Origin of the sequence: Streptomyces sp. NPDC092045 (assembly GCF_044756005.1) — a bacterium.
In the GTDB taxonomy this organism is placed as follows: domain Bacteria; phylum Actinomycetota; class Actinomycetes; order Streptomycetales; family Streptomycetaceae; genus Streptomyces.
Map to the genome: position 1 here is coordinate 1 of NZ_JBIVSC010000011.1, position 109,813 is coordinate 109,813.

Below are 109,813 nucleotides of genomic sequence, written 5' to 3' on the forward strand. Positions count from 1 at the left end.
TCACCCTCTCGGGCTTTCCTCCGGGCTTTTCCCTTCGGTCTTGCGTTTCCGACTCTATCAGATCTTTCCGATCCGATTTCCCCGGTGCTTTCCGGCCCCATTCGCTTTCGCTCCGGGCCCTTCCGGCGTGGTCACCACTTTAGCGGATTTCCCCGGCGACTCATAATCGAGTCATTCGAAACGAATTTCGGCATGCCGAAATAAGCCCCCGCCGGGGAGTCTTCTTGAGTAGTGGATGGCCGCCAAGGGGGTGCTTGAACAAGCAGGCCCTGATCCAGCGGCTCGGGCCACATTACGCACTTCGCCGACCCGAGTCAAGGCGCCTCTTGCGCGGGGTGTGCGGGCGGTACGGGCTCACCGTCGGGTCCCCGTCGATCCAGAAGCGCCAGGGGTGCGGCGCCCCCTCGCCGCCGACGCCCGTGCGGGGGCCGCTGCGGACGAGGTCCGGGGCCGGCGGGGTGCCGGTGAGGACGGCGAGCGGGGCGTCCGGGTCGGCGCAGGCGTCCTCGCCGTTCAGGGAGAGCGCCACGTCGAGGGCGGTGGCCAGGCGTGCCGGGCCCTTGGCCAGCTCGTCGTCCTTGCGGGCCGAGCGGCGGCGGGGGCGGGCCTGCTCGGCGCCGCTCACGATCTCGCCCGCGCGCAGCAGGACCCCGCTCGCGCTGCCCACGGGGCCGCACACCAGGTTCAGGCAGTGCCACATGCCGTAGGTGAAGTACACGTACGCGTGTCCGGGCGGGCCGAACATGACGGCGTTGCGTGCCGTCTGCCCACGGAAGGCGTGCGAGCCCGGGTCGATCGCGCCGGCGTACGCCTCCACCTCCGTGAGGCGCAGCTCGATGCGTCCTTCCTCCGTGGTGCGGACCAGGGTGCGTCCGAGGAGGTCCGGGGCCACCTCCAGGACGGGACGGTCGAAGAAGGACCTCGGGAGCGGCGTACGGTCGGGGGTCTCGTTCATGGCGTCCGAGCGTAGTGGGGGACCGGCGCGGAACCGGTTACCGTCGTCGCGCGTATGTAGGGGTCAGGACTAGAAGGAGTGAAGGCCATGGGATTCAAGAAGCTGCTCGCGAGCCTGGGTGCCGGTGGGGCCACCGTGGAGACGGTGCTCACCGAGGAGAACGTGGTCCCGGGCGGGGTCGTCCAGGGCGAGGTGCGGATCCAGGGCGGAAGCGTCGACCAGCAGATCGAGGGGCTGTCCGTCGGACTCCAGGCGCGCGTCGAGGTCGAGGGCGGCGACCAGGAGCACAAGCAGGACATCGAGTTCGTGAAGGTGCGCCTCGGCGGGGCCTTCCAGGTGCAGGCCGGCGCGGTGCACGTGGTGCCGTTCGGCCTGGAGATCCCGTGGGAGACGCCGATCACCGCCGTGTCCGGGCAGCAGCTGCGCGGCATGCACATCGGTGTGACCACGGAGCTGGAGATCGCGCGCGCCGTGGACTCCGGTGACCTGGACCCGGTCAACGTGCACCCGCTGCCTGCGCAGCAGGCGATCCTGGACGCCTTCCTCCAGCTCGGCTTCCGCTTCAAGAGCGCGGACATGGAGCGGGGGCACATCCGCGGGACGCGGCAGAAGCTGCCCTTCTACCAGGAGATCGAGTTCTTCGCGCCGCAGCAGTACCGCGGTCTGAACCAGGTCGAGGTCAGCTTCGTCGCCGACGAGCGCGAGATGGACGTCGTCCTGGAGATGGACAAGAAGCCGGGCCTGTTCACCGAGGGCAGCGACTCCTTCCGCGCCTTCAAGGTGGGGCTGCACGACTTCCACGCCACCGATTGGGCGGCTTACCTGAACCAGTGGCTCGCCGAGGTCGGCGGCCGTCGCAACTGGCTCTAGGCTCGGGACCGCAAGGCCGCCGCGGCAGGCCGCCGGGGCGGCGACGGGCGATACGGAGGGTTTCTACGTGTCCGAGGGCAAGAGGGCGCCGCTCCCCCACGACTTCCATCCGCCGGTGCCGGCGTTCACCGTGGTGAGCGACGACGTCGCGCCGGGCGGGGTCCTTAAGGACGCTCAGGTCCAGGCGGAGGGGAACACCTCGCCGCAGTTGCGCTGGGAGGGGTTCCCGGCGGAGACCAAGAGCTTCGCCGTCACCTGCTTCGACCCGGACGCCCCGACGGGCAGCGGGTTCTGGCACTGGGTGGTGTTCGACATCCCGGCGTCGGTGACGGAGCTGCCGGCCGGTGCCGGGTCGGGTGCGTTCGAGGGGCTGCCGGCCGGTGCCGTGCAGGTCCGGAACGACTACGGCGCGAAGGAGTTCGGCGGGGCCGCTCCCCCGGCCGGGGATCCCGCGCACCGCTACGTCTTCACGGTGTACGCGGTGGACAGCGAGAAGCTCGGTCCGGATTCCGACGCCTCGCCGGCGGCGGTCGGGTTCAACCTGCGGTTCCACACGCTGGGCCGTGCGCAGCTGGTCGGTGAGTACGCGGCTCCCGCGGCAGGCTGATCGTTCGTTTGTTGTTTGCCCGCTTCTGGTCTTGGAGAGATCAGAAGCGGGCACCTTTTGTTTCGCGAGAAATTGCGTTGTCCGACCCGGCCGGCCCGGCCATCGTTGATCCAAGCCCGAAGTCCCGTACGGGGGGCCGGGCAGGCATACGGGAGGTGGGCGACATGCGGGACACGCTGGTACTCAACGCGAGCTTCGAGCCGCTTTCGACGGTCACTCTGAACCGTGCGGTGGTGCTCGTGCTGCAGGCCAAGGCCGTCGTCGAGCAGGCCCACCCCGAGCTGCGGGTGCGCGGTGCCGCCGTCGATCTGCCGGTGCCCCGGGTGATCAGACTCTGCCGGTACGTCCGGGTGCCCTTCCGAAGACAGGCCCCGTGGTCGAGACGGGGGGTGCTGGTCCGGGACCAGCACCGGTGCGCGTACTGCGGGAAACGGGCGACGACGGTCGACCACGTCGTGCCGCGGGCCCAGGGGGGCAAGGACACCTGGCTGAACACGGTGGCGTCCTGTGCCGAGGACAACCACCGCAAGGCCGACCGGACGCCGGAGCAGGCGGGGATGCCGCTGCTGCACCAGCCGTTCGAGCCGACCCCGGCCGACGCGATGCTGCTCGCGCTGCGGGCGAGCGAGCGGTCCGCGCTGCCGGAGTGGCTGGCGAACTCGGCCGCGTAGTCCGCGTACCCGCGGATGCGATCGGTATGCGAGGGCCCGTCTCCCGGTGGGGGGCGGGCCCTCTCGTGTCACTTGAGGGTGAGCTGGAGGATGGCGACGACGCCGACGGCGATGATCACCCCGCGCAGGACGGCGGGTGAGAGCCGGCGTCCGACCTTGGCGCCGAGCTGGCCGCCGATCGTGGAGCCGACGGCGATGAGCAGGACGGCCGTCCAGTCGAACTCCGCGACGAAGAGGAAGAAGACGGCGGCGACGCCGTTGACGAGGGCTCCGAGGATGTTCTTGACGGCGTTGACGCGCTGGAGGTCGTCGTGGAGCAGCAGGCCCATGAGGGAGAGGTAGAGGACGCCCTGGGCGGCGCCGAAGTACCCGCCGTACACGCTGGCGAGGAGGAGGCCGACGAGCAGGGCGGGGCCGCCGTCGGGGTGCGCCTCGGATCCGGTCTGTTCGCGCCGGCGCTTCACGGCCGCCGCGATGCGGGGCTGGAGGAGGACCAGGACGAGGGCGAGTCCGATGAGGACGGGGACGATCGCGTCGAAGGCGTCGGACGGCAGGGCGAGGAGCAGGATCGCGCCGACGAGGCCGCCGACGAGGGCGGCGGCGCCGAGGCGGAGGACGCGCTTCTTCTGGCCCTTGAGTTCGCGGCGGTAGCCGATGGCGCCGCTGACGGAGCCGGGGACGAGGCCGAGGGCATTGGAGACGTTGGCGGTGATCGGTGGCAGTCCGGTCGCGAGGAGGACCGGGAACGTGATCAGCGTTCCCGATCCCACGATCGTGTTGATGGTGCCGGCGCCGATGCCGGCGGCGAAGACCGCCAGGGCTTCCCAGATGGACAACGCCCTCTCCTTACGAGGTCGGTGAGTCGCCTCCCCGCTCCGAGGTCGTCGGGGTCGAGGGGCTCGCACCGATCATGCACGAGAAGTACGTGTACGCGTCAGTCAACCGACGGTTCGTCTCGCCTTTCGGGCGCGCCCGTCTTGGTGTTGAAGCCCGGGGCGCCGGAGCCGACGTTGCCGAAGGCGCCGGAGAGGCCCTTCAGGGCGTCGCCGATCTCGCTGGGCACGATCCAGAGCTTGTTGGCGTCGCCCTCGGCGATCTTCGGGAGCATCTGGAGGTACTGGTAGGAGAGGAGCTTCTGGTCGGGGTCGCCGGCGTGGATGGCCTCGAAGACCGTGCGGACGGCCTGGGCCTCGCCCTCGGCCCGCAGCGCGGCGGCCTTGGCCTCGCCCTCGGCGCGGAGGATCTGTGACTGCTTCTCGCCCTCGGCGGTGAGGATCGCGGACTGGCGGGTGCCCTCGGCGGTGAGGATGGCGGCGCGCTTGTCGCGCTCGGCGCGCATCTGCTTCTCCATCGAGTCCTGGATGGAGGTCGGGGGCTCGATCGCCTTGAGCTCGACGCGGTTGACGCGGATGCCCCACTTGCCGGTGGCCTCGTCGAGGACGCCGCGCAGGGCCGCGTTGATCTCCTCGCGGGAGGTGAGGGTCCGCTCCAGGTCCATGCCGCCGATGATGTTGCGGAGGGTGGTGACGGTGAGCTGCTCGATGGCCTGGATGTAGCTGGCGACCTCGTAGGTGGCGGCCCGGGCGTCGGTGACCTGGTAGTAGATGACCGTGTCGATGTTCACGACCAGGTTGTCCTGGGTGATCACGGGCTGCGGCGGGAAGGGGACGACCTGTTCGCGCAGGTCGATCCGGTTGCGGATCGAGTCGATGAACGGGACGACGATGTTCAGTCCGGCGTTGAGCGTGCGGGTGTAGCGGCCGAAGCGCTCCACGATCGCCGCACTCGCCTGCGGGATGACCTGGATCGTCTTGATCAGGGCGATGAAGACGAGCACCACCAGAATGATCAGGACGATGATGACTGCTGACATCGTGTTCCCCGTGCCCTTCGCTGCCGGTTGACTGCCGGTTTGCTTTCGATGATCGAGTCTCGCAGACGCCGGAACGTCATGGGCGGGGTTCGGTCACATGACCACGGCGGTGGCGCCGTCGATCTCGACGACGTCGACCTGTTCGCCCGGTTCGAAGGTCAGTCCGGCGTCGAGCGCGCGGGCGGACCAGATCTCTCCGGCGAGTTTGATGCGGCCCCCGCCGGCGCCGTCGATCCGTTCCAGGACGACGGCCTGACGACCCTTCAGGGCGTCGACGCCGCTGGAGAGACCGGGCCCGTCGCCGCGATGACGGGCGGCGAGGGGGCGCACCACCGCGATGAGCGCCACGGAGACGGCGACGAAGACGAGTACTTGGGGAACGATGCCGAAGCCGAGCGCGGCGGTCACCGCTCCCGCGACCGCTCCCACGGAGAACATGCCGAACTCCGGCATCGCGGTGAGGACCAGGGGAATGCCGAGCCCCACCGCGACGATCAGCCACCACACCCACGCGTCGATGTCCACACGCCCATGGTAGGGCGGCGGGGTGTTCGGGGACAGGGCGCGGTGCCGTGCGGTCACGGCGCCCGGCCGGTCACTTCAGCGGCAGGCCGCGGGCGGTCCAGCGGTCCTCCAGGCGCTCGACGACGAGCGGGAGGCCGAAGCAGAGGGAGAGGTTGCGGGAGGTGAGCTCGGTCTCGACGGGGCCGGCGGCGAGCACCTTGCCCTGACGGATCATCAGGACGTGGGTGAAGCCGGGGGCGATCTCCTCGACGTGGTGGGTGACCATGATCATGGAGGGGGCGTACGGGTCGCGGGCGAGGCGGCCGAGGCGGCGGACCAGGTCCTCGCGGCCGCCGAGGTCGAGGCCGGCGGCGGGCTCGTCGAGGAGGAGGAGCTCGGGGTCGGTCATCATCGCGCGGGCGATCAGGGTGCGCTTGCGCTCGCCCTCGGAGAGCGTCCCGAACCTGCGGTCCAGGTAGTCGTTCATGCCGAGCCGGTCGAGGAAGGCCTTGGCGCGGTCCTCGTCGACCGGGTCGTAGTCCTCGTTCCAGGTGGCGGTCATGCCGTACGCGGCGGTGAGGACGGTCTGCAGGACGGTCTGGCGCTTGGGGAGCTTCTCCGCCATCGCGATGCCGGCCATGCCGATGCGGGGGCGGAGTTCGAAGACGTCGGTGCCGACGCCGCCGAGCTGCTCGCCCAGGATGCGGGCGCTGCCCCTGGTGGGGAAGAGGTAGCTGGAGGCGACGTTCAGGAGGGTGGTCTTGCCGGCGCCGTTGGGGCCGAGGATGACCCAGCGTTCGCCCTCCTTGACCGACCAGGAGACGTCGTCCACCAGAGCCCGTCCGTCGCGGACCACGGATACGTCCACCAGCTCCAGTACATCGCTCATGAGCGCGTTGTCTCCCCTTGCGGTCGAGTGTCGTCGCCTTGCGCCGGCGGGCGCGGCGTCCAGGGGAAAACCTACGTTATCGCCGGAGCGGGCCGGACAGGCCCTGCTGTTTCCCCCGAGTCCTTAGTCTGGGGGGATGCTTTCGGAACCACGCTCAGGACGTCTGGCCGCCTGGGGCAATGCCCTGCTGGCCGGGACGGTGTCGCCGGACGAGGCGGCCCTTGCCATTGTCGGGGAGGACGCGGTGCACCGCGTGGAGGGGCTGCCGGGTGAGGCGGGTCCGGTGGGGCTGACGCTGGCCCTGGGGCGGCTGCGGCGGCTCGGGGTGACCGGGTGGCGGGTGGCGCTGCCGGCGCCGGGGCATCCGCTGGGGCTGAGCGGGCCGCCGGACTTCAACGCGCGCGCGTTGGAGGCGGAGGAGGCGGTGGTGGGCTTCGGGGCGCCGTACGGCCTCGTGCCGGAGGTCTCGGAGGCGGGCCCCGCGGGGGACGTGCACGTGGCGGTGGTGTGGCGCTGCCTCGCGGTGCGGGAGGCGCCGCCGGCGGACGTGCCGTCGCTCGGCGAGGCGGAGCGGGAGCTGGCGGAGGCGCTGCGGGACGCGACGGCGGTGCTGACCCGGCTCGACGTGGCGGCCTCGGGCCCGGCGGCGGACGCGGCGCGGGAGGCGTACCGGGCGCGGTCGGAGGCGGGGCGCGAGGTCCTGGCCCCGGGCTATCCGCCGCGCGCGGTGCGGGTCCTGGAGCTGGCGCAGCGGATCGGCCTCCTTGTGGACCTGGCGTACGACCACGGTCACGGGGGCGCGGTGAGCGCGTCGGAGATGGCGGCGCGGGGGGAGGCCCTGCGGCCGGTGGAACGGGTGGCGCGGCGGGCGCAGGTCGCCGCGTACAACGCGTACGTGGAGGAGCGGGAGCGGGACCGGGGGTTCTGAGGTCGCCGGCGTCTCCGTCGTGCCCGTCGGGTCCGTGCGCTCCTCTGCGGCGGTGTCGTCCTCCGCACCCGTGCCGTCCTCCCTGTCCGTGCCGTCCTTCGTCGTCGTGGGGAGCCGTGGGGAACGGCGAAGGCCCCGGCCGCCGGGGGGGGATCGTCCGGGGCCGGGGCTTTCGGGGGGGGTCAGGCGTTGACGGCGCCGTTGCCGAAGGCCGGGTTCAGCAGGCCGATCACGTTGACCGTGTTGCCGGAGACGTTCAGGGGAACGTGGACCGGGACCTGCACCAGGTTGCCGGAGGCGACGCCCGGGGAGTGGACGGCCGCGCCCTCGGCCCCCGCGTCGGCGGAGGCGACGCCCGTGCCGGCGGCGACGATGCCACCGGCGACCATGGTGAGGGCAGCGGCCTTCTTGAGCTTGTTCACTTGGTGATTCCTCCTGGTCGTCGCTGCGAGCGGTCCGCCGCAGCACGCCATGGAGAACGCCCCGCCTCCCGGGAGGTTGCGCCGAACGGGGGACGTACACACGACGGTATGAAGAGGTGAACGGTCGTGCGCCCGGCGCGCGGCGGGGGCGCGTCAGCGGCTGAGGCCGTGGCGGACCGCCCAGAGGGCCGCCTGGGTGCGGTCCGCGAGGTCCAGCTTCATCAGGATGTTCGAGACGTGCGTCTTGACCGTCTTCTCGGAGAGGACCAGGGCGCGGGCGATCTCGCGGTTGGAGCGCCCGTCCGCGATCAGGCCGAGGACCTCGCGCTCCCGGTCCGTGAGGGACGGTCCCCGGCCCGTGCCGCCGTGGGAGTCCTCCTGGGAGAGGAGCGCGCCGGCGACCTCGGGCTGGAGCAGGACGTGCCCGGCGTGGACGGAGCGGATCGCGCCGGCCAGGGCGTCGGGATCGATGTCCTTGTAGACGTACCCGGAGGCGCCGGCGCGGAGCGCAGGGACGACCGTGCGCCGCTCGGTGAAGCTGGTGACGATCAGGACCCTGGCGGGGTTGGCGAGCTCGCGGAGCCGCTTCAGGGCCTCGATCCCGTCCGTACCGGGCATCTTCACGTCCATGAGGACCACGTCGGGGCGGAGCTCCTCGGCGCGGGCGGCGCCCTCGGCGCCGTCGGAGGCCTCCCCCACGACCTCTATGTCGTCCTGCACCTCGAGGAAGGTGCGCAGGCCTCGGCGGACGACCTGGTGGTCGTCGACCAGTAGGACGCGGATCGGCTTGTCAGCCACCGGGAACCTCCATCTCGATCGTGGTGCCCTCGCCCGGGGCCGAGGTCACGGTGAGCCGTCCGCCGACGCCGCCCGCCCGGTCCCGCATGGAGACCAGGCCGAGGTGGCGTCCGGCGCTGCGGACCGTACGCGGGTCGAAGCCCTTGCCGTCGTCGGCGACGGTGAGCCGGGCGCCCCGGCCGCTGCGGGTGAGCGAGACCCGGACCAGCTTCGCGTCCGCGTGCCGCAGGGCGTTGTGCAGGGCCTCCTGGGCGACCCGGAGGACGGCCTCCTCCTGGGAGGCCGGCAGGGCGCGGGTGCCCGGGCTCTCGAAGGTGACCCGGGCGGAGTGGGCGCGGTCCAGGACCTGGATCTGGGTGCGGAGGGTGTGGACGAGGCCGTCCTCGTCGAGGGCGGCGGGGCGCAGCTCGACGACGGCGGCGCGCAGCTCGTCGGCGGCCTCGGCGGCGAGCGCGGCGACCTGCTGGAGCTCGCCCTTGGCGCGGACCGGGTCGCGGTCGACGAGGGCGGCGGCGGCCTGGGCGGTCAGCCGGAGCGAGAACAGCTTCTGGCTGACGGCGTCGTGCAGCTCGTGGGCGAGGCGGGAGCGCTCCTCGGCGATGGTGAGCTCGCGGCTGCGCTCGTACAGGCGCGCGTTGGTGAGGGCGATGGCGGCGTGCTGGGCGAGGATCGAGAGCAGGGCCTCGTCGTCGGCGGTGAAGCCGCAGCGGCCGTCCTCCTTGGGGCAGCGCTTGTTCGCGAGGAAGAGGGCGCCGAGGATCTCGTCGCCGTCCCTGACGGGCAGGCCGATGAAGTCGGACATCTCGGGGTGGGCCTCGGGCCAGCCCCCGAAGCGGGGGTCCTTGCGGACGTCGGCGAGCCGCTCGGGCTCGGCCTTGTGGAGCATCGAGGCGAGGATGCCGTGCTGGCGGGGCAGCGGGCCGATCGCCCGCCACTGCTCGTCGCTGACGCCGTCGACCACGAACTGGGCGAAGCCGCCGTGGTCGTCGGGCACGCCCAGGGCCGCGTACTCGGCGTCGAGGAGCTCGCGGGCCGAGGCCACGATCGTCTTGAGGACGTCGCGGACCTCCAGGTGGCGGCTCATCGCCAGGAGCGCGGTGCTCACGGCGGCGAGGCCGGAGCTGGGTCGATGGCTCATGCGTTCACCGTACCGGCGGGGTGTGACCGTCCGTATCCGTCCGGGGACGAGGCCGGGGCCGGTCCCGGGACCTAGGTCGGAGTGCCCCCGCCCCTTCCCCGACACGCCCCCGGCAGGCCCCGCCCCTGCCCCCGGCGCGCCCCCGGCCCGTCTCCGCCGTGGTGGTGAGGGGCCGCTCTGCCCGTGGGACGAGTGCGGGGGCGTCTTCCTCCTCCTTCCGGAGGAGACGGCTCACCATGTGCATTGCTGCCGCAACGCGCGGTGACTTCGGCGTGTCCCCCGTGTGAGGCGCCGCATAGGACCCACGTCACTTACGAAGCTCCTTAGTGGGACCGTTAAGGACGGATAAGGACGGAGAAAAACGGGCACAGGGGACGTCTCGCAGGGCACCTCCGACCCCCGGGTCCACTATCCGGCTTCGTACGTCACACCTTTGCCAGCGGATTTTGCGGCCGCTAAGAATTGCATCCGTCGCCGCCGAGTGAGGCGTGTGCCGCCCCCGGCCGGAGCGACCCCCAGCGATTCGAAGAGGTAGTCCTGCATGTCTGCGAACACCCCTGGCCACAGTCGTCGTGGTCTGAAGAAGACCCACAAGGCCACGATCGCCGGCGTCGCCGCTCTGGGCGCCGCGGCTCTCACGCTCTCCCTGGTTCCCGGTAACGGTTCCACCGAGACCGAGCCCCAGGCTCTCTCCACCGGTACTCAGAAGGTCGCGTGGTCCTACGACGCGAACAGCACCCAGGCCAAGGCCCTGGCCGCCAGCCTGAACGAGCAGCAGACCACCCTCGGCCTGAAGGCCCAGCAGGAGGCCAAGGCGAAGGCGAACCTCGCCGCGCAGGCGAAGGCCGCCGCCGAGGCCAAGGCCGCGAAGGCCAAGTCCGTCGCCCGGGCCCAGGCCGCCGCGAAGGCCAAGGCCGCCGCCAAGGCGAAGGCCGCCGCGGCGAAGCGCGCCGCCGAGAAGGCCGCCGCCAACCGCTCGGTCACCCGCACCCCGGTCTTCGCGAACAACCTCGACGGCTGGATCCGCGAGGCGCTGTTCATCATGGACAAGCACGACATCCCGGGCACCTACTCGGGCATCCACCGCAACATCATCCGGGAGTCCAGCGGCAACCCCCGCGCCATCAACAACTGGGACATCAACGCCATCAACGGCATCCCCTCGAAGGGTCTGCTCCAGGTCATCCAGCCGACCTTCGAGCGCTACCACGTCAAGGGCACCAAGTTCGACCTGTACGACCCGGTCGCCAACATCGTCGCGGCCTGCAACTACGCCGCCGACCGCTACGGCTCGATGGACAACGTCAACAGCGCGTACTGACCGAGCGCCGGTACGCCGAAGGGCGGCACCCCCGTGGAGTGCCGCCCTCGTGGCGTGTGGTCAGCCGGTCACTTCCGCATGACCTCGGGCTCGTGGCGGCGCAGCAGCCGCGCCACGACGACGCAGAAGACGGTCGCCATCAGGAGCTGGACGCCGAGGTCCATGCCCCACTGACCGGCCGTGTGCTCCCACAGCGGGTCGGTGTCCGTGGGGTTCTTCGGGTCCCACGGCGGCATGAGCCGGGCCAGGTCGAGCGTGGTGCCGGCGCCGGCGATGCCCCAGCGCGACGGCATCAGCCAGGCGAACTGCTCCAGGCCGGGCGAGCCGTACACCTGGAACAGGATGCCGGTGAAGACGACCTGGACGATCGCGAACATCACCAGGAGCGGCATGGTCTTCTCGGCGGTCTTCACGAGCGCGGAGATGACCAGGCCGAACATCATCGAGGTGAGGCCCAGGGCGATGACCTGGACGCACAGCTCGACGGCCGGCGGCATGAAGAGGCCCTCCTCGGGGAGCGCCCGGGTGGAGAAGCCGATGCCGCAGATGATGACGCCCTGGAAGGCCGTGATCAGGCCGAGGACGATGACCTTGGACATCAGGTACGCGGAGCGGGAGAGGCCGGTGGCGCGCTCCCGCTCGTAGATGACCCGTTCCTTGATCAGTTCGCGGACCGAGTTGGCGGCGCCGCTGAAGCACATGCCGACCGCGAGGATCAGCATGATCGTGCCGGCGTCGCCGTTGAAGCGGGACGGCGGGGTCGGCGAGCCGAGGCCGAAGTCGGCCGGGATGACGACCGAGACCGCGCCGAGGACGGCCGGCAGGATGACCATCAGGCCCAGGAAGCCCTTGTCGGACGCGATCACCGAGACGTAGCGGCGGATCAGCGTCCACAGCTGGGAGCCCCAGCCCTGCGGCTTCGGCGGACGGGACATCGCCCGCTGCGGCACCTGGACGGGCTGGGCGGCGACGGCGTCGATGTCCGCGGCGTACATCTGGTAGTGCTGCGAGCCCTTCCAGCGGCCCGCCCAGTCGTAGTCGCGGTAGTTCTCGAAGGCGGAGAAGACGTCGGCCCAGGTGGAGTAGCCGAAGAAGTTCAGCGCCTCCTCCGGCGGGCCGAAGTACGCCACCGAGCCGCCGGGCGCCATCACGAGGAGCTTGTCGCACAGGCCCAGCTCGGCCACCGAGTGGGTGACGACGAGGACCGTGCGGCCGTCGTCCGCGAGGCCGCGGAGCAGCTGCATGACGTCGCGGTCCATGCCCGGGTCGAGGCCGGAGGTCGGCTCGTCCAGGAAGATCAGCGAGGGCTTGGTGAGGAGCTCCAGGGCGACGGAGACGCGCTTGCGCTGGCCACCGGAGAGGGAGGTGACCTTCTTCTCCTTGTGGATGTCGAGCTTGAGCTCGCGCAGCACCTCGTCGATGCGGGCCTCGCGCTCGGCGGTCGCGGTGTCGCCGGGGAAGCGGAGCTTGGCCGCGTAGCGCAGCGCCTTCTGGACGGTCAGCTCCTTGTGCAGGATGTCGTCCTGCGGGACCAGGCCGATGCGCTGGCGCAGCTCGGCGAACTGCTTGTAGAGGCTCCGGTTGTCGTAGAGGACGTCGCCCTCGTTGGCCGGGCGGTAGCCGGTGAGCGCCTTGAGGAGCGTGGACTTGCCGGAGCCGGACGGGCCGATGACGCCGATCAGCGACTTCTCCGGGACGCCGAAGGTGACGTCCTTGAGGATCTGCTTGCCGCCGTCGACCGTGACCGTGAGGTGGCGGGCCGAGAAGGAGACCGAGCCGGTGTCGACGAACTCTTCCAGCTGGCCGCCGACGATGCGGAAGGTCGAGTGGCCGACGCCGACGATGTCCTGCGGGCCGAGGAGGGCGGTGCCGCCCTTGGCGATCGGCTGGCCGTTGACGTACGTGCCGTTGTGCGAGCCGAGGTCGCGGATCTCGAAGCGCCCGTCGGGCGTCGCGTGGAACTCGGCGTGGTTCCGCGAGACCTGGAGGTCGGAGACGACGAGCTCGTTCTCCAGGGCGCGGCCGATGCGCATGACGCGGCCGAGCGACAGCTCGTGGAACGTGGTGGGGCTGCGGTCGGAGTAGGCCGACGACGCCCCCGCGGCGACGCCGGGACCACCGGGTCCGGGCCCCTGCTGGTGCGGGACCTGCGGCTGCGCGGGCTGCTGCTGCCAGCCGGCCTGCTGCGGGGCCTGGTGGGGCTGCTGCTGCGGGGCCTGGTGCTGCGGCGGCGCCTGGTGCGTGATCCACTCGGCCTGCTCCGCGGCCTGGTGGGCCGGGACGGCCTGGGCCACCGGCGGCCGGTGCTGCGCCGGCTGCTGCTGGGGCTGCTGTCCGGCCTGGGCCCCGGCGGCGAGATCCAGCCGCGGGCCGTCGGTCGCGTTGCCCAGGTGGACGGCCGAGCCGGGGCCGATCTCCATCTGGTGGATCCGCTGCCCCCGGACGAACGTGCCGTTCGTGGAGCCGTGGTCCTCGATGACCCAGCTCCGGCCGTTCCAGCTGATCGTGGCGTGGCGCCACGAGACCCTGGCGTCGTCGATGACCAGGTCACCCTGCGGGTCCCGGCCCACGGTGTACGACCTGGACGGATCGAGGGTCCAGGTCCTTCCATTCAATTCCAGTACGAGTTCTGGCACTCCACGCCCCACTACTTGTCCCCCGATGTACCCCCGTCGCTGGGAGTCCAGGGATGGCGAACATCCGGGGGGAACTATTTCAGGCCCGGTCCCCTCTCCGAAAGTCGGGGCGCGGCCGGGACTCCGGAGGGCCGCCCGGGCGCAGGGGTGTCCGCCACGCGGGACGGGGGGCCGGAGGGCGCGCGGTCCCCGATACGGTGGGAACCACCATGAGCGCATCGCAGATCTCAGACGTTCCCCCCTCGGACGTTCCCACCCTTCTCGTCAAGATCTTCGGGAAGGACCGTCCCGGGATCACCGCGGGACTCTTCGACACCCTCGCCGCCTACTCCGTCGACGTCGTGGACATCGAGCAGGTCGTCTCGCGCGGCCGCCTCGTCCTGTGCGCGCTCGTCACCGAGCCGACCGTCGCCTCGCAGGGCGAGCTCCGGGCGACCGTGCACAGCTGGGCCGAGTCGCTGAGGCTCCAGGCCGAGATCATCTCCGGCACGGGCGACAACCGCCCCCGGGGCGAGGGGCGCTCGCACGTCACCGTGCTCGGCAACCCGCTCACGGCGGAGCAGACGGCGGCCATAGCGGCCAGGATCGCGGAGACCGGCGGCAACATCGACCGCGTCTTCCGCCTCGCGAAGTACCCGGTGACGGCGGTCGAGTTCGCGGTCTCGGGCTGCGGGACCGAGGCGCTGCGGACCGCCCTCGCCGTCGAGGCGCACGGCATCGGCGTCGACGTGGCCGTGGTCTCCGCCGGGCTGCACCGGCGCGCCCAGCGGCTCGTCGTCATGGACGTCGACTCGACCCTGATCCAGGACGAGGTGATCGAGCTCTTCGCGGCGCACGCGGGCTGCGAGGACAAGGTCGCCGAGGTGACGGAGGCCGCGATGCGCGGCGAGCTGGACTTCGAGCAGTCCCTGCACGCGCGGGTGGCGCTGCTCGCCGGGCTCGACGCGTCGGTGGTGGACAAGGTGCGCGCCGAGGTGCGGCTGACGCCCGGGGCGCGGACCCTGATCCGCACGCTCAAGCGGCTCGGCTACCAGGTGGGCGTGGTCTCCGGCGGGTTCACGCAGGTCACCGACGACCTGAAGGAGCGCCTGGGGCTGGACTTCGCCTCGGCCAACACCCTGGAGATCGTGGACGGGAAGCTCACCGGGCGGGTCACCGGGGAGATCGTGGACCGGGCGGGCAAGGCGCGGCTGCTGCGCCGGTTCGCCGCGGAGGCGGGGGTGCCGCTGGCGCAGACCGTGGCGATCGGCGACGGGGCCAACGACCTGGACATGCTGAACGCGGCCGGGCTCGGGGTGGCGTTCAACGCCAAGCCGGTGGTGCGCAGGGCTGCCGACACGGCGGTGAACGTGCCGTTCCTGGACACCGTGCTCTATCTGCTCGGGATCACGCGCGAGGAGGTCGAGGTCGCGGACGGCGGCGAGGAGCTGCTGCACTGAGCCGCCGCCGGAGGGCCACGACGAGGAGGGCCCGGTCGTCCTGGGGACGGCCGGGCCCTCGCGCGTACGGGGAGCCTTGTCTGCGGAGCCGCGTACGCGGACGGGGTGCGGGATCTCGCGCGTACGCGGACGGGGTGCGGGAACCGGCGCGTACGCGGGCGGGGCAGGAACCGGCCGTACGCGGACGGATGCGGGAACCGGCGCGTACGCGGGCGGTCTCCCGTCAGTCGTGCGGGGTCCAGAAGTCGACCAGGGTGCCGACGCCGTGCTCGACCGTCTTCCAGGAGCCGTCGAAGGTGAGGACGGCGAAGGCGGAGGTCGGGAAGCCGCTGCGGTTCATACGGGCCGCGGTGTCGCCCTCGGCCCGGCCCGCGAGGGCGTCGGCGAGGGCGTGCATGCCGGGGTTGTGCCCGATGACCAGGAGGTCGGAGACCTCGTCCGGGACGTCGTTGAGCAGGGCGATGAGCTCGCCGAGCGAGGCCTCGTAGAGCCGGTCCTCGTACACGGTCCTGGGGCGCTCCGGCAGTTCCTGCACGGCGAGCTTCCAGGTCTCCCGGGTTCTGACGGCGGTCGAGCAGAGGGCCAGGTCGAAGCCGATGCCGGTCTCGGCGAGCCTGCGGCCCGCGACGGGGGCGTCCGAGCGGCCTCGTTCGGCGAGGGGCCGCTCGTGGTCGGACACCTGGGGCCAGTCTGCCTTCGCGTGCCGGAGCAGCACGATCCTGCGGGGTGTATCGACGCTCATGGTCCACAGCTTCGCACGAAACGGGCCTCTCCGACTCAGAGAGGCAGCGTTTGCCGGACCTGCTCCAGGAACCGTCCGACCGCCGGGTCTCCCCCGGTCGCGCGGGCCTCTCCCGGCCCGGTCATGAGCAGCAGGAGGGCGGTGAAGGCGGCCACCGGGAGGGCGAGGACCCACCAGGGCAGCCGGGTGTCGACACCGGCCGCCGTGGCTCCGGTGCCGCTGCGCGTACGGACCGACATGGCCGCCTCCGTGGGTGGGTCTCCGCTTTCGCCGTCGTCCTCCACCGTACGGAGCGCGGGGGCGGCGGCCCATCCGGTGATCCACCCACTCGACCCTGAGACCCGCCCCCTAGGGGATGCGGGGGCTGTCCCCCGGTCCGGAGGGCCGGAGGAGGACCCGGAGGATCAGGGGGCGGCGATCGAGGCGATGACTCCGATGACGACGGTGATGGCGATCATCGCGCCGAAGACGGCGAGCAGCTTCTTCTGGCCGTTCGGGGGATTGGGTTCGAGGACTGGCATAGGGACAGTCTCGCACCTCAGCACTCGTCCTCGACCGTCCGGTCCCTGCCCGCCAGGATCCCGACGATCATCTGGGGCACCATCAGGCCTCCCATGAGCGCGATGGGCAGTCCCCAGCCGCCGCTGTGCTGGTAGAGCACGCCGACGAGGAGGGGGCCGGGGATCGAGATGAGGTAGCCGACGCTCTGGGCGAAGGCGGAGAGCCGGACGACGCCGGCGCCGGTGCGCGAGCGCAGGCCGATCATGGTGAGGGCGAGCGGGAAGGCGCAGTTGGAGACGCCGAGCAGCACCGCCCAGAGCCAGGCGCCGGCGGCCGGGGCGAGGAAGAGGCCGGTGTAGCCGCCGAGGCCGCACAGGGCGAGGGCGACGACGATCGGGCCCTGGTGCTTCATGCGGGTGGCGAGCCGGGGGATGACGAAGGCGAGCGGGACGCCCATGACCATGGTGACGGCGAGGAGCACGCCCGCGGTGGAGGCGGGGACGCCGGCGTCGCGGAAGATCTGCGGCATCCAGCCCATGGTGATGTAGGCGCCGGTGGCCTGGAGGCCGAAGAAGACGCCGAGGGCCCAGGCGGTGCGGCTGCGGGCGACGCGCGGCGCGGCGGCCGGGGCCTTCGCCTCCGTGCGGGAGGCGCGGGAGGCGGTGCGGGATGAACCGGTCTCCGTACGGGAAGAGCCGGTATCCGTGCCGGAAGGACCGGCGTCCGTACGGGAAGAGCCGGTATCCATGCGGGAGACGCCGTCGCGGTCGCGCAGGAGCGGGAGCCAGGGCAGGACGGCGAGGGCGGCGAGGATCGCCCAGACGCCGAGGCCGAGGCGCCAGTCCCCGCCGAGGGCGTCGGTCATCGGGACGGTCGCGGCGGCGGCGACGGAGGTGCCGAGGGCGAGCGCCATGGAGTAGAGGCCGGTCATGGTGCCGACGCGGTCGGGGAAGTACCGCTTGACGATGACGGGCATCAGGACGTTGCTGACGGCGATGCCCATGAGGGCGAGGGCGCTGGCGGCGAGGAAGGCGGCGGTGCCGCCGGCGAGGGGCCGCAGGACGAGCCCCGCGAGGATCGCGGCCATGCCCGCGCAGACGACGGCGGCGGGGCCGAAGCGGCGGGCGAGGCGCGGGGCGGTGATGCCGAAGACCGCGAAGCAGAGCGGTGGCACGGAGGTGAGGACGCCCGCGACGCTGCCGCTCATGTGGAGGCCCTCGCTGACCTCTTCGAGGAGGGCGCCGAGGCTGGTGATGGCGGGACGCAGGTTGAGCGCGGCCAGGACGAGTCCGAGGGTGACCGGGACGAGGAACCGGCGGTGGACCGGGGCGGCCTGGGCGGCCGGACCGGCCGGGGGCGCCGTACCGGCGGGGCGGTCGCGGTCGGGTGCGGGAGAATCCCCGGCGGTGGCGGCCGGTCGTGCGGCGGGGTCGAGGGTCTTCGGCTCGTCAGGCATGGAGCCATCATAGAATCATGGGATGATTGGTTGTCCAATCTCGAACGAACGGGAAGGTGTCCCCATGGCCCTCGGCCATCCCCGGCGCGCAGGTCTCTCCGACCAGGTGATCGCCGAGCTGCGGAACCAGATCACCTCCGGCGAGTGGCCGGTGGGCTCGCGCATCCCGACCGAGCCCGAGCTGGTCGAGCAGCTGGGCGTGGCCCGCAACACGGTGCGCGAGGCGGTCCGCGCGCTCGCGCACAACGGACTGCTCGACATCCGGCAGGGCTCCGGGACGTACGTGGCCGCCACCAGCGAGCTGGCGGGCGTCATGCACCGGCGCTTCGCGGGCTCCGACCCCCGGCACGTCGCCGAGCTGCGCTCGACCCTGGAGTCCGCCGCCGCGCGGTTCGCGGCGGAGCGGCGCACGGAGCGGGACCTGAAGCAGCTCGACGCCCTGCTCGTGCGGCGCGAGGAGGCGTGGGGGACGGGGGACGCGGAGCGGTTCGTGACGGCCGACGCGGCCTTCCACCACGCGGTCGTCGCCGCCTCGGGCAACGAGGTCCTCACGGAGCTCTACGCGGACCTGGGCGATCTGCTGCGGCAGTGGCTGCGGGACGACGTGGGGCGGGAGCTGCGGCCGGAGAACCACATGGACCACGCGCGCCTGGTGGACGCGATCCGGGACGGCGACGCGGAGCGGGCGGGCGCGGAGGCGGCCGGCTACCCCTTCACGTGCCTGCGGAACCCGGTGCCGGGTCCGGCGGCGGACGCTCCGGGTCCCGCACCGGGCCCAGGGGCCCGATCAGGGGCCTGAGGAGCCCGGCGCAGCGGGTTCCGGGTCCGCCGGCCGGTGGGTGATCCAGGCGGACCGGACCTCCTTCCAGCAGCGGCCGGTGAGCCGGGCGTAGTCGGCGGGGCCGACGTCCACGGGGGCGCTGTCGGTGTCGACGTCCCACCACTCCTCGCACTCGACGTGGAGGCGGACCCGGTCGGTGCGCGGGTACGGGTTCTGGCAGTGGGCGGTGACGCGGGAGCCCTCGACGTCGGTGCGGCAGGAGGCGCCGAAGTCCTCCGGCTCCCCGGTCGCGGGCGCCGCGGCGGGCCTCCCGGCCGGGGCGGGCGCCGCGCGCACCTCGGCGGCGAGGGCGACCCCGGTCAGCAGGACGGCGACCGAGACGAGTGCCCCGGTTCCACGGCGTGTCGCACGCATGCCCGTACCTCCTCCCCGTCAGCGGCGGATCTTCGCGCTCCGCACCAGTCTGGGGTCGTTCGGGCTACTTTTCGAGTCGACTGTTCGATTTCCGCGTTCGGGAGCCGGACGGCCGGGAGACGGAGAAGGGCCGTGCGCACCGCCCCTGGGGGACGGGCGCACGGCCCTTCTGCCCGTACGGAAGAGTACGGAAGACCGCGCGGAAGGCGTCAGGCGCCGATCGCGTGCAGGCCGCCGTCGACGTGGATGATCTCGCCCGTCGTCTTCGGGAACCAGTCGGAGAGCAGCGCGACGATGCCGCGGCCGGCCGGCTCCGGGTCGGTGAGCTCCCACTCCAGCGGGGAGCGGCTGTCCCAGACGGAGGCCAGCTCGCCGAAGCCCGGGATGGACTTGGCGGCCATCGAGCCGAGCGGGCCCGCCGAGATCAGGTTGCAGCGGATGTTCTGCTTGCCCAGGTCACGGGCCATGTAGCGGCTGGTGGCCTCCAGGGCGGCCTTGGCCGGGCCCATCCAGTCGTACTGCGGCCAGGCGAACTTCGCGTCGAAGGTGAGGCCGACGACGGACCCGCCCTCGGTCATCAGCGGCAGCAGCGCCGTCGTCAGGGACTTCAGGGAGAAGGCCGAGACGTGCATGGCGGTGGCGACGGACTCGAACGGCGTGTTGAGGAAGTTGCCGCCGAGCGCGTCCTGCGGGGCGAAGCCGATCGAGTGCACGACGCCGTCGAGGCGGTCGCCGAGGTGCTCGCGGACCTGGCCCTCCAGGCGCGCGAGGTGCTCGTCGTTGGAGACGTCGAGCTCCAGGACCTTGACGTTCTCGGGCCGGGGGAGCTTCTTGGCGATGCGCTCGGTCAGCGTCGGCCGGGGCCAGGCGGTGAGGATGATCTCCGCGCCCTGCTCCTGGGCCAGCTTCGCGGCGTGGAAGGCGATGGAGGACTCCATCAGCACACCGGTGATGAGGATGCGCTTGCCCTCGAGGATTCCACTCATGGTGATCAGTGACCCATGCCCAATCCGCCGTCAACCGGGATGACGGCTCCAGTGATGTACGCGGCGTCGTCGGAGGCGAGGAACCGCACCGCGGCGGCGATCTCCCCGGGCTGGGCGTAGCGGCCCAGCGGCACCTGGGACACGATGCCCGCGCGCTGCTCGTCGGTGAGCACCGCGGTCATGTCGGTGTCGACGAAGCCGGGCGCGACGACGTTGAAGGTGATGTTGCGGGAACCCAGCTCGCGGGCGAGGGAGCGGGCGAAGCCGACCAGACCGGCCTTGGAGGCGGCGTAGTTGGCCTGGCCCGCGGAGCCGAGCAGGCCGACGACCGACGAGATCAGGACGACGCGGCCCTTCTTGGCCCGCAGCATCCCGCGGTTGGCCCGCTTGACGACCCGGAAGGTGCCGGTGAGGTTGGTGTCGACGACGGAGGTGAAGTCCTCCTCGGACATGCGCATGAGGAGCTGGTCCTTCGTCACGCCGGCGTTGGCCACGAGGACCTCCACCGGGCCGTGCTTCTCCTCGATCTCCTTGTACGCCCGCTCCACCTGCTCGCCGTCGGTGATGTCGCACTTCACGGCCAGGCAGCCCAGCTCGGCCAGCTCGGCCGGCGGCTCGCCGGAGCGGTACGTGAACGCGACCTTGTCGCCGGCCTCGGCGAACGTGCGGGCGATGGCGAGGCCGATGCCCCGGTTTCCTCCGGTGACGAGAACCGAGCGGCTCAACGGATCACCCTTTCGATAGCGGTCTGGTAGCCGAAAACCTATCTGCATCGCTCCCGACATGAGGAATCGACCTCCGACAGTGGCGTACGGGCCGCACTGTCGGGTCCCTACAGCCCGGCGGTGCCGGGAGGTGGCCGCCCGGCGGCCCGCGGCCGGGCCCGGCAGGGGTGGTCCGGGGCCGGGAAGCGTGCCCCGGCGGGCGTCCGGAGCGACCGCCGGAGACCGGCGCGCCTTGTGCCGTTGCCCCAATGCCCGGCGGGCGGTGGCCGGTTGGGTGCGGTTCCGCCGAGGGCGCACGGCAATGCGCAGCCCCGGCCGCCCCTCCCGTGATTGACTTCCGGGGCAGTTCCACGACCGTCTTCCGAGACCGTCTCCCACCCTTCCGATCACCGAGAGCGAGGCCGCTCGTGGTCCATCAGATCGACCCTTCGTTCGTCGCGCTGCCCCTCCGGGCGCTCGCCGACGCGGCGCTCGCCCGAGCGCGCGCGCTGGGCGCCGAGCACGCCGACTTCCGCCTGGAGCGGGTGCGCAGCGCCGCGTGGCGGCTGCGCGACGCCAAACCGTCCGGATCCTCCGACACCACGGACCTCGGCTACGCGGTGCGGGTGGTGCACGGCGGGGCCTGGGGGTTCGCCTCCGGAGTGGACCTGACCATGGACGGGGCGGCCAGGGTCGCCTCGCAGGCGGTCGCCATGGCCAAGCTGTCGGCGCGGGTCATCGCGGCGGCCGGCTCCGAGGAGCGCGTGGAGCTGGCGGCGGAGCCGGTGCACGAGGACAGGGTGTGGATCTCCTCGTACGAGATCGACCCCTTCTCCGTGCCCTCCGAGGAGAAGAGCGCCCTGCTCGCCGACTGGAGCGCGCGGCTGCTGCGGGCGGACGGCGTGGCGCACGTGGACGCCTCGCTGCTCACCGTCCACGAGAACAAGTTCTACGCGGACACGGCCGGCACCGTGACCACCCAGCAGCGGGTGCGGCTGCACCCGCAGCTCACGGCGGTGGCCGTGGACGGGACGACCGGCGAGTTCGACTCGATGCGGACGATCGCGCCGCCGGCCGGGCGCGGCTGGGAGTACCTGACCGGCACGGGCTGGGACTGGGACAAGGAGCTGGACGAGATCCCGGCGCTGCTCGCCGAGAAGATGCGGGCGCCGAGCGTCGAGGCGGGGCGGTACGACCTGGTCGTGGACCCGTCGAACCTGTGGCTGACCATCCACGAGTCGATCGGGCACGCCACCGAGCTGGACCGGGCCCTGGGCTACGAGGCGGCCTACGCGGGCACCTCCTTCGCCACCTTCGACCAGCTGAACAAGCTGGCGTACGGCTCCTCGGTCATGAACGTGACGGGCGACCGGACCGCCGAGCACGGGCTCGCGACCGTCGGCTACGACGACGAGGGCGTCGAGGCGCAGTCCTGGGACCTGGTGAAGGACGGCACGCTGGTCGGCTACCAGCTGGACCGGCGGATCGCGAAGCTCACCGGCCTCGGCCGGTCGAACGGCTGCGCCTTCGCGGACTCCCCCGCGCACGTGCCGGTGCAGCGGATGGCGAACGTCTCGCTCCGGCCGGACCCGGGCGGCCTGTCGACGGAGGACCTGATCGGGGGCGTGGAGCGGGGCATCTACGTGGTCGGCGACCGGTCCTGGTCGATCGACATGCAGCGGTACAACTTCCAGTTCACCGGGCAGCGCTTCTTCCGCATCGAGAACGGGCGGCTCGCCGGGCAGCTGCGGGACGTCGCGTACCAGGCGACGACCACGGACTTCTGGGGCTCGATGGAGCAGGTCGGCGGCCCGCAGACGTACGTCCTCGGCGGCGCCTTCAACTGCGGCAAGGCCCAGCCGGGCCAGGTCGCCGCCGTCTCGCACGGCTGCCCCTCCGCCCTCTTCCGGGGCGTCAACATTCTGAACACGACGCAGGAGGCCGGTCGATGAGCCGCGTCAGCAAGCCGTACGAGATCGTCGAGCGGGCCCTGGAGCTGTCCCGGGCCGACGGGTGCGTGGTCATCGCGGACGAGGAGTCCTCGGCCAACCTGCGCTGGGCCGGGAACACGCTCACGACGAACGGCGTGACCCGGGGCCGCACGCTCACGGTGATCGCGACCGTCGACGGCGCGCGGGGCACCGCCTCCGGCGTCGTCTCCCGGTCCGCCGTGACCGTGGACGACCTGGAGCCGCTGGTGCGGGCCGCCGAGGCCGCCGCCCGGTCCGCCGGGCCCGCCGAGGACGCGCAGCCGCTGGTGGAGGGCGTGCCCGCCTCCCCCGACTTCACGGACGCCCCGGCCGAGACCTCCTCCGCCGTCTTCGGGGACTTCGCGCCCGCCCTCGGCGAGGCCTTCGCCCGGGCCAGGGCCGGCGGCCGCGAGCTGTACGGTTTCGCCAACCACGAGCTGACCTCCACCTACCTGGGCACGTCGACGGGGCTGCGGCTCCGGCACGACCAGCCCAACGGGACCCTGGAGCTGAACGCCAAGTCCCCCGACCGCTCGCGCTCCGCCTGGGCCGGGCGCGCGACGCGGGACTTCAAGGACGTCGACCCGGCGGCGCTCGACGCCGATCTGGCGGTCCGGCTGGGCTGGGCGGAGCGGCGGATCGAGCTGCCCGCCGGGCGGTACGAGACGCTGCTGCCGCCGACCGCCGTGGCCGACCTGCTGATCTACCAGCAGTGGAACGCGGCGGCCCGGGACGCGGTGGAGGGCCGTACGGTCTTCTCCAAGCCCGGCGGCGGCACCCGGCTCGGCGAGACGCTCTCGCGGCTGCCGCTGACGCTGCGCAGCGACCCGAACGAGCCGGGTCTGGAGTCCGCGCCGTTCGTGATCGCGCACTCCTCCGGCGACGACTCGTCCGTCTTCGACAACGGTCTGCCGGTGGGGCCGATCGACTGGGTGCGGGAGGGACGGCTGGAGCGGCTGGTCACCACCCGGCACTCGGCGGCGCTTACTCGGTTGCCCGTGGCCCCCGGAGCGGGGAACCTGATCCTGGACGGCGGCGGGGAGCGTTCCCTGGAGGAGATGGTGTCCTCCACCGAGCGCGGTCTGCTGCTGACCTGCCTCTGGTACATCCGCGAGGTCGACCCGGCGACGCTGCTGCTCACCGGGCTCACCCGGGACGGCGTCTACCTCGTCGAGAACGGCGAGGTGGTCGGCGAGGTGAACAACTTCCGGTTCAACGAGTCGCCGGTGGACCTGCTGTCGCGGGCCTCGGAGGCGGGCCGTACCGAGAAGACGCTGCCGCGCGAGTGGAGCGACTGGTTCACCCGGGCCGCGATGCCCGCCCTGCGGGTGCCGGACTTCAACATGAGCTCGGTCAGCAAGGGGGTCTGACCCACCTAGACTGGGCCACGACATCCACCCCATTCGACCGAGGAGACGGACGACCGTGACGGACATCGTCGACGAGCTGAAGTGGCGCGGGCTCTTCGCCCAGTCCACCGATGAGGACGCACTGCGCAAGGCTCTCGCGGACGGTCCCGTCACGTTCTATTGCGGTTTCGACCCGACCGCGGCCAGTCTCCACGTCGGCCACCTGGTCCAGGTCCTCACCATGCGCCGGCTCCAGCGGGCCGGGCACCGGCCGCTGGCGCTGGTGGGCGGGGCCACCGGGCAGATCGGCGACCCGCGGCCGACGGCCGAGCGCACCCTGAACGACCCCGAGACGGTCGCGAACTGGGTGAACCGGCTGCGTTCGCAGATCGAGCCGTTCCTCTCCTTCGAGGGGGAGAACGCGGCGGTCATGGTGAACAACCTGGACTGGACCGCCGGCCTCTCGGCGATCGAGTTCCTGCGGGACATCGGCAAGCACTTCCGGGTCAACAAGATGCTGACCAAGGACTCCGTGGCCCGGCGCCTGGAGTCCGAGCAGGGCATCAGCTACACCGAGTTCAGCTACCAGCTCCTCCAGGGCATGGACTTCCTGGAGCTGTACCGCCGCCACGGCTGCACGCTCCAGCAGGGCGGCTCGGACCAGTGGGGCAACCTGGTGGCCGGGCTCGACCTGATCCACCGCCTGGAGCCGGGGGCCGAGGCCCACGCGCTCGCGACCCCGCTGATGGTCAAGGCGGACGGCACCAAGTTCGGCAAGACCGAGAGCGGGGCCGTCTGGCTGGACCCGGAGACGACCACGCCGTACGCGTTCTACCAGTTCTGGCTGAACGTGGACGACCGGGACATCTCCGCCTACATGCGGATCCTCTCCTTCAGGTCCCGCGAGGAGCTGGAGGAGCTGGAGGCGCAGACCGCCGAGCGGCCGCAGGCCCGGGCGGCCCAGCGGGCGCTGGCGGAGGAGCTGACCACGCTGGTGCACGGCGCCGAGCAGTGCGCGGCCGTCATCGGCGCCTCCAGGGCGCTGTTCGGCCAGGGCGACCTGGCCGAGCTGGACGGGGCGACGCTGGCCGCGGCCCTGTCGGAGCTGCCGCACGCGCGCGTGTCGGAGCTGGGCCAGGTCGTGGACCTGTTCGCCGAGGTCGGTCTGGTGGCGAGCAAGTCGGCGGCGCGGCGCACGGTGAAGGAGGGCGGGGCCTACGTGAACAACGCGAAGGTCACCGCCGAGGACGCCGAGGTGTCGGCGGACGACCTGCTGCACGGGCGCTGGCTGGTGCTGCGGCGCGGCAAGAAGAACCTGGCGGCGATCGAGTTCGCCGGCGCCTGACGGGTCCGCCCGCACGACACGACCGGAGGCCCGGTACGGCACCTGAGTGAGGTGCCGTACCGGGCCTCCCGGCGTGCGTCCCGCCGTCAGGTCCGCTGTCTGTTGCCCTTGATCGAGGCCCAGACCATGTCGCCCACGCCGACGACGGCGACCGCGCCGATCAGCTGGAGCAGATGGCGGATCCAGTCGATGCCCTTGGTGTCGTTGACGCCGATCCAGGTCGCGACCGCGTTGCCGAGGACACTGCCGAGCATGCCGAACACCACGGTCAGCCAGAGTGGGATCTGCTGCTTGCCCGGCAGGATCGCCTTCGCGATCAGACCGAGGACGAGTCCCACGATAATCGCCCACAACCAACTCATCGTCGCCTCCTTGTACGCATGTGGGCCCAGTCTCGGCTTTCACGACATACCACGCATGTCGGACAGGGCCATACGTGCCCCGGTCTCGTACGCGCCGGAGGACGGGCGTACGGTGGAACGAGGTCCGGACCGGGGTGGGTCCGGCGCGACCGGCGGGTGGTGAGCGGTGATGCCGAAGCGTGGCGGAACCGAGGTCTTCCGGATCACGGGGGCCCGGCAGGGGCTCGCCGACGACGTCCGGGGGCGGCAGCGGAGGTACGTCATCTCGATGACGGTCCGGACGCTCTCCGTGATCGCCGCCGCGGTGCTGTGGAACGTCGAGCGGCACGTGGCGGTCGTGGCGCTCGCCCTGGGCATCCTGCTGCCGTACGTCGCCGTGGTGATCGCCAACGCGGGACGCGAGTCGGCCCCGTCCCTTCCCTCCACGTTCGTACCGGCTCCGGTGCGGCCCGCGCTCGGCGCGGAAGGATCGGGAGGGGTCGCGGACGAGGCCGGGGCGGGCCCGGAGGCGGACCGCCCGCACGGCCGGAACTGATCACCGAGCGTGGCCGGAAACCTCAAGAAAAGCTCAGATCAATCATGAAGTTCCAGTGCACCACACCCCATGCGCCGTGACATACTGCCTACGCGCTCCGCATCCCCCGTCGGAGCGACGGACCGGTGCCGGGCAGCTCCCCCCGTGGCTGCTCGGCATCGCCCTTGCCGGACAATGGCCGGATGATCATTGGTCCGGTGAGCGAAGAGAAGCCGATCTGTTCCGCGAAGGGGTGCCGCGCCGACGCCGTCTGGGTCCTCGCGTGGAACAACCCCAAGCTGCACGCGCCGGAGCGGCGCAAGACCTGGCTCGCGTGCGAGGAGCACCGCGAGCACCTCTCCCGGTTCCTGGGCGTACGGGGTTTCCTCAAGGACGTCGTGCCGCTGGCCGACCGGGAGTCCGAGGCGCCCGGGGACACGCCCTAGCGCGTGTCCGGCGGACCGGGCCCCGGGGCTCGCGGCGGGGGTTCAGCCGCCGATCGCCGACATCGGGCGGTCGGGCTGGAGGAAGCTCGGGTCGTCGAGGCCGGAGCCGGCCTTCTTGCCCCACATCGCCTTCTTCCAGAGCTCCGCGACCTCGGCGTCCCCCGCGTCCGAGCGGAGCGCGGCCCGCAGGTCGGTCTCCTCGGTGGCGAAGAGGCAGGTGCGTACCTGTCCGTCGGCGGTGAGCCGGGTGCGGTCGCAGGCCCGGCAGAACGGGCGGGTGACGGAGGCGATGACGCCGACCGTGTGCGGTCCGCCGTCGACGACCCAGCGCTCGGCCGGGGCGGAGCCGCGCTCGTCGGCGCCCTCCGGGGTCAGCGCGAAGCGGGTGCGCAGGGACTCCAGGATGTCCCCCGCGGTGATCATGCCGTCGCGCTTCCAGCCGTGCTGGGCGTCGAGCGGCATCTGCTCGATGAAGCGGAGCTCGTACCCCTCCTCGATCGCCCAGGCGAGCAGGTCGGGGGCCTCGTCGTCGTTGAGCCCCGGCATCAGGACGGCGTTGACCTTGACCGGGACGAGGCCGGCGTCGCGGGCGGCGGCCATGCCGTCGAGGACGTCCCGGTGCCGGTCGCGGCGGGTGAGGGTCTTGAAGACGTCGGGGCGCAGGGTGTCGAGGGAGACGTTGACCCGGTCGAGGCCCGCGGCCTTCAGGGCGGTCGCGGTGCGCTTGAGCCCGATGCCGTTGGTGGTGAGGGACATCCGGGGGCGGGGCTCCAGGGCCGCGCAGCGCTCGACGATCCCGACGAGGCCGGGACGGAGCAGGGGCTCGCCGCCGGTGAAGCGGACCTCGGTGACGCCGAGGTCGGTGACGGCGATGCGGATGAGCCGGACGATCTCGTCGTCCGTGAGGAGGTCCGGCTTGGCGAGCCACTGGAGGCCCTCTTCCGGCATGCAGTAGGTGCAGCGCAGGTTGCACCGGTCCGTGAGCGAGACGCGCAGGTCGGTGGCGACCCGGCCGAAGGTGTCGATGAGCACGGTGGGCCCCCTCCCCGTCTGTGGATCGGTTCGTTTCGATCGCCTTGTTCCGAGCCTACGCGAGCGGTGCGACATCGAGCAGGGCAGATTGTCACGAGGAGCGGCGCGGCCGCGTCGTAGAACCCTACGACGCGGCCGTCCGTGCGTGGCGGAACGTATGCGGATCAGTGCGCTCCGACACCGGTGAGGGACTTGACCTCCAGTTCCGCGTACTTGCCCTTGTCCGGCTCCTCCTTGGAGAGGATCGAGCCGAGCCAGCCGAGCAGGAAGCCGAGCGGGATGGAGACGAGTCCGGGGTTCTCCAGCGGGAACCAGTAGAAGTCGACGTTCTTGAACATCGAGGTGGGCTTGCCGGAGACGACCGGCGAGAACAGCACCAGGACGACGGCGGAGACCAGGCCGCCGTAGATCGACCACAGGGCGCCCCGCGTGGTGAACCGCTTCCAGAAGAGCGAGTACAGGATCGTCGGCAGGTTGGCGGAGGCGGCGACCGCGAAGGCGAGCGCGACCAGGCCGGCGACGTTGAGGTCGCGGGCGAGGGCGCCGAGCGCGATGGAGACCACGCCGATGAGGACGGTCGCCCAGCGGGCGGCCCGCATCTCCTCCTTCTCGGTGGCCTGTCCGCGCCGGATGACGTTGGCGTAGATGTCGTGCGCGAAGGACGACGAGGAGGCCAGGGTCAGGCCGGCGACGACGGCGAGGATGGTCGCGAAGGCGACGGCGGAGATGACGGCGAGGAGGATCGCGCCGCCGGTGGAGCCGGCTCCGCCGCCGATCTCCAGGGCCGCGAGCGGGGCGGCGGTGTTGCCGGCCTTGTTGGAGGCGACGATGTCGCTGTTCTTGAGCAGGGCGGCGGCGCCGAAGCCGAGGACGATCGTCATCAGGTAGAAGGCGCCGATGATGCCGATGGCCCAGTTGACCGACTTCCGGGCGGCCTTGGCGGTCGGGACCGTGTAGAAGCGGATCAGGATGTGGGGCAGGCCGGCCGTGCCGAGGACGAGCGCGATGCCGAGCGAGAGGAAGTCCAGCTTCGAGGTGGCGGTGGCGCCGTACTTGAGGCCGGGCTCCAGGAAGGCCTGGCCCTTGCCGCTGTTGGTGGCGGCCGCGCCGAGCAGCTCGGACAGGTTGAAGTGGAACTTCCACAGGATGAGGAAGGTGATCAGGAGCGTGCCCGCGATGAGCAGGACGGCCTTGACCATCTGCACCCAGGTGGTGCCCTTCATGCCGCCGATGGTCACGTACACGATCATCAGGACGCCGACGAGGGCGACGATCGCGATCTTGCCGCCGTCGCTGGTGATGCCGAGGAGCAGCGAGACGAGGACGCCCGCGCCGGCCATCTGCGCGAGCAGGTAGAAGATCGAGACGACGATGGTGGAGGTGCCGGCGGCGGTGCGGACCGGGCGCTGGCGCATCCGGTAGGCGAGGACGTCGCCCATGGTGAAGCGGCCGGAGTTGCGCAGGGGTTCGGCGACCAGGAGCAGGGCGACGAGCCAGGCGACGAGGAAGCCGATCGAGTAGAGGAAGCCGTCGTAGCCGAAGAGGGCGATGGCGCCGGCGATGCCGAGGAAGGACGCGGCGGACATGTAGTCGCCGGAGATCGCCAGGCCGTTCTGGAAGCCGGTGAACTGGCGTCCGCCGGCGTAGAAGTCGGCGGCGCTGCGGGTCTGCCGGCCGGCCCACACGGTGATGAAGAGGGTGGCGATCACGAAGGCGCCGAACAGCGCGATGATCAGGGGCCGGTGCTCGCTGGTGGCGTTGCCCGCCGCGAGCAGGACGGGGGTGCTCATGCGTCGCCCTCCATACGGGACTTGATGGCCTCGGCCTTCGGGTCGAGCCGGTTCGCCGCGTGCCGCGAGTAGAGCCAGGCGATGAGGAAGGTGGTGAGGAACTGGCCGAGGCCCAGGACCAGCGCCACGTTGATGTTGCCGAAGACCTTGGTCCCCATGAAGCCGCCCGCGTAGTTGGAGAGCAGCACGTACAGCAGGTACCAGGCGATGAAGGCGAGGGTGAGCGGGAAGGCGAACGAGCGGTAGGTGCGGCGCAGTTCGCCGAACTCCTCGCCCTGCTGCACCTCGACGAACTGCTCCGTGGTGGGTGACGCGGGACCCCGATCGGTCTCCGTGCCGTTTCGGGCTGGCGGCGGTGCTTCGGTAGCCACGGACTCTCCTCGTGACGCGGGGGCGGACGGCTGGGTCAAAGGGGGCCTCACCGGGGGTGCGGGAGCCGGGGCTCCGGGTGGAGCCCTCCCCTGCACAACGGCACGGAGGAGGAAGCGACGCGGTTCACCCCGAGGAATTTCTCGGGCAGATCTTCATGAAGTCTTCTCAACTCATTGATGGGACAGGAAGATCAGCGATAGCTTCACTCGTCATGCACCTGTCCGCGCGTAAACCCGCGCGCGAGCAGTACATACGGATGATGTGGAGAACCCATGGCTCATCTGGGATCGAGGCGCGGCCGAGCTCTCGCCCTGCCGGTCGGCCTCGCGCTCACGGCCTCGCTCGGCTTCCTTCCCTCCGGCGCCTCCGCCGCGGAGCTGAGTGACGCCCCGGTCGCCGCCGTGGCGTCGGACGGGCCGCAGCTGTCGTACGTCGTGAACGTCGACGGGGGCCGTTCGGCCGCCAAGTCGGTCAAGAAGGCGATATCCGCCGCCGGCGGCACGGTCGTCGTCGCGTACGACCAGATAGGCGTGATAGTCGTCCACTCGCAGAACCCGGACTTCGCGCAGAAGATCCGCAAGGCGCGCGGCGTGGTGTCGGCCGGCGCGACCCGGACCGCCCCGCTCTCCGTGCAGGGCGACAAGTCCGTCGGCGGCGGCACGCAGGCGCTGTCCGCGGCCGAGGCCAAGGCCGCCGCGGCCCGCGCCACGGACGACCAGGACGCCCTGGAGCCCCTGCAGTGGGACCTCCCGGCCATCAAGGCCGACAAGGCCCACAAGCGGACGCTCGGCAGCAAGCGCGTGACCGTCGGCGTCATCGACACCGGCGTGGACGACACCCACCCGGACCTGGCGCCGAACTTCAACGCCAAGGCCTCCGCCAACTGCGTCTCCGGCAAGCCGGACACCACCGCGGGATCGTGGCGTCCGAACCCGGGCGAGAGCGACCACGGCACGCACGTCGCCGGCACGATCGCCGCCGCCAAGAACGGCATCGGCATCACCGGTGTCGCCCCGGGCGTGAAGGTCGCCGGCATCAAGGTGTCCACCCCGGACGGCTTCTTCTACACGGAGGCCGTGGTCTGCGGCTTCGTGTGGGCGGCCGAGCACGGCGTCGACATCACGAACAACAGCTACTACACCGACCCGTGGATGTTCGCGTGCAAGGACGACGCGGACCAGAAGGCCCTGATCGAGGCCGTCACCCGCGCCACCCGCTACGCGGAGCGCAAGGGCACGGTCAACGTGGCGGCGGCCGGCAACTCCGCGTTCGACCTGGCGGCCGACTCGATCGTCGACGACAGCAGCCCGAACGACTCCACGCCGGGCGGCCGGACCATCGACCCGAAGAAGTGCCTGGACTACCCGGCGATGCTCCCGGGCGTCGTCACGGTCTCCGCGACCGGCGCCAAGGGCCTGAAGGCCTCGTACTCCAACTACGGCCTCGGCGTGATCGACATCGCGGCGCCCGGTGGTGACCGCACCGCGTACCAGACGCCGGACGCCCCGGCGGTGAACGGCCTGATCCTGTCGACCACGGTCAACGGCGGCTACAACTACAAGGGCGGCACGTCGATGGCGTCGCCGCACGCGGCGGGCGTCCTGGCGCTCATCAAGTCGAAGCACCCGACCGCGAGCCCGGCGGCGCTCAAGGCCCTGCTGTACGCGCAGGCCGACAGGCACGCCTGCACCAACCCGTACGACATCGACGCCGACGGCAAGGTCGACGCCGTCTGCGAGGGCGGGAAGAACAAGAACGGCTTCTACGGGGCCGGGATCGTCGACGCGCTCGACGCGGTCCGCTGGTAACCACCACCGGACGTCGGGGCCCCGGTGCGGTACGCCGCACCGGGGCCCCTTCGCGTGGGCCGGTGCCACGGGGCCCGTCCGGCGGACCGGGGCCGGGTGGGCCATAGTGCGGTCCATGGACGACGACACGGTGCGCGGCGGTACGGAGTCCCTGTGGGCGGCCCTCGGCGGTGATCCCGCCCTGGTCGGCCGGGCGGTGTTCACGGGGCCCTCGGGACTGCTGCCGGCCCGGCTGCCGGTGATGGACCTGGCGCGGGCGACGGTCGCGGTGGCGGGGCTCGCGGCGGTCGAGCGGGCGGGGCTCCCGGGGCCGGTGCGGGTGGACGACGGGGCCGTGGCCACCGCCTTCACCAGCGAGCGGCACCTGCGGGTCGACGGGCGGGCGCCGGTGAACTTCGCGCCGCTCTCCCGGTTCTGGCGGGCGGCGGACGGGCGGGTCCGCACCCACGCCAACTATCCGCACCACCGGGCGGCGCTGCTGGCCGCCCTCGGCGTGCCCTCCGGGTCGTCGGAGGACGCGACGGCGGAGGCCGTGGCGGCGGCGATCGGGGAGCGGACGGCCGCCGGGGTCGAGGCGGCGGTGTACGGGGCCGGGGGCCTGGCCGTCGCCCTGCGGACGCCCGGGGAGTGGGCGGCGCACCCGCAGGGCCGGGAGGTGGCGGCCCGTCCGCCGCTGACCCGGGAGCGGCTCGACGACGCCCCGCCCCGGCGGCGTTCGGGGCCGCCTCGGGTCCTGGACCTGACCCGGGTGCTCGCGGGGCCCGTGGCGACCCGGACCCTCGCGCTGCTGGGCGCGGACGTGCTGCGGATCGACCCGCCGGGCAACCCGGAGCTGCCCGACCAGCACGCGGACACGAACGTCGGGAAGCGGACGGCCGCCCTCGACCTGGACCGGCCCTCGGACCGGCGCGCCTTCGACGAACTCCTCGACGCGGCCGACGTGCTGGTGACCGGCTACCGGCCGGGCGCGCTCGACCGCTTCGGCCTGCACCGGCCGGGGCTCGTCACGGCCCGGATCTCGGCCTGGGGCGACTACGGGCCGTGGGGCGGGCGGCGCGGCTTCGACTCGCTGGTGCAGGCGGCGACCGGGATCGCCGTCCTGGAGGGCTCGGCGGAGGAGCCGGGCGCGCTGCCCGCGCAGGCCCTGGACCACGGCACCGGCTATCTGCTCGCGGCGGCGGTCCTGCGGTCGCTGACCGAGCAGGACCGGGACGGCGGCACCCGGCTGGTCCGCGTCGCCCTCGCGCAGACGGGCCACTGGCTGACGCACGCCCTGCCCGCGTACGGACCCGAGCGGTACCTCACGGAGTCGGACGGCCCGCTCGGACGGCTGCGGCACGCCCGGTCGCCGGTCGCGTACGAGGGCGGCCCGACGGGCTGGTCACGGCCGCCGGGGCTGCCGGGGGCGGACGGGGCGGTGTGGCTCTAGGGGGTGTCTCGTCCCTCGCCCGGGGAGCGGAGCGCTCCGGTCGTCAGGAGGTACTGCGCCGCGAGGTAGGTCAGCATGACCCAGAAGTCGGGAGCCGGCGGCCGGGGCCACGCGGCGACGCCGGTGGCGATGAGGGTGTCGGAGAGCAGGAAGAGCGCGCCGCCGAGGCCGGCGAGGAGCCCGAGGGAGCTCGCCCGGTGGGCCATGGCGGTGAGCAGCAGCGAGTATCCGGCGACCGGGATCCGCAGCTCGGCGGGCAGGTCGGACCAGAGGAGCGCGACGGTTCCGGCGAGGGCCGCCGCGTACAGGGCGCCGAGCGCCGGGGAGGCGCGGCGTCGGCCGAAGAGCGCCAGGTAGCAGACGTGTCCGACGGCGAAGGAGCCCATGCCCGCGAGGAAGGCCCCGTCGGCGTCGGAGAGCAGGAGGACGTCGCCGGCCCAGCCGGACAGGAGCGCGGCGACCAGGAGCTTCGGGGCCTTCCGGGTGGCGGCGTACGCGGCGAGCAGGGGCATCAGGAGCGGCTTGGCGATCTGGTGGCCGGGCTCGGCCCCGGCGAGCAGGGAGACCAGGTCGACGGCGGCCGCGAGCCCGAAGGCGGCGAGCAGCGCGCGGGAGACGGGGGTCGCGCGCACGGCGGGCGGCGCGGCGGGCGGGGCCGTGGACGCGCTCACGCGGCGGACTCCGCGGCGGGGGCGGCCGCGACGGGGCCGGGGACGGCGGGACCGACTGCCGCGGGGACGGCGGTGCCGGGGACGGCCGTGGCGGGACCGGCCGCGGTGGGGACGGGCGTGGTGGGGACGGGCGTGGCGAGGACGGGCGCGGTGGGGACGGGCTTTCGCTCCGGGGGTGGTGCGGGCTGCCAGCCGGGGCCGCGGAAGAGCCGGCCGGCCCGCTCGCGCCAGCCACGCGCGGCCCGCAGGTCGCGGGCGATGGCGGCGTACTCGTGGGTGGCGACCCGGAGCGGGTTGTACGTCTCGATGTTCTTGGTGAGGCCGTAGACGGGCCGCTCGGTCTCGCCGGCCCAGGAGCCGAACGCCCGGTCCCAGACGATGAGGACCCCGCCGAAGTTCCGGTCCAGGTAGCCGCCCTGGGAGGCGTGGTGGACGCGGTGGTGCGAGGGGGTGTTGAAGAGGTGCTCGAAGGGGCGCGGCAGCCTGCCGACGCGCTCGGTGTGGATCCAGAACTGGTAGACGAGGTTGACCGAGGAGCAGAGGGCGAGGGCCGCCGGGTGCACGCCGAGGGCGATCATCGGCAGGTAGAACGGCCAGGAGGTCGCGCCGGTCCACGGCTGGCGCAGGGCGGTGGTGAGGTTGAACCTGCGGCTGCTGTGGTGGACGACGTGGCAGGCCCAGAGGAGGCGGATCACGTGGTGCCCGCGGTGCTGCCAGTAGTAGAGGAAGTCCTGGACGAGCAGCATCAGCGGGACCGTCCACCAGAGGACGGGCACGCGGAGCGGGGTCAGCTCGTACACGGCGGTGTAGAGCGCCACCACGGGGATCTTCCACAGCGCGTCGAAGGCCAGGCTCCCCAGGCCCATGCCGACGCTGGTGGCGGCGTCCTTGGCCTCGTACCCGGCGGCGTCCTCGTCGGGGTGGAGCCGGTGGCCGACCATCTCCAGGACGGTGAGCAGGACGAACGCCGGTATGGACCAGAGCACGACGTCGGGCGGGTTCGGCATGCCGTCGACGGTAGGGGCGGGGGGCGGGGCGCGGCTAGACGTCGTTACCGACAAGTATGCGAGACGGGGCGTCAGCGGGCTTCGGCGCCTTCCGACAAGACGGCCGCCGCCGGACGGGGGCGCCGCCGCGGTCTCCGAGCCCGGACGGACCAGGCGCGTCTCCCGACCCCGTCCCGTCCCCCTCACACCCCCGCCGCCCCCAGCAACGACCCCGCCCCGTACGTCACCGCCATCGCCAGGGCGCCGCCCGCCACGTTGCGGAGGACCGCGCGGGTCGGTGGGGCGGCGCCGAGGCGGGCGCTGGACCAGCCGGTGAGGGCGAGGGCCGCGAGGACCGAGAGGACGGTGACCCAGAGGCGGGCCGGGGGCGGCGGCAGGACGATCGCGAGGAGCGGGAGCAGGGCCCCGGCCGTGAAGGCGAGGAAGCTGGCGCCGGCCGCGTGCCAGGGGTTGGTGAGGGCGTCCGGGTCGATGCCCAGCTCCACGCGCGCGTGGGCGCGCAGGGCGTCGCGGGCGGTGAGCTGTTCGGCGGCCTCCCGGGCGACGTCCGGGGAGAGGCCGCGGGCGGCCAGGAGGGCGGCGAGCTCGTCCAGTTCGGCCGCCGGCCGCTCGCGCAGTTCGCGCCGCTCCTGGGCGAGCGCGGCCTTCTCCGAGTCGCGCTGGGTGGAGACCGAGACGTACTCCCCCGCCGCCATCGACATCGAGCCGGCGAGGAGCCCGGAGAGGCCGGCCGTGAGCAGCGCGGACCCGGACCCGGTGGCCCCGGCGACGCCGACGACGAGGCCCGCCGTGGAGACCACGCCGTCGTTGGCGCCGAGGACCGCGGCCCGGAGCCAGTTGAGGCGGGAGCCGAGGCCGCCGTGGGCCTCGTCGTGCGCGGCGGGCGCGGCGGACGCGGGAGGGGCGGGGGGTTCGGTCACGTGAGGAGGGTCGCACCCGGCGGGGCGCCGCCCCCGGAACGACCCGCCCGGCCGGGCGGGGACCGGTCCGCCGGGAGCACCGGGGAGGGGATTGTCGGCCGCGGCCCGTATCCTCAATGACCATGCTCGACGACCGCACGACCGCAGCAGCGTGGCCGACCGCCTACCCGCAGGGGTACGCGGTCGTCGACGTGGAGACCACCGGCCTCGCCCGCGACGACCGGATCGTGTCCGCCGCCGTCTACCGGCTGGACGCCCAGGGGAACGTCGAGGACCACTGGTACACCCTCGTCAACCCCGAGCGCGACCCCGGGCCGGTGTGGATCCACGGGCTGACCAGCGACGCCCTGGAGGGCGCGCCGCTCTTCCCGGAGATCGCGGCGGAGTTCGCGGCCCGGCTCGACGGACGGGTGCTCGTCGCGCACAACGCGATCTTCGACTGGCAGATGATCGCCCGGGAGTACGCGCGCGCGGAGTCCGCCGCGCCCGTGCGGCAGCGCCTGTGCACGATCGCGCTCTCCAAGCAGCTGTCGCTGCCGCTGCCCAACCACAAGCTGGAGTCGCTCGCCGCGCACTTCGGCGTCGAGCAGCGGCAGGCGCACAACGCGCTGGACGACGCGCGGGTGCTCGCCGAGGCGTTCCGGCCGAGCCTGCACGCGGCGGCCGAGCGGGGCGTGCGGCTGCCGCTCCTGGAGTGCCGGCCGCTGACCGAGTGGACCGCGTCCCCGGCCGCGCCCGCGGCCTCCTCGCCGTACCCGGCCCACCGGGCGAACAGCTGGCGGCCCTCGCGGAAGCGGCCGGCCTGCCCGTATCCCAATCCCGGCCGGTACGAGACCGACAAGCCGCTCAGGCAGGGGATGCGGGTGGCGTTCTCCGGGGACACCTCCGTCGACCGGGAGCTCCTGGAGGACCGCACCGTCGAGGCCGGTCTCCACGTCGCCGGCAGCGTCTCCCGGCTGACGAGCCTGCTCGTCACCAACGACCCGGACTCCGCCACCTCCAAGACCCTCAGGGCCCGGACCTTCGGCACGCCCGTCGTCGACGAGGCCGCCTACACCCAGCTCCTGCGGGACGTGGCCCCGGCAGACGGGTGACGTCCCCGGGGCCTCCGGGCGCGCCGGTCGGCGCGCGCCCGCGGGGAGCCCCACCCTGTGGCGCATGGCACGTTGTGAGGTCTGCGGAAACGACTACGGCATGTCCTTCGAGGTGCACGCGCAGGGCGCGGTGCACGTCTTCGACTGCTTCGCCTGCGCCATCCACCGCATGGCGCCCATCTGCGAGCACTGCCGGGTCCAGATCATCGGCCAGGGCGTCGAGGTGGAGGGCAGCTGGTACTGCGGCGGCCACTGCGCCCGCGCGGAGGGGAAGGTGGGCATCGTCGACAAGGTGTGAGCATCCGGACCGAAGAAACGATTCCGGACGGCGGTTCCCGAACCCGCCGAACCCCCCTGCGCGCACCCCGTGACCCCCGCTGTACGGTCATGGGGTGTACCGCTTCCTGTTGTCCCGGCAGTGGGTGATCCTCACCCTGATCGCCCTCGTCCTCGTCCCGACGATGATCGAGCTGGGCTTCTGGCAGTTCCACCGGCACGAGCGCCGGGTCGCCCAGAACGCCCTGATCGAGGACAGCATCAGCGCGCGGCCGGTGCCCGTCGAGGAGCTCACCTCCCCCGGCCACACCGTCCCGCGGACCGACTACTGGCGGCCGGTCACCGCCACCGGCACCTTCGACACCGCCCACGAGGTGGTCGTCCGCCGCCGCACCTCCTCCGACGACCGGATCGGCGTGCACGTCCTGACCCCGCTGGTCCTGCGGGACGGGAAGGTCCTGATCGTCAACCGGGGCTGGGTGCCGGCCGCCGCCGACCAGCACTCCTACCCCCAGGTGCCGCCCGTCCCGAAGGGCGAGGTCACGATCTCCGGGCGCCTCAAGGCGGACGAGACGACCGACGCCAGCGGCATCAAGGACCTCAAGGGCCTGCCCGACCGCCAGGTCATGCTGATCGACAGCCGGCAGCAGGCCGAGCTCATCGGCCGCGAGGTCCTCGGCGGCTACGTCGAGCAGACCGCCCCCGCCGTCGACTCCCCCGAGCGGATCCCCGAGCCCGACCACGACTCGATCGGCGCCCACATGGCGTACGCCGTGCAGTGGTGGCTCTTCGCGGCCGGCGTGCCCGTCGGCTGGGTGATCCTGGTGCGCCGGGAGAAGCGCGACCGGGAGGCCGCCGCCTCCGGGGCCGCCGGGGCGCCGGAACCGGACACCGCGGAGACCCCGGCCACACCGTCGCGCTGATTGACCGCCGCCGCTTCCGGGAAAAGCCCGAGCGTGACGCAACACATCGACGACTACGCCCTCATCGGCGATCTCCAGACCGCCGCGCTCGTCGGCCGCGACGGATCGGTCGACTGGCTGTGTCTGCCCCGGTTCGACTCGGCCGCCTGCTTCGCCGCCGTCCTCGGCGACGAGGAGAACGGACACTGGCGGATCGCCCCCAAGGGCGCCACGACCTGCACCTCCCGCCGCTACGCCGAGGACTCCCTCGTCCTGGAGACCTACTGGGAGACCCGCACCGGCACCGTCAAGGTCGTCGACTTCATGCCGCAGCGGGACGCCTACCCCGACGTGATGCGGATCGTCGAGGGGGTCAGCGGCAGCGTCGAGATGAGCGCCGTCCTGCGGCTGCGCTTCGACTACGGCTCGATCGTGCCCTGGATGCGCAGGTCGGACGGGCACCGGGTGGCGGTCGCCGGTCCGGACGCGGTCTGGCTGCGCAGCGAGCCGCACGTGAAGACCTGGGGCCAGCAGTTCTCGACCTGCTCCTCGTTCACCGTCGCCGCCGGCGAGAAGGTGGCCTTCGTGCTGACCTGGCACCCCTCGCACGAGCCGCGCCCGGACCTGATCGACCCCTTCGAGGCCCTGGAGCAGTCGCTCGCGGACTGGCGGGAGTGGGCGGCCCGCTGCACCTACCGGGGGCCCCACCGGGAGGCGGTGCTGCGCTCCCTGATCACCCTGAAGGCGCTCACGTACGCCCCCACCGGCGGGATCGTCGCCGCCCCGACCACCTCCCTGCCGGAGGAGGTCGGCGGCGTGCGGAACTGGGACTACCGCTCGTGCTGGCTGCGCGACTCCTCCCTGACCCTCGGGGCGCTGCTCGCCGCCGGGTACGTGGAGGAGGCCGCCGCCTGGCGGGACTGGCTGCTGCGCTCGGTCGCGGGCGACCCGGCCGACCTCCAGATCATGTACGGCCCGGCCGGGGAGCGGCGGCTGCCGGAGACGACCCTGCCGTGGCTGCGGGGGTACGCCGACTCGGCGCCGGTGCGGACCGGGAACGCGGCCGTGGACCAGTTCCAGCTCGACGTGTACGGCGAGGTCATGGACTCGCTCAACCGGGCGCGGGAGGCCGGGATCCCGGCGGAGCGGCACGCCTGGAACCTCCAGCTGAGCCTGCTGGGCTTCCTGGAGGCGGTCTGGCGGGAGCCGGACGAGGGGCTGTGGGAGGTGCGCGGGCCGCGCCGCCACTTCACCCACTCGAAGGTGATGGCCTGGGTGGCGGCCGACCGGGCCGTGCGCACCCTGGAGGCCGATCCGTCGCTGCCGGGGGACGCGGCCCGGTGGCGGGCCATGCGGGACGACATCCACGCGCAGGTCTGCGACAAGGCGTACGACCCCGTGCGGAACACCTTCACCCAGTCCTACGGCTCGCGGGAGCTGGACGCCGCCACCCTGCTCATCCCGCAGGTGGGCTTCCTGCCGCCGGAGGACCCCCGGGTGGTGGGCACGGTGGACGCGGTCATGGCGGAGCTGATGCACGACGGCTACGTGCGCCGCTACAGCGCCGACTCGACGGCGGTGGACGGCCTGCCGGGGCAGGAGGGGACCTTCCTGGTCTGCTCGTTCTGGCTGGCGGACGCCCTGCGGACGACCGGGCGGCCCCAGGAGGCCCGGGTGCTCTTCGAGCGGCTCGTCGCGCTCGGCAACGACGTGGGGCTGCTGGCGGAGGAGTACGACCCGGCGACCGGCCGCCAGCTCGGCAACTTCCCGCAGGCCTTCAGCCACATCGGTCTGGTGGGCACGGCGTTCGCGCTGGCAGCGGACGATCCCGACCCGGCAGGATAGGGCCATGGATCTTGGACTGAAGGACCGTGTGTACGTGGTGACCGGCGCGACGCGGGGGCTGGGCCGGGCCTCGGCCGAGGCGCTGCTCGCGGAGGGCGCCAAGGTGCTGGTGACCGGGCGCGAGGAGAGGACGGTCGCCGAGGCCGTGGAGGCGCTGGGGCCGGGCGCGGCCGGGATCGCGGCCGACAACACCGACCCGGGGACCCCGGCCCGGCTGATCGCGGAGGCGCGGTCCCGGTTCGGCGGCTTCGACGGCATCCTGATCAGCGTCGGCGGCCCGGCGCCCGGCTTCGCGGCGGACAACACCGACGAGGAGTGGGCCGCCGCCTTCGACACCGTCTTCCTGGGGGCGGTGCGGCTGGCCCGCGCGGCGGCCGAGACGCTGGGCGAGGGCGGGGTGATCGGCTTCGTCCTGTCCGGTTCGGTCCACGAGCCGATCGCCGGCCTGACCCTCTCCAACGGGCTGCGCCCGGGGCTGGCGGGCTTCGCCAAGTCCCTGGCCAACGACCTGGGGCCGCGCGGGGTGCGGGTGATCGGGCTCCTGCCGAGCCGGATCGACACGGACCGGGTGCGCTCCCTGGACGCGCTCTCCGGGGACGCGGACGCGGCCCGCGCGGCGAACGAGGCGACGATCCCGCTGCGCCGGTACGGCACGCCGGAGGAGTTCGGGCGGACGGCGGCCTTCCTGCTGTCGCCGGCCGCCTCGTACCTGACCGGTCTGATGCTGCCGGTGGACGGCGGGGCCCGCGGCGGTTTCTGAGCCGCCCTCCCGGGGGAGCGCCGTCCCCGTCAGGTGACCCGGCGGGCGCGGTGCTTCGCCGCGCGCAGCCGCGCCTCGGCGGGCAGCGCGGGCAGGCCGGTCGAGGCGCGGGCGTTGGCGAGGGCCTGGGAGCCGAGGGTGGCGAGGGCGTCGGCCGGGGCCGCGTACGGCTCCAGCCGGAGCTTCACGCGGGCGCGGGGGGCGGTGCGGCGGCCGGTGAGGGAGACCCGGGCCCGTTCCACGCCGTCCTGGGAGGCGGCGTCGGCCTCCAGGACGCCCTCCAGGGCCCGGCCGCGCAGGACCGCCTCGTCGCCGTCGCCGCTGTCGACGGCGACCTCGGCGAGCCGGGCCCGCCGGAACTGGGCGATCAGCCACCACAGGGCGAGCAGGACGATCACGCCGAGGACGGCGATGACCACCGGCCACCACCAGCCCTCGTCCCGCCAGCGCTGCCGGTCGGCGGTGGTGAGCAGGACGTCGGAGGGGCCCGACCAGGGCCACCAGGACGGTACGGAGAGGCCGGCCGCGGCGGCGAGGACGGAGCCGCCGAGGACGACGAGGACGAGCCCGGCCAGGCCGAGCAGGACGCGGTTGACGCGGCGGAGGACGACGGTCACCTGCGGGCTCCTTCCCGGGGCGCCGGGGTCTTCGTACGGGATGTCTTCGCGTGCGGCGCCCCGGTGCGGGGTGCCGCCGTGCGGGGTGCCTTCTCGCGGAGGGCCCGCGGGCGGGAGGCCTCCCCGCCGGGTTTCGGGGTCTTCGCGCGGGACGTCATCGGCCCGGTCACCCCTTCCGGGGCGGCCGGGCCACCCGTACCTTCGGCGCGGGCGGGCGGGCGAGGGCGAGTTCGTCGACGCCGGTGGCGACGGCCCGCTCCAGGTCGGCGCGGACCTCGTCGAGGTCCCGGAAGTGCGAGACCGCCCGCACGGCCGCCCTGGAGCGGCGGACGCGCACCTTCGCGGACTGCACCCCGGAGACCTCCATGGCGCGGTCCCGCAGGATGAGGGCCGCGGCCTTGCGGTCGAGTCCGGCCCGTACGTCGGGGTGGTCCCGGCGCATGGGGAGGACGGAGCGCAGCCCGGGGGTGAGGGCCAGGAACAGGAGCCAGAGGCCGAGGAGCGCCGCGAGGGACGCGCCGGCCATGACCCAGGTGGAGTCGAGGGGCCGGGTCGCGAGGCCGTCGGCCGCCTCCTTCCGCCAGGCCATGGCGGAGTGGTCGGCCCGTACGGCCGCCACGTCGTAGAGGAGCAGCCCGGCGCCGCCGAGGACGACGGCGGCGAGCAGGGCCGCGGGAACGCGGCGCGCCGCCCAGAAGCGGCGGGCGGGGGCCGCGGGGGTGGTGTCGGGCTTCTCCTTCTCCTCCTCCGGTGCGGGGGAGGCGGCCGGTGCCGGGGTGGTGGTCATGAGAGGCGGCCCCTCGGCGTGTCGTCTCGGGTGAGGGCGGAGTGGAGCCGTTCCACGTCGACGGTCACCTCGTGGACTTCCAGGCCCACGAGGTGTTCCACCCGGCTGCGGACCCGGCTCCGGACGGCGCGGCACTGGCGGCCGACGTCGGAGGGGTAGTCGAGTTCGAGGCTCACCGCGACCCGGGCGGCGTCCCGGTGGACGACGACCGAGGCGTGGGGTTTCGAGCCTCCCTCCGGGACGCGTCCGAGCGCCTCCCGGGCCGCCTGGGCGGCGATCTTCGCGACGACCCGGTCGGCGATGTCGGTCGCTCCCCGGTCACGCACCGGGTCGTGTGCCGCGTCCGCCGCCGGGGCCGCTGCAAGGTCCGTCGCCACCCCCCGTCACCGCCGCCGGTCGCCGCGCTCGCGTCCCCGGAACAGGTCGCCGGGTTCGAGGTCGCCGTCGGCGAAGCGGCCGACCACGAAGCCGACCGCCCCGAGGGCCGCGACCAGTACGAACGCTCCGAAGCCGCCGAAGTATCCGGCGAATCCGAGAGCCATGCCGGCCAACAGGCCGACCACCGCCATGTTCATTCCGAGTCCCTTTCCTGGCCCTGTCCGCCGGTCGTCCGGTCTGTGCGGGGATCGACGGGCGCTTACTGGAGGCGGCGCTGGTCGTCGTCGCCGTCGTCGTCGTCCTCGTCGTCGGGCAGCTTCACGTCGCTGACCGCGATGTTGACCTCGACGACCTCGAGACCGGTCATCCGCTCCACGGCGTTGACGACGTTCTCCCGGACGTTGCCCGCGACGTCGGAGATCGGATAGCCGTACTCGACGACGATCTCCAGGTCGAGGGCGGTCTGCACCTCGCCGACCTCGGCTTTCACCCCGCGGGTGACGTTCGACTTGCCGCTGCCCCCGGGGACCCGGTCGCGCACGGCGCCGAAGGTGCGGGAGAGGCCGCTGCCCATGTCGTGGACGCCGTCGACGTCACGTGCGGCGAGTCCGGCGATCTTCTCGACCACGCCGTCGGCGATGGTCGTCTTGCCGCGGGTGGCCGCGGCGCCGCCGCCCCGCTTGGTCACGGAGGCGCGGCGCGCCTCGTCCGTGCCGGAGTCTCCGGTGTGGGTGGTGTCCGTCATCAGGTTTCGCCCCTTCTGGGATATTTCGGGGTTCCTCGCTCACATTAAGGCCGGTTGCCCCGTTCCGCTCCGCCGATGCGGCAGTCTGGGGGAATGACGACGGCTGAGGGTTGGACGGCGGCGGTCCGGAACCGCCTGGCCCCGGGCAGACTGCTGCCCCTGGGCACGGCGGAGGACGGCGCCTGGATCGCGGAACGGGCGGCGCGGCAGGTCCTCGACGGGGCCGCCGCGGGAGTGCGGGGAGTGGTGCCGGGCCTGATCCGGGTCGGGCCCGATCCGGACGGGGAGCCGGGCCCGGAGCCGTTTCCGGCGCCGCCGGGCGCTCTGCCGCCGGGCCCGCTGCGGATCGCGGCGGAGTTCGGGGCGGTGGCGGGCCGGCCGCTGCCGGAGGTGTCCGAGGAGTTGCGGGCGGCCCTGCTCCGGGCGGCGGCGGACGACGTCGGGCTTTCGGTGACGGCCGCGGACCTGCGGGTGACGGAGCTGCTCGACGCGGCGCCGGAGGAGGGGCCGGACGCTCCCCCGCCGGGGCGGTCCTCCCCGGCGACGGACGATCCGGTGGCCCTGGCGGTGCTGCGGGTCGAGGGGGTGGCCGGGGTGACGGACGCGCTGGGGCCGCCCGTGCGCCGGAGCGGCGACGCGCTGCGGGTCGAGCTGGCCGTGACGGCCGGCCGGCGTCCGCTGGACGTGGCCCGTGCCGCCCGGAGCGCCGCGACCGCGGCCGCCGGTGGGGCGACCGCGGTCACGGTGCTGGTGTCGGAGCTGCGCTGAGGGGACCCTGCGGCGCCGGAGGGCCGTCCGGGGTCAGTCGCCGAGGCCCGCGAGGTCGCGCAGGCGGCGGCCCTGGGCGGCGCGCTCGGCGACGCGCTGCTCCTCGTAGGAGCGGCCGGAGACGCCCTGGAGGAGCGCCTTGGTCTCGTTGACGGCGTCGCGGGGCGCCGCGAGCAGGGCGGCGGCGAGGTCCCGTACGGCCGCGTCGAGCTGGTCGGCGGGCACGGCGAGGTTGGCGAGGCCGGTGCGCTCGGCCTCCTCGGCGTGCACGAAGCGTCCGGTGACGCAGATCTCCAGGGCGCGGGCGTAGCCCACGAGGGAGACGAGGGGGTGCGTTCCGGTGAGGTCGGGGACGAGACCCAGGCTGGTCTCGCGCATGGCGAACTGCACGTCCTCGGCGACGACCCGCAGGTCGCAGGCGAGGGCGAGCTGGAAGCCCGCGCCGATGGCGTGCCCCTGGACGGCCGCGATCGACACGAGGTCGCCACGGCGCCACCAGGTGAACGCCTCCTGGTACTCGGCGATGACGGCGTCGAGGTCCTCGTCGGACCCCCGCGCCATGTCGAGGAAGGAGGGCTCGCCGTCGAAGCCCTCGGGCGTGAACGCCTGCCGGTCGAGTCCGGCGGAGAAGGACTTGCCCTCGCCGCGCAGGACCACGACCCGCACGCTGCCCGGCAACGACCGCCCGGCTTCCGTCAACGCCCGCCACAGAGCGGGAGACTGGGCGTTGCGCTTCGCCGGATTGGTCAAGGTCACCGTGGCAACGGCGTCCTCGACGGTGAGCCGTACACCGTCCTTGTCGAATACGAGCTCAGAGTCGTCGAACGTGGTCATGGGGCGCCTCCGGTTCCGGTGCAGCACTGCATCAAATGCTAAGTGACTGCACAGTAACCACCCGGTCGGCCGTGGGGCCGACCGGGTGGCCACCGGGAGACCCGGTGGCCCGGTCGGGCCGCCCCCGTGTCAGGCCGAGGCCGCCTTCTTGCCCCGGGTCGCCCCGCCGCGTCCGCGCAGCGTGACTCCGGACTCGCTGAGCATCCGGTGGACGAATCCGTAGGAGCGGCCGGTTTCCTCGGCCAGCGCCCGGATGCTCGCACCGGAGTCGTACTTCTTCTTCAGGTCTGCCGCGAGCTTGTCGCGCGCGGCGCCGGTCACCCGGCTGCCCTTCTTCAGAGTCTCGGCCACCCGTGCCTCCTCATGGGAAGTGCGCTCTGGACTTCTCATGATCACCCCTCCCGTCCGTCCTGGCCACCCATTCGACAAGGTCCGTGCCGCTTCGTTGGTGGACGAGTACCGCTTCGCCACGACCGGAACGTCTGATTCCGGTCTTGGGGGAAGGCGTCCCCGTACCGGACGGAACGGGAAGCACCAGGTCAGCGGGGGGTCGCGGACAGACGTGCGGCGCGGGTCCGCCGGAAGGATTCAGCAGGGCACCGCGCCGACGGGTACGAGACGCCCTCACTCAGATGAAGGATCACCCATGAGCCGAATGATCCAGCCCCGAGTGATCGTTTCGGGGCCGGGAGGGGTTCCCGGGGGCTTCCGCCGGGGTCCGCGGGCCCCGGCGGGTCAGGCCAGGGCCACCAGGTCCGCGTAGTCCGCGCCCCACAGGTCCTCGACGCCGTCCGGGAGCAGGATGATCCGCTCCGGGTCGAGCGCCTGCACGGCCCCCTCGTCGTGGGTGACGAGGACGACGGCGCCCTTGTACGTGCGCAGCGCGCCGAGGATCTCCTCGCGGCTGGCCGGGTCCAGGTTGTTGGTGGGCTCGTCGAGGAGCAGCACGTTCGCCGAGGAGACGACCAGGGTCGCCAGGGCGAGCCGGGTCTTCTCACCGCCGGAGAGCACCCCGGCCGGCTTGTCGACGTCGTCGCCGGAGAAGAGGAACGAGCCCAGCGTCTTGCGCACGTCGACGAGGTCGAGGTCGGGCGCGGCCGAGCGCATGTTCTCCAGGACGGTCCGGTCCGGGTCGAGCGTCTCGTGCTCCTGGGCGTAGTAGCCGAGCTTCAGGCCGTGGCCCGGGGTGACCTCGCCGGTGTCGGGCTGCTCGACCCCGCCGAGCAGGCGCAGCAGGGTCGTCTTGCCGGCGCCGTTGAGGCCCAGGATGACGACGCGCGAGCCCTTGTCGATGGCGAGGCTCACGTCGGTGAAGATCTCCAGGGAGCCGTACGACTTGGAGAGGCCCTCGGCCGTCAGCGGGGTCCTGCCGCAGGGCGCGGGCTCGGGGAAGCGCAGCTTGGCGACCTTGTCGGAGGCGCGCACCGCCTCCAGGCCGGAGAGCAGCCGCTCGGCGCGCTTGGCCATGTTCTGCGCGGCGACGGTCTTGGTGGCCTTGGCGCGCATCTTGTCGGCCTGCGAGTTGAGCGCGGCGGCCTTCTTCTCGGCGTTCTGGCGCTCGCGCTTGCGGCGCTTCTCGTCGGCCTCGCGCTGCTGCTGGTAGAGCTTCCAGCCCATGTTGTAGACGTCGATCACGGAGCGGTTGGCGTCCAGGTAGAAGACCTTGTTGACCACGGTCTCGACCAGGTCGACGTCGTGGGAGATCACGATGAAGCCGCCGCGGTAGGTCTTCAGGTAGTCGCGCAGCCAGATGATCGAGTCGGCGTCGAGGTGGTTGGTGGGCTCGTCGAGGAGGAGCGTGTCGGCGTCCGAGAAGAGGATCCGGGCGAGCTCGACGCGGCGGCGCTGACCGCCGGAGAGGGTGTGCAGCGGCTGGCCCATGACCCGGTCGGGCAGGCCGAGGGCGGCGGCGATGGTGGAGGCCTCGGCCTCGGCCGCGTAACCGCCCTTGGTGAGGAACTCGGTCTCCTGGCGCTCGTACTGGCGCAGGGCCTTGTCGCGGGTGGCGCCGCTGCCGGTGGCGATGCGCTCCTCGTTCGCCCGCATCTTCTTGAGGAGGGTGTCCAGGCCCCGGGCGGAGAGGATGCGGTCGCGGGCCAGGACGTCGAGGTCGCCGGTGCGCGGGTCCTGCGGGAGGTAGCCGACCTCGCCGGAGCGGGCGATGGTGCCGCCGGCGGGCTGGCCCTCGCCGGCCAGGCACTTGGTGAGGGTGGTCTTGCCCGCTCCGTTGCGGCCGACCAGGCCGATGCGGTCGCCCTTGGCGACGCGGAAGGAAGCGGACTCGATGAGGACGCGGGCGCCGGCGCGCAGCTCGATGCCGGAAGCGGTGATCACGGACAGACTCCAGGGCGGTGGGGATACGGCGGAAGGACGGGGTGGAGGGCTTCGACGCCGCTAATGCACGGGGAGAATGGCCATACGGCCAGTCTAACGGGCCCCTGCAAATGGTTTTCGGCCATACGGGGCGCGGACAGCCTCCGTCCGGGCCTCCCCTCCGCCCGCCGCTCCCGGCGGACCGCCTCCGTCCGCCGCTCCCACCGGCGCTTCGCAAAAGAAGCGCCGGGTACACGGGCGTCCGATACTCGGCGCAGGGCGGCGGTCACTGCCCGGCGGACAGCGGAGGATGGTGGACCGTGCAGTTCGACGACAACGCCGATCTGGACACTTCGGAGGTCAACGACTCCCGGGGCGGCCGGATCCCGGGCGGCGGGGCGACCATCGGCGGCGGGATCATCGGTCTCGTCGCGCTGGTCCTGGGGCTGTTCTTCGGGGTGGGCCCCGACCAGCTGGGGCTCTCGGACGGCGGCGACCAGCCGGCCGCGACCTCGTCCCCGGCGGCGCGGGTGGACCAGGTCTGCAAGAAGGGCTCGGACGCCAACACGCGCGACGACTGCCGGATCGTCGCCGTCGTCAACAGCGTGCAGGACTACTGGCGGAGCGAGTACGGGCGCCGGGGCGGGACCTATCGCACCGCCCCCACCGAGCTCTTCACCCAGCGGGTCGGGACCGCGTGCGGCACGGCGACCTCGGCGGTGGGGCCGTTCTACTGCCCCGGCGACCGGCAGGTCTATCTGGACCTGGGCTTCTTCGAGGAGCTGCGCACCAAGTTCGGGGCGAGCGGGGGGCCCTTCGCCCAGGCGTACGTGGTGGCGCACGAGTACGGCCACCACGTCCAGAACCTGATGGGGACCCTGGGCCGCGCCCAGGACGGCCGGACCGGCGCGGACTCCAACGCGGTGCGGGTCGAGCTCCAGGCCGACTGCTACGCGGGCGTGTGGGCGCGGCACGCGACGACCACGCCCGACGAGAAGACCGGCCGGCCGCTACTGACGAAGCTCACCGACCAGGACGTCCAGGACGGCCTGGACGCGGCGGCCGCGGTGGGCGACGACCGGATCCAGGAGAAGTTCCAGGGCCGGGTCACGCCGGAGAGCTGGACCCACGGCTCGGCGGCGCAGCGGCAGCAGTGGTTCCACGAGGGCTACAGGACCGGTGACATGGCCCGGTGCGACACCTTCCGCTGAGTTGTCGGTGGCGGCTGCGAGGCTGAGACCTGGATCACACGCGGCCGATCCGAGAGGACGTGACCGGGGTGACCGGGTCGCCCCCCATCCGTCCGACGCTGTCGTACGAGGACGCGAAGGCGGCGATCGAGCTCCTCACGGAGGGCCTCGGCTTCACCGCGGCCGGGGTGTACGAGGGCGAGGACGGGCGCGTCGCGCACGCCGAGCCGTCCTTCGGGAACGGCGTCGTGATGCTCGGCGGCAAGGGCACCGGGAGCGCGTTCGACCGGGCGATGGCGGGCGCCGGCCCCGCGGGCGTCTTCGTGCGCGTGGACGACGTGGACGAGCACCACGCGCGCGCGGTCGTCCACGGGGTGGAGGTCCCGGCGCCGCCCGCGGACCAGGAGCACGGCGCCCGGGACCACCTGGCCCGGGATGCCGAGGGCGACGTCTGGAGCTTCGGGACGCACGCCCCCGGCCCGGCGGAGTAGCCGGGCGCCGGGGGCCGTGCGCCCGTGGCGCCGCGCGTCACGCTCCCCCGGTGTGCACCTGGAAGGCGGCCCTGCGGACCGCCTTGGCCAGGGCCGGGTCCGGGTGGGCGGCGGCCAGGGCGACCAGGACCTGGACGGTACGGGGGTGGCCGACGGCCCTGATCTCGTCGAGGAGCGCGGGGACGGTGCCCTGCACGGCGGAGTCGAGGTGGCGGACGAGCAGCGCGCTCTCGCCGTGGTCGGCGACGGCCGCGGCGGTGTCCACCCAGAGCCAGGTGGCCTCCTCCCGGGTCAGCACCTCCTGGGCGTCGTCCGGGTCGGCGCCCTCGTACTCGGCGAGCCAGAGCAGCGCGTACGGGCGGAGCGAGGGCTCGGCGACGGTGGCCCGGACCTCGGCCTCGGCGGGGGCGCCGACGACCCGGAGCGCCTCGAAGGCGAGGCCGCGCAGCAGGGCGTCCTCGCCCCGGGCGACGGCGAGGAGTTCGGCCACGGCGCTGGAGAGGGTGCGGGCCGCGAGCCAGGCGCGGTACTCGTCGCGGGCCGGGCCGGGGGTGAGCCGGGCGCAGCCGCGGAGCATGTCCCCGGCGGACTGCTCGATGTTGCCCGCGGGGCTCTGCGCGGCGACGCAGATCTGCTCCAGCTTGACCCACACGGCCCAGTTGCCGAGCGGGGTCAGGGTGGCGTGGCGCTCGTCGGCGCCGGAGTCCAGGGTGAGCGCGCCGACGGCGGCCAGGCCCTCCAGGGCCCAGTCGAGGAGGGCGGGGAGCCCGTCGACGCCGCCCTCGGCGGCCGCCTCCGGGGCTTCCGGGGTCCGGTCGGAGGGTTCCGGGGTCCGGTCGGCGGCTTCCGGGGCCTGGTCGGGCGCGGGGACCTCGCAGCGCTCCCCGCGGAGCTCCTCGACCCGCTGGCCGAGGAGGTCGAGGAGGGCCGGGACGGAAACCGGGCCCTGGGAGAGCTGGAGCAGCGAGAGCACCTGCGGAAGGGCCTCGACGACCTCGGCGACGGCGCTCGGGGCGACGCCCTCGGGGGCCGGGTGCACCAGGGACCAGGCGTCGAAGAGGGCGACCCAGCCGCGGAGCACGGCGGAGTCGTCACGGTCCCAGGCGTGCAGCCGCCAGCCGGGGCGGGCGGTGTCGCCGTGGAGCTCGACGAGTCCGGCGAGCCGGGCGCGGTCCCAGCCGGCCCGGACCTGGCCGGGCGTCAGGTCGAGCGCGGCGGCGGCCCGTTCCTGCGGAGGGACGGCGCCGGGGCCGGTGCGGGGGGCCGTCCGGGCGCCGCCCTCGACGGCGGCCCAGCGGGCGATCCGCACGGCGTCGGCGAGGACGTGCCGGGCCTGGCGGGCGAGTTCCGCGCGGGGCGGAGTGCCCTCGGGCGGCCGCGGCGCCGGCCGGGTGCGCCGGGTCGTCACGGCCCGTCGGGCGGTGGCCAGCGACCGTGGGCGGACGAGTCGGAGTCTGGAGTTGCGCGCCAATGGTTCATCGGGCTTTCGAGACGTCACGGGAGCAGTCTTCCCGCTGACGGCCCGAAAGCCCAATCGGAACCGGGCGCGCCGTCGCGACGGGCTCCGCGAAGGGCCCGCGAAGACCGTACGGAGGCCTCGCGAAGGCTTCGGGAAGTCGGTGCGGAGACCCCCGGCCGAGCGCTTGCGGGCGGTGCGGGGAGGGCGCCGGGCGGGTGCCGGGGAAGCCATGGGCCGGCGCCGGGGAAGCCCCCGGGCCGCGGCGCCGGGCGGGGGCGCCCCGGGCCGGTGCGGGAGAGGCCTGTGCACAGCTCCGGGAAGCCCCGGCCGGCGCCGGGGAAGCCCTCGCGTCGCGGCGCCGGGCGGGGACGCCTCGGGCCGGTGCCGGGGAAGTCCCGGGCCGGTGGTGGGGGTGGCCCCGGGCAGGGCGGCTCAGAGCAGTGGGACGAGGAAGCGGCGCAGGGACTCCTCGTAGCGGACCGGGTCCGGGTTCCACATCGCCGCGTGCGGGGCGTCCCGGACGGTCCGGAGGCTGACCAGGTCGGGGCGGCGGGCGGCGAGTTCGGCGGAGGGCTCCCAGGGGGCGATCGCGTCCTCGGGGCCGTGGAAGAGGAGGACCGGGGCGCGCAGGGCGCCGGGGGCCGAGGCGAGCTGGAGGAGGTCGCCGTGCGGGCCGGTCCTGCCCCGGGCCGCGCGGACGGCGAGCGGCATCAGGAGCCCGGGGACGTGCCGGGCCGACGCCAGGTTGCGGAGGGTGACCTCCCAGTCCAGGACCGGGGAGTCGAGGACGAGGCCGCCGATCCGGTCGCGCACCCCCGACGCGGCGGCGGCGCGCAGGGCCATCGACGCCCCGGGGCCCCAGCCGTGCAGGACGACCTTCCGGGCGCCGCGGCGGACGGCGTAGCGGAGGGCGGCGTCGACGTCGCGCCACTCGGAGTCGCCGAGGTGGGCGAGGCCGTCCGGGGAGGGCGGCGCGCCCTCGTCGCCCCGGTAGGCGGGGACGAGGACCGGGATCCGGTGCCGGTGGTAGAAGGGGACGACGTTGAGCGGGTGCTCGCGGGTGGTGCCGAGGCCGTGCAGGGCGATCACCCAGGTGGTGCGCGGCGCGGGCACGAGCCAGGCGGGCAGGGGGCCGAGCTCGCCGGGGATCTCCACGTCCTCGTGGTCGAGCCCGAGGGCGCTCGCGGGCGTGCCCCGGTGGAGCCCGGGAGTGAGCCGGACGCGGGCGCCGGGCCCGGGGGCGCCGAGCTCGACCCGTTCCAGGCGCCGGACGACGGTGTCGGCGGTGTGCGGGGCCCGGTCGAGGACGGGGCCGAGGACGGCGTGCAGTCCGTGGCCCTCCATGCCGTACGTGCCGGGGCGCAGCGAGGCGAGGCTGCGGGTGAGGGTGATCCGGTCGGGGCCCGTGGCGTGCACGGTCAGTCTCGGATCGCCGGGCAGGGGGCGTACGGACGACGCCTTGAGGGCGAGGTCGCTGGCGTACCGGCCGGCCGCGACCGCGGCCGCGCCGGCACCGAACAGGGTGGTGACGGCCGCTGCCGTCGCTGTAGCCGGGCGCACGCCCCCAGTGTCCGCAGGACGGGACCGGGGTGCCACCGGAAGGTCCGGAGGGGTGTGTTCCGGGGCCCGGGGACCCGCCCCGGGAGAGTGACGCGGCTCTCCTCGGCGGGGTCCCCCGGTCGGGTGGTCCGGTCCGGGGAACGGAACGGGGCGGCGGGGGAGGAACCGGGGCGAGCCGCCGAGGCCCTGCGCGGGCCCGGATTACCCGGGGTCACGGGGTGACCGCATCGTGGACGGCACCTCCCGCGGACCCCTCCGGAGGGCCAAGCGGAATCTCTTGACACCGGTTAGGGACACCACGCCGCCCGACCCAGTTCATCTTCCGTTCACCCAGGTTGCTTACGTTCGACCAGCCACTGACGTCGAACGATTGCCTGGGTAAATGGAACACATCACGCTGCTGCTCGCCATTGTGGTCGTGACAGCTCTCGTGTTCGATTTCACGAACGGTTTCCACGACACCGCCAACGCGATGGCCACGACCATCTCGACCGGTGCGCTCAAGCCCAAGACGGCGGTGGCCATGTCCGCCGTGCTCAACCTCGTCGGCGCGTTCCTGTCCGTGGAGGTCGCCAAGACGATCTCCGGCGGGATCATCAACGAAGAGGGCATCCGCACGGAGGTGATCTTCGCCGCGCTGGTCGGCGCCATCCTGTGGAACCTGCTGACCTGGCTGCTCGGACTCCCGTCCAGCTCCTCCCACGCGCTCTTCGGCGGCCTCATCGGCGCCGCGGTCATGTCGGCCGGCTGGTCGGCCGTGAACGGCTCCACCATCGTCACCAAGGTCCTCATCCCGGCCGTCGCCGCGCCGCTCGTCGCGGGCCTCGCCGCGATGTTCGCGACCAAGCTGACGTACAGGATCAAGGCCGACCCCGGGGCGAAGGCCACGGCCAAGGGCTACCGGGCCGGTCAGATCGCCTCCGCCGGTCTCGTCTCCCTCGCCCACGGCACCAACGACGCCCAGAAGACGATGGGCATCATCACCCTCGCCCTGGTCACCCAGGGCGTCGTCGCCCCCGGCTCGAACCCGCCCCTCTGGGTCGTCGTCTCGGCCGGCGTCGCCATCGCGCTCGGCACCTACCTGGGCGGCTGGCGCATCATCCGCACCATGGGCAAGGGCCTCACCGACCTCCAGCCGCAGCAGGGCTTCGCCGCCCAGACCAGTGCCGCGACGGTCATCCTGGCCTCCTCGCACCTCGGCTTCTCCCTCTCCACCACCCAGTCCTGCTCGGGTGCCGTGATGGGCGCCGGCCTCGGCCGCAAGGGCGGCGTCGTCCGCTGGTCGACCGCGACCCGGATGTTCGTCGCCTGGGGCCTGACCCTGCCCGCCGCGGGCCTGGTCGGCGCCGGCGCCGAGTTCCTCACCAAGCAGGGCCCCTGGGGCATCGCCGCCGTCGCGGTCCTCCTCGTGACCGGCTCGGCCGTCATCTGGGCGCTCTCCCGCCGCAAGCCGGTCGACCACCACAACGTCACGGCCGACGACCTCGACGCCCCCGGCGCCGAGCCCGCGGGCGTGGTGACCACCGCCATCGCGGCCGTCACCCCGCCGCCGGCCGGCTCCGTGGCCGCCGTCACCGACGAGGACCTCAAGGCGACCATCCTCGCCCCGGCCCCCACCGACCCGACCGCTCCCCCGGCCCCGGCCGCGAAGGTCTAAGGAAAGAACCACATGAAGATCGACTGGGCAGCCCTCGGCTCCGTCTTCGGCGTCAGCCTCGTGGCCACCGTCGCCCTGGTGGGCCTCTTCAGCCTCGGCATCGTCGGCCTCACCAAGCAGGAGGGGGCCGCGGCCCGGGGAGGCTCCGCCGCCCTGGCCCGCACCGGCGCCTACGCCTGCTTCGGGCTGTGCCTGGCCGCCGTGGCGTACGGCATCTACCTGATCGTCGTCTGACGGTCCCCGCTCCACCGGCCGGGGGGGGGGGGGGGGGGGGGGGGGGGGGGGCCGGCCCCCCGGGCGGGGGGGGGGGGGGGGCGGGGGGCGGGGGGCGGCGGGGGGGGGGGCGGGCCGGGCCTCGCGGGTCCAAGGGGTCTGCCCGAGGGGGGGGGGGGGGGGGGGGGGTCCGGTGGTGGGGGGTGGGGGGGGGGGGGCCCCCCCCCCCGGGGGGGGGGCCGCCCCCCGGGGGGGGCCCCCCCCCCCCGGCCCCTTTCCTGTGGTGCTCCGCACAGTGCGCCGCCGCAGGTCAAGGCTGGGTTGACGCCCGTTCTCGGGGCGTGGTGGACTGCCGAGGCCATTACGGCGGCAGCAGAGGAAGTCCGGTGCGAATCCGGCGCGGTCCCGCCACTGTGACCGGATCCGAGGGTCCGGGAGTCAGGAACTCTCGCCGCCGGTCACGTCGATCCAGGGCGCGGACCCTGAGTGAGGACATAGCGCCATGCCCGGCCGCAGCAGAGCCACCGGTGTCTTCGCGTACGGAGCGGCCGCGGGCCTCGCCGTCGACCTGCTCCTCGGCGACCCCCGCCGGGGCCACCCCGTCGCCGCGTTCGGCCGGGCCGCCGCCGCCGTCGAGCGGCGCCTCCACCACGACCACCGCGGCTGGGGCGCCCTGCACACCGCCGTCTGCGCCGGTTCCACCGCCGCCCTCGGCGCCCTCGCCGCCCGGGCCGTGCGGGACCGGCCGGCCGCCGCCGCCGCGCTGACCGCCGCCTCCGTGTGGGCCGTCGTCGGCGGGACGACCCTGGGCCGGGAGGCCCGCGCGATCGGCGGGGCGCTGGCCGCCGGGGACCTGGAGGTGGCCCGCGAACGGCTGCCCCACCTGTGCGGGCGCGACCCGCAGTCCCTGGACGGTCCCGCGATGGCCCGCGCGGTCGTCGAGTCGGTCGCCGAGAACACCTCGGACGCCGTGGTCGGCGCCCTGTTCTGGGGCGCGGTCGCGGGCGTGCCGGGGCTGGTCGGCTTCCGGGCGGTCAACACCCTGGACGCGATGGTCGGCCACAGGTCCGCCCGGTACCGCCGCTTCGGCTGGGCCTCGGCCCGCCTCGACGACCTGGCCGGCTGGCCGGGCGCGCGCCTGACGGCCGTGCTCGCCACCGCCGCCGGCGGGAACCCGCGCGGAGCCGTGCGGGCCTGGCGGGCGGACGCGCCGAAGCACCCGAGCCCCAACGCGGGCCCGGTCGAGGCCTCCTTCGCGGGCGCGTTGGGCGTACGGCTCGGGGGCACCCTCTCGTACGGCGGGCGCGTCGAGCACCGGCCGGTCCTGAACGGGGAGGGGCGGGCCGTCGAGGTGGCGGACATCGAACGGGCGGTGGCGCTCTCGCGCCGGGTGACCGCACTGACCCTGGCCGCCTGCGTGGGCGGCCGTCTGATCGCCGGCGCGGTGAAGCGCGGGAAGCGGAGGAGCGCATGAGGGGCGGGAGGGGCGGGGGCCTGCTGGTCGCCGGGACCACGTCCGACGCGGGCAAGAGCGTCGTGACGGCCGGGATCTGCCGGTGGCTGGTCCGCAAGGGCCTGAGGGTGGCGCCGTTCAAGGGGCAGAACATGTCCCTCAACTCCTTCGTCACGCGCGGGGGCGCCGAGATAGGCCGGGCCCAGGCCATGCAGGCGCAGGCCGCCCGGGTCGAGCCGACCGCGCTGATGAACCCGGTGCTGCTCAAGCCGGGCGGCGACCGCTCCAGCCAGGTCGTCCTGATGGGCAAGCCGGTGGGCGAGATGAGCGCCAAGGGGTTCTTCGGGGGGTCCGGGGGGTCGTCCCCCGGGAAGGCGCTGCACGGGGGCCGGCGGAAGGAGCTGTTCGAGCCGGTCATGGCGTGCCTGGAGGAGCTGCGGAGCACGCACGACGCGGTGATCTGCGAGGGCGCGGGCAGCCCGGCCGAGATCAACCTGCGGCGCACCGACATCGTGAACATGGGCGTGGCGCGGGCCGCGAAGCTGCCCGTGGTGGTGGTCGGGGACATCGACCGGGGCGGGGTCTTCGCCCAGTTCTTCGGCACGACGGCGCTGCTGTCGCCCGAGGACCAGTCGCTCGTCGCCGGGTACCTGGTGAACAAGTTCCGGGGCGACGTGGGCCTGCTCGAACCCGGGCTCGACATGCTGTACGGCCTGACGGGGCGCCGGACCTTCGGCGTCCTGCCGTACGCGCACGGGCTCGGCATCGACGAGGAGGACGGCCTGCGGGTCTCCCTGCGGGGCACCGTCCGGGAGTCGGTCGTGGCGCCGCCGCTCGGCGCGGACGTGCTGCGGGTCGCCGTCTGCGCCGTCCCCCTGATGTCCAACTTCACGGACGTGGACGCGCTGGCGGCCGAGCCGGGCGTGGTCGTCCGGTTCGTGGACCGGCCCGAGGAGCTGGTCGACGCGGACCTGGTGGTCGTGCCGGGCACGCGCGGCACGGTGAAGGCGCTCGCCTGGCTGCGGGAGCGCGGCCTCGCGGACGCCCTGGCCCGACGCGTGGCCGAGGGCCGCCCGGTGCTCGGCATCTGCGGCGGCTTCCAGGCCCTGGGCGAGCGGATCGAGGACGAGGTCGAGTCGAAGGCCGGTGTGGTCGACGGGCTCGGACTCCTTCCCGTACGGGTGCGGTTCGGGGTCGGGAAGATCCTGGCCCGGCCGGTCGGCGAGGCGCTCGGCGAGCGGGTCGAGGGGTACGAGATCCACCACGGCGTCGCGGACGTACGAGGGGGGGAGCCCTTCCTGGACGGGTGCCGGGTCGGCTCCGTGTGGGGCACCCACTGGCACGGCTCGCTGGAGAGCGACGGCTTCCGGCGGGCGTTCCTGCGGGAGGTCGCGGCGGCGGCCGGACGCCGGTTCGTCCCGGCCCCGGACACGTCGTTCGGCGCCCTGCGCGAGGAGCAGCTCGACCGGCTCGGCGACCTGATCGAGGAGCACGCGGACACGGACGCGCTGCTGCGGCTGATCGAGGAGGGCGCCCCGGCGGGGCTGCCGTTCGTGCCGCCCGGGGCGCCGTGAACGGGCCCGCCGCCGACGGCCGCGCGCCGTCGTCCGAACACCAGCGATTCGAAGGAGAGACCACCCGATGAGCACCCGGTACCCGTTCACCGCCGTCGTCGGCATGGACGACCTGCGGCTCGCGCTGCTCCTGAACGCCGTCAGCCCGGCCGTGGGCGGTGTGCTCGTCCGGGGCGAGAAGGGCACCGCCAAGTCCACCGCCGTGCGCGCGCTCGCCGAGCTGCTGCCGGCCGTGCCGGTGGTCGCGGGCTGCCGGTTCAGCTGCGACCCGGCCTCGCCCGACCCGGGCTGCCCGGACGGGCCGCACGAGGCGGGTCCGGGGGCCGAGCGGCCCGCGCGGATGGTCGAACTGCCCGTCGGCGCCTCCGAGGACCGGCTCGTCGGCTCGCTCGACATCGAGAAGGCGCTCGCGGAGGGCGTGAAGGCCTTCGAGCCGGGCCTGCTCGCCGACGCCCACCGGGGCATCCTCTACGTCGACGAGGTCAACCTCCTGAGCGACCATCTGATCGACCACCTCCTCGACGCCGCCGCCATGGGCTCCTCCTACGTGGAGCGCGAGGGCGTCTCCGTGCGGCACGCCGCGCGGTTCCTGCTCGTCGGGACCATGAACCCCGAGGAGGGCGAGCTGCGGCCGCAGCTCCTCGACCGGTTCGGGCTCACCGTGGAGGTCGCCGCCTCCCGCGAGCCCGAGCAGCGGGTGGAGGTCGTGCGGCGGCGGCTCGCCTTCGAGGACGACCCGGCCGCGTTCGCCGCGCGCTGGACCGGCGAGGAGAGCGCGCTGCGCGGACGGATCGCCGCCGCGCGCGCCCTCCTTCCGCAGGTGGTCCTCGGGGACGCCGTGCTGCTCCAGATCGCCGCGACCTGCGCCGCGTTCGAGGTGGACGGCATGCGGGCCGACATCGTCATGGCCCGCACCGCCACCGCGCTCGCCGCCTGGGCCGGACGGACCGGGGTGACCTCCGAGGACGTGCGGCAGGCCGCGCTCCTGGCCCTCCCCCACCGCCGCCGGCGCTCGCCCTTCGACGCGCCCGGACTCGACGAGGACAAGCTCGACGAGACCCTGGAGCGGTTCAAGGGCGAGGAGCCGGAGTCCGGCCCGGACGAGGACCCCGACCCGGAGCCGGACGGCCCGGGCGACGGCGGTCCGGGGGACGGAGGGCCGGGCGACGGCGGGGCCGGTCCGGACGGCGGCGGGATCCCGCCGCAGGGCGACGGGCCCGCGCCCGAGGACGTACCGGCGCCGGAGGAAGCGCCCGAGCCCGAGCCGGCTCCCGCTCCACGGAAGGCCGGGGCCGGTTCCGGCGAGCGGGCCGCCGTCAAGGCCGCCGAGCCCTTCCGTACGAAGGTGCTCAGCGTGCCCGGTCTCGGCGAGGGCGCGGCCGGGCGCCGCTCCCGGGCCCGCACCGAGCACGGCCGTACGACCGGCTCCACCCGGCCCCGGGGCACGCTGACCAAGCTGCACCTGGCGGCGACCGTGCAGGCCGCCGCCCCGCACCAGAGGGCGCGCGGGCGGACCGGACCGGGGCTCGTGGTCCGGCGCGACGACCTGCGGCAGGCGACCCGGGAGGGCCGCGAGGGCAACCTCGTGCTCTTCGCGGTCGACGCCTCGGGCTCGATGGCCGCCCGGCAGCGGATGAGCGCGGTCAAGGGCGCGGTGCTCTCGCTGCTCCTCGACGCCTACCAGCGGCGCGACAAGGTCGGCCTGGTCACCTTCCGGGGCCGGGACGCCGAGGTGGCGCTGCCGCCGACCTCGTCCGTGGACGCGGCCGCCGCACGGCTCGAACAGCTTCCGACGGGCGGGCGCACGCCCCTGTCGGCCGGGCTGCTCAAGGCCCACGACGTGCTGCGGGTCGAGCGGCTGCGGGACCCCTCGCGCCGCCCCCTGCTCGTCGTCGTGACGGACGGGCGGGCGACCGGGGGGCGGGCGGCCGGCGACCCGGTGGCGCTCGCCGCCCGCGCGGCGCGGCTGCACGCCGCCGAGGGCACGGCGTCGGTCGTCGTGGACTGCGAGACGGGGCCGGTGCGGCTCGGCCTGGCCGGGCAGCTCGCGCGCGAACTCGGGGGCACGGCGGTGACGCTGGACGAGCTGCGCGCCGACTCGATCGCCGGGCTCGTCAGGGACGTACAGGCAGGACAGACCGGACACGCAGCACAGACAGCCAGGAGGGCCGCTTAATGCCGCAGGGACAGCCGACCGTCGTTCCCGACGACGGTCTGACCACCCGTCAGCGCCGCAACCGCGCGCTGGTGATGGTGCACACGGGCGTCGGCAAGGGGAAGTCGACCGCCGCCTTCGGCATGGCGCTGCGCGCCTGGAACCAGGGCTGGCCGATCGGGGTGTTCCAGTTCGTGAAGTCCGCCAAGTGGAAGGTCGGCGAGGAGAACGCCCTCAAGGCGCTCGGCGAGACCGGCAAGGGCGGCACGGTCACCTGGAACAAGATGGGCGAGGGCTGGTCCTGGATCCAGCGCGAGGTCGCCGAGGGCGAGCAGTCGCACGAGGACAAGGCCCGCGAGGGCTGGGAGCAGGTCAAGCGGGACCTCGCGGAGGAGAGGTACAAGTTCTACGTCCTCGACGAGTTCGCCTACCTGCTCCACTGGGGCTGGATCGACGTGAACGAGGTCGTGGAGGTGCTGCGCGACCGTCCCGGTCAGCAGCACGTCGTCATCACCGGCCGCAACGCGCCCCCGGAGCTGGTGGACTTCGCGGACCTCGTCACCGACATGTCCAAGGTCAAGCACCCGATGGACGCCGGTCAGAAGGGCCAGCGGGGCATCGAGTGGTAGCACGTCTCGTCATCGCCGCGCCCTCCTCGGGCGCGGGCAAGACCACGGTCGCGACCGGCCTGATGGCCGCGTTCGCGGGCCGCGGCCTGGCCGTCTCCCCGCACAAGGTCGGCCCCGACTACATCGACCCCGGCTACCACGCGCTCGCGACGGGCCGCCCGGGGCGCAACCTCGACGCGTACATGTGCGGCACGGGCCTGGTGGCGCCGCTCTTCCTGCACGGGTCGCGCGGCTGCGACCTGGCCGTGGTCGAGGGGGTCATGGGGCTGTACGACGGCGCCGCCGACCAGGGCGAGCTGGCGTCCACCGCGCAGGTGTCGAAGCTCCTGAAGGCGCCCGTGGTGCTGGTCGTGGACGCGTCGTCGCAGTCGCGTTCGGTGGCGGCGCTCGTGCACGGGTTCGCGTCCTGGGACCCGGAGGTGCGGATCGGGGGCGTGATCCTCAACAAGGTCGCGACCGACCGGCACGAGCACCTGCTGCGGGAGGCGCTCGGGGAGTCCGGGGTGCCGGTCCTCGGGGTGCTGCGGCGGGCGCCCGCCGTGGCGACGCCGTCGCGGCACCTGGGGCTCGTGCCGGTGGCCGAGCGGCAGGCCGCCGCCGTGGAGGCGGTGGCGGCGCAGGCCGAACAGGTCCTGGCCGGATGCGACATGGAGGCGCTGCTCGCGCTCGCGCGGTCGGCTCCGGAGCTGTCCGCGGAGGCGTGGTCGCCGGCGGTCGTGGGGCGCGCGGTCGCGGGCCGGCCCCGGATCGCGGTGGCCGGCGGGGCCGCGTTCACCTTCTCGTACGCCGAGCACACCGAGCTGCTGACCGCCGCCGGGGCGGAGGTCGTCACCTTCGACCCGCTGCGGGACGAGGCCCTGCCCGAGGGGACCTCCGGGCTCGTGATCGGCGGCGGCTTCCCCGAGATGTACGGGGGCGAGCTGTCCGCCAACGAGCCGCTGCGGAAGGCCGTGGCGGACCTCGCCGCCTCGGGCGCGCCGGTCGCGGCCGAGTGCGCCGGGCTGCTCTACCTGGCGCGGTCGCTCGACGGCACGCCCATGTGCGGGGTGCTCGACGCCGACGCGCGCATGTCGGAGCGGCTGACGCTGGGGTACCGGGACGCGGTGGCCGTCGGCGACAGCGTCCTCGCGCCGGCCGGGGCGCGGATGCGGGGGCACGAGTTCCACCGCACCGTGATCGAGCCGGGCGCCGGGGAGCGGGCCGCGTGGGGGCTGCGGCAGCCGGAGCGGCGCGTGGAGGGCTTCGTGCGGGGAGGGGTGCACGCCAGTTACGTGCACACGCACTGGGCGGGCGCGCCCGAGGCGGCGGCGCGGTTCGCGGCGGCCGCCGCCGACTGGAGCGCGGGCGGCCGGGCGGCGGACGGTTCCGTCGCGGGCGGTCCGGTCTCGGGCGGTCCCGTTTCGAGCGGTTCCGTCGCGGGCGGTCCGGTCTCGGGCAGTCCGGTTTCGAGCGGTTCCGTCGCGGGCGGTCCGGTCTCGGGCGGTCCGGTCTCGGGCGGTCCTGTTTCGTGAGGTCAGCCGCCGGAGGCTCCCACCACGAGCCAGATGAAGCCGACGCCCGCCACCGTGCACAGCAGGGTGGAGCGGGCGGGGTGGTCGTGGTGGGCCTCGGGCAGGATCTCGGCGGCGGCGAGGTAGAGCAGGGCGCCCCCGAAGAAGCCGAGATAACCGCCGAGAAGTTCCTCCGGAAGGGTGAACAGCAGAGTGGAGGCGGCGCCGAGGACCGGGGCGACGGCGTCCGCGACGAGCATCGCGAGGGCCTTGCGGCGCGCGTTCCCGTAGAGGCTCGTGATCGTGTACGTGTTGAAGCCGTCGGCGAAGTCGTGGGTGATGACGGCGAGGGCGACGGTGGCGCCCATGCCGCCGCCTACCTGGAAGGCGGCGCCGAGGGCGATGCCGTCCATGAGGCTGTGGCCGACCATCGCGGCGGCGGCCGTCATGCCGACCTGGGGGACCCGCTCGCCGGCCGCGACGCCGTGCGCGGCCCGGCGCACGGCGAGCAGGCGCTCGACGGCGTGGGCGAGGAGGAAGCCGCCGACGAAGAGCAGCAGGGCCTCCGGGACGCCGAAGACCTCGTGCCCGGCGGCCTCCAGGGCCTCGGGCAGGAGGTCGAGTCCGACGACGCCGAGCATGAGCCCGCCGGCGAGTCCGAGGACGAGGTGACGCCGGTCGGTGACGCGTCCGGCGACCCATCCTCCGAAGAGCGTCATGAGGAACGCGCCGAGCGCGACGACCACAGCCATGGGGCTTTGCTATCGGATGGGAAGGCGTCCGCGCACCTCGGTGTGGGCGCCCGGTCGGGCGTCCCGGCGGACGAGGTGCTGGCCCTCGTGGACGCGGTCCTGCGGGAGGCGGGGCTGCCGCGCGCGGCCGTCCGGACCCTCGCCACGCTCGGCGCGCGGGCGGCGGAGCCGGGGATCGCGGGGGCCGCGGCGCTCCTCGGCGTGCCGGTGCGGGGGTTCGCCGCCGAGGAGTTGGCGGCCGTCTCCGTGCCGCACCCGTCGGCCCTGCCCCTGGCCGCGACGGGCACGGCCTCGGTGGCGGAGGCGGCGGCGCTGCTGGCGGCGGACGGGGGTGCGGGGACGCCGGGCGGTACGGGGACGGACGGGGGCGCGGGAGCGGGGGCCGGTACGGGGACGGACGGGGACGCGGAGGCAGGTACGGGAGCGGACGGGGACGCGGGAGAGAGGGTCGGCACGGCCGCGGGCGCGGACGTGACCGTGGCCGACGGGGCGGCGGAGCCCGTGGCGCGGGCGCGGGCCGTGCTGCTCGTGCCGAAGCGCAGAACCCGGCGCGTAACGTGCGCTCTCGCCGCTTCCGTCCCGGTTCGATCGCACGAAGACGCCCCGGCCGTACGGTTGTTGCCCCCGTCACACGGGTACATCGCTGGCGAGCCTGGCTCACCCCCCACCATCCCCACCCCCCACACGACGGCGGCCATGGACATGCACACGCATACCGACGCCCACGACCTTCGCCACCACGGTGACGCCGAGGTCAGGGACGAGAAACTCATCGACCTCGCGGTCAACGTCCGGACGGACACGCCTCCGGACTGGCTGCGCAGACGCATCGCCGACTCCCTGACCGGTCTCGCCGCCTACCCCGACGGCCGGGTCGCGCGGGCCGCGGTCGCCGAGCGGCACGACCTGCCCGCCGACCGGGTGCTGCTCACGGCCGGTGCGGCGGAGGCCTTCGTGCTGCTCGCGCGGGCGCTGCCGGCGCGGCGGCCGGTGGTGGTGCACCCGCAGTTCACCGAGCCGGAGGCGGCGCTGCGCGACGCCGGGCACGAGGTGGACCGGGTGCTGCTGCGCGAGGAGGACGGCTTCCGGCTGGATCCGGCGGCGGTCCCGGAGGACGCGGACCTGGTGGTGATCGGGAACCCCACCAACCCGACCTCCGTGCTGCACCCGGCCGCCTCGGTCGCCGCGCTGGCCCGCCCCGGGCGGACCCTGGTGGTGGACGAGGCCTTCATGGACGCGGTGCCGGGCGAGCGGGAGTCGCTGGCCGGGCGGACGGACGTGCCGGGGCTCGTGGTGCTGCGGAGCCTCACCAAGACCTGGGGACTGGCGGGGCTGCGGATCGGGTACGTGCTCGCCGCGCCCGAAACGATCGCGGAGCTCGAACGGGCGCAGCCGCTGTGGCCGGTGTCGACGCCCGCCCTGGTGGCGGCGGAGGCCTGCATGGCGCGGGCGGCGCTCGCGGAGGCCGAGCACGCGGCGTACCGGATCGGGACGGAGCGGGCGCACCTGCTGGCCGGTCTGGCGGAGTTCGACGAGGTGCGGACGGTGCCGGCGGCCGAGGGCCCCTTCGTGCTCGTCCGGATCGACGGGGCGGACGCGGTGCGGGAGCGGCTGCGGTCGCTGGGCTTCGCGGCCCGCCGGGGCGACACGTTCCCGGGACTCGACCGGAACTGGCTGCGGCTCGCGGTCCGGGACCGGGCGACGACGAACCGCTTCCTCCAGGCGCTCGACCAGGCGCTGTTGATGGGCGGCTGAGGGGCGGCCGAGGAGGCCTCCGCCGTCCGTGCCCGGGAACGGGCCGGGGCCCGGGGAGGGCGATGTGGTCACCGCCGCCCTCCCCGGGCCCCGCCGTCCTGCTTCCCCCGCGCCCCCCGACGCTCCCCCTCGGGCCGTCAGCCGCGCGAGCGGGCGCGCGAACGGGTCAGCGCGAGCGCGCCGCCGCCCGCCACGACGAGGGCGAGCGCCCCGGCCGCGATGTACGGGGTGGTGGAGCCGCCGCCGGTCTCGGCGAGGTTCTGGGTGGGGGTGCTGCCGCCGTTGTTGGTGCTGATGCCGCCGTCGTCGCCGGGCTCGGCGGAGGGCCGGGGCCGCTCGGAGGGCCGCTCGGTGGGCTTCGCCGTCGGCTTCTCGGTGGGCTTCGTGCCCCTGGGCGTCTCGCAGGTCGCCTCGGCGAGGGTCACCGTGCCGTCGACCTTCGCGACGCCCAGGTCCAGCGGGTTGACCTTCACCCTGAGTTCGAGGGCGGTCGCCGCGGCGGTGCGGGAGGTCGTGGTGGTGCGGGAGAGGTCCAGGACGACCTCGCCGACCTTCGGCACGCCGACCCGGGTCCGGCCGCCCGCGGAGAGGGTGGTCCTCTTGCCGAGGACGGTCACGTGGCCGAGGACGTCGGACTCGGCGACCGGCCGCTCGCCCACCGCGCACAGCGCCTTGGAGGTGACCTTCTCGACCTCGATCAGGGAGAGCAGCGGGAGGCCGGGGACGTGCACGCGCGCCTTGACGAGGTTCACGTGCCCCTCGGCCCTCTCCTCGTCCACCGTGGCCTCGGAGGTGGCGACGTCGGCCTTGAGGATGTCGACCGGCTCGCCGTCCTCGGCCCCCCGCACCTTCACGGAGAGCGTGGTCTCTTTCTCGCTCTCCGGCGCCTCGACCTCGTTGAGGGAGGCGCGGACCGGCACGTTCACGGTCTTGCCGAGGAGGGAGACGTCGAGGCCGGTCCGCAGGACGACGGCGGTGGCGCGTCCTTCGCCGCCCGTGGCGTGCGCCGCGGGGGCCGCGAGGAGCACGGGGCCGACGGCCAGGGCGGCGACGGTCGCGGCGGCCGCGGAACGGCGTACGGGCATGCGGAAGGTATTGCTGTTCAAGGTGGTGGAACCCCCACAGGAGACATGGCGTCGCCGGCCGCTCGCCACGGGGACGGTGGCTCGGCGCGGTCCCGGCGACTTGGGACACCGGAATCTTTACGCACGGAGAGTGAACCGGCGGTCACCTGGCGCCAGTTCACCCCAAAGGGGGGTTTCCGCGTTCATTTTCGATTCTTCCCGCCACAACCGTTCCCGCTCGCCCCGCGTGTCTCGCACGCGAGGACGACCGCGGGCGCGGGCGGGAACGGCGAGCGGGGGGCGAGCAGGGGTGTGAACGACCGGTTCCGCCTCCGGGTAACGGATCGTCAACCCGGCGCGCTCAGCTGTCGCGCCAGTACCCGAGGGCGTGGACGCGCTCCTTGGGCAGCGCGAGCTCCTTGCGCGCGTACCCGCCGAGGGTGCGGGTGGTGGAGGTGTCGCAGGCGATCCAGACGTACGAGGAGGAGTCGGCGAGCGCGGGCAGCTCGGCCTTCACGCGGGCGACGAGTCCGGCGCCGCCCTCCTCGCGCGGCACCCGGCGCAGGTCGTGCCGCTCGGCGTCGACGCGGAACGGCAGGCCCTCGTCGGAGGCGTGCCGGGTCTCGAACCAGACGGTGGCCGGGAGCTCCGGGAAGGCGTCGAGCAGCGAGTTGATCGCGGGCAGGGAGGCCGCGTCGCCGACCACGAGGAGCCGGCCCGGCAGCGGGTCGGGGGCCTCGAAGCCGGTCCCCTGGAGGGTGGCCTCCACGGTGTCGCCCGGGGCGCAGTCCTGGGCCCAGCGGCTCGCGACGCCCTCGTGGAGGGCGAACTCCAGGCTGAAGGTGCCGGCCTCCGCGTCCGGGTCGACGAGGGTGTAGGCGCGCTGGTGCGGCTTGCCGCCGTTGTCGAACCAGACGCGGACCCACATCGTCGGGTGGACGCCGGCGGCGGCGAGGAGGCCGCCGTCCGTGAAGTGCACCCGCCGGTAGTCCTCGGTGACCTGCTCGGCGCCCGTCACGGTGAACGTGAAGTCCTTGCCGCGCATCAGCTTGAGAACGGCGCCCTGCCAGCCGTGACCCACCGTGATCCCCTCCCCTTTGATTACTGTAGATTTATTTAGGTCAGCCTAACCTAAGATTTTATGGAAAAGCAGGGACGGGAGAGTTTCTCCGTGAGCATCGAGGTCTACCGGGACGCCTGGGGCGTCCCGCATCTGCGGGCCGGGGACCCGGACGAACTCGCCTTCGCCCAGGGGCGGGTCACCGCCCGTGACCGCGCCTGGCAGCTGGAGGTGGAGCGGCACCGGGCCGGGGGGACCACGGCCGCGTTCCTCGGCGCCGCCGAACTCGGCTGGGACGTCTTCGCCCGGCGGGTCCGGCTCGCGGACACCGCCCGCCTCTGCTTCGCCCGCCTGGAGCGCACGGACGCACCGACGGCCGCGTGGGTGTCCGCGTACGCGGACGGGGTCAACGACGGTCTGGCGGAGGGCGCGCGGCGCGCGCCCGAGTTCGCGGAGACCGGTCTCGCGCCCGGCCGCTGGGAGCCGTGGACGCCGCTCGCCGTCTGGCTCTCGACCCACGTCCTCTTCGCGGGCTTCCCCACCAAGCTGTGGCGGGAGGAGGTGGCGCGGCGGCTCGGCGAGGAGTGGACGGAGCTGTTCGCGACGGACGGGCCCGGCACCGCGGGCTCCAACGGCTGGGTCGTCGCGGGCGAGCGGACCGCGAGCGGGGCGGCCCTGGTGGCCGGCGACCCGCACCGGTTCATCGAGGCGCCGGGCGTCTACCAGCAGATCCGGCTCGCCTGCCCCGCGTACGACGTGGTGGGCCTCGCCGTGCCGGGCGTCCCCGGCCTCGCGCACTTCGGCCACACCGGGCCGGTGGCCTGGGCGATCACCAACGCGATGGCGGACTACCAGGACGTGTACCGGGAGCGGCTGCGGCGGCGGCCCGACGGAGGCGTGGAGGCCCTCGGCCCCGAGGGCTGGCGCCCGGCGACGGCCCACACCGAGACGATCGGGGTCGCGGGCGGGGAGCCGGTCGTGATCGAGGTGATCGAGACGGACCGGGGGCCGGTGATCGTCGGCCTGGACGAGGAACCGGAGGCCGGAGGGCCGGAAGGCGGCCGGACCGGCGGAGCCCCGGAGACCGGGACCGCCGGCGGCCCGCGGGCCGGGGCCCCCGTGGACGACGCCCCCGCGGACGCCCGGACGGCGGGCGACAGTCCGGCGGCGGGCGCGCCGGCGGACGGTCCGGCGGACGGGGTCCTGGAGGAGGGTCCGGTCGGCGGCGCCCCCGAGGGCGTCCGGCCCGGCGGGGACGGCGGCTGGGAGGTCCTCGCCCTGCGCCACCCGCCCCGGGTCACCGGGCGGCTCGGTTTCGAGGCGCTGCCCGCGCTGCTGCGCGCCCGGACCGTCGCGGACGTGGACGCGGCGCTCGACGGCTGGGTCGAGCCGGTGAACGTGGTCCAGGCGGCCGACACCCGGGGCGGGCTGCTGCACCGGGTCGCCGGCCACGTCCCCGTACGGGACCGGGCCAACTCCCTGCGCACCGTGCCCGCCTGGGATCCGGCGCACGTCTGGGCGGACGCGCCCGCCCCGCTGCCCCGCGCCGAGGTCCGGGGCCACGCCGTGATGGCCAACGCCCGGGGCCTGGCCGCGCCGCTGGGCGTCGAGTTCGCCCCGCCGCACCGGGCGGACCGGATCGACGCGCTGCTCGGCGCCTCGGCCGACTGGACCCCGGAGACCACCACCGCCGTCCACCGGGACACCGACAACCCCTCGGCCGCCCCGCTCCTCGCGGCGGCCGGCCGCGCCGGAGAGGGCCTCTCCCCCGCCGCCTCGGCCGTGCGGGAGCGGCTGCTCGCCTGGGACCGGCGGATGGACGCGGAGAGCACCGGCGCCGGTCTGTACGCGGCCGTCCGGGGGGCGGTCGTCCGCCGCCTCGCCGGGCACGAGGCCTTCGCGGCGCTGCGCGAACCCGCCCCGTACCCCGAGGTGTTCCGGCCCTGGCTGGCCCTCGGGCCGCGGGTGGCCTTCGCCCTGGAGACCCTGCTCACGGCCGGGCCGGTGCCCGCCGGGGACGTCGACCGGATCGTGCGCGAGGCCCTGGAGGAGGTCGCGGCCGGGGAGCCGCCGGCCGCCTGGGGCACCACCCACCGGCTCGCGCCCTGGCAGGCGCTGCCCGACCCCGACGACGCGCGGTGGCCGGGGCTCGCCGGGGACCACGACTGCGTGCTCTCCACGTCCAGCGTGCCCGGCTGGACCGACCGCAGCGCGCGCGCCTCCGCCGCCCGCTGCGTCTGGGACCTGGCCGACCGCGAACGCAGCGGGTGGGTCGTCCCGTTCGGCGCGTCCGGCGTGCCCGGCGACCCCCACCACCAGGACCAGCTTCCCCTGTGGCTGCGGGGCGAGCTCGCCCCCGTCACCACCGACTGGCAGTACCTCACCGAGGAGCAGGAATGACCACCGCCGTTCACGTCCAGACCGTCGAGGGCTTCGGCACCGTCACCGTCAGGCCCGTCGACCCGGACCGGGACGCCCCGCTCCTGCACGGCTGGGTCAACGCGGAGCGGGCCCGCTTCTGGGGCATGACCGGGACCACCGTCGAGCAGGTCCGGGACGTCTACGCGCACCTGGACTCGCTCACCACCCACCACGGCTTCCTGGTCAGCAGGGACGACGAGCCCGTCGCCCTGCTCCAGACGTACGACCCCGGGGCCGACCGGGTGAGCGAGTGCTACGAGGTGCTGCCCGGGGACATCGGCGTGCACTTCCTCATCGCGCCGAACGCGTCCCCGGAGCCGGGCTTCACCGGCAAGGTCGTCACCGCGCTGATCGCGTTCACGCTGAAGGACCACACGCGGGTCGTGGTCGAGCCCGACGCCGACAACGAGAAGGCCGTCGCCCGCATGGTGCGGATCGGTTTCGAGCTGGGCCCGGAGGTCGTGCTGCCGGAGGTGAACCTGCCGGAGGTCTTCCTCCCGGAGAAGCGGGCCCGGCTGGCGTTCCTGACCCGCTGACCTCACTGACCCCACTGACCCAGCTGACCCCGCTGACCTCGGGGCCGCCGACCGGCCCGCCCGCCGTTCCCAGGGCCGGTCGGGCGGTCGGGCGGTCAGCGGGGTCAGGGGGGTCAGGGGGTCAGGGGGTCGGCCGGTCAGGCGGTCGGGCGGCCGGGCGGCCGGGCGGTCAGCCCACGATCCGCCCGTCGACGACGATCCGCCGCGGCGCCGCCAGGACGCGGACGTCCGCGCGCGGGTCCTCGCCGTAGACGACGAGGTCGGCGGGGGCGCCCTCCTCCAGGGCGGGGCGGCCCAGCCAGGCCCTGGCCCCCCAGGCGGTGGCCGAGAGGGCCTCGACCGGCGGGATGCCGGCCCGGGTCAGCTCCTCGACCTCCTCCGCGACCAGGCCGTGGGCGAGGGAGCCGCCCGCGTCGGTGCCGACGAAGACCGGGACGCCCGCGTCGTGGGCGGCGCGGACCGTGTCGTACCGCCGCTCGTGCAGCCGTCGCATGTGGGCCGACCAACGGGGGAACTTCTCCTGGCCGCCGTCCGCGAGGTGCGGGAAGGTCGCGATGTTCACCAGGGTCGGGACGATGGCGACGCCCCGCTCGGCGAAGAGCGGGATGGTGTCCTCGGTGAGCCCGGTGGCGTGCTCGACGCAGTCGATGCCGGCCTCGACGAGGTCGCGGAGCGAGTCCTCGGCGAAGCAGTGGGCGGTGACCCGGGCGCCGAGCCGGTGGGCCTCCGCGATGGCCGCCTCCACCTCGGCGCGCGGCCAGCACGCGGTGAGGTCGCCGACCTCGCGGTCGATCCAGTCGCCGACGAGCTTGACCCAGCCGTCGCCCCGGCGGGCCTCCCGGCCGACGTACGCGACGAGGTCGGCGGGCTCGATCTCGTGGGCGTAGTTGCGGATGTAGCGGCGGGTGCGGGCGATGTGCCGCCCCGCGCGGATGATCTTCGGCAGGTCCTCGCGGTCGTCGATCCAGCGCGTGTCGGAGGGCGAGCCGGCGTCCCGGATCAGCAGGGTCCCGGCGTCCCGGTCCGTGAGGGCCTGCTTCTCCGCGGTCTCCGCGTCGACGGGCCCGTGCCGGTCGAGGCCGACGTGGCAGTGGGCGTCGACGAGTCCGGGCAGGACCCAGCCCTCGACGGTCACCGCCTCGGCGGCGGGCCGGTCGAAGGTGATCCGCCCGCCGACGCACCACAGTTCGTCCCGGACGTCCTCGGGGCCGACCAGCACCCGCCCCTTCACGTGCAGCACCGCGCGATCGCTCATGACCGCACTGTACGAGGACGGGCCCGGCCGCCGTCGGCCCGGGGCGGCCGGGGCCGCTGGGTACCCTGATCCGGAGCTCCCTCCGTACCGCCGGAATCCGGCCGGACCGAACCGAAGAAGGCACCACCGTGACCGTGACGCACCCGCTCCTGGACCTGGCCCCGCTGACCGCCGCGCACTTCGCGTCGATCGAGCGGCGGGTGGCCGCGCTGCTCTCCACGGAGCAGGACGTGGTGATCACCCAGGGCGAGGCGCTGCTGCCGCTCGAAGGGTGCATCCGGAGCGGGGCGCGGGCCGGTTCGACCGCGCTGAACGTCGTCACCGGCCCGTACGGGCAGACCTTCGGGAACTGGCTGCGGGACTGCGGCGCGACCGTGGTCGACCTGGAGGTGCCCTTCCACACGGCGGTGACGGCGGAGCAGGTGGAGCGGGCGCTCGCCGAGCACCCGGAGATCGACTTCGTGTCCCTGGTGCACGCGGAGGCGGCCACCGGCAACACCAACCCGGTCGCGGAGATCGGCGAGGTCGTGCGGGCCCACGGCGCGCTGTTCTACCTGGACGCGGTGGCGTCGATCGGCGCGGAGCCGGTGCTGCCGGACGCCTGGGGCGTGGACATGTGCATCATCGGCGCGCAGAAGGCGATGGGCGGTCCGGCGGGCGTGTCCGCGGTGTCGGTGAGCGCGCGGGCCTGGGAGCGGTTCGCCGCCAACCCGGCCGCGCCGCGCCGCTCGTACCTCTCGCTCCTGGACTGGAAGGAGCGCTGGATCGACGGGGGCCGGAAGGCGCTGCTGCACGCGCCCGCGCAGCTGGAGATGCTGGCCCTGGAGGCCTGTGTGGAGCGGATCGAGGCGGAGGGCCTGGACGCGCTGATGGCGCGGCACGCCTCTGCGGCGGCGGCGACCCGCGCGGGCGCGCTCGCGCTCGGCGGCGGTCTGGAGCCGTACGTGTACGAGGCGGGGGACGCGGCCCCGGTGGCGACGACGCTGCGCGCGCCGGAGGGCGTGAACGCCGCCGGGCTGGTGGCGAAGGCGCTCGCGGCCGATCCGTCGCTGCCGCTGATCGCGGGCGGCGGGGCGCTGTCCGGGGAGATGATCCGGGTCAACCACTACGGGGTGGACGCGACTCCGGGCGCCGTGCAGTCCTCGCTCGCCGCGCTGGGCGCGGCGCTCGGCGAGACGGGCCGCGCGGTGGACCTGGAGGGCGCGCGCCGTGCGGTGACGGCGGCCTGGAAGTAGCCCGTACGGGCTGGGAGGGGCGGGAACCCGGCACCGGGGTCCCGCCCCTTCGCGTCGTGCGCCCGGACGGTTACAGCGCCGGGTAGTCCGTGTAGCCGCGGTGGTCGCCGCCGAAGAAGGTGGCGGGATCCGGGGTGTTGTAGGGGCCGCCGGCCCTCAGGCGGGCGGGCAGGTCGGGGTTGGCGATGAAGAGGGCGCCGTAGGCGACGAGGTCGGCGGTGCCGTCCTCGATCAGGGCGAGGGCGTCGGGGCCGGTGGGGCCCTCGGTGGCCGGGTTGAGGACGAAGGTGCCGGAGAACGCCTTGCGCAGGGCGAGGGTCAGCTCGCGGACCTCGGGCGCGGGCTCCGTGACGTGCAGGTAGGCGATGCCGATCGGGTCGATCGCGGCGACGAGGGCCGGGTAGATCGCGTCGGTGTCGGTCTCCTCGATGTCGTTGTAGGTGTTGGCCGGGGAGATCCGCAGGCCGGTGCGCCCGGGGCCGATCTCGGCGGCGACCGCCCGGACGACCTCGACGGCAAAGCGAATGCGGTTCTCGACCGGGCCGCCCCACTCGTCGGTGCGACGGTTGGAGCCGGTGGCGAGGAACTGCTGGACCAGGTAGCCGTTGGCGCCGTGGATCTCGACGCCGTCGAAACCGGCCTCGACGGCGTTGCGGGCGGCGGCGGCGAAGCCCGCGATCGTCTCCCGGACCTCGTCGGCGGTCAGCTCGCGCGGGGCGACGAACTCGATGAGGCCGCTGCCGGCGTAGAGCTTTCCGGCCGGGGCGACGGCGGAGGGGCCGACGGGGTGGAGGTCGCCGCCGAGGACCTCGGGGTGGCTGATCCGGCCGGCGTGCATGAGCTGGGCGAAGATCCGGCCGCCCTTCTCGTGGACGGCGTCGGTGACCTCGCGCCAGGCGGCGATCTGCTCGGCGGTGTACAGGCCGGGGGTGTCGGGGTAGCCCTGGCCGACGGGCGCGGGCTGGATGCCTTCGGTGATGATGAGGCCGGTGGAGGCGCGCTGGGCGTAGTACTCCGCGACGAGCGGGGTGGGGGTGCGGCTCAGTCCCTCGGCCCGGCTGCGGGTCATGGGGGCCATGGCTATGCGGTTGGCGAGCCGGGTGCCGGCGAGGTCGATCGGATCGAAGGCGGTGGTCATGGCGATCCCTTCGCACAAGGTATGTGGTCGACCAAGTATCCGGCTTGTGTGGTCGGCCAAATATCTGGTTCGGACGCCACTGTAACCCATTCATTGGCCGACCAAGGTAATCTTTGCGTGACGACGTCTCGAGGAGCCCCCGTGTCAGGAACCGACCCCGTCTGTACCGAGCCGCCGCTCGCCGCCACGCGCTGCGGGCCCGTCGGCCACTCCCTGGCGCGGGTCGCGCGGATGCACCGGATCGCCATGGGGCGGCGGCTGCGCGAGCTCGGGCTCTACCCGGGCCAGGAGCTGATGATGATGCGCCTGTGGGACTGCGGTCCGGTCCGGCAGTCGGAGCTGATCCAGTCCCTGGGCCTGGACCCGTCGACGGTGACGAAGATGCTCCAGCGGCTGGAGCAGTCCGGCCACGTCCGCCGGGGCCCGGACCCGGCGGACCGGCGCGCGGTCCTGGTCGAGGCGACGGGGAAGGGCCAGGCCCTGCGCACCGGCGTCGAGGACGTCTGGCGGGACCTGGAGTCGCTCTCGCTCGACGGCCTCTCCCCGGCGGACGGGGCGGAACTGGCCCGGCTGCTCGACCTCGTCGCGGAGAACCTGCGCGAGGAGACGGGGGAGGCGGGCGACTGCCCGCCGGGGGCGACGGTCTGCTGAGGGGCGGCCCCCTCGCGCCTCAGCCCGCCAGGACGTCCAGGGCCCGGTCCACGTCCGCCGCCGTGTTGTACAGGTGGAAGGAGGCCCGCAGGTTGCCCGCGCGGGCCGAGAGCAGGACGCCGGCCCTCTCCAGGGCGTCCGCGCGGTCCCCGAGCCCCGGGACGGCGACGACCGTCGAGTCGTCCGCGACCGGCTCGTGCCCGAGGGAGCGGAGCCCGGCGCGGAAGCGGGCCGCGAGCCCCTTGTCGTGGGCCTCGATCCGCTCGATGCCGACCTCTTCGAGGAGGGCGAGCGAGCGGGCCGCCCCGTGGTACGAGAGGAAGGCCATCGGCTCGTCGAACCGGCGCGCGGAGCGGGCGAGTTCGCGGACCGGTCCGTAGCTGTTGGCCCAGCGCTCCTCGCCGGTGACCCAGTTGGCGTGGATGGCGACGAGCGAGTCCTGCGCCTCCTCGGTGACGGTGAGGAAGGACGCCCCGCGCGGGCAGAGCAGGTACTTGTAGCCGCCCGCGACCGTGTAGTCCCACTCCCCCGCGCGCAGCGGCAGCCAGCCCGCCGCCTGGGTGGCGTCCAGGAGGGTGCGGGCGCCGTGGGCGGCCGCGGCCTCCCGCACCGCCGCGAGGTCGGCCGTCCGGCCGTCCGACGACTGCACGACGGAGAGGGCGACGAGGTCGGTCTCCGGGCGCACGGAGGCGGCGAGCCGTTCGAGCGGGGCGAAGCGGACCTTGAGGTCGCCGCGGATCGTGAAGGGGGTGATGACGGAGGAGAAGTCGCCCTCGGGGAGGAGGACCTCGGACCCGGCGGGCAGCGACTGGGCGATCATCCCGCAGTGCACGGCGACCGAGCTGCCGACGGCGACGCGCTCGGGGGCGACCCCGGTGAGCCGGGCGAAGGCCGCCCGGGCCTCGTCGACGATCTCGAAGCTCCCGGACCCGCCGGGGCGCCCGTCGGCGGTCTCCCGCGCGAGGAGCGTGACGGCCTCGACCGTGCGGCGGGGCATCAGCCCGCAGGTGGAGGTGTTGAGGTAGGTCTTCTTGGGCGCGAACTCGGCGCCGCCGAGCGGCTGGTCGAGGGAATCCATGGCCCCACCCTGGATCCCCGGTGATCGTCCGTCAATCGCGGCCCCACCCGGGGGAACGTCCAAGCGCGGCTTATCGTCGCAGGTCGGAGCGGGTGAGGGGGCCCGACCCGGGACGGCGGGAGCCGGAATCCGGGCCGGGGCGGGACCGGCTCAGGCCCCGGGGACCTCGCAGCCGTCCGGGCCGCAGGCCTCCGCGTCGGCGCCGAGCGGCTGGAGGGCGCGGCCCTGCCAGGCCTGTTCGAGGGCCTGGGTGAAGACCTCGGCGGGCTGGCCGCCGGAGAGGCCGTAGCGGCGGTCGAGGACGAAGAACGGCACGCCGTCGGCGCCCAGTTCGGCGGCCTCGCGCTCGTCCTCGCGCACGTCGTCGGCGTAGGCGGTCCCGTCGGCGAGGACGGCGCGGACCTCGGCCTCGTCGAGACCGGCCTCCACGCCGAGCGCCACCAGGGTCCCGGTGTCGAAGACGGAGCGCTCCTCGGCGAAGTTGGCCCGGTAGGCCAGGTCCAGGAGTTCGCCCTGCCGTCCGCGCGCCTTGGCGAGGTGGAGCAGCCGGTGGACGTCGAAGGTGTTGCCGTGGTCGCGGCCCTCGGTGCGGTAGCCGAGCCCCTCGGAGTGCGCGTTGGAGGCGACGTGCGCCTCCATGGCCCGGGCCTCGTCGAGGGTGCGGCCGTACTTCTTCGCCAGCATCTCCAGGACGGGGGCCGTGTCGCCCTTGGGGCGGCCGGGGTCGAGCTCGAAGGAGCGGTGCACCACCTCGACGTCGTCGCGGTGCGCGAAGGCCGCGAGCCCCTTCTCGAAGCGTGCCTTTCCGATGTAGCACCAGGGGCAGGCGATGTCGCTCCAGATCTCGACGCGCATGGGTTCTCTCCGGGGGTGTGACGAAGGGTCCGACATGGGGTGTTCCGTGCGGGGAACGCTCCCACCGGCCTCTCCATTCCTGCCGCGGCCCCGGTGTGAGGCGGAGCACGGGGCAGTCGCCGCCGGGCGCGAGGGGGTGGCTTCTTCCGGGGGACGATCCACCCCGGCGGGGGACGACCCACCCCTCGCCACTCTCAACGTATAGCGCACAGGGGGGCTTGCGGCAAGGCCCCCTCCGTGGCGCAGAATCGCCGATCTGCCCGGAGAGGTTCCGGGTCGGAAGCCGCGAAACGGGAGATCCACCACGTGCCCACCTCTTCGTCCGCCCCTCTCCGCGCCACCGCCGCGACCGGCGCGTTCGACCTGCCCGACCGGCTCTCCGCCAAGGCCGACCCGGCGCTGATCGCCGCCGACGAGCGGCACTTCGCCGCCGTCGCGGAGAGCCTGGAGCGGTCCGTCGCCGAACTGTCCGGGCGGCTCGACGCCCTGCGGAGGGCGCCCGGCGGCATCGGGCGCGAGGCGATGGAGCGGGACTCCGAGATCCACCGGCTGACCGCGCGCCTGCGGACCCTGCGCCGCTTCGGCCTCGACCTCTGCCTGGGCCGGGTCGTCGGCGCGGACGGTTCCGAGCCGGTGTACGTCGGGCGGCTCGGGCTCACCGACGACACCGGCCGCCGCCTGCTGATCGACTGGCGCTCCCCGGCCGCCGAGCCGTTCTTCGGGGCGACCCACGGCAACCCGATGGGGCTCGCCAGCCGCCGCCGGTACCGCTGGACCGGCGGCCGGATCGGCGACTACTGGGACGAGGTGTTCACCGCCGAGGGCCTGGAGGGGCACGCGGCGCTCGACGACCAGTCGGCGTTCGTCGCGAGCCTGGGCGGCAGCCGCTCGCCCCGGATGCGCGACGTGCTCGCCACCCTCCAGGCCGACCAGGACGCCGTCGTCCGGGCCGGCTCCCGGGGCGCGCTCGTCGTGGACGGCGGCCCGGGCACCGGCAAGACCGTGGTCGCCCTGCACCGCGCCGCCTACCTCCTGTACGCGGACCCGCGCCTCGGCCGCCGCGGGGGCGGCGTGCTGTTCGTCGGGCCGCACCAGCCGTATCTGGACTACGTCTCCGACGTCCTGCCCGGTCTCGGCGAGGAGGGGGTGCGGACCTGCACGCTGCGGGACCTCGTCGCGGAGGGGGCGGGAGCGGTGGCCGAGGAGGATCCGGAGGCGGCCGCCCTGAAGTCCTCGGCGGACATGGTGGGGGCGATCGAGACGGCCGTCCGGTTCTACGAGACGCCCCCGGCGGAGGCGACGACGGTCACGACCCCGTGGGGCGAGGTCCGGCTGACCGCCCGCGACTGGGCGCGGGCGTTCGGGGCTCCGGAGGCGGGGACCCCGCACAACGAGGCGCGCGAGCAGATCCGGGAGGAGCTGGCCGAGATCCTGCGGGACGGGCTCGGCGCCGACGTCCCGGAGGAGGAGTTCCGGGCGTCGCTGCGCGGGGACCGGGAGCTGACGGCCGCGCTCCACGGCGCGTGGCCGCTGATCGAGGCGGCCGACCTGGTCGGGGACCTGTGGACGGTCCCCGCCTACCTGCGCCTGTGCGCGCCCTGGCTCGGCCCGGACGAGGTGCGGCGGCTGCGGCGGACGGACGCGGACGCGCACGCGTGGACGGTGTCCGACCTGCCGCTCCTGGACGCGGCCCGCCGGCGGCTCGGCGACCCGGAGGCGACGCGGCTCGGGCGCCGGCGGGAGGCCGCCGTCGCCGCCGAGCGCGCCCGCCGGGCCGAGGTCACCGCGAGCCTGCTGGAGAACGTGGTGATCGACGAGAGCGAGGGCGCGATGGGGATGCTGCGCGGGCGGGACCTCCAGGACAGCCTGATCGACGAGGGCGCGCTGCCCGCCGCCGCGCCGGACCCGCTGGCCGGTCCCTTCGCGCACGTCGTCGTGGACGAGGCGCAGGAGCTGACCGACGCGGAGTGGCGGATGCTGCTCGCGCGCTGCCCGTCCCGGAGCCTCACGATCGTCGGCGACCGCGCCCAGGCCCGGCAGGGCTTCACCGAGTCGTGGCGGGAGCGTCTGGAGCGGGTCGGGATCGACCGGATCGAGGTGGCCTCCCTGAGCGTCAACTACCGGACGCCCGAGGAGATCATGGCGGAGGCGGAGCCGGTCGTCAGGGCCGCGCTCCCGGACGCCAACGTGCCGGTGTCCGTCCGCCGCGGCGGCGTGCCCGTCGCGTACGGGCCGGCCGGGGACCGGGACGCGGTCCTGGACGCCTGGCTCGCGGAGCACGCGGAGGGGACGGCCTGCGTCATCGGCGACCCCTCGTTCCGCGAGCGGCCCCGCGTCCGCTCCCTGACCCCGTCCCTCGCGAAGGGCCTGGAGTTCGACCTGGTCGTCCTCGTCGACCCGGAGGCGTTCGGCGAGGGCGTCGCGGGGGCGGTGGACCGGTACGTCGCGATGACCAGGGCGACGCGGAGCCTGGTGGTCCTGAGGAGCGCCTGACGCGGGCGGGACCCCCTCGCGTACGGGGTGCGGTCCCCGTGCCGGAGGAGGCCGTCTCCCCCGTGCGGCGGAGGCGGTTCGCCGGGCGGGAGGAGGGGGCGTACGGGGCCCGCGCGGGAGCGCGGGGGCATGATGACATCGGCCGCACGCCGCCCCGCCCCGGTACCGACCGCACACCGCCCCGCTCCGGTACCGACCGCCGCCGTCGGCCGGGGCGCGCCCGCCGCGGGCCGCCGGGCCGCGGTCCCGCGGGCCCGCGCGGACGGCTCCTTCGGCGCGTCGCCCGTCCCGTCGGCCGAGGTCCGGAGGAACTCCTCCCACACCTCGTCCGGCACCGACGACCCGCCCCGTTCCCCGCCCACTCCCGGCCCCTCCCCGTTCCCCGTGGTTCTCCACGTGCTCGCGGCCCCTCCCCCGGGGGCCTCCGCACGATCACACAGCCGATCGAACGAATCCGGACATGAAGGTTCGCTGAGAAACGGGACGCGACCGGAACGTCCGCCACCGCTCCGTTCGTCCCGACAAGTGCGATGAACAAGACGATCAGGCACACCTCGGTCTTCGTGCTGCTCCTCGTGCTCGCCCTCCTGGGCCGGGCCACGTGGGTGCAGGCGTACGAGGCCCGGGCGCTCGCGGACGACCAGAAGAACCGGCGGAAGACGATCGCGCAGTACGCGCAGCCGCTCGGGAACATCGTCGTGGCCGGCTCACCGGTCACCGGCTCGGAGAGGACGGAGGGTTCGGACCTGGAGTACCGGCGGACCTACACGGACGGCGAGCTGTACGCGGCCGTCACCGGCTACGGCTCGCAGGCGTACGGCGCCACCCAGCTGGAGGGCATCTACGCCGGCGTCCTCGACGGCACCGACGACCGGCTGAAGAACCCGCTGGACGCGGTGACCCGCGAGAGGCAGGAGCCGGGCACGGTCCTCACCACGATCGACCCCGCCGTGCAGAAGGCCGCCCACCGGGCGCTCGGGAGCAAGAAGGGCGCGGCCGTCGCCGTCGACCCGGTCAGCGGCCGGATCCTCGCCCTGGCCTCCACGCCGTCCTACGACCCGTCGAGGATCTCCGGGACGAACGACGGGGCCGCCTGGCGGGAACTGACCGGCGACGCGGACAAGCCGCTGGTCAACCGGGCGCTGCGGCAGCCGCTGCCGCCGGGCTCCACCTTCAAGCTGGTCGTCGCGGCGGCGGCCCTGGAGGACGGCCTCTACCGCTCGGTGGACACGGCGACGGAGAGCCCCGACCCGTACACGCTGCCGCACACCCGGACCGTGCTGCGGAACGAGAACGCCTCGGCGCCCTGTGAGAACGCGACGATCCGCACCGCGCTGCGGTACTCCTGCAACAACGTCTTCGGCAAGATGGCCGCCGACCTGGGGCAGGACAAGGTGCGGGCCGTGGCGGAGAGGTTCGGCTTCAACGACTCCGAGCTCGACGTGCCGGTCCGGGCGCACGCGAGCGTGTACCCGTCGAAGATGGACCCGGCGCAGACGGCGCTCAGCGGCATCGGCCAGTTCGACGTGACGGCCACCCCGCTCCAGATGGCCATGGTGTCGGCGGCGATCGCCAACGACGGGCTCCTCGCGGCCCCGCACATGGTGTCGGAGGTCGTCGACTCCGACGGCGACGCGCTGGCCTCGTTCGAGGACGGGGACACCCGGCGGATCGTCTCGTCCGCGACGGCCGCGCAGCTGCGGAGCGCGATGGTGACCGTGGTGGAACGGGGCACCGGCACGAACGCGGCGGTCGCCGGGGCGGAGGTCGGCGGCAAGACCGGCACCGCGCAGCACGGCGAGAACAACAGCGGGACGCCGTACGCCTGGTTCACCTCGTACGCGAAGGACCCCTCGACCGGGAAGCAGGTCGCCGTCGCGGTGATGATCGAGGACTCGGGCGCGGCCCGCTCCGAGGTCAGCGGCAACGGCCTGGCGGCGCCGGTGGCGCAGAAGATGATGGCGGCGGCGCTGAGGTGAGCGGCGGAGGACGGGGGCGGTGACGTGACGGCGCCGATGACGTGACGGCGGGGCGGTGGCAGCGGCGGGGCGGTGGCAGCGGCGGGGCCGAAGCGACGCGGGGCGGGGCCGAAGTGACGCGGGGCGGGGCCGAAGTGACGCGGGGCGGGGCCCGATTGGCCGTCGGGCCCCGTCACGCGATATGCAGGGGCGCGCTCACATCCGAGCACACATTCGATCCGTACCCCTGCTCCCACCTCGCGGAGGACCGCCGTGCGTCTGCCCCGTTCCCTGTCCGGCTGGACCATGGCGGTCTTCGGCGTGCTCGCCGCCGCGCTCGGCGTGGTGGGCCTGGTCGTCCCGGACGCCCTGCTCGCGGTCATGGGCTTCGAGCCGGTGCCCGACGGCGGGCGCGCGGACGGCGACCACACCCTGGTCTTCCTGACGGCCTCCTCGATGGCCGCGCTCAACATGGGCGTCTACTACGTCCTGGCCTCGCTCGCCGACTGGAAGGCCTTCTTCCGCTGGACGGTCCCCTTCCGCCTCCTCACCTGCGCGGTCTTCACCCTGGCCGTCCTCACCGGCCGCGCCCCGGCCGGCTTCCTGGGCGTGGGCCTGTGGGAGGGCGTCGGCGCGCTCGTGACCGGAGCGGCGCTGCGGTACGAGACGAGGAAGGGCTCGGACGCCCCCTAGGGCGTGTGTCGAAAGTCCCGCCTGCCCGGCGGCGCCCGGCACGCACGCTCGCGGCGTTGTCGGGATCACCCCGATACAACCAGTATCGGGGCGACCCTCCGCCTTGCGATCGCACGCACCGGACACCGCCGGGCCTGCCCTCCGGGCAGACGGCGCTACTTTCGACACACGCCCTAGGTGCGGCGCGGCCTCCGGGCGGGGAGCATGGAGGAAAAGCGCGGGCGCGGCGGGAGGAGGCAGGGTGACGGCCGGTTCCTTCCCTGGGACGGCGGGGCGGGTCGGGGTGCCCCTGGACGGCAAGGGGCTGCTCGACGTGCTCGGGGTCGCGGCCATCGTGGTGGACGCGCGCGGCCGGATCGTGCTGTGGAGCCCGCAGGCCGAGAGCCTCTTCGGCTTCCGCGCCGAGGAGGCCCTCGGCGAGTACGTGGCCCGGCTGATCGTCGGCGAGGACCACCGGGAGGAGGCGATGCGCCTCTTCGGCGAGGTGCTCGCCGCCGGCACGACCTGGTCGGGCACCTTCCCCGTACGGCACAAGGACGGCTCATCCCGGCAGGTGGAGTTCCGCAACATGCGGCTCACCGACGACCTGGGCGGGCTCTACGCCCTGGGGATCGCCGCCGACCGCTCCGTCGTCGAGCGGGTCGAGGCCGAGCTGGCCCTCTCCGACCGGCTGGTCTCCCAGTCCCCGATCGGCCTCGCCGTCTTCGACACCGCGCTGCGCTTCGTCCTGGTGAACCCGGCCCTGGAGCGGATCAACGGCATCCCCGCCGCGCTGCACACCGGGCGGCGGATCTCCGACATGCTGCCGGGGATCGACGCGCCGGGGGTGGAGGAGGCGCTGCGGACGGTCCTGGCGACGGGCGAGCCGCTGCTCGACCACCCGACGGTGGGCCGCACCCCGGCCGACCCGGACCGCGACCACGTCTGGTCGGTGTCCTTCTACCGCCTGGAGGGGGGCGAGGGCCGGGTCCTGGGCGTGGCGGCGTCGGTGATCGACGTGACCGAGCGGCACCGCGCGGACGCGGAGGCGGACCGGTCCCGGCGGCGGCTCGCGCTCATCGCGGAGGCCTCGGCCCGGGTCGGCACCACCCTGGAGGTGGAGCGGACCGCCGACGAGCTGGCCTCGGTCGTGGTGCCGGCCCTCGCGGACGTCGCCGCCGTCGACGTCCTGGACTCCGTCCTGTCGCTGCGCAGGCCGGGCGCGCCGGACGAGGGGCCCGCGCTGTTCCGGGCGCTCGCGGTGAAGGCGGCGGGGCCGACGGAGGCGCTGCCGGCCGCCGACCCGCCGGGGTCGGTCGCGATGTACGGGGCGGACCGGCTGGTCACCCGGTGCGTGCACACGGGGCTGCCGGTCCTGGTGGAACGGGTCGGCCCCGGTGACCTGTCGCGGATCGCGCGGAGCCCGGAGGCGGCGGAGATGCTGGCCAGGGCCGGGGTCCACTCGTACCTGGCGGTGCCGCTGATCGCGCGCGGCGAGGTGCTCGGCGCGCTCGACATGAAGCGGGACCGCAACGCGCTGCCGTTCGACGGGGACGACGTGCTGCTCGCGACGGAGCTGGCGGCCCGGGCGGCGGTGAGCATCGACAACGCGCGCTGGTACCAGAGCGTGCGGAACTCGGCGGTGACGCTCCAGCGCAGTCTGCTGCCGGGGGCGCCGCCGGCCCGGGCGGGCCTGGAGGTCGCGGCCCGCTACCAGCCGGCGCAGGCGTCGAGCGAGGTCGGCGGGGACTGGTACGACGTGATCCCGCTGCCCGACGACAAGACGGCGCTGGTCGTCGGGGACGTGATGGGCAGCGGGATCGACGCGGCGGCGACGATGGGCCGGCTGCGGACGGCGACCTGCGCGTTCGCGGACCTCGACCTGTCCCCGGCGCAGGTCCTGCGGCACCTGGACCGGATCACGGAGGGCCTGGAGCACTACATCGCGACCTGCCTCTTCGCCGTGCACGACCCGGCCAGGGAGCGGTGCCGGATCGCGAACGCGGGCCACCTGCCGCCCGTGCGGGTCCCGGTGGACGGTCCGGCCGAGCTGGTGCGGCTCTCGACCGGCGTGCCGCTGGGGGTGGGCGGCGGCACCTTCCGGACGGCCCGGGTGCCGTTCCGGCCCGGTGACCGCCTGGTGCTCTACACGGACGGTCTGATCGAGACCCGCGACGAGGCGATCGACGAGCGGCTCGCGCTCCTCGTGGGCCTGCTGGACGAGGCGCGCGGGCCCCTGGAGGAGACCTGCGACCTGCTGCTGCGGGCGCTGCGCCGGCCGGGCGCGCCGGACGACGTGGCGCTCCTGATCGCCCGGAGCACGGGATGACCGCGCGCGGGCGGCGGGAGGACCCGGGGCCCGGCGCCGGCCGGGGGCGGAAGCGGGCCCGGCGGGAGAGGGGGAGGCGGCGCGAGACCGGTCTGCGGAGTGTCGCCGGGCAGGTCTTCGCCCTGGAGGCGCTGATCGCGCTCCTGGTGATCGTGGCGGCGGCGTTCGTCACGTTCCACCAGGAGCGGCGGGACACCGAGCGGGACGCCCGGGCCCGTTCGCTCGCGGTGGCGGAGGCCCTCGCGAACGCCCCGGGCATCGACGCGGCACTGGCCTCGCCCGATCCGACGGCGCGGCTCCAGGACGAGGCGGAGGCGATCCGGCGGGCCACGCGGCTCGACTTCATCGCGATCCTGGGTCCGGACGGGATGCGGTACACCGACTCGCAGCCGGACCTGATCGGCCGCCGGGCGGTCGGCGACCTCTCCCGGGCGGCGGTGGACGGCGAGTCGTACACGGAGATCTTCCAGGGCGCGCCGAACGACGCGGTGCGGGCCGTGGTCCCCGTGGTGAACGACCGGGGCAGGATCGTCGGCCTGGTGACCAGCGGCATCGAGGTGGAGAACATCGCGCACTCCGTCCGGGACCGGCTGCCGCTGCTCGCCGGGGCGGCGGGCGGCGCGCTCCTGGTGGCGGTGGGCGGGGCGGCCCTGGTGAGCCGGCGGCTGCGGCGGCAGACGCACGGGCTCGGGCCGGCCGAGATGACCCGGATGAAGGAGCACCACGAGGCGGTGCTGCACGCCGTCCGGGAGGGCGTCCTGATCATCGACTCCGACCACCGGCTGCTGCTCGCCAACGACGAGGCGCGCCGGCTGCTCGGCCTCGGGCCGGAGGCCGAGCGGCGGCACGTCTCGGAGCTGGGCCTCGACCCGCGCACGGTCGAGCTCCTGGAGTCGGGGGAGGCGGCGACCGACGAGGTGCACCGGGCGGGCGACCGGCTGCTCGCGGTGAGCGTGCGGCCCACGCTGCCGCACGGCTCCGAGTCCGGCTGCGTGATGACGATGCGGGACACCACCGAACTGGCGGCGCTGTCCGGCCGGGCGGCGCTGGCCCGGGGCCGGCTCCAGCTGCTGTACGAGGCGGGGGTCAGGATCGGGACGACCCTGGAGGTCGTGCGGACGGCGGAGGAGCTGGCGGAGGTGGCGGTGCCGCGGTTCGCGGACTTCGCCACGGTGGAGCTCCTGGAGCCGGTGCTGCGCGGGGAGGAGCCGTCCGAGATCGTGGCGACGGCGGCGGCGACGGCGGAGATGCGGCGGACGGCGCTGAGCGGGGTGCGGGGGGACCGGCCGCTCCAGCCGGTCGGGGACACCGTCCGCTTCGACGTGCCCAGCACCCCGATGGCCATGGCGCTGTCCTCGGGGCACGCGGTGGTGCAGCCGGAGCTCGCGGCGGCGGAGGGCTGGCGGGCGCAGGACCCGGAGGGGGCGGCGCAGGCCCTCGCGTACGGGATGCACTCGCTGCTCACGGTGCCGCTGCTGGCCCGCGGGGTGGTCCTCGGGATGGCGAACTTCTGGCGGGCGGACACGCAGGAGCCGTTCGGGGAGGAGGACCTGTCGTTCGCGGAGGAGCTGGCGGCGCGGGCGGCGGTCGCGATCGACAACGCGCGCCGGTTCACCCGGGAGCACGCGATGGCGGTGTCGCTCCAGCGGAGCCTGCTGCCCCGGGTGCTGCCGGAGCAGAGCGCGGTGGAGGTCTCGTACCGCTACCTCCCGGCGAAGGCGGGGGTGGGCGGCGACTGGTTCGACGTGATCCCGCTGCCGGGGGCGCGGGTGGCGCTCGTGGTGGGGGACGTGGTGGGGCACGGGCTGCACGCGGCGGCGGCCATGGGGCGGCTGCGGACGGCGGTGCACAACTTCTCGACCCTGGACGTGCCGCCGGACGAGCTCCTCGGCCACCTCGACGAGCTGACGGGCCGGATCGACTCCCGGGAGTCGGAGGGGGTGGACGGGGAGGGGCGGCGGCGCGACGAGGGGATCACCGGCGCGACCTGCCTGTACGCGATCTACGATCCGGCGTCCGGGCTGTGCACGGTGGCGAGCGCGGGCCATCCGGGGCCCGCGCTGGTGGCCCCCGACGGGCGGGTGGAGTTCCCCGAGCTGTCGCCGGGGCTGCCGCTCGGGCTCGGTCTGGGCGAGGCGCCGTTCGCGTCGACGGAGCTGCGGCTGCCGGAGGGGAGCAAGCTGGTGCTCTTCACCGACGGCCTCCTGGAGGACCACGGGCGGGACTTCGACACGGGGCTCGGGCTGCTGCGGTCCACGCTCGCCCGTCCCGACCGGACCCCGGAGCAGACCTGCGCGGACGTCCTGACGGCGCTCCTCCCGCCCTCCCCGCGCGACGACATCGCGCTGCTGGTGGCGCGGACCCGGCTGCTCGACCGGGAGCGGATCGCCGAGTGGGAGGTGGCGCGGGATCCGTCGGCGGTGTCGCCGGTGCGGAACGCGGCGGCGGTGAAGCTGTCGGAGTGGGGGCTCGACGGGCTCGCGTTCTCGGCGGAGCTGATCCTCAGCGAGCTGATCACGAACGCGGTGCGGTACGGCGCGGACCCGGTGCGCGTGCGGCTGCTCCACGACCGGACGCTGATCTGCGAGGTCTCGGACGGCAGCAGCACCTCGCCGCACCTGCGGCACGCGGCGGCGACGGACGAGGGCGGGCGCGGGCTCTATCTGGTCGCGCAGTACGCGGAGCGCTGGGGCACGCGGTACGGGCGGCGCGGCAAGACGATCTGGGCCGAGCTGCGGGCGGGCGCGGGCGGGCCCGAGCCGGTGGAGGCGGCGGTGCCGGACCTGGACGCGCTGGAGGACCTGGCCTGGTGAGGGCGGGGGGGGGCGGGGATTCGCTAGGGTGCGCGGATGCCAGACACGCGTACGCACGGCGGTTATCGGACGGGCGGCCTGTGGGCCGGGGTGGGGATCTCGCTCGGCGCGGTGGTGATCGGCTCGGGGCTCGCCCTGTTCGCCATGCTGGAGTACGACGAGCGGTGCGCCCACGGCATGGTCCAGGGGCCCGGCCGGCTGCTGCGGACCCGGAACCAGGCGTTCCCCCCGGCCACCGTCTGCGAGTTCGAGCGGGGCGAGGTGTCCTCCCTCGGGAGTTCGTGGCTCCCGGAGGCGCTCCTCTGGGCCGCCCTGGCGGTCCTGGTCGTCTGCCTGTTCGCGGCGCTGGTGGCGGACTGGTTCGAGCCGCGCCCCGGCGACCCGCTGGTGGAGCCGAGGAGCAGGGCCGAGCAGGTGAGCCGCACGGGCGCCGCCTTCCTCGCGACCGGTTCCCTCTTCCTCCTGCTGTACGCGCTGGCCGGCTGGGAGCTGCTCGCCGGTCCGTCGTCGGCCTGTTCGGCGGGCGGGGGCTGGGGAAGCCTGCCGCCCAGGACGCTGGAGTACTCCTTCTTCCCGCCGCAGGCGACCTGCCAGTACCGGAGCGGCGGCACGGCCCTCCTCACCCCCGACTGGCTGTCCTCCCTGACGGCGCTCGCCGCCCTCCCCGCCCTCGTCGCCGGCACCGGCTTCGTCCTGGCGTGGCGCCGCCGCCGGGAGGAGCGGCGGGGCGCCGGGGGACGGGGGCGCGGGGTGCGGGACACGGCGGGCGGAAACACCGCGCGGGAGCACGCAGGACCCGGCCGGACTGATACGGGGGAGCCGGCCGGGTCCGGGTGACCGTCCGCGTGGGCGGGCCGGACCCGCTCACCGTAGGCCCGGCCGAAGATCGTCGCGAGCCGCGGAACGCGGAGCCTGTCCGGAATGCGCGACGGATCGGAGCGGCGGAAGCACGGCCCGGCCGGAGCGCGCGCCCCCGGCGGTCCGGCCCCGGGCCACGGCGACGAACACCGGGCCCCGGCCGCGGCTTTGGCCCGATACCGCCGCCGGGGCCGGAGGGCACCGGGTCGAGCGGCCCGCACCGCTCCCGTCAGCCCTCCGACCGCAGCGTCCGGGACGGGGACTCGCCGTACTTCTCGCGGTAGCGCGCCGCGAAGCGGCCCTGGTGGCCGAAGCCCCAGCGCCAGGCCACCTCGCTCACGCTCGCCTCGTCCGGCGCGGCCGCCCGCAGCTCCTCGCGGACCCGGTCGAGCCGGACCTCCCGCACGTACGCCATCGGGGACATCCCCACGTACTCCCGGAAGGACTCCTGGAGGCGGCGCACGCTCACCCGGGCCAGGGCGGCGAGTTCGGTCGTGGTGAAGGGGTGCTCGGGGCGTTCGCGCACCGCGTCCATCGCCCGTTTGACCGGCGCCGGGCGCCGGGCCTCCCCCGGGTGGTCGAGCGCCTCGCGCCAGGGGTGCTCGGCGGCCAGGAGCAGCCCGTTGAGCAGTGCCTCCTGGAGGGGGCCGGCCACCAGTTCGTGCCGGGCGAGGCCCTCCCCGGCCAGTGCCCCGTACGCCACCTGGCGGGCGAAGCGCACCCAGCTCAGGCCGGGGCCGCGCGTGATGTCCAGGTGCGGCGCGAAGACGAGCGGGCCGCGCGGCGGCCGGCCCGTCAGCCGTTCGAGGCGCTCGCGCAGCGCCGCCGCCCCGATCTTCACGGCCAGGGTCCGGCAGTCGCCGCTCCAGCGGTCCAGGAAGGTGTCCCCCGCCGGATCGAGCAGCAGCGCCCCGGCGACCGTCGCGACGAGCGGCGGGCCACCGCCCTGGCGCAGCTCCATCGTGCCGGTCAGCGGGGCGTTCAGGTGGTAGGCGCCCAGCTCCCCGAAGCTCATCCGGACGTCGGCCCCGCAGCTCAGGTCGCCGATGACCAGCGGCCCGAGGACGACGGTGTCGAAGCGCGCCGCGAAGGGCCGCGACCGGCGTTCGACGAGTTCCATGCGGCTCGTGTAGTACCGGGCGTCGAGCTCCTCGCGCGCCTCGTCCACGTCCCCCGTACGGAACGAGCCCCCGCCCGCCGGCCTCTCCCGCACCGCGCCCCCGCCCCGCCCCGCCGCCCCGACCGCGTCCGCCGCCGTTCCCCCGGCCCCCACAGCACCCATGGGGCGAAAGAATATTCATATGACGGATCTGACCGGGAACGGCAGGATGCCCGTCATGCCACGACCTCATGGATTCACGTACGAGCAGCGGCGCGACGGCTCCGTCGTCCTCACCCACCGGGGGCGCGCCGCGGGCGTGCTGCGCGGCGGGCGCGCCGAGAAGTTCCTGGCGGAGGTGGAGTCGGGCGACGCCCAGCTCGTCATGGCCCGCTGGACGGGCGCGTACCGCTTCGGCAACGAGCGGCAGGCCGCGAACCACCCGCGTAACCGGGGTGGCCGAACCGGGCGAAGGTAAGGGAACGGCAAAGGGGCCCGGATCGTTAGCCCTGGCATGACCGCTATGACCCCCGGCTCGAACATCCCTCTCACCGCCACGCGCGTGGCGGTGGACGTCGCCGCCCCGGTGCGACTCGACGTCTCGGGCCTGCTGCTCGGCGCCAACGGCAAGGTGCGCTCGGACGACGACTTCATCTTCTACAACCAGCCGGCCGGACCCGGTGTCACCTACCGCTCCGGCGGCGGGACCGCGCCCGACGCGATCCTGGTCGACACCGGTGCCCTGCCGGCCGGCGTCGAGAGGATCGTCGTCACGGCGAGCCCGGACGCCGCGGGCCAGACCTTCCAGGGCGTCGAGCCCACGGCGACGATCCGCGACGCGGACGGCGGCGGCGTGCTCGCCACCTTCACGCCGCCGCGGCTCGCTACGGAGACGGCGCTCGTGGTCGTCGAGATCTACCTGCGCAACGGCGCGTGGAAGGCCCGCGCCGTCGGCCAGGGCTACGCGAACGGGCTCGCCGGCATCGCGACCGACTTCGGCGTCTCGGTGGACGACGAGCCGGCCGCGCCCCCGGCCCCCGCCGCACAGGCCGCGCCCCCGGCCCCGCCCGTCGCCCCGGCGGACCCCCGGGTCGCGCCCCCCGCCCCTCCCGCTCCCCCGGCCGCCCCCGCCGCCCCCGCTCCCGGCGCCGGCAAGATCAACCTCGACAAGGGCCGGGTCAGCCTCCAGAAGAACCAGACGGTGTCCCTGGTCAAGGGCGGCCGTCCGCTGCTCTCCCAGGTCAAGATGGGCCTCGGCTGGGAGCCCGCCTACCGGGGCAAGGACATCGACCTGGACGCGTCCGTCATCGCGTACGGACCCCAGCGCAACCACCTGGACAGCTGCTACTTCGGCAAGCTGACCATCCTCAACGGCTCGGTCAAGCACTCCGGCGACAACCTCACCGGCGAGGGCGCGGGCGACGACGAGGTGATCACCGTCGACCTGGGCCGGCTGCCCGCCGAGGTCTCCGGCCTCGTCTTCACGGTCAACTCCTTCTCCGGCCAGAAGTTCACCGAGGTCGCCAAGGCCTACTGCCGGCTGCTCGACGCGGCGACGGGCGAGGAGCTGGTCCGCTTCGACCTGACCACCGCCGAGCCGCAGACCGGCGTGATGATGGCCAAGCTGATCCGGCAGTTCTCCGGCGAGTGGGAGATGACGGCGATGGGCGAGTTCGTGAAGTCGCGGACCGTCCGGGGCATGGTGAAGCCGGCCGCCCAGGCGCTCTGAACGACCGGCCCGACGGGGGGGGCTCCCGGGGATTCCCCGGGAGCCCCCCGTCCCGTCTCAGCGGCGGGGCTGGCGGCGCCAGGGGCCGGTGATCGCGACCATGATGCCCGGGTCCTGGATGTTGGCGAACAGCGTGTCGCCGTCGGGCGAGAAGACGACGCCGGTGAACTCGCTGCCGTTGAGGTCGTTGCGGGCGATCGGGTACGTGCGGCCGGAGTCGGTGGCGCCGAAGAGGTGCTGGACCCCTTCGCCGTCCTCGGCGATGACGAGCCCGCCGTACGGCGAGACGGTGATGTTGTCGGGGCCGTCGTAGGCGCCGTCCGCGTCGGGGTTCGCGTTCACGCCGAGCAGCACCTTGAGGGTGAGGGTGCGGCGCTTCGGGTCGTAGAACCAGACCTGGCCGTCGTGCGCGGCGCCCGGGCTCTCGTCGCGCGCGTAGGAGGAGACGACGTAGGCGCCGCCGTCCGCCCACCACATGCCCTCCAGCTTGCGGGCCCGGGTGACCTGCCCGGCCGCGAACTGCTTGCGGACGGGGGTGGTGCGGGCGTCGCGGTCGGGGACGTCGACCCAGTCCACGCCGTAGACGGTGCCGATCCGGGTGGCGCGGGAGAGGTCGTCGACGAAACGGCCGCCGGAGTCGACGCACTTGAAGGCCTGGAGCACGCCGGCGTCGTCGGCGAGGGCGCGGAGCCTGCCGCGCCCGTGCCGGAAGCCCTTCGGCGGCACCCAGCGGAAGAGCAGCCCGTTGGGGCCGGACGCGTCCTCGGTGAGGTAGGCGTGGCCCTGCCGGGGGTCGACGACGACGGCCTCGTGCTCGTAGCGCCCGAAGGCCTTGACCGGCTTCGGGTTCCGGTTGGCCCGGCGGTCGTGCGGGTCGACCTCGAAGACGTATCCGTGGTCCCTGGTCATGCCGTTGACCCCGGCGAGGTCGGCGTTCTCCTCGCCGGTCAGCCAGGTGCCCCAGTCGGTGCGGCCGCCCGCGCAGTTGGTGGAGGTGCCGGCGATGCCGACCCACTCGGCCACCGTGCCGTCGCGGTGCACCTCGACGACGGTGCAGCCGCCGGCCGCGGCCGGGTCGTAGACGAGGCCCTCGGCGAGCGGGACGGGGTGGGTCCACTTGGAGCGGGGGCCCTTGAGCTCGTGGTTGTTGACCAGGTACGTGGTGCCGCGCGGGCCCGCGAAGGCGGCGGTGCCGTCGTGGTGGGAGGGCGTGAACTCGCCGGACTCCAGACGGGTCACGCCGCTGTGGGTGACGACGCGGTAGGAGAACCCGGCGGGCAGGGCGAGCATCCCCTCCGGGTCGGCGACCAGCGGCCCGTACCCGAGCGCGTGGCCGTGCCCGTGCCCGTGGTCATGACCGTGCCCGTGCCCGGCTCCGTACGCCTGCGGCTCGTCGGACGCGAGCGCCTCGGGGGCGGTGGCGAGAGCTCCGACGACACCGGTGAGGGCGAGCCCCGCACCGGCGACGGCGGACTGCTGGGTGAACTCTCTGCGGTTGAGCGGCATGGTGGCGGGGTCTCCCTGTGGTGGCCGGATCTCGCGGCCACCTTCCCGCGCCTCCGCGAACACCGCCTGAACGCCACCGGAACACCGCCGGGCGCCCGGGGTCACCGGACACCCGGCGGCACCTCCTCCCGCCGTACCGACAGGAGCCGTACGCAGCCGTACGCACGGGAGGCGTACGCACGGGAGGCGTAGACGTCAGGAGCCGTACGCACAGAAGCCGTACGCGCGGCAGGCGTAGACGTCAGGAGCCGTACGCGCGAGAGGCGTACGCGCGCAAGCCGTACGCGTCAGCAGCCGCGCCCCTCAGGCGCCGCCCTGCGACCGCGCCTTGAAGGCGGCCTTGCGGGCCTCCTTCGCCGCGCCCTTGTCGCGGTGCAGCCGGCCCATCGCCTCCAGGACCTCCGCCGTCGCCGGGTGCGCCACCCGCCAGGCCGCCTCGAAGAAGCCGCCGTGGCGCCCGGTGAGGCCCTCGATCAGCTCCTGGAGCTCCTCCAGGTCACCGTCCGCGTCGAGCTGGGCCGCGATCGTGTCGATCGCCAGCCAGAAGATCATCGACTCCGGCGGCGCGGGCACGTCCGCCGCGCCGCGCTCCGCGAGCCAGACCCGGGCCAGGCCGCCGAGCTCGGCGTCGTCCAGGACCTCCCGGACGGCGGGCTCCGCCTCCGGCCCGACCAGGGAGAGGGTCTGCTGGCAGTGGAGGCGGCGGAGCGGGGAGCCCGCGTCGGAGCCCCGGGCGGCGTGCAGCAGTTCGCGGGCCGCGCCGAGGGCGTCGCGGCCGGCCAGCCAGACGGCGGTCTCCTCGCGGGCCGCGGGCTCCGGGTAGCCGGCGATCCCGTCGAGGAGGGCGTCGGCGCCCTTGCCGGCCAGGTCGCCGACGGCGGGCGCGTCGACGCCGGCCTCCAGCATCCGGGCCCGGACGCCGTAGAGGCCGAGCGGGGTGAGCCGGACCATGCCGTAGCGGGTGACGTCCTCGTCGTCGACGGAGACGGCGGGCTCCTCGCCCTCCTCGACCATCAGGGCCTCGTCCAGGGGCTGGTACTCCACGAGCCCGATCGGCTCCAGCATCCGGAACTGCTCGTCCAGCCGCATCATCGCGTCGGAGACCTGCTCCAGGACGTCGTCGGTGGGCTCGCCCATGTCGTCGGGGACGACCATCGACGCGGCGAGCGCGGGCAGCGGCACCGGGCCCTCGCCGGCCCCGCCCTCGCTGACGGTCAGCAGGTAGAGGTTGCCGAGCACGCCCTCCAGGAACTCGGCCTCGGCCTCGGGGTCCCAGTCGAGGGCGTCGACGTCGATCTCGCCGTCCTCGCCGAGGAGTTCGTCGAGGTCGTCGAGGACGGGGGCGACGGCGTCCGCGAAGACGGTGTCGAAGCCGTCCAACCAGAGCGCGAGGACGTCCCGGGGCGCACCGCCGGTGAGGAGCGCCAGGTTCTCGCCGGGCGCGGCCCGCCCGGGGACGTCCTCCTCCCCGGCCTCCCCGGCCGCCTCGCCGTCCTCGATCTCCACGAGGCCGGTGTCGACCGCGAGCCGCCAGGCGTCGCCCGCCCGGAACTCGCCCTCTTCGCCCGCCGGGAGGCCCAGGACCCCGGCCGCCGCCGGGAGCTGCTCGTCGACGAGTTCGCCGCCCGCGTCGACCCGGGTGTCGGGGCCGGCCCAGCGGGCGAGCCGGGCCGCGTCGGCGAGGAGGGGGGCGGCCAGGGCGTCCCGCGCCAGCTCCGCGTCCGCACGCAGCCGAACGGGGGGAAGGGTGGGGTGGTCCGCTGACATCTGGGGGGCTCCTCGGCGCGTGCGGGGTGAGCGGGTGGAAGGGGCTCGGAGAGTGGTCTCGGAGAACCGTCCCAGCGTAGACGCATCCGGGAGGGCGTCCGCCGGTTCACGGATCCGTCAGCCTTCGTACACCCGTCGACCCTTGACAAGTGGGGTGCCCTGCCAAGAGATTGACGCGCGTAGATCCATCTGCCGTTCCTCCCAGCACCCTCGGAGTCCCCGATGTCTTCCTCCATACCGAGAAGCGCGGCCGTCGCCGCCGTCGTGTCCGCCGCCCTGGCCGCCGGCCTGCTCGCCGGTTCGGCGAGCGCGTCCGCCGAGGACGGCGCCGGCGTCCGCATCCACGACATCCAGGGCACGACCCGCGTCTCGCCCCTGGTCGGGCAGCAGGTCACCGGTGTCACGGGCGTCGTGACCGGCGTCCGCACCTACGGCTCGCGCGGCTTCTGGATCCAGGACCCCACCCCCGACGCGAACCCCGCCACCAGCGAGGGCCTCTTCGTCTTCACCGGCTCCGTCCCGACCGTCGCGGTCGGCGACGCGGTGAGCGTGAACGGCACGGTCACCGAGTACGTCCCCGGCGGCCTCGCCTCCGGCAACCAGTCGCTGACGCAGCTCTCCAAGCCCGTCGTCACCGTCGTCTCGCAGGGCAACCCGGTGCCGGCCCCGGTGACGATCTCGTCCTGGTCCGTCCCCGGCGCGTACGCCCCGGCGGGCGACCCGGCCGCGGACGGCTCGATCAACGGCCTGACCCTGAACCCCCGGAAGTACGCCCTGGACTACTACGAGTCCCTGGAGGGCACCAACGTCCGGATCGGCACCTCGCGGGTGGTCGGCGCCACCGACCCGTACTCCGAGCTGTGGGTCACGGTGAAGCCGTGGGAGAACGCCAACCGGCGCGGCGGCACGGTCTACGGCTCGTACGAGGACCAGAACACCGGCCGCCTCCAGGTCCAGTCGCTGGTCCCGACCGCCCAGCAGCCGTTCCCGAAGGCGAACGTGGGCGACGTGCTCGCCGGCGCCACCGAGGGCCCGCTCGACTTCAACCAGTACGGCGGCTACACCCTGACCGCCCGCACCCTCGGCACGGTCGTGGACCGGGGCCTGGAGCGCGAGACCACGGACCGCCAGCACGGGAACGAGCTGGCCGTGGCGACGTACAACGTCGAGAACCTCGACCCGACCGACCCGCAGGAGAAGTTCGACGCGCTCGCCAAGGCGGTCGTGGAGAACCTCGCCTCGCCCGACGTCGTCGCCCTGGAGGAGATCCAGGACGACAACGGCGCCAAGAACGACGGCACGGTGAGCGCCGCCCAGACGGTGAAGAAGTTCACCGACGCGATCGTGGCCGCCGGCGGCCCGGCGTACGACTGGCGCTCGGTCGACCCGGAGAACAACAAGGACGGCGGCGAGCCCGGCGGCAACATCCGTCAGGTCTTCCTCTTCAACCCGGCGCGGGTCTCCTTCACCGACCGCCCGGGCGGCGATGCCACCACCGCGACCGGTGTCACCGGCCGCAAGGGGCACGCGGCGCTGACCGTCTCCCCCGGCCGGATCGACCCGGCGAACGCGGCCTGGGCGGACAGCCGCAAGCCGCTGGCGGGCGAGTTCGTCTTCCGGGGCCGCACGGTCTTCGTCATCGCCAACCACTTCGGCTCGAAGGGCGGGGACGAGTCGATCGTCTCCCACCACCAGCCGCCGAACCGTTCTTCCGAGGCCAAGCGCCTGCTCCAGGCCCAGGCCGTCAACGGCTTCGTGAAGCAGCTCCTCGCGGTCGAGAAGCAGGCCGACGTGCTGGTGGTCGGCGACATCAACGACTTCGAGTTCTCCGGCACCACGCAGGCGCTGACGGCCGGCGGCGCGCTGTACCCGGCGGTGAGGTCGCTGCCGCGCGGCGAGCGCTACTCGTACGTGTACCAGGGCAACAGCCAGGTCCTCGACCAGATCCTGACCAGCCCCGGGATCCACCGCTTCGCGTACGACAGCGTCCACATCAACGCGGAGTTCGCCGACCAGAACAGCGACCACGACCCGCAGGTCCTGCGCTTCCGCCCGTAGGCGCCCGGCAGGCCCCCGCACGCCCGCGCCGCGAGACCCGGCGCGGGCGTGCGCCACCGGGCTCCGGCCCGACGACCGGGACGGCCCCGGGCCGGCGCGTCCGGACCGGTTGCGCCGGGGCGGCGCGCGGCGGTGCGGGGCGACCCGCTCGGTGCCGGGCACGGGCGCACACCCTTCAGCGGCCCTTACCTTTCCGGCCAAGAAGATCTAAGTGGACCTTCAGCGTCCGCCCCGCCCAGACTTCCGGCATGACCACCGCACCGCCTTTCGGCCGCGCGCTCTGCGCGATGATCACCCCGTTCGCCCCCGACGGCGCGCTCGACCTCGACGCGGCGGGCGCCCTCGCCGTCCGGCTCGTGGCGGAGGGCTGCGACGGCCTCGTCCTCAACGGGACTACCGGCGAGTCCCCGACCACCACCGACGCCGAGAAGAACGCGCTGGTCCGCGCCGTCCGGGAGGCCGTCGGCCCCGGCCCCTCGGTCCTCGCGGGCGTCGGCAGCGCCGACACCGCGCACACCGCCGGGCTGGCCCGCGCGGCCGAGGAGGCGGGGGCGGACGGGCTGCTCGTCGTCACCCCGTACTACAGCCGCCCCCCGCAGGCGGCCGTCGAGGCGCACTTCCTGAAGGTGGCGGACGCGACCGGCCTGCCGGTGATGGTCTACGACATCCCCGGCCGCACCGGCACCCGCGTCGAGCCCGCCACGATGCGGCGGCTCGCCGCGCACCCGCGGATCGCGGCGGTCAAGGACTGCGCGTACGACCTGCTCGGCTCGGCCCGGCTGATCGCGGAGACCGGGCTCGCGTACTACTCGGGCTGCGAGGAGCTGAACCTGCCGCTGTACGCGGTGGGCGGCGCCGGCTACGTCAGCACGGTGGCGAACGTGGCGCCCCGCCAGCTGCGCGCGGTCCTCGACGCCTTCGACGCGGGCGACACCGCCGGGGCGGCCCGGCTCAACGCCCGGCTGCTGCCGCTCGCCGAGCGGATGATGGCCTCGGGCCTGCCGGGCACGGTGACCGCCAAGGCCCTCCTCGGCGGCCCGGTGCGGGAACCGCTGCTGCCCGCCGACCGGGAGGCGGCCGACGGGCTGCGCGCGCTCCACGCGGCGCTCCTGGGAGCGGATCAGGCGGAGTCCCCGCTGTAGGTGTGGCCGAGGATCGCGGCGTGCTCCAGGACGTCCTCCAGCGGGTCGTCGATCTGGCCGGTGGAGATCAGGGAGACGTTCGGGCCGTTGTGCGAGTGGAGGTGCGTCTCGTCCGCCGCCGCCGTTCCGGCGGACAGCAGGACCGCCACCGCCGCGAACACCCCGGTGGCCGTGTGCCTCGTCCTCATGTCGGCTCCTCGCCTCGTCTGCGTACGGGACGCTCCGCCCCGCCCTGATAACGCAGCGTCACCGGATCGGTTGCCGTGTGACGGGACGTTCACGGCTCCGTCCGGAGTTTCACGGCCCCGTCCCCGTTCCGTACCGCCCCGGGGCGGCGCGTGGACCCCCGGTTAGCCTGGGCCCGCTCCGGGCGCCGGACGGCTGCCCGGCCGTGGCACGACAGGACGAGGAACGGGAGCGGACGCATGCCGATACGTGGGGGAGGCGCGGCCGGGACGACGGCCGGCGGGGAGCGCGGGCCGTCCCGCAGACGCCTGGTGCGGCTGGCCGGGACCGGTCTCGGCCTGGCGGCGCTCGGCGCGGGCGCGTGGGGCTGCGGCCCGGCGGAGGAGCCCGCCGCCGACGCGACCGGGCCCGGGAAGAACGGGACGGCCCCGTCGACCGCTCCCGGCGACGCCTTCGCCACGCCTCCGCCCGGCACCGCCCCGCGTCCGCTGTGGCAGGACGGCGCCGCGCTCGGGGCGCTCGGCGCGATGGACGCGCTCGCCGTCGCGGGGGACGTGGTCGTGGTCTCCGGCGATCCTCTGACGGGCCGCTCCCTCACCACCGGCGAGCGGCTCTGGTCCCGCGAGAAGGTCGCCGTGCCGGGCGCGAAGCTGCTGCTCGCCGACGGCACCCTGTACCTGGCGAGCGCCCGGTACGACGGGGACGTGGTCGGCCTCGACCCGGCCACCGGCGAGGAGACCTGGCGCAGCAGGCTCGGCGGGAAGAAGTACGCGCAGCCCCGCACGATCGCCGTCGACGAGCGGCGGGTCTACGTCCTCGCCGGAATCCTGGAGGCGGACCACCGGGTCGGGGACAACGTGATCGCGGCCCTGGACATCGCCTCCGGCCGGGTGGTCTGGCAGGAGCGGCGCGACCGGGGCACCCAGGAGTTCGGCATCACCGCCGCCGTCTCCGGCCGCCACCTGGTCTACACGGACTTCCGGGAGAACGTGACGGTCCGCGACACCGCCACGGGCCGGCAGGTGTGGACGAAGAAGATCGGCCGCTCCAACAGCGAGCGGATCGCCGTCCACGGGGACCTGGTGGTCGTCGCCGACGGCGGGCGGCTGCGCGCCTTCGCCCTGGCCGACGGCGCGGAGCGCTGGTCGCTGGCCGGCGACACGTCGTACACCCGCTTCCACAGCCCGGCGGTGCTGGACGGGGTGCTCTACGTCTCCGACTCCGCGCACGTGCTGCGGGCGGTGGACCCGGCGACGGGCCGGGAGCGCTGGCGCAACGAGGAGCTCCTGGAGGTCGCGTACCCCTGGCAGTTCGTCACGGCGAACGGGAACCTCTACGCGGCGACGGAGCTCGACCCCCAGGGCGGGATCCTCGCCTTCGACGCCCGGAACGGGAAGCTGCGCTGGACGTACAACGACGGCACGGGCGCGGTCGACAAGTGGTACGTGGCCGCCTCGGGCAAGCGCCTCGCGGCCCTGCACGGAAAGCGGCTGACCGCCCTGCCGGCCGTCTGACGACGGGGCGGGGGCGGTCAGTCGCTCACGGGTTCTCAGTTGTGGCTGTGCAGGACCTCGTTGAGGCCGCCCCAGACCGCGTTGTTCGGGCGGGCCTCGACGGCGCCGGTGACCGAGTTGCGGCGGAAGAGGATGTTCGAGGCGCCGGAGAGGTCGCGGGCCTTCACGATCTCGCCGTCGGGCATCGTCACCCGGGTGCCGGCCGTGACGTACAGGCCGGCCTCGACGACGCACTCGTCGCCGAGCGCGATGCCGACGCCCGCCTCGGCGCCGATCAGGCAGCGCTCGCCGATGGAGATGACGACGTTGCCGCCGCCGGAGAGGGTGCCCATGGTGGAGGCGCCGCCGCCGATGTCGGAGCCGTCGCCGACGACGACGCCGGCGGAGATGCGGCCCTCGACCATCGAGGTGCCGAGGGTGCCGGCGTTGAAGTTGACGAAGCCCTCGTGCATGACGGTGGTGCCGGCGGCGAGGTGGGCGCCGAGGCGGACGCGGTCGGCGTCGGCGATCCGGACCCCGGCGGGCGCGACGTAGTCGGTCATGCGGGGGAACTTGTCGATCGAGGTCACCTGGAGGTGCAGGCCCTCGGCGCGGGCGTTGAGCCGGACCTTCTCGACGTCGTCGACGGCGACCGGGCCGAGCGAGGTCCAGGCGACGTTGGCGAGGAGGCCGAAGACGCCGTCCAGGCTCTGGCCGTGCGGCTTGACCAGGCGGTGGCTGAGCAGGTGCAGGCGCAGGTACGCGTCGTGGGCGTCGAGCGGCTTCTCGTCGAGCGAGGCGATGACGGTGCGGACGGCGACCACCTCGACGCCCCGGCGGGCGTCCACGCCGAGGGCCTTGGCGGCGCCCTCGCCGAGGGCGTTGACGGCCGCGTCGGGGTCGAGCCGCTCGGTGCCGGCGGGGCCGGGCGCGTCGGTCAGCTCGGGGGCGGGGAACCAGGTGTCGAGGACGGTGCCGTCGCCGGCGATGGTGGCGAGGCCGGCGGCGACGGCGCCGGTGGTGCGAGGAGCAGTGGTCATGACGGAAAACCTAACCGGCGGGCCCCCGCCCGGGCCAACCGGTCTCAGGTGTCGGTCCGGCGCGCCGTCGGTTCGGACGAGCCGTGACGAGGGGGTTCCGGTGCTTCGTCCGGCTCCCGGGGGTCCAGGATCCGGCCCAGCATCGCGCGCGCGTACTCCTCGTCGTACGCGCCGTCGGTGAGCAGGACCTGGAGGCAGACGCCGTCGACGAGGGCGACCAGGGCGCGGGCGGTGGCGGGATCGGTGCGGGGGGCCAGGACGGCGGTGACGGCCTCGGTCCACTCGGCGGCGACCGGGCGCAGGGCGGGGCGGCGCAGGGCGGTGAGGTAGAGCTCGTACTCCAGCTCCACGCCGGTGCGTTCGCCGCCCAGCCACTCCCCCAGGAAGCGGGCGAGGACGGCGGCGAGGTCGGCGTCCGGGCCCACCCGGGCGGCCCGCTCGCGCAGTCGGCACCCGAAGTTCTCGTTGGCCTTGCGGAGGGCCGCGACGAGGAGTTCGTCGAGGGAGGCGAAGTGGTAGGTGGTGGAGCCCAGCGGCACGTCCGCCTCGGCGGCCACCGTGCGGTGGCTCAGTCCGCCGAGGCCGGAGCGTCCGACGACCCGGAGGGCGGCGTCCACGATCCGCTCGCGGCGGTCGGGGTCGTGGCGGCGGGGCCGGGCCATCAGTGGGCGCCGCCGAGGTTGAGGACGGCGACCCCGGCGACGATGAGGACGATCCCGGCGATCTTGGCGAGGGTGAGGCTCTCGCCGAGGAAGAGGACGCCGATGGCGGCGACGGCGGCGGTGCCGACGCCCGACCAGATGGCGTACGCGGTGCCGACCTGGAGCGTCTTGAGCGCCTGCGCCAGGAGCGCGAAGGCGATCAGGTAGCCGACGCCGGTGACGAGCGAGGGCCAGAGCTTGCTGAAGCCGTCGCTGTACTTCATCGAGGTGGTGGCGAGGATCTCCGCCGCTATGGCGCCCGCCAGCAGTCCGTAACCCATGCGTACGAGCGTACACATCGCTGTGTACGGGCGTACGCACCATTCCGCACGGGTGTGCGAGGCCCGACCGATACGGTGTCGCCCATGACCTATCCCACGGGGCCCTACGGCTACGGCCACGTCCCTCCGCCTCAGGCGCCGAAGCCCGGCGTGATACCCCTGCGACCGCTCTCCCTCAGCGAGATCCTGACGGGCGCCTTCAACGCCTTCGGACGCCACTGGAAGCAGCTCGTCGGCGTCACCGCCGTCGCCTACGGGTTCGCCCTCCTGCTGACCGCCGCGGCGGTCGGCGTCGGCTACCTGGCCGTCGCGGACCACGTGTCCGCCGCGCTCGACATGCCGAGGGGCGAGGAACCGTCGCCGGACGACCTGCTGCCGATGCTGGTCGCGTTCGGCTGCGTCTGGCTGGTCCTGATGGTCGGCGCGCTGGTCGCGAGCGCCGTGGTGTCGGCGGCGGTGCCCGTGGTCCTCCAGGAGGCGGTCCTGGGCGGCCGCGTCGCGTTCGGGACCGTGTGGGGGCGCGCGTGGGCGCGGATGCCCGCGGTCCTCGGCACGGTCCTCCTGACCGCGCTGTCCATGCTGGCGCCCCTCCTGCTCCTCGCCGTCCTGGCCGCCGGCCTGATGGCCCTGGTGATCGCCAACGACGCCGGCCCGGCCGCGTCGCTGCTGTTCGTCCCCCTCCTCCTGCTGGTCCTCCCGCTCGCCGCCTGGCTCTGGGTGAAGTTCTCCCTCGCCCCGACGGCGGCGGTGATCGAGCGCCAGGGCGCCGCAGCGTCCATGCGGCGCTCCTGGCGCCTGGTCACCGGCTCGTGGTGGCGGACCTTCGGCGGTCTGCTGGTGGCCGGCCTGATCTCGGCCTTCGTCAGCGCGATCTTCCAGCAACTGCTCGGCACGCTGGTGAGCATGCCCCTCGCCACCGGTCCGGCGCCGGAGACGGCCGGGGAGTTCGCCGCCCTGATCGTGCCGATGGCGATCGTCATGGGCGTCGGGTCGCTCGTCGCCCAGGTGTTCTCCGCGATCTTCCCGCCGCTGGTGTCCGGGCTGCTCTACATCGACCGGCGCATCCGCACGGAGGACCTGGCGACGGTGCTCGCCCGGACGGCGGAGGAGCGGGCGTACGGCTCCTGACGGTCCGCCGGGAGCGGGACCGGGGCCCGGATCCGGGCCCGCCGCTCAGTCGGTGAGCGACCGCTTCGGCCGCAGCACGCAGAACTCGTTGCCCTCGGGGTCCGCGAGGGTCACCCAGGTCGCGTCCTCGCCCTGCCCGACGTCGGTCCGGGTGGCCCCGAGGGCGAGGATCCGCTCCACCTCGGCGTCCCGGTCGTCCGGCGCGAGGTCGATGTGCAGCCGGTTCTTGACCGTCTTGGACTCGGGCACGGGCAGGAAGCACATCCCGGGCAGGCTGTGCTCGTCGGCCCCGACGACGACCTCGTGCTCGTCCTCGTAGAGGACCTTCCAGTCCAGGACCGAGGCCCAGAAGCGGGCCTGGGCGGACGGGTCGTGGGAGTCGACGGCGAGGTGGTACATGCGAACGGCCATGCTCCCCAGTCTGTCAGGGGGGCACGGCCGTTCGTGCGAAGCGGGACCGCTCAGACGTTGAAGCCGAGCGCGCGGAGCTGCTCGCGCCCGTCGTCCGTGATCTTGTCCGGGCCCCACGGCGGCATCCAGACCCAGTTGATCTTCAGTTCGCTGACGATGCCGTCCGTGGCGGACTTCGCCTGGTCCTCGATCACGTCGGTCAGCGGGCAGGCCGCCGACGTCAGGGTCATGTCCAGCGTCGCGACGTTGGAGTCGTCGATGTGGATGCCGTAGATCAGGCCCAGGTTGACGACGTCGATGCCCAGCTCGGGGTCGACGACGTCGTACAGCGCCTCGCGGACTTCTTCCTCGGAGGCCGGCTTCATGGTGGCCCCGGCGTTCTCGGTCATGCCGACTTCCTCTCGGACTTCTGGTCGTCGTCCCCCAGTGCCTGGGCGGTCGCGTCCTTCCACGCCATCCAGCTGAGCAGGGCGCACTTCACGCGGGCGGGGTACTTGGAGACCCCGGCGAACGCGACCGCGTCCTCCAGGACCTCCTCCATCGCCTCGTCCGGCTCGATCCGGCCCTTGGACTGCATCAGCTCCAGGAAGGTGCCCTGGATCTTCCGCGCCTCGGCCAGCTCCTTGCCGACGAGCAGCTCGTTGAGGACGGAGGCCGAGGCCTGGCTGATGGAACAGCCCTGGCCCTCGTACGACACGTCCTCGACGCGCGAGCCGTCGTACTTCACGCGGAGCGTGATCTCGTCGCCGCACGTCGGGTTGACGTGGTGCACCTCGGCGTCGCCGTCCCGGAGACCGCGCCCGTGCGGGTGCTTGTAGTGGTCCAGGATGACGTCCTGGTACATCGAATCCAGCTTCACGAGCGTCTCCTAGCCGAAGAAGTTCCGTACGTGCTCCAGTCCCTCGACCAGGGCGTCGACCTCGGCCGGGGTGGAGTACAGATAGAACGACGCCCGCGTGGTCGCGGGAATTCCGTAGCGGAGGCAGACCGGCCGCGCGCAGTGGTGGCCGACCCGGACCGCGATGCCCTGCTCGTCGAGGACCTGGCCCACGTCGTGCGGGTGGATGTCGCCGAGCGTGAAGGAGATCGCCGCGCCGCGGTCCTCGGCCGTGGTGGGGCCGATGATCCGCAGGTCCGGAACCTCCTGGAGGCGCCGGACGGCGTACTCGGTGATCGCGTGCTCGTGGCGCGCGATGTTCTCCATGCCGATCGCGGACAGGTAGTCCACGGCCGCGCCGAGACCGACCGCCTGCGCGATCGGGGGCGTGCCCGCCTCGAACTTGTGCGGGGCCGGCGCGTAGGTGGAAGAGTGCATCGAGACGGTCTCGATCATCTCGCCGCCGCCGAGGAAGGGCGGCAGGTCCTCCAGGAGCTCCTGCCGTCCCCACAGCACGCCGATGCCGGTCGGGCCGCACATCTTGTGGCCGGTGAAGGCCACGAAGTCGGCCTGGAGCGCCTGCACGTCCAGGACCATGTGCGGGGCCGCCTGGGAGGCGTCGATGCAGACGAGCGCACCGACCTCCTGGGCCCGGCGGATGATCGTCTCGACCGGGTTGTACGTGCCGAGCAGGTTCGAGACCAGGGTGAAGGAGACGATCTTGGTCTTCTCGGTGATGACCTCTTCGATGTTCGAGAGGTCGAGACGCCCGTCGTCGGTGAGGCCGAACCACTTCAGCTTCGCGCCCGTGCGCTGCGAGAGCAGCTGCCACGGCACGATGTTGGAGTGGTGCTCCATCTCCGTGATGGCGATCTCGGTCTCGTGGTCCACGCGGTAGGGCTCGTCGGCCCAGCCCAGCATGTTGGCCACGAGGTTGAGCGACTCGGAGGCGTTCTTGGTGAAGATCACCTCGTCGCGGCTCGGCGCGTTGACGAAGGCCGCGACCTTGTCACGGGCGCCTTCGTAGAGCGCCGTCGCCTCCTCGGCGACCGTGTAGACGCCGCGGTGGACGTTGGCGTTGTGGCGCTCGTAGTACGTGTTGAGCGCGTCGAGGACCTGGCGCGGCTTCTGCGAGGTCGCCGCGGAGTCGAGGTACACGATCTTCTTGCCGTCGTGGACCGTGCGGTCCAGGAGCGGGAAGTCCTTGCGGATCGCCTCGGTGTCGAGGAGGCCGGAGAGCCCCTGATGGGCAGAAGTCACGCGGACGCGCCACCCTTCACGTACTTGTCGTAGCCCTCGTTCTCCAGCTGGTCGGCGAGCTCGGCGCCGCCGGACTCGGCGATGCGGCCGTTCGCGAACACGTGCACGAAGTCGGGCTTGATGTAGCGCAGGATGCGCGTGTAGTGGGTGATCAGCAGGGTGCCGACCTCGCCGGTCTCGCGGACGCGGTTGACGCCCTCGGAGACGACGCGCAGGGCGTCGACGTCGAGGCCGGAGTCGGTCTCGTCGAGGATCGCGATCTTCGGCTTGAGGAGCTCCAGCTGGAGGATCTCGTGGCGCTTCTTCTCACCGCCGGAGAAGCCCTCGTTGACGTTGCGCTCGGCGAAGGCCGGGTCCATCTGGAGCTGCTCCATCGCGGACTTGACCTCCTTCACCCAGGTGCGCAGCTTGGGCGCCTCGCCGCGGACGGCGGTGGCGGAGGTGCGCAGGAAGTTGGAGACCGAGACGCCGGGGACCTCGACCGGGTACTGCATGGCCAGGAAGACGCCGGCGCGGGCGCGCTCGTCGACCGACATCTCCAGGACGTCCTCGCCGTCGAGGGTGACGGTGCCGCCGGTGATCGTGTACTTCGGGTGGCCGGCCAGCGAGTACGCCAGGGTCGACTTGCCGGAGCCGTTGGGGCCCATGACGGCGTGGGTCTCGCCCTGCTTGATGGTCAGGTCGACGCCCTTGAGGATCTCGCGGGGGCCGTTCTCCGCCTCGACGGAGACGTGCAGGTCGTGGATTTCAAGCGTAGCCATGGGTGACTCAGGACTCCTGGGTGACGGAGACGAGCACATCGTCCCCTTCGATCTTTACGGGGTATACGGGGACGGGGCGCGTCGCGGGAAGGCCGGAGGGCTTGCCGGTGCGCAGGTCGAAGCTCGACCCGTGCAGCCAGCACTCGATGGCGCAGTCCTCGACCTCGCCCTCCGAGAGGGAGACGTTGGCGTGCGAGCAGATGTCGTTGATCGCGAACACCTCGCCCTCGGTGTGCACGACCGACACCGGCGTGCCGTCGACCTCGACCCGCTTCGGGGTGTCGGTCTCCAGCTCGCTCAGCGCGCAGACTCGGACGAAGGCCATCAGACGGAGGCCTCCAGCTCCGCCTCGATCTTGGCGAGCAGGCGCTCCTGGACGTCGGGCAGGCCGATCTGCTGGACCAGCTCGGCGAAGAAGCCGCGGACGACGAGGCGGCGGGCCTCGGTCTCCGGGATGCCCCGGGACATCAGGTAGAAGAGCTGCTCGTCGTCGAAGCGGCCGGTGGCCGAGGCGTGACCGGCGCCGGCGATCTCGCCGGTCTCGATCTCCAGGTTCGGCACGGAGTCGACCCGGGCGCCGTCCGTGAGGACCAGGTTCCGGTTCAGCTCGTAGGTGTCGGTGCCCTCGGCGGCGGCCTGGATGAGCACGTCGCCGATCCAGACGGCGTGCGCGTCCTGGCCCTGCAGCGCGCCCTTGTAGGCCACGTTGGACTTGCAGTGCGGGGTGTTGTGGTCGACCAGGAGGCGGTGCTCCTGGTGCTGGCCCGCGTCGGTGAAGTACAGGCCGAAGAGCTCGGCCTCGCCGCCGGGGGCCGCGTACGCCACGCGCGGGTGGATGCGGACGACGTCGCCGCCGAAGGTGACGACGACCGACTTGAAGGAGGCGTCGCGGCCGACCAGCGCGTTGTGCTGGGCGACGTGGACGGCCTTCTCGTCCCAGTCCTGGACGGAGACGACGGTGAGCTTCGCGCCGTCGCCGAGGACGTACTCCACGTTGGCGGCGAGGACGGCGTCGCCGGTGTGGTCGATGACCACGACGGCCTCGGCGAAGGCGCCGAGCTCGATCACCTGGTGGCCGAAGGCGGTCCCGCCGTGGCCGTGCACGGCGATGCGGATCGGCTCGGTGAGGACGGCGTCCTTGGCGACGGTGACGACCGAGGCCTTCTCGAACGAGGAGTACGCCTGGGCGGCGACCCGGTCGACGGGCTTGCCGGCCCGGCCGAGGCGCTCGTCGTCGCGGCCGACGGTCTCCACGGTGACGCCCTCGGGGGCCTCGATGTCGACCTTGACGCCCTCGCCGGTGGCGACGGCGGTGCCGTCGTGCAGACCCCGCAGGCGCTCCAGCGGGGTGAACCGCCACTCCTCCTCGCGGCCGTGCGGGACGGGGAAGTCCGCGACGTCGAAGGACGGGGGCGCGCTCATGCGCGTGGCGACGGTGGACTCGGCGGCCACCGCGATCGAGCCGGCAGTGGTCGAACCTGCCGGGATGTACTGAGCCTCAGCCATGGCTGTCGTCTTGCTCTCTTCCTGCGTACGGGGAAACGGTCGCTGCGGGTGGGGGGCGGTCAGCCGACCGAGCCCTCCATCTGCAGCTCGATCAGCCGGTTGAGCTCCAGGGCGTACTCCATCGGGAGCTCCTTGGCGATGGGCTCGACGAAGCCGCGGACGATCATCGCCATGGCCTCGAACTCGGTGAGGCCGCGGCTCATCAGGTAGAAGAGCTGGTCCTCGGAGACCTTGGAGACGGTGGCCTCGTGGCCCATGGAGACGTCGTCCTCGCGCACGTCCACGTAGGGGTACGTGTCGGAGCGGGAGATGGTGTCGACGAGCAGCGCGTCGCAGAGCACGTTGGACTTGGCGCCCGGGGCGCCCTCGCCGATCTCGATGAGACCGCGGTAGGAGGTGCGGCCGCCGCCCCGCGCCACCGACTTGGAGACGATGTTCGAGGAGGTGTTCGGGGCCATGTGGACCATCTTGGCACCGGCGTCCTGGTGCTGGCCCTCGCCCGCGAAGGCGATGGACAGGGTCTCGCCCTTGGCGTGCTCGCCCATGAGGTAGACGGCCGGGTACTTCATGGTGACCTTGGAGCCGATGTTGCCGTCGACCCACTCCATGGTGGCGCCCTCGTAGGCGACGGCGCGCTTGGTCACCAGGTTGTAGACGTTGTTCGACCAGTTCTGGATGGTCGTGTAGCGGCAGCGGCCGCCCTTCTTCACGATGATCTCGACCACGGCGCTGTGCAGCGAGTCCGAGGAGTAGATCGGGGCGGTGCAGCCCTCGACGTAGTGGACGTAGGCGTCCTCGTCGACGATGATCAGCGTCCGCTCGAACTGGCCCATGTTCTCCGTGTTGATGCGGAAGTAGGCCTGGAGCGGGATCTCGACGTGCACGCCCTTCGGCACGTAGATGAAGGAGCCGCCGGACCACACGGCCGTGTTCAGGGAGGCGAACTTGTTGTCGCCGACCGGGATGACGGTGCCGAAGTACTCCTTGAAGAGCTCCTCGTGCTCCTTCAGGGCGGTGTCGGTGTCGACGAAGATGACGCCCTGCTCCTCCAGGTCCTCGCGGATCTGGTGGTAGACGACCTCGGACTCGTACTGGGCGGCGACGCCGGCGACGAGGCGCTGCTTCTCCGCCTCCGGGATGCCGAGCTTGTCGTACGTGTTCTTGATGTCCTCGGGCAGTTCCTCCCAGGAAGCGGCCTGCTTCTCGGTGGAGCGCACGAAGTACTTGATGTTGTCGAAGTCGATGCCGGAGAGGTCGGAGCCCCAGGTCGGCATGGGCTTCTTGCCGAAGAGCCGCAGACCCTTGAGACGCAGCTTCAGCATCCACTCGGGCTCGTTCTTCTTCGAGGAGATGTCGCGGACGACGTCCTCGTTCAGTCCGCGCTTGGCGGCGGAGCCGGCGGCGTCGGAGTCGGCCCAGCCGTACTCGTACCGACCCAGGCCCTCGAGCTCGGGGTGGCTGATCTCGGTGGTCATGCGGGGTTCCTCCCGGCCGTGCTTGCGGATGCTGATTCGGTGGTCTGTGGGGCGCCGTGCGGGATGAACGTGGTGCAGACGCCGTCACCGTGGGCGATGGTGGCCAGGCGCTGGACGTGCGTTCCCAGGAGGCGGGAGAAGAACTCCGTCTCCGCCTCGCACAGCTGTGGGTACTGCTCGGCGACGTGGGCGACCGGGCAGTGGTGCTGGCAGAGCTGCTCGCCGACCGGCGCGTTCCGCGCAGTGGCAGCGTACCCGTCCGCCGTGAGGGCCCTGGCGAGCGCCTCGGTCCGCCGCGCGGGTTCGGCCGCCTCGACGGCCTCGCGGTACGCGCCGCCCTGGCTCTCGATCCGGTCCCTGGCGAAGGCGGCGACGGCCTCCTCGCCCCCGGCGTTGCGCTCGATCCAGCGGAGCGCCTCGACGGCGAGCGAGTCGTACGACTGGTCGAAGGCGTCCCGGCCGCAGTCGGTCAGCGCGAAGACCTTCGCGGGGCGGCCGCGGCCGCGGTTGCCGTAGACGCGCTTCTCGCGCGCCTCGACGACGTTCTCCGCGACCAGCGAGTCGAGGTGGCGGCGGACGGCCGCCTGGGTGAGGCGGAGCCGTTCGGCCAGGTCGGCGACGGTCGACGGACCGTGGTCCAGGATCGACCGCGCGACCCGGTTGCGCGTGGAACGCTCCCGGGTCGCGAGTTCCTCCACCGGAGCCGCTCCCACGTTTTTCACAACACCATTGTTGCGTAATTAATCGGGGAGTGACAAGCCGGGCCCGACGCGCGGACGGTGCCGTGCGTCACTCAGGTAAGGCTTACCTGAGCTGGGAAAACGATCATTCATAGGATGAATTCGACCACTCTTCCGGCCCCGCGCCCGAAGGAGTCCCGGGCGCTCTCTAGACTTCCCGGCATGCACGGGAAGCCCGCGAGTGAGTCCGTCGTCCAGGTCCGCGGCCTGGTCAAACGGTACGGAGACAAGACCGCCGTCGACGGCCTGGACCTCGACGTGCGGGCCGGCACCGTCACCGCGGTCCTCGGCCCCAACGGGGCCGGCAAGACCACCACGATCGAGACCTGCGAGGGCTACCGCAGGCCCGACGGCGGCACCGTCCGGGTCCTCGGCCTCGACCCGGTCGCCGACGCGGCCGCCCTGCGCCCCCGGATCGGCGTCATGCTCCAGTCCGGCGGCGTCTACTCCGGCGCCCGCGCCGACGAGATGCTCCGCCACATGGCGAAGCTGCACGCCCACCCGCTGGACGTGGACGCCCTGATCGAGCGGCTCGGCCTCGACTCCTGCGGCCGCACGACCTACCGGCGCCTCTCCGGCGGCCAGCAGCAGCGCCTCGCGCTCGCCATGGCCGTCGTCGGCCGCCCCGAGCTGGTCTTCCTCGACGAGCCCACCGCCGGGCTCGACCCGCAGGCCCGCCGCGCCACCTGGGACCTGGTCCGCGAGCTGCGCGCCGACGGGGTGACCACCGTTCTGACCACGCACTTCATGCAGGAGGCGGAGGAGCTGGCCGACGACGTCGCCATCGTCGACGCCGGCCGGATCGCCGCCCAGGGCAGCCCCGAGGAGCTGTGCCGCGGCGGCGCCGAGAACACCCTGCGCTTCACCGGCCGCCCCGGGCTCGACCTGGGCTCCCTGCTCAAGGCCCTGCCGGACGGCACGGCCGCGGCGGAGACGCTCCCGGGCACCTACCGGATCACCGGCGACGTCGACCCGCAGCTCCTCGCCACGGTCACCAGCTGGTGCGCCCAGCACGGCGTGATGCCGGACGGCATCTCGGTCGAGCGCCACACCCTCGAAGACGTCTTTCTGGAGCTCACGGGCAAGGAGCTGAGGTCATGAAGCCGGCCACCGACGAGATCCTCCGGCGGGCCGGGGGTCGTCCCCCGGGTCGGCACGGCCTGGAGCCCACGGGCAGGGAGCTGAGGTCATGAGCACGGGAACCCGCCTCCCGGAGTCCGCCGGCACGGGCGCGCACTCCCCCCGGCCCGGCGCCGCCCCCGTCGGGCGGATGATCGCCGCGCAGACCGCCCTGGAGACCAGGATGCTGCTGCGCAACGGCGAGCAGCTGCTCCTGACGGTGATCATCCCCTCGCTGCTCCTGGTGCTGTTCTCCACCGTCGACGTCGTCGACACCGGGGCCGGGAAGCCCGTCGACTTCCTCGCGCCCGGCGTCCTCGCGCTCGCCGTGATGTCCACCGCCTTCACCGGCCAGGCCATCGCGACCGGCTTCGAGCGCCGGTACGGGGTGCTCAAGCGCCTGGGGGCCTCACCGCTCCCCCGCTGGGCCCTGATGACCGCCAAGACGCTCTCCGTCCTGGTCACCGAGGTCCTCCAGATCGCGCTCCTGACGGCGATCGCGCTCGCGCTCGGCTGGTCCCCGCGGGGGAACCCGCTCTCCGTCCTGCTGCTCCTGGTGCTCGGCACGGCCGCCTTCTCCGGCCTCGGCCTGCTGATGGCCGGCACGCTGAGGGCCGAGGCGACCCTGGCCGCCGCCAACCTGGTCTTCCTGCTGCTCCTGGTGGGCGGCGGGGTGATCGTGCCGCTGGAGAAGTTCGGCGCCGCGGGCGACGTGCTCGCCCTGCTGCCGATCTCGGCCCTCTCGGACGGCCTGCGGGACGTCCTCCAGGGCGGGGCGGCGATGCCGTGGGGCGACGCGCTGGTCCTGGCGGTCTGGGCGGTCCTGGGGCTCGGCGCGGCGGCGAGGTTCTTCCGCTGGGAGTAACCGAGAGGTTCCGTTCGGCCACATACGCCCCCCTCGTGAAAGCGCGCACAAGCGCCGTCCTACGATAGGCCCGTGCTGAACCCCCTCGCCTCCATCGCCCGGCGCTGGACCCCGTCCCCCCGGACGCTCCGGCGCGCCGTGCTCTCCGCCGTCGTGATGAGCGTGCTCATCATCGTCACCGGCGGCGCGGTCCGGCTGACCGGCTCCGGTCTCGGCTGCGACACCTGGCCCAAGTGCACGGACGACAGCCTCTTCGCCACGCCCGCGCAGGGCTTCCACGGCGCCGTCGAGTTCGGCAACCGGATGCTGACGTACGTCCTGTCGGCGGCCGTCGGCTGGGCCATCATCGCCGTCCGCTCGGTCAAGCCGCGGCGGCGCGGTCTCACCCGGCTCGCCTGGGTCCAGTTCTGGATCGTGCTGAGCAACGCCGTCCTCGGCGGCATCACGGTGTGGATGGGCCTCAACCCGTGGACGGTCGCCGGCCACTTCCTCGCCGCGAACGCGCTGCTCACGGTCGCCGTCGTCACCTGGCACCGGACCGGCGAGGGCGACACCGCCCCCCGCCCGCGCGTGCCGCGCCCGGTCCGCAGGCTGTCCTGGGCGATCACGATCGCCTCGGGCCTGCTGATCGCGCTCGGCACGACGGTGACCGGCTCCGGCAAGCACGCGGGCGACAGCAGCGACGTGCCGCGTATGCCGTGGGACTGGACGAACGCCGCGCACCTGCACGCGATCGCCGCCTGGGTCGTCTGCGCGCTCGCGGTCGCGATGTGGCTGGTCCTGCGCGCGGTGGACGCCCCGGACGACACCCGGGCCCGCGCCCGCGACCTGCTGATCGTGCTGCTCGCCCAGGGCGGCATCGGCTACGTCCAGTACTTCACCGGGGTCCCCGAGATCCTGGTCGCC

At 73.8% G+C, this 109,813-nt stretch carries 105 protein-coding genes and 1 riboswitch (1 of these 106 cut by a window edge); of the genes, 49 read left to right on the forward strand and 56 right to left on the reverse strand.

The genetic code is table 11. From position 1 onward, the window contains the following. Window positions 1-292: 292 nt before the first annotated feature. Window positions 293-955, reverse strand: a complete 663-nt coding sequence (locus ACIQKA_RS23250; RefSeq protein ID WP_390106221.1) for a DNA-3-methyladenine glycosylase — start codon at window positions 953-955, stop codon at window positions 293-295. Window positions 956-1,042: 87 nt separating this feature from the next. On the opposite strand from ACIQKA_RS23250, the gene ACIQKA_RS23255 reads away from it, so the two are divergent. From ACIQKA_RS23255 to ACIQKA_RS23265, 3 genes are all read left to right on the forward strand, one after another. Then, window positions 1,043-1,825 (forward strand): sporulation protein, encoded by a 783-nt coding sequence (locus ACIQKA_RS23255; RefSeq protein WP_383159160.1) that lies wholly within the window; start codon window positions 1,043-1,045, stop codon window positions 1,823-1,825. Between the two features lie 67 nt (window positions 1,826-1,892). Further along, entirely contained in the window at window positions 1,893-2,432 is a 540-nt protein-coding gene (locus tag ACIQKA_RS23260; RefSeq protein ID WP_383159158.1) for a YbhB/YbcL family Raf kinase inhibitor-like protein, read from the forward strand. Between the two features lie 164 nt (window positions 2,433-2,596). Next, window positions 2,597-3,103, forward strand: a complete 507-nt coding sequence (locus ACIQKA_RS23265; RefSeq protein ID WP_366376901.1) for an HNH endonuclease — start codon at window positions 2,597-2,599, stop codon at window positions 3,101-3,103. Window positions 3,104-3,171: 68 nt separating this feature from the next. On the opposite strand, the gene ACIQKA_RS23270 is transcribed toward ACIQKA_RS23265, so the two are convergent. From ACIQKA_RS23270 to ACIQKA_RS23285, 4 genes are all read right to left on the reverse strand, one after another. Beyond that, window positions 3,172-3,939: a sulfite exporter TauE/SafE family protein gene (locus ACIQKA_RS23270; protein ID WP_383159156.1), complete on the reverse strand. Its 768-nt coding sequence runs from the start codon at window positions 3,937-3,939 to the stop codon at window positions 3,172-3,174. Between the two features lie 98 nt (window positions 3,940-4,037). Next, complete coding sequence (locus ACIQKA_RS23275; protein WP_383432466.1) at window positions 4,038-4,976, reverse strand: SPFH domain-containing protein; 939 nt, start codon at window positions 4,974-4,976, stop codon at window positions 4,038-4,040. 93 nt (window positions 4,977-5,069) lie between these two features. Then, the gene (locus ACIQKA_RS23280) at window positions 5,070-5,501 is read right to left on the reverse strand and encodes an NfeD family protein (protein WP_383159154.1); all 432 of its coding nucleotides are present in this window, start codon (window positions 5,499-5,501) and stop codon (window positions 5,070-5,072) included. 70 nt (window positions 5,502-5,571) lie between these two features. After that, on the reverse strand, window positions 5,572-6,369 hold the full coding sequence (locus ACIQKA_RS23285; RefSeq protein ID WP_383159151.1) for an ABC transporter ATP-binding protein: 798 nt from the start codon (window positions 6,367-6,369) through the stop codon (window positions 5,572-5,574). A 136-nt stretch (window positions 6,370-6,505) separates the two neighbouring features. On the opposite strand from ACIQKA_RS23285, the gene ACIQKA_RS23290 reads away from it, so the two are divergent. Then, a complete protein-coding gene (locus ACIQKA_RS23290; protein ID WP_383159149.1) occupies window positions 6,506-7,297 on the forward strand; it encodes a hypothetical protein in 792 nt (263 codons plus the stop codon). Window positions 7,298-7,479: 182 nt separating this feature from the next. Here ACIQKA_RS23290 and ACIQKA_RS23295 read toward each other — a convergent pair whose 3' ends face one another. The 3 genes from ACIQKA_RS23295 to ACIQKA_RS23305 form a co-directional block, all read right to left on the reverse strand. Next, window positions 7,480-7,719 (reverse strand): chaplin, encoded by a 240-nt coding sequence (locus tag ACIQKA_RS23295; RefSeq protein WP_383159147.1) that lies wholly within the window; start codon window positions 7,717-7,719, stop codon window positions 7,480-7,482. Between the two features lie 153 nt (window positions 7,720-7,872). Continuing rightward, complete coding sequence (locus ACIQKA_RS23300; protein WP_383159144.1) at window positions 7,873-8,517, reverse strand: response regulator; 645 nt, start codon at window positions 8,515-8,517, stop codon at window positions 7,873-7,875. Next, window positions 8,510-9,655: a GAF domain-containing sensor histidine kinase gene (locus tag ACIQKA_RS23305; RefSeq protein WP_383159142.1), complete on the reverse strand. Its 1,146-nt coding sequence runs from the start codon at window positions 9,653-9,655 to the stop codon at window positions 8,510-8,512. The genes ACIQKA_RS23300 and ACIQKA_RS23305 overlap by 8 nt, the downstream gene beginning before the upstream one ends. A gap of 541 nt (window positions 9,656-10,196) precedes the next feature. Here ACIQKA_RS23305 and ACIQKA_RS23310 point away from each other — a divergent pair. Next, window positions 10,197-10,976, forward strand: a complete 780-nt coding sequence (locus ACIQKA_RS23310; protein WP_383441615.1) for a transglycosylase SLT domain-containing protein — start codon at window positions 10,197-10,199, stop codon at window positions 10,974-10,976. A gap of 68 nt (window positions 10,977-11,044) precedes the next feature. Here the strand turns inward: ACIQKA_RS23310 and ACIQKA_RS23315 are convergent, their stop codons facing one another. After that, window positions 11,045-13,624, reverse strand: coding sequence for an FHA domain-containing protein (locus ACIQKA_RS23315; protein WP_383432470.1), 2,580 nt, complete (start codon window positions 13,622-13,624; stop codon window positions 11,045-11,047). Between the two features lie 197 nt (window positions 13,625-13,821). On the opposite strand from ACIQKA_RS23315, the gene serB reads away from it, so the two are divergent. After that, entirely contained in the window at window positions 13,822-15,051 is a 1,230-nt protein-coding gene (gene serB / locus ACIQKA_RS23320) for a phosphoserine phosphatase SerB (RefSeq protein WP_383159135.1), read from the forward strand. Window positions 15,052-15,274: 223 nt separating this feature from the next. On the opposite strand, the gene ACIQKA_RS23325 is transcribed toward serB, so the two are convergent. From ACIQKA_RS23325 to ACIQKA_RS23340, 4 genes are all read right to left on the reverse strand, one after another. Continuing rightward, window positions 15,275-15,793 carry a SixA phosphatase family protein gene (locus ACIQKA_RS23325; protein ID WP_383159133.1) on the reverse strand — a complete coding sequence of 173 codons (519 nt, stop codon included), beginning with the start codon at window positions 15,791-15,793 and terminating at the stop codon, window positions 15,275-15,277. A gap of 35 nt (window positions 15,794-15,828) precedes the next feature. Continuing rightward, window positions 15,829-16,032 (reverse strand): hypothetical protein, encoded by a 204-nt coding sequence (locus tag ACIQKA_RS23330; protein WP_383441613.1) that lies wholly within the window; start codon window positions 16,030-16,032, stop codon window positions 15,829-15,831. A 165-nt stretch (window positions 16,033-16,197) separates the two neighbouring features. Next, a complete protein-coding gene (locus tag ACIQKA_RS23335; protein ID WP_260321902.1) occupies window positions 16,198-16,314 on the reverse strand; it encodes an SGM_5486 family transporter-associated protein in 117 nt (38 codons plus the stop codon). 17 nt (window positions 16,315-16,331) lie between these two features. Further along, window positions 16,332-17,750, reverse strand: coding sequence for a CynX/NimT family MFS transporter (locus ACIQKA_RS23340; RefSeq protein WP_402542297.1), 1,419 nt, complete (start codon window positions 17,748-17,750; stop codon window positions 16,332-16,334). A gap of 64 nt (window positions 17,751-17,814) precedes the next feature. On the opposite strand from ACIQKA_RS23340, the gene ACIQKA_RS23345 reads away from it, so the two are divergent. Beyond that, window positions 17,815-18,549, forward strand: a complete 735-nt coding sequence (locus ACIQKA_RS23345; RefSeq protein WP_402542298.1) for a FadR/GntR family transcriptional regulator — start codon at window positions 17,815-17,817, stop codon at window positions 18,547-18,549. Here the strand turns inward: ACIQKA_RS23345 and ACIQKA_RS23350 are convergent. The 3 genes from ACIQKA_RS23350 to fabG all read right to left on the reverse strand — a co-directional run bounded on the left by ACIQKA_RS23350 (window position 18,538) and on the right by fabG (window position 20,656). Then, the gene (locus tag ACIQKA_RS23350; protein ID WP_390106209.1) at window positions 18,538-18,945 is read right to left on the reverse strand and encodes a hypothetical protein; all 408 of its coding nucleotides are present in this window, start codon (window positions 18,943-18,945) and stop codon (window positions 18,538-18,540) included. The two genes, ACIQKA_RS23345 and ACIQKA_RS23350, sit on opposite strands and share 12 nt — an antisense overlap. Window positions 18,946-19,154: 209 nt before the next feature. Further along, window positions 19,155-19,931, reverse strand: coding sequence for an enoyl-ACP reductase FabI (fabI, locus tag ACIQKA_RS23355; protein WP_383148846.1), 777 nt, complete (start codon window positions 19,929-19,931; stop codon window positions 19,155-19,157). Window positions 19,932-19,936: 5 nt separating this feature from the next. Further along, the gene (gene fabG, locus ACIQKA_RS23360; protein WP_402542299.1) at window positions 19,937-20,656 is read right to left on the reverse strand and encodes a 3-oxoacyl-[acyl-carrier-protein] reductase; all 720 of its coding nucleotides are present in this window, start codon (window positions 20,654-20,656) and stop codon (window positions 19,937-19,939) included. A gap of 407 nt (window positions 20,657-21,063) precedes the next feature. Between fabG and ACIQKA_RS23365 the strand changes: the two genes are divergently transcribed. The 3 genes from ACIQKA_RS23365 to tyrS are packed head-to-tail and all read left to right on the forward strand — an operon-like array spanning window position 21,064 to window position 25,299. After that, window positions 21,064-22,587 (forward strand): TldD/PmbA family protein, encoded by a 1,524-nt coding sequence (locus tag ACIQKA_RS23365; RefSeq protein ID WP_383148852.1) that lies wholly within the window; start codon window positions 21,064-21,066, stop codon window positions 22,585-22,587. Continuing rightward, the gene (locus ACIQKA_RS23370; protein ID WP_383432480.1) at window positions 22,584-23,975 is read left to right on the forward strand and encodes a metallopeptidase TldD-related protein; all 1,392 of its coding nucleotides are present in this window, start codon (window positions 22,584-22,586) and stop codon (window positions 23,973-23,975) included. Before ACIQKA_RS23365 ends, ACIQKA_RS23370 begins: the two co-directional genes overlap by 4 nt. Before the next feature lie 55 nt (window positions 23,976-24,030). Beyond that, window positions 24,031-25,299: a tyrosine--tRNA ligase gene (tyrS, locus tag ACIQKA_RS23375; RefSeq protein WP_383148858.1), complete on the forward strand. Its 1,269-nt coding sequence runs from the start codon at window positions 24,031-24,033 to the stop codon at window positions 25,297-25,299. Between the two features lie 86 nt (window positions 25,300-25,385). Here tyrS and ACIQKA_RS23380 read toward each other — a convergent pair whose 3' ends face one another. Beyond that, on the reverse strand, window positions 25,386-25,661 hold the full coding sequence (locus tag ACIQKA_RS23380) for a GlsB/YeaQ/YmgE family stress response membrane protein (RefSeq protein ID WP_383148860.1): 276 nt from the start codon (window positions 25,659-25,661) through the stop codon (window positions 25,386-25,388). 169 nt (window positions 25,662-25,830) lie between these two features. On the opposite strand from ACIQKA_RS23380, the gene ACIQKA_RS23385 reads away from it, so the two are divergent. Beyond that, window positions 25,831-26,196: a DUF3099 domain-containing protein gene (locus ACIQKA_RS23385; protein ID WP_383148862.1), complete on the forward strand. Its 366-nt coding sequence runs from the start codon at window positions 25,831-25,833 to the stop codon at window positions 26,194-26,196. A 182-nt stretch (window positions 26,197-26,378) separates the two neighbouring features. Continuing rightward, window positions 26,379-26,621, forward strand: coding sequence for a hypothetical protein (locus ACIQKA_RS23390; RefSeq protein ID WP_402542300.1), 243 nt, complete (start codon window positions 26,379-26,381; stop codon window positions 26,619-26,621). A 42-nt stretch (window positions 26,622-26,663) separates the two neighbouring features. On the opposite strand, the gene moaA is transcribed toward ACIQKA_RS23390, so the two are convergent. The 3 genes from moaA to ACIQKA_RS23405 form a co-directional block, all read right to left on the reverse strand. Further along, complete coding sequence (moaA, locus tag ACIQKA_RS23395) at window positions 26,664-27,653, reverse strand: GTP 3',8-cyclase MoaA (RefSeq protein ID WP_383148867.1); 990 nt, start codon at window positions 27,651-27,653, stop codon at window positions 26,664-26,666. Window positions 27,654-27,817: 164 nt separating this feature from the next. Next, window positions 27,818-29,443: a cation acetate symporter gene (locus tag ACIQKA_RS23400; protein ID WP_383148869.1), complete on the reverse strand. Its 1,626-nt coding sequence runs from the start codon at window positions 29,441-29,443 to the stop codon at window positions 27,818-27,820. Then, a complete protein-coding gene (locus ACIQKA_RS23405; RefSeq protein WP_383148870.1) occupies window positions 29,440-29,814 on the reverse strand; it encodes a DUF485 domain-containing protein in 375 nt (124 codons plus the stop codon). The genes ACIQKA_RS23400 and ACIQKA_RS23405 overlap by 4 nt, the downstream gene beginning before the upstream one ends. A 273-nt stretch (window positions 29,815-30,087) precedes the next feature. On the opposite strand from ACIQKA_RS23405, the gene ACIQKA_RS23410 reads away from it, so the two are divergent. Both ACIQKA_RS23410 and ACIQKA_RS23415 read left to right on the forward strand, forming a co-directional pair. Beyond that, complete coding sequence (locus tag ACIQKA_RS23410; RefSeq protein WP_383148872.1) at window positions 30,088-31,623, forward strand: S8 family serine peptidase; 1,536 nt, start codon at window positions 30,088-30,090, stop codon at window positions 31,621-31,623. 115 nt (window positions 31,624-31,738) lie between these two features. After that, a complete protein-coding gene (locus ACIQKA_RS23415; RefSeq protein ID WP_402542301.1) occupies window positions 31,739-33,052 on the forward strand; it encodes a CoA transferase in 1,314 nt (437 codons plus the stop codon). Here the strand turns inward: ACIQKA_RS23415 and ACIQKA_RS23420 are convergent. The 3 genes from ACIQKA_RS23420 to ACIQKA_RS23430 all read right to left on the reverse strand — a co-directional run bounded on the left by ACIQKA_RS23420 (window position 33,049) and on the right by ACIQKA_RS23430 (window position 35,650). Continuing rightward, entirely contained in the window at window positions 33,049-33,723 is a 675-nt protein-coding gene (locus ACIQKA_RS23420; protein WP_402542302.1) for a lysoplasmalogenase, read from the reverse strand. The genes ACIQKA_RS23415 and ACIQKA_RS23420 overlap by 4 nt on opposite strands. After that, window positions 33,720-34,730 carry a sterol desaturase family protein gene (locus tag ACIQKA_RS23425; RefSeq protein WP_402542303.1) on the reverse strand — a complete coding sequence of 337 codons (1,011 nt, stop codon included), beginning with the start codon at window positions 34,728-34,730 and terminating at the stop codon, window positions 33,720-33,722. The genes ACIQKA_RS23420 and ACIQKA_RS23425 overlap by 4 nt, the downstream gene beginning before the upstream one ends. 182 nt (window positions 34,731-34,912) lie before the next feature. Continuing rightward, on the reverse strand, window positions 34,913-35,650 hold the full coding sequence (locus ACIQKA_RS23430) for a VIT family protein (RefSeq protein WP_383441600.1): 738 nt from the start codon (window positions 35,648-35,650) through the stop codon (window positions 34,913-34,915). A 116-nt stretch (window positions 35,651-35,766) separates the two neighbouring features. Between ACIQKA_RS23430 and ACIQKA_RS23435 the strand changes: the two genes are divergently transcribed. The 5 genes from ACIQKA_RS23435 to ACIQKA_RS23455 all read left to right on the forward strand — a co-directional run bounded on the left by ACIQKA_RS23435 (window position 35,767) and on the right by ACIQKA_RS23455 (window position 40,527). Further along, a complete protein-coding gene (locus tag ACIQKA_RS23435) occupies window positions 35,767-36,744 on the forward strand; it encodes a DEDDh family exonuclease (RefSeq protein ID WP_383148882.1) in 978 nt (325 codons plus the stop codon). Between the two features lie 64 nt (window positions 36,745-36,808). Continuing rightward, the gene (locus ACIQKA_RS23440) at window positions 36,809-37,042 is read left to right on the forward strand and encodes a hypothetical protein (RefSeq protein WP_078489738.1); all 234 of its coding nucleotides are present in this window, start codon (window positions 36,809-36,811) and stop codon (window positions 37,040-37,042) included. 94 nt (window positions 37,043-37,136) lie between these two features. Next, on the forward strand, window positions 37,137-37,943 hold the full coding sequence (locus tag ACIQKA_RS23445; RefSeq protein ID WP_402542304.1) for an SURF1 family protein: 807 nt from the start codon (window positions 37,137-37,139) through the stop codon (window positions 37,941-37,943). 33 nt (window positions 37,944-37,976) lie between these two features. Continuing rightward, complete coding sequence (locus tag ACIQKA_RS23450; RefSeq protein ID WP_383148884.1) at window positions 37,977-39,767, forward strand: glycoside hydrolase family 15 protein; 1,791 nt, start codon at window positions 37,977-37,979, stop codon at window positions 39,765-39,767. A gap of 4 nt (window positions 39,768-39,771) precedes the next feature. Continuing rightward, window positions 39,772-40,527 (forward strand): SDR family oxidoreductase, encoded by a 756-nt coding sequence (locus ACIQKA_RS23455; RefSeq protein WP_383432493.1) that lies wholly within the window; start codon window positions 39,772-39,774, stop codon window positions 40,525-40,527. A gap of 29 nt (window positions 40,528-40,556) precedes the next feature. On the opposite strand, the gene amaP is transcribed toward ACIQKA_RS23455, so the two are convergent. The 5 genes from amaP to ACIQKA_RS23480 all read right to left on the reverse strand — a co-directional run bounded on the left by amaP (window position 40,557) and on the right by ACIQKA_RS23480 (window position 43,054). Continuing rightward, window positions 40,557-41,144 (reverse strand): alkaline shock response membrane anchor protein AmaP, encoded by a 588-nt coding sequence (amaP, locus tag ACIQKA_RS23460; RefSeq protein WP_391096742.1) that lies wholly within the window; start codon window positions 41,142-41,144, stop codon window positions 40,557-40,559. 166 nt (window positions 41,145-41,310) lie between these two features. Further along, window positions 41,311-41,931: a DUF6286 domain-containing protein gene (locus ACIQKA_RS23465; protein WP_391096741.1), complete on the reverse strand. Its 621-nt coding sequence runs from the start codon at window positions 41,929-41,931 to the stop codon at window positions 41,311-41,313. Next, the gene (locus ACIQKA_RS23470) at window positions 41,928-42,308 is read right to left on the reverse strand and encodes an Asp23/Gls24 family envelope stress response protein (protein WP_383148890.1); all 381 of its coding nucleotides are present in this window, start codon (window positions 42,306-42,308) and stop codon (window positions 41,928-41,930) included. The genes ACIQKA_RS23465 and ACIQKA_RS23470 overlap by 4 nt, the downstream gene beginning before the upstream one ends. A gap of 6 nt (window positions 42,309-42,314) precedes the next feature. Further along, on the reverse strand, window positions 42,315-42,506 hold the full coding sequence (locus tag ACIQKA_RS23475) for a hypothetical protein (protein ID WP_391096740.1): 192 nt from the start codon (window positions 42,504-42,506) through the stop codon (window positions 42,315-42,317). Window positions 42,507-42,568: 62 nt separating this feature from the next. Next, on the reverse strand, window positions 42,569-43,054 hold the full coding sequence (locus tag ACIQKA_RS23480) for an Asp23/Gls24 family envelope stress response protein (RefSeq protein ID WP_383148892.1): 486 nt from the start codon (window positions 43,052-43,054) through the stop codon (window positions 42,569-42,571). A gap of 93 nt (window positions 43,055-43,147) precedes the next feature. Between ACIQKA_RS23480 and ACIQKA_RS23485 the strand changes: the two genes are divergently transcribed. Continuing rightward, window positions 43,148-43,822, forward strand: coding sequence for a hypothetical protein (locus ACIQKA_RS23485; RefSeq protein WP_391096739.1), 675 nt, complete (start codon window positions 43,148-43,150; stop codon window positions 43,820-43,822). 33 nt (window positions 43,823-43,855) lie between these two features. On the opposite strand, the gene ACIQKA_RS23490 is transcribed toward ACIQKA_RS23485, so the two are convergent. From ACIQKA_RS23490 to ACIQKA_RS23500, 3 genes are all read right to left on the reverse strand, one after another. Beyond that, complete coding sequence (locus ACIQKA_RS23490; protein WP_402542307.1) at window positions 43,856-44,656, reverse strand: enoyl-CoA hydratase/isomerase family protein; 801 nt, start codon at window positions 44,654-44,656, stop codon at window positions 43,856-43,858. Between the two features lie 129 nt (window positions 44,657-44,785). Further along, complete coding sequence (locus ACIQKA_RS23495) at window positions 44,786-45,007, reverse strand: helix-turn-helix domain-containing protein (RefSeq protein WP_006123601.1); 222 nt, start codon at window positions 45,005-45,007, stop codon at window positions 44,786-44,788. A 384-nt stretch (window positions 45,008-45,391) separates the two neighbouring features. Beyond that, window positions 45,392-46,990 carry an ABC-F family ATP-binding cassette domain-containing protein gene (locus ACIQKA_RS23500; protein WP_383148897.1) on the reverse strand — a complete coding sequence of 533 codons (1,599 nt, stop codon included), beginning with the start codon at window positions 46,988-46,990 and terminating at the stop codon, window positions 45,392-45,394. Between the two features lie 299 nt (window positions 46,991-47,289). On the opposite strand from ACIQKA_RS23500, the gene ACIQKA_RS23505 reads away from it, so the two are divergent. Together ACIQKA_RS23505 and ACIQKA_RS23510 are read left to right on the forward strand one after the other, a co-directional pair. Beyond that, window positions 47,290-48,180 carry a neutral zinc metallopeptidase gene (locus ACIQKA_RS23505; RefSeq protein ID WP_383432499.1) on the forward strand — a complete coding sequence of 297 codons (891 nt, stop codon included), beginning with the start codon at window positions 47,290-47,292 and terminating at the stop codon, window positions 48,178-48,180. 59 nt (window positions 48,181-48,239) lie between these two features. Continuing rightward, a complete protein-coding gene (locus ACIQKA_RS23510) occupies window positions 48,240-48,650 on the forward strand; it encodes a VOC family protein (RefSeq protein ID WP_402542308.1) in 411 nt (136 codons plus the stop codon). 37 nt (window positions 48,651-48,687) lie between these two features. On the opposite strand, the gene ACIQKA_RS23515 is transcribed toward ACIQKA_RS23510, so the two are convergent. Then, a complete protein-coding gene (locus tag ACIQKA_RS23515) occupies window positions 48,688-50,148 on the reverse strand; it encodes a hypothetical protein (protein WP_402542309.1) in 1,461 nt (486 codons plus the stop codon). 393 nt (window positions 50,149-50,541) lie between these two features. After that, entirely contained in the window at window positions 50,542-51,669 is a 1,128-nt protein-coding gene (locus ACIQKA_RS23520; RefSeq protein WP_390106179.1) for an alpha/beta hydrolase, read from the reverse strand. Window positions 51,670-52,051: 382 nt separating this feature from the next. Between ACIQKA_RS23520 and ACIQKA_RS23525 the strand changes: the two genes are divergently transcribed. The 7 genes from ACIQKA_RS23525 (at window position 52,052) to ACIQKA_RS23555 (ending at window position 60,861) form a co-directional block, all read left to right on the forward strand. Continuing rightward, window positions 52,052-53,326 carry an anion permease gene (locus tag ACIQKA_RS23525; RefSeq protein ID WP_383148906.1) on the forward strand — a complete coding sequence of 425 codons (1,275 nt, stop codon included), beginning with the start codon at window positions 52,052-52,054 and terminating at the stop codon, window positions 53,324-53,326. Between the two features lie 12 nt (window positions 53,327-53,338). Further along, window positions 53,339-53,560, forward strand: a complete 222-nt coding sequence (locus tag ACIQKA_RS23530) for a hypothetical protein (protein ID WP_402542310.1) — start codon at window positions 53,339-53,341, stop codon at window positions 53,558-53,560. Between the two features lie 315 nt (window positions 53,561-53,875). Continuing rightward, window positions 53,876-54,007, forward strand: a riboswitch (cobalamin riboswitch). A 34-nt stretch (window positions 54,008-54,041) separates the two neighbouring features. Beyond that, window positions 54,042-55,013, forward strand: a complete 972-nt coding sequence (locus tag ACIQKA_RS23535) for a cobalamin biosynthesis protein (protein ID WP_383441586.1) — start codon at window positions 54,042-54,044, stop codon at window positions 55,011-55,013. Further along, a complete protein-coding gene (locus ACIQKA_RS23540; RefSeq protein ID WP_402542311.1) occupies window positions 55,010-56,566 on the forward strand; it encodes a cobyric acid synthase in 1,557 nt (518 codons plus the stop codon). The genes ACIQKA_RS23535 and ACIQKA_RS23540 overlap by 4 nt, the downstream gene beginning before the upstream one ends. Window positions 56,567-56,633: 67 nt before the next feature. Further along, on the forward strand, window positions 56,634-58,742 hold the full coding sequence (locus ACIQKA_RS23545) for a putative cobaltochelatase (RefSeq protein WP_402542313.1): 2,109 nt from the start codon (window positions 56,634-56,636) through the stop codon (window positions 58,740-58,742). Continuing rightward, window positions 58,742-59,350 carry a cob(I)yrinic acid a,c-diamide adenosyltransferase gene (cobO, locus tag ACIQKA_RS23550; protein ID WP_383148913.1) on the forward strand — a complete coding sequence of 203 codons (609 nt, stop codon included), beginning with the start codon at window positions 58,742-58,744 and terminating at the stop codon, window positions 59,348-59,350. The genes ACIQKA_RS23545 and cobO overlap by 1 nt, the downstream gene beginning before the upstream one ends. Next, entirely contained in the window at window positions 59,344-60,861 is a 1,518-nt protein-coding gene (locus ACIQKA_RS23555; protein ID WP_402542315.1) for a cobyrinate a,c-diamide synthase, read from the forward strand. Before cobO ends, ACIQKA_RS23555 begins: the two co-directional genes overlap by 7 nt. 2 nt (window positions 60,862-60,863) lie before the next feature. On the opposite strand, the gene ACIQKA_RS23560 is transcribed toward ACIQKA_RS23555, so the two are convergent. Next, window positions 60,864-61,592 (reverse strand): ZIP family metal transporter, encoded by a 729-nt coding sequence (locus ACIQKA_RS23560; protein ID WP_383148917.1) that lies wholly within the window; start codon window positions 61,590-61,592, stop codon window positions 60,864-60,866. 6 nt (window positions 61,593-61,598) lie between these two features. On the opposite strand from ACIQKA_RS23560, the gene cobC reads away from it, so the two are divergent. Then, window positions 61,599-63,347: an Rv2231c family pyridoxal phosphate-dependent protein CobC gene (cobC, locus tag ACIQKA_RS23565; protein ID WP_402542317.1), complete on the forward strand. Its 1,749-nt coding sequence runs from the start codon at window positions 61,599-61,601 to the stop codon at window positions 63,345-63,347. Window positions 63,348-63,484: 137 nt separating this feature from the next. Here cobC and ACIQKA_RS23570 read toward each other — a convergent pair whose 3' ends face one another. Next, a complete protein-coding gene (locus ACIQKA_RS23570; protein WP_402542319.1) occupies window positions 63,485-64,453 on the reverse strand; it encodes an SCO1860 family LAETG-anchored protein in 969 nt (322 codons plus the stop codon). Between the two features lie 319 nt (window positions 64,454-64,772). Continuing rightward, the gene (locus ACIQKA_RS23575) at window positions 64,773-65,492 is read right to left on the reverse strand and encodes a siderophore-interacting protein (RefSeq protein ID WP_383148923.1); all 720 of its coding nucleotides are present in this window, start codon (window positions 65,490-65,492) and stop codon (window positions 64,773-64,775) included. A 60-nt stretch (window positions 65,493-65,552) separates the two neighbouring features. Here ACIQKA_RS23575 and ACIQKA_RS23580 point away from each other — a divergent pair, with 60 nt between their 5' ends. After that, window positions 65,553-67,871 carry a penicillin acylase family protein gene (locus ACIQKA_RS23580; RefSeq protein WP_391096731.1) on the forward strand — a complete coding sequence of 773 codons (2,319 nt, stop codon included), beginning with the start codon at window positions 65,553-65,555 and terminating at the stop codon, window positions 67,869-67,871. After that, window positions 67,868-68,428 (forward strand): GNAT family N-acetyltransferase, encoded by a 561-nt coding sequence (locus tag ACIQKA_RS23585; protein WP_383441572.1) that lies wholly within the window; start codon window positions 67,868-67,870, stop codon window positions 68,426-68,428. The genes ACIQKA_RS23580 and ACIQKA_RS23585 overlap by 4 nt, the downstream gene beginning before the upstream one ends. A 169-nt stretch (window positions 68,429-68,597) precedes the next feature. Here the strand turns inward: ACIQKA_RS23585 and ACIQKA_RS23590 are convergent, their stop codons facing one another. Continuing rightward, a complete protein-coding gene (locus ACIQKA_RS23590) occupies window positions 68,598-69,683 on the reverse strand; it encodes an amidohydrolase family protein (protein WP_386368183.1) in 1,086 nt (361 codons plus the stop codon). A 134-nt stretch (window positions 69,684-69,817) separates the two neighbouring features. On the opposite strand from ACIQKA_RS23590, the gene ACIQKA_RS23595 reads away from it, so the two are divergent. Further along, on the forward strand, window positions 69,818-70,918 hold the full coding sequence (locus ACIQKA_RS23595; RefSeq protein WP_383149214.1) for a pyridoxal-phosphate-dependent aminotransferase family protein: 1,101 nt from the start codon (window positions 69,818-69,820) through the stop codon (window positions 70,916-70,918). Window positions 70,919-70,988: 70 nt separating this feature from the next. On the opposite strand, the gene ACIQKA_RS23600 is transcribed toward ACIQKA_RS23595, so the two are convergent. Further along, window positions 70,989-72,056, reverse strand: a complete 1,068-nt coding sequence (locus tag ACIQKA_RS23600; RefSeq protein ID WP_402542322.1) for an alkene reductase — start codon at window positions 72,054-72,056, stop codon at window positions 70,989-70,991. Between the two features lie 141 nt (window positions 72,057-72,197). On the opposite strand from ACIQKA_RS23600, the gene ACIQKA_RS23605 reads away from it, so the two are divergent. Then, window positions 72,198-72,707, forward strand: coding sequence for a MarR family winged helix-turn-helix transcriptional regulator (locus tag ACIQKA_RS23605; RefSeq protein WP_383432518.1), 510 nt, complete (start codon window positions 72,198-72,200; stop codon window positions 72,705-72,707). Window positions 72,708-72,726: 19 nt separating this feature from the next. Here ACIQKA_RS23605 and ACIQKA_RS23610 read toward each other — a convergent pair whose 3' ends face one another. Continuing rightward, window positions 72,727-73,785: an aminotransferase class V-fold PLP-dependent enzyme gene (locus tag ACIQKA_RS23610; protein WP_383441568.1), complete on the reverse strand. Its 1,059-nt coding sequence runs from the start codon at window positions 73,783-73,785 to the stop codon at window positions 72,727-72,729. A gap of 150 nt (window positions 73,786-73,935) precedes the next feature. Further along, window positions 73,936-74,640, reverse strand: coding sequence for a DsbA family protein (locus ACIQKA_RS23615; protein ID WP_391096728.1), 705 nt, complete (start codon window positions 74,638-74,640; stop codon window positions 73,936-73,938). Between the two features lie 306 nt (window positions 74,641-74,946). Here ACIQKA_RS23615 and helR point away from each other — a divergent pair, with 306 nt between their 5' ends. The 6 genes from helR to ACIQKA_RS23645 all read left to right on the forward strand — a co-directional run bounded on the left by helR (window position 74,947) and on the right by ACIQKA_RS23645 (window position 85,742). Beyond that, window positions 74,947-77,133 (forward strand): RNA polymerase recycling motor ATPase HelR, encoded by a 2,187-nt coding sequence (gene helR, locus ACIQKA_RS23620; protein ID WP_383441564.1) that lies wholly within the window; start codon window positions 74,947-74,949, stop codon window positions 77,131-77,133. A 530-nt stretch (window positions 77,134-77,663) separates the two neighbouring features. Continuing rightward, window positions 77,664-79,112, forward strand: coding sequence for a peptidoglycan D,D-transpeptidase FtsI family protein (locus ACIQKA_RS23625; RefSeq protein WP_383148939.1), 1,449 nt, complete (start codon window positions 77,664-77,666; stop codon window positions 79,110-79,112). 285 nt (window positions 79,113-79,397) lie between these two features. Further along, complete coding sequence (locus ACIQKA_RS23630; protein WP_383149215.1) at window positions 79,398-79,784, forward strand: hypothetical protein; 387 nt, start codon at window positions 79,398-79,400, stop codon at window positions 79,782-79,784. A gap of 241 nt (window positions 79,785-80,025) precedes the next feature. After that, window positions 80,026-82,092: a SpoIIE family protein phosphatase gene (locus tag ACIQKA_RS23635; protein ID WP_383148941.1), complete on the forward strand. Its 2,067-nt coding sequence runs from the start codon at window positions 80,026-80,028 to the stop codon at window positions 82,090-82,092. Next, a complete protein-coding gene (locus tag ACIQKA_RS23640) occupies window positions 82,089-84,905 on the forward strand; it encodes a SpoIIE family protein phosphatase (protein ID WP_402542325.1) in 2,817 nt (938 codons plus the stop codon). The genes ACIQKA_RS23635 and ACIQKA_RS23640 overlap by 4 nt, the downstream gene beginning before the upstream one ends. A 36-nt stretch (window positions 84,906-84,941) precedes the next feature. Next, window positions 84,942-85,742, forward strand: coding sequence for a hypothetical protein (locus ACIQKA_RS23645; RefSeq protein ID WP_402542326.1), 801 nt, complete (start codon window positions 84,942-84,944; stop codon window positions 85,740-85,742). A 250-nt stretch (window positions 85,743-85,992) separates the two neighbouring features. Here the strand turns inward: ACIQKA_RS23645 and ACIQKA_RS23650 are convergent, their stop codons facing one another. After that, window positions 85,993-87,045, reverse strand: coding sequence for an AraC family transcriptional regulator (locus tag ACIQKA_RS23650; protein ID WP_402542327.1), 1,053 nt, complete (start codon window positions 87,043-87,045; stop codon window positions 85,993-85,995). Window positions 87,046-87,100: 55 nt separating this feature from the next. Between ACIQKA_RS23650 and ACIQKA_RS23655 the strand changes: the two genes are divergently transcribed. Further along, complete coding sequence (locus ACIQKA_RS23655; protein WP_383432532.1) at window positions 87,101-87,340, forward strand: hypothetical protein; 240 nt, start codon at window positions 87,101-87,103, stop codon at window positions 87,338-87,340. A 36-nt stretch (window positions 87,341-87,376) separates the two neighbouring features. Next, complete coding sequence (locus ACIQKA_RS23660; protein WP_383148949.1) at window positions 87,377-88,591, forward strand: TerD family protein; 1,215 nt, start codon at window positions 87,377-87,379, stop codon at window positions 88,589-88,591. 57 nt (window positions 88,592-88,648) lie between these two features. On the opposite strand, the gene ACIQKA_RS23665 is transcribed toward ACIQKA_RS23660, so the two are convergent. Both ACIQKA_RS23665 and ACIQKA_RS23670 read right to left on the reverse strand, forming a co-directional pair. Then, window positions 88,649-90,097, reverse strand: a complete 1,449-nt coding sequence (locus ACIQKA_RS23665) for an alkaline phosphatase PhoX (RefSeq protein WP_383432534.1) — start codon at window positions 90,095-90,097, stop codon at window positions 88,649-88,651. 303 nt (window positions 90,098-90,400) lie between these two features. Then, entirely contained in the window at window positions 90,401-91,864 is a 1,464-nt protein-coding gene (locus ACIQKA_RS23670; protein WP_383432536.1) for a hypothetical protein, read from the reverse strand. A 222-nt stretch (window positions 91,865-92,086) separates the two neighbouring features. Between ACIQKA_RS23670 and ACIQKA_RS23675 the strand changes: the two genes are divergently transcribed. Together ACIQKA_RS23675 and dapA are read left to right on the forward strand one after the other, a co-directional pair. Then, window positions 92,087-93,922 carry an endonuclease/exonuclease/phosphatase family protein gene (locus ACIQKA_RS23675; protein WP_390106151.1) on the forward strand — a complete coding sequence of 612 codons (1,836 nt, stop codon included), beginning with the start codon at window positions 92,087-92,089 and terminating at the stop codon, window positions 93,920-93,922. A 248-nt stretch (window positions 93,923-94,170) separates the two neighbouring features. Continuing rightward, entirely contained in the window at window positions 94,171-95,064 is an 894-nt protein-coding gene (dapA, locus tag ACIQKA_RS23680) for a 4-hydroxy-tetrahydrodipicolinate synthase (protein ID WP_402542329.1), read from the forward strand. Here dapA and ACIQKA_RS23685 read toward each other — a convergent pair. Then, window positions 95,043-95,252: a hypothetical protein gene (locus tag ACIQKA_RS23685; RefSeq protein ID WP_386368210.1), complete on the reverse strand. Its 210-nt coding sequence runs from the start codon at window positions 95,250-95,252 to the stop codon at window positions 95,043-95,045. The two genes, dapA and ACIQKA_RS23685, sit on opposite strands and share 22 nt — an antisense overlap. A gap of 237 nt (window positions 95,253-95,489) precedes the next feature. On the opposite strand from ACIQKA_RS23685, the gene ACIQKA_RS23690 reads away from it, so the two are divergent. Further along, entirely contained in the window at window positions 95,490-96,764 is a 1,275-nt protein-coding gene (locus ACIQKA_RS23690; RefSeq protein WP_391093140.1) for a PQQ-binding-like beta-propeller repeat protein, read from the forward strand. Between the two features lie 35 nt (window positions 96,765-96,799). On the opposite strand, the gene dapD is transcribed toward ACIQKA_RS23690, so the two are convergent. Genes dapD through ACIQKA_RS23705 form a run of 3 tightly spaced genes read right to left on the reverse strand, consistent with a single transcriptional unit; the run spans window position 96,800 to window position 98,765 of the window. Next, window positions 96,800-97,783, reverse strand: a complete 984-nt coding sequence (gene dapD, locus ACIQKA_RS23695) for a 2,3,4,5-tetrahydropyridine-2,6-dicarboxylate N-succinyltransferase (RefSeq protein ID WP_366376769.1) — start codon at window positions 97,781-97,783, stop codon at window positions 96,800-96,802. 44 nt (window positions 97,784-97,827) lie between these two features. Continuing rightward, window positions 97,828-98,445 (reverse strand): TetR family transcriptional regulator, encoded by a 618-nt coding sequence (locus ACIQKA_RS23700; protein WP_391093139.1) that lies wholly within the window; start codon window positions 98,443-98,445, stop codon window positions 97,828-97,830. Next, entirely contained in the window at window positions 98,445-98,765 is a 321-nt protein-coding gene (locus ACIQKA_RS23705) for a DMT family transporter (protein WP_383148963.1), read from the reverse strand. The genes ACIQKA_RS23700 and ACIQKA_RS23705 overlap by 1 nt, the downstream gene beginning before the upstream one ends. 84 nt (window positions 98,766-98,849) lie before the next feature. Here ACIQKA_RS23705 and ACIQKA_RS23710 point away from each other — a divergent pair, with 84 nt between their 5' ends. After that, window positions 98,850-99,893 carry an oxidoreductase gene (locus ACIQKA_RS23710; RefSeq protein ID WP_391093137.1) on the forward strand — a complete coding sequence of 348 codons (1,044 nt, stop codon included), beginning with the start codon at window positions 98,850-98,852 and terminating at the stop codon, window positions 99,891-99,893. Window positions 99,894-99,938: 45 nt separating this feature from the next. On the opposite strand, the gene ACIQKA_RS23715 is transcribed toward ACIQKA_RS23710, so the two are convergent. Genes ACIQKA_RS23715 through ACIQKA_RS23755 form a run of 9 tightly spaced genes read right to left on the reverse strand, consistent with a single transcriptional unit; the run spans window position 99,939 to window position 106,905 of the window. Next, on the reverse strand, window positions 99,939-100,304 hold the full coding sequence (locus ACIQKA_RS23715) for a VOC family protein (RefSeq protein WP_383148967.1): 366 nt from the start codon (window positions 100,302-100,304) through the stop codon (window positions 99,939-99,941). 50 nt (window positions 100,305-100,354) lie between these two features. Next, complete coding sequence (locus tag ACIQKA_RS23720; RefSeq protein WP_055644196.1) at window positions 100,355-100,693, reverse strand: metal-sulfur cluster assembly factor; 339 nt, start codon at window positions 100,691-100,693, stop codon at window positions 100,355-100,357. Continuing rightward, a complete protein-coding gene (gene sufU, locus ACIQKA_RS23725) occupies window positions 100,690-101,163 on the reverse strand; it encodes a Fe-S cluster assembly sulfur transfer protein SufU (protein ID WP_383148971.1) in 474 nt (157 codons plus the stop codon). The genes ACIQKA_RS23720 and sufU overlap by 4 nt, the downstream gene beginning before the upstream one ends. A 9-nt stretch (window positions 101,164-101,172) precedes the next feature. Next, a complete protein-coding gene (locus ACIQKA_RS23730) occupies window positions 101,173-102,441 on the reverse strand; it encodes a cysteine desulfurase (RefSeq protein WP_383148973.1) in 1,269 nt (422 codons plus the stop codon). Beyond that, window positions 102,438-103,202, reverse strand: a complete 765-nt coding sequence (gene sufC / locus ACIQKA_RS23735; protein ID WP_383148975.1) for a Fe-S cluster assembly ATPase SufC — start codon at window positions 103,200-103,202, stop codon at window positions 102,438-102,440. Before sufC ends, ACIQKA_RS23730 begins: the two co-directional genes overlap by 4 nt. Window positions 103,203-103,209: 7 nt before the next feature. Continuing rightward, window positions 103,210-103,527, reverse strand: a complete 318-nt coding sequence (locus ACIQKA_RS23740; RefSeq protein ID WP_030205123.1) for a bifunctional 3-phenylpropionate/cinnamic acid dioxygenase ferredoxin subunit — start codon at window positions 103,525-103,527, stop codon at window positions 103,210-103,212. Next, window positions 103,527-104,708 carry a Fe-S cluster assembly protein SufD gene (sufD, locus tag ACIQKA_RS23745; protein ID WP_383148977.1) on the reverse strand — a complete coding sequence of 394 codons (1,182 nt, stop codon included), beginning with the start codon at window positions 104,706-104,708 and terminating at the stop codon, window positions 103,527-103,529. Before sufD ends, ACIQKA_RS23740 begins: the two co-directional genes overlap by 1 nt. A gap of 59 nt (window positions 104,709-104,767) precedes the next feature. Continuing rightward, the gene (gene sufB / locus ACIQKA_RS23750; protein ID WP_383441546.1) at window positions 104,768-106,183 is read right to left on the reverse strand and encodes a Fe-S cluster assembly protein SufB; all 1,416 of its coding nucleotides are present in this window, start codon (window positions 106,181-106,183) and stop codon (window positions 104,768-104,770) included. Continuing rightward, window positions 106,180-106,905 (reverse strand): helix-turn-helix transcriptional regulator, encoded by a 726-nt coding sequence (locus tag ACIQKA_RS23755; protein WP_383148979.1) that lies wholly within the window; start codon window positions 106,903-106,905, stop codon window positions 106,180-106,182. Before ACIQKA_RS23755 ends, sufB begins: the two co-directional genes overlap by 4 nt. Before the next feature lie 180 nt (window positions 106,906-107,085). On the opposite strand from ACIQKA_RS23755, the gene ACIQKA_RS23760 reads away from it, so the two are divergent. From ACIQKA_RS23760 to ACIQKA_RS23770, 3 genes are all read left to right on the forward strand, one after another. Next, entirely contained in the window at window positions 107,086-108,024 is a 939-nt protein-coding gene (locus ACIQKA_RS23760) for an ABC transporter ATP-binding protein (RefSeq protein WP_386368219.1), read from the forward strand. Between the two features lie 88 nt (window positions 108,025-108,112). After that, the gene (locus ACIQKA_RS23765) at window positions 108,113-108,907 is read left to right on the forward strand and encodes an ABC transporter permease (RefSeq protein WP_383148982.1); all 795 of its coding nucleotides are present in this window, start codon (window positions 108,113-108,115) and stop codon (window positions 108,905-108,907) included. A gap of 72 nt (window positions 108,908-108,979) precedes the next feature. Then, window positions 108,980-109,813, forward strand: partial view of a heme A synthase gene (locus ACIQKA_RS23770; protein WP_383148984.1) — the 5' portion only. The gene runs 126 nt beyond the window's last position; 834 of the gene's 960 nt are visible here — the first part of the coding sequence; it begins with the start codon at window positions 108,980-108,982; its stop codon lies beyond the right edge, outside the window.

What these genes read in the sequence shown, in the direction of transcription:
- ACIQKA_RS23285 (WP_383159151.1), bottom strand. Translation starts at nt 6,369, where the DNA reads ATGAGCGATGTACTGGAGCTGGTGGACGTATCCGTGGTCCGCGACGGA.
- ACIQKA_RS23310 (WP_383441615.1), top strand. Translation starts at nt 10,197, where the DNA reads ATGTCTGCGAACACCCCTGGCCACAGTCGTCGTGGTCTGAAGAAGACC.
- ACIQKA_RS23685 (WP_386368210.1), bottom strand. Translation starts at nt 95,252, where the DNA reads ATGAGGACGAGGCACACGGCCACCGGGGTGTTCGCGGCGGTGGCGGTC.
- ACIQKA_RS23330 (WP_383441613.1), bottom strand. Translation starts at nt 16,032, where the DNA reads ATGTCGGTCCGTACGCGCAGCGGCACCGGAGCCACGGCGGCCGGTGTC.
- ACIQKA_RS23480 (WP_383148892.1), bottom strand. Translation starts at nt 43,054, where the DNA reads ATGACGGACACCACCCACACCGGAGACTCCGGCACGGACGAGGCGCGC.
- ACIQKA_RS23265 (WP_366376901.1), top strand. Translation starts at nt 2,597, where the DNA reads ATGCGGGACACGCTGGTACTCAACGCGAGCTTCGAGCCGCTTTCGACG.
- ACIQKA_RS23370 (WP_383432480.1), top strand. Translation starts at nt 22,584, where the DNA reads ATGAGCCGCGTCAGCAAGCCGTACGAGATCGTCGAGCGGGCCCTGGAG.
- ACIQKA_RS23765 (WP_383148982.1), top strand. Translation starts at nt 108,113, where the DNA reads ATGAGCACGGGAACCCGCCTCCCGGAGTCCGCCGGCACGGGCGCGCAC.
- ACIQKA_RS23335 (WP_260321902.1), bottom strand. Translation starts at nt 16,314, where the DNA reads ATGCCAGTCCTCGAACCCAATCCCCCGAACGGCCAGAAGAAGCTGCTC.
- ACIQKA_RS23490 (WP_402542307.1), bottom strand. Translation starts at nt 44,656, where the DNA reads ATGACCACGTTCGACGACTCTGAGCTCGTATTCGACAAGGACGGTGTA.
- ACIQKA_RS23670 (WP_383432536.1), bottom strand. Translation starts at nt 91,864, where the DNA reads ATGTCAGCGGACCACCCCACCCTTCCCCCCGTTCGGCTGCGTGCGGAC.
- ACIQKA_RS23720 (WP_055644196.1), bottom strand. Translation starts at nt 100,693, where the DNA reads ATGACCGAGAACGCCGGGGCCACCATGAAGCCGGCCTCCGAGGAAGAA.
- ACIQKA_RS23760 (WP_386368219.1), top strand. Translation starts at nt 107,086, where the DNA reads ATGCACGGGAAGCCCGCGAGTGAGTCCGTCGTCCAGGTCCGCGGCCTG.
- ACIQKA_RS23425 (WP_402542303.1), bottom strand. Translation starts at nt 34,730, where the DNA reads ATGCCGAACCCGCCCGACGTCGTGCTCTGGTCCATACCGGCGTTCGTC.
- ACIQKA_RS23305 (WP_383159142.1), bottom strand. Translation starts at nt 9,655, where the DNA reads ATGAGCCATCGACCCAGCTCCGGCCTCGCCGCCGTGAGCACCGCGCTC.
- dapA (WP_402542329.1), top strand. Translation starts at nt 94,171, where the DNA reads ATGACCACCGCACCGCCTTTCGGCCGCGCGCTCTGCGCGATGATCACC.
- ACIQKA_RS23650 (WP_402542327.1), bottom strand. Translation starts at nt 87,045, where the DNA reads ATGGGTGCTGTGGGGGCCGGGGGAACGGCGGCGGACGCGGTCGGGGCG.
- ACIQKA_RS23475 (WP_391096740.1), bottom strand. Translation starts at nt 42,506, where the DNA reads ATGAACATGGCGGTGGTCGGCCTGTTGGCCGGCATGGCTCTCGGATTC.
- ACIQKA_RS23665 (WP_383432534.1), bottom strand. Translation starts at nt 90,097, where the DNA reads ATGCCGCTCAACCGCAGAGAGTTCACCCAGCAGTCCGCCGTCGCCGGT.
- ACIQKA_RS23485 (WP_391096739.1), top strand. Translation starts at nt 43,148, where the DNA reads ATGACGACGGCTGAGGGTTGGACGGCGGCGGTCCGGAACCGCCTGGCC.
- ACIQKA_RS23545 (WP_402542313.1), top strand. Translation starts at nt 56,634, where the DNA reads ATGAGCACCCGGTACCCGTTCACCGCCGTCGTCGGCATGGACGACCTG.
- ACIQKA_RS23580 (WP_391096731.1), top strand. Translation starts at nt 65,553, where the DNA reads ATGGAAAAGCAGGGACGGGAGAGTTTCTCCGTGAGCATCGAGGTCTAC.
- ACIQKA_RS23705 (WP_383148963.1), bottom strand. Translation starts at nt 98,765, where the DNA reads ATGGGTTACGGACTGCTGGCGGGCGCCATAGCGGCGGAGATCCTCGCC.
- ACIQKA_RS23535 (WP_383441586.1), top strand. Translation starts at nt 54,042, where the DNA reads ATGCCCGGCCGCAGCAGAGCCACCGGTGTCTTCGCGTACGGAGCGGCC.
- ACIQKA_RS23410 (WP_383148872.1), top strand. Translation starts at nt 30,088, where the DNA reads ATGGCTCATCTGGGATCGAGGCGCGGCCGAGCTCTCGCCCTGCCGGTC.
- ACIQKA_RS23440 (WP_078489738.1), top strand. Translation starts at nt 36,809, where the DNA reads ATGGCACGTTGTGAGGTCTGCGGAAACGACTACGGCATGTCCTTCGAG.
- ACIQKA_RS23700 (WP_391093139.1), bottom strand. Translation starts at nt 98,445, where the DNA reads ATGGCCCGGCCCCGCCGCCACGACCCCGACCGCCGCGAGCGGATCGTG.
- ACIQKA_RS23525 (WP_383148906.1), top strand. Translation starts at nt 52,052, where the DNA reads ATGGAACACATCACGCTGCTGCTCGCCATTGTGGTCGTGACAGCTCTC.
- ACIQKA_RS23530 (WP_402542310.1), top strand. Translation starts at nt 53,339, where the DNA reads ATGAAGATCGACTGGGCAGCCCTCGGCTCCGTCTTCGGCGTCAGCCTC.
- ACIQKA_RS23640 (WP_402542325.1), top strand. Translation starts at nt 82,089, where the DNA reads ATGACCGCGCGCGGGCGGCGGGAGGACCCGGGGCCCGGCGCCGGCCGG.
- ACIQKA_RS23345 (WP_402542298.1), top strand. Translation starts at nt 17,815, where the DNA reads ATGGCCCTCGGCCATCCCCGGCGCGCAGGTCTCTCCGACCAGGTGATC.
- ACIQKA_RS23385 (WP_383148862.1), top strand. Translation starts at nt 25,831, where the DNA reads ATGCCGAAGCGTGGCGGAACCGAGGTCTTCCGGATCACGGGGGCCCGG.
- ACIQKA_RS23455 (WP_383432493.1), top strand. Translation starts at nt 39,772, where the DNA reads ATGGATCTTGGACTGAAGGACCGTGTGTACGTGGTGACCGGCGCGACG.
- ACIQKA_RS23655 (WP_383432532.1), top strand. Translation starts at nt 87,101, where the DNA reads ATGCCACGACCTCATGGATTCACGTACGAGCAGCGGCGCGACGGCTCC.
- ACIQKA_RS23660 (WP_383148949.1), top strand. Translation starts at nt 87,377, where the DNA reads ATGACCGCTATGACCCCCGGCTCGAACATCCCTCTCACCGCCACGCGC.
- ACIQKA_RS23415 (WP_402542301.1), top strand. Translation starts at nt 31,739, where the DNA reads ATGGACGACGACACGGTGCGCGGCGGTACGGAGTCCCTGTGGGCGGCC.
- serB (WP_383159135.1), top strand. Translation starts at nt 13,822, where the DNA reads ATGAGCGCATCGCAGATCTCAGACGTTCCCCCCTCGGACGTTCCCACC.
- ACIQKA_RS23380 (WP_383148860.1), bottom strand. Translation starts at nt 25,661, where the DNA reads ATGAGTTGGTTGTGGGCGATTATCGTGGGACTCGTCCTCGGTCTGATC.
- ACIQKA_RS23630 (WP_383149215.1), top strand. Translation starts at nt 79,398, where the DNA reads ATGGCGGTCTTCGGCGTGCTCGCCGCCGCGCTCGGCGTGGTGGGCCTG.
- dapD (WP_366376769.1), bottom strand. Translation starts at nt 97,783, where the DNA reads ATGACCACTGCTCCTCGCACCACCGGCGCCGTCGCCGCCGGCCTCGCC.
- ACIQKA_RS23390 (WP_402542300.1), top strand. Translation starts at nt 26,379, where the DNA reads ATGATCATTGGTCCGGTGAGCGAAGAGAAGCCGATCTGTTCCGCGAAG.
- ACIQKA_RS23560 (WP_383148917.1), bottom strand. Translation starts at nt 61,592, where the DNA reads ATGGCTGTGGTCGTCGCGCTCGGCGCGTTCCTCATGACGCTCTTCGGA.
- ACIQKA_RS23325 (WP_383159133.1), bottom strand. Translation starts at nt 15,793, where the DNA reads ATGAGCGTCGATACACCCCGCAGGATCGTGCTGCTCCGGCACGCGAAG.
- ACIQKA_RS23600 (WP_402542322.1), bottom strand. Translation starts at nt 72,056, where the DNA reads ATGACCACCGCCTTCGATCCGATCGACCTCGCCGGCACCCGGCTCGCC.
- ACIQKA_RS23275 (WP_383432466.1), bottom strand. Translation starts at nt 4,976, where the DNA reads ATGTCAGCAGTCATCATCGTCCTGATCATTCTGGTGGTGCTCGTCTTC.
- ACIQKA_RS23610 (WP_383441568.1), bottom strand. Translation starts at nt 73,785, where the DNA reads ATGGATTCCCTCGACCAGCCGCTCGGCGGCGCCGAGTTCGCGCCCAAG.
- ACIQKA_RS23615 (WP_391096728.1), bottom strand. Translation starts at nt 74,640, where the DNA reads ATGCGCGTCGAGATCTGGAGCGACATCGCCTGCCCCTGGTGCTACATC.
- sufD (WP_383148977.1), bottom strand. Translation starts at nt 104,708, where the DNA reads ATGGCTGAGGCTCAGTACATCCCGGCAGGTTCGACCACTGCCGGCTCG.
- ACIQKA_RS23255 (WP_383159160.1), top strand. Translation starts at nt 1,043, where the DNA reads ATGGGATTCAAGAAGCTGCTCGCGAGCCTGGGTGCCGGTGGGGCCACC.
- ACIQKA_RS23710 (WP_391093137.1), top strand. Translation starts at nt 98,850, where the DNA reads ATGACCTATCCCACGGGGCCCTACGGCTACGGCCACGTCCCTCCGCCT.
- sufB (WP_383441546.1), bottom strand. Translation starts at nt 106,183, where the DNA reads ATGACCACCGAGATCAGCCACCCCGAGCTCGAGGGCCTGGGTCGGTAC.
- ACIQKA_RS23350 (WP_390106209.1), bottom strand. Translation starts at nt 18,945, where the DNA reads ATGCGTGCGACACGCCGTGGAACCGGGGCACTCGTCTCGGTCGCCGTC.
- ACIQKA_RS23250 (WP_390106221.1), bottom strand. Translation starts at nt 955, where the DNA reads ATGAACGAGACCCCCGACCGTACGCCGCTCCCGAGGTCCTTCTTCGAC.
- ACIQKA_RS23740 (WP_030205123.1), bottom strand. Translation starts at nt 103,527, where the DNA reads ATGGCCTTCGTCCGAGTCTGCGCGCTGAGCGAGCTGGAGACCGACACC.
- fabI (WP_383148846.1), bottom strand. Translation starts at nt 19,931, where the DNA reads ATGAGTGGAATCCTCGAGGGCAAGCGCATCCTCATCACCGGTGTGCTG.
- ACIQKA_RS23590 (WP_386368183.1), bottom strand. Translation starts at nt 69,683, where the DNA reads ATGAGCGATCGCGCGGTGCTGCACGTGAAGGGGCGGGTGCTGGTCGGC.
- ACIQKA_RS23585 (WP_383441572.1), top strand. Translation starts at nt 67,868, where the DNA reads ATGACCACCGCCGTTCACGTCCAGACCGTCGAGGGCTTCGGCACCGTC.
- sufC (WP_383148975.1), bottom strand. Translation starts at nt 103,202, where the DNA reads ATGGCTACGCTTGAAATCCACGACCTGCACGTCTCCGTCGAGGCGGAG.
- ACIQKA_RS23400 (WP_383148869.1), bottom strand. Translation starts at nt 29,443, where the DNA reads ATGAGCACCCCCGTCCTGCTCGCGGCGGGCAACGCCACCAGCGAGCAC.
- cobO (WP_383148913.1), top strand. Translation starts at nt 58,742, where the DNA reads ATGCCGCAGGGACAGCCGACCGTCGTTCCCGACGACGGTCTGACCACC.
- ACIQKA_RS23690 (WP_391093140.1), top strand. Translation starts at nt 95,490, where the DNA reads ATGCCGATACGTGGGGGAGGCGCGGCCGGGACGACGGCCGGCGGGGAG.
- ACIQKA_RS23675 (WP_390106151.1), top strand. Translation starts at nt 92,087, where the DNA reads ATGTCTTCCTCCATACCGAGAAGCGCGGCCGTCGCCGCCGTCGTGTCC.
- ACIQKA_RS23625 (WP_383148939.1), top strand. Translation starts at nt 77,664, where the DNA reads ATGAACAAGACGATCAGGCACACCTCGGTCTTCGTGCTGCTCCTCGTG.
- ACIQKA_RS23645 (WP_402542326.1), top strand. Translation starts at nt 84,942, where the DNA reads ATGCCAGACACGCGTACGCACGGCGGTTATCGGACGGGCGGCCTGTGG.
- ACIQKA_RS23340 (WP_402542297.1), bottom strand. Translation starts at nt 17,750, where the DNA reads ATGCCTGACGAGCCGAAGACCCTCGACCCCGCCGCACGACCGGCCGCC.
- ACIQKA_RS23290 (WP_383159149.1), top strand. Translation starts at nt 6,506, where the DNA reads ATGCTTTCGGAACCACGCTCAGGACGTCTGGCCGCCTGGGGCAATGCC.
- ACIQKA_RS23465 (WP_391096741.1), bottom strand. Translation starts at nt 41,931, where the DNA reads ATGACCACCACCCCGGCACCGGCCGCCTCCCCCGCACCGGAGGAGGAG.
- ACIQKA_RS23435 (WP_383148882.1), top strand. Translation starts at nt 35,767, where the DNA reads ATGACCATGCTCGACGACCGCACGACCGCAGCAGCGTGGCCGACCGCC.
- ACIQKA_RS23540 (WP_402542311.1), top strand. Translation starts at nt 55,010, where the DNA reads ATGAGGGGCGGGAGGGGCGGGGGCCTGCTGGTCGCCGGGACCACGTCC.
- ACIQKA_RS23715 (WP_383148967.1), bottom strand. Translation starts at nt 100,304, where the DNA reads ATGGCCGTTCGCATGTACCACCTCGCCGTCGACTCCCACGACCCGTCC.